This is a genomic window from Paenibacillus sp. FSL R7-0652 (assembly GCF_038595045.1).
Taxonomy (GTDB): Bacteria; Bacillota; Bacilli; order Paenibacillales; family Paenibacillaceae; genus Paenibacillus.
In genome coordinates this window covers 4,565,629-4,680,971 of the sequence record NZ_CP152001.1, presented here as the reverse complement: position 1 = coordinate 4,680,971, position 115,343 = coordinate 4,565,629, and the positions used below count along the sequence as shown (strand labels likewise).

The window sequence follows — 115,343 nt, the reverse complement described above, 5'->3', positions numbered from 1 at the left end:
GTGCCAGATGGGCAGGTAACAGAACGGTAAAGCCAGCAGTGAGCTGATGATATTAAAAAGAGTCTGGGCATGCGCAATCTGTGCCCCTTGATCCGCTGAGAGCCAGGCCGAAGCTGCATGCAGCTGGCTGATCAGCGGCATAAACAGCAGTGCTCCCGCAATGTTAAGCACCACATGGGAGGCTGCCACAAATTTGCCTGCCGACGCCCCGCCCGCGGCTGCAATAACGGCGGTGATGCAGGTCCCGACGTTGGACCCGATCACGATAGCGATGCCGATCTCCACAGGCAGTACGCCTGTGGCGGCCAGCGTGATCGCCATGCTGATGACCGCGGCGCTGCTGTGAATCAGCGCGGTCAGGCAGGCCCCGGCGAGAAAGCCCCACCACAGGCTGTCCGCCGAGCGGTCCAGAAACCATTGAAATACCCCCATGCTGCGGAGCGGAATGGCAATGGACTGCATGACCTGAATGCCTGTCATGACGAGCGCGAAGCCTGCTGCTGCGAGGAAGCTGAATTGTATGTTGGCCAACGTCCGGCGGGTACGCGCAGGAGCAGCTTGATTGCGTTCAGCAAGGATAACAAATATGGACCATCCTGTCAGCGATAGGAGCAGCAGCGGCAGTGAAGCACGTCCTATCTGAAGGCCGACCAGTTCCGTTGTCAGACAGGTTCCGATATTGGTTCCAAGGATAATGCCGAGCGTACGGCCGTAGGTAATTAATCGTGCATTAGCCAATCCAATCGTCAGTACGGTTACGGCTGTGCTGCTCTGCAGCAGTGCCGTTGCACCAGCGCTGAATACCATGCCCTTCCACGGGGCAGAGGTGGCGCGGTTCAGCCAGCCTGCGAGCATAGGCCCGGCCATTCGCTGCAGCGCCGTCTCCATCAGCTTCATGCCGCCAAAAAAAATGATAAGCCCATACAGCAAAGGCAGAATTATTTCCCTGAACATGAGTATCCCTTCCTCCCGTGCATTTCCTTATCACTTATTCTATGAGGAAAAAGAGACAAGCATGACAGGTGAGGGGGTTATACAAAAAACAGCCAGCTCCCAATCCAAAAGATACGGTGATTCGACAAACGCAGCGGAGGGGACGAAATTGAATCTGAAGAAGCGAAGCGTGCGCCTTTGTCTCCGGATTTTCCCTTTGGAGAAGGGGAATCAGAAAAATCTGGAGACAACAGCGATCGTAGGATCAATTCGCCCCCGGAGCGTCTTGCCGCCCAAACCTGTCTTTTCAACTAAAATAAGAAAGAAGTGGATCAATCTTGCCATCCGTAACACTGGAACGCAGCCGCAAAAAACGGCTGGAACATGCACACCCCTGGGTTTTTAAAAATGAAATTGCGTCCGTAGACGGCAATCCGGAACCGGGTGATATCGTCAATGTACTGAATCATCAAGGTCGTTACTTGGCGACGGGTTATTATAATCCGGCTTCGCAGATTACCGTGCGCGTGGTCTCGTACCAGCCTTTGGAATTTGAACAGATGGACACGGCCTTTTTCGCAGCACGTTTTCATGACTGTCTGCGTCACCGGGAACGTTTCATACAGGATGGGGAAGCGTATCGTCTCGTTTACGGCGAAGCCGATTTTCTGCCCGGACTGATCGTTGACCGATTCGGCAGCATTCTAGTGGTGCAAATCCTGACCCTTGGGATGGATCGCTGCCGTGAAGCCATTGTACAGGCGCTCATTGAAGTCATGCAGCCAGAAGGCATTTATGAGCGAAGTGATGTATCTATTCGTGAACTGGAAGGTCTGGAGCAGGTCAAAGGTCCGCTCTATGGAGATTGTCCGCGTCATATTACGGTGACTGAAAATGGACTGCTCATCAAGGTGGATATTGTGGAGGGTCAGAAAACAGGCTACTTCTTCGACCAGCGTGAGAACCGTGCGGCCATTGAACCGCTGATGAAAGGCTGGGGGTATAAAAGCGGCATCACGCTGCAGCAGATCGAGCACGAAGGAAGCGAGCAGCAGCTGCCTGTGAATAAGGGCGGCAAAGTGGTGACTTTCCCGTATTGGGACGGGGCCACGGTGCTGGAGTGTTTCTCGCACACCGGCAGCTTTACCTTGAATGCATGCAAATATGGAGCGAAGAAGGTAACTTGTCTTGATATTTCCGAACATGCCATCGAAAGTGCACGAACGAATGTAGAACTGAACGGTTTTACGGATCGGGTCGAGTTTGTAGTAGCTGATGCCTTTCAATACCTGCGTGAACAGGTCAAAGGACTAGACGAGCGCAATGCACGAGCACGGGCGGCGGAACAAAAGGTGGACACGTCCAAGGCATTATCCGGTGCTGGAAAAACGTTTGATGTCGTTATCCTTGATCCGCCTGCGTTTGCGAAAACAAAATCCGCAGTCAAGGGAGCATGCCGTGGTTACAAGGACATTAATCTGCAGGGTATGAAACTTGTCAACGAGGGCGGATATCTGGTAACGGCAAGCTGTTCTTATCATATGCGTCCTGATCTTTTCCTTGAAACGATAGCGGATGCCGCAGAAGATGCAGGTAAAGTGCTCCGTTTGATTGACTGGAAAGCCGCTGGCAAGGATCATCCGCAAATTTTGGGCGTAGATGAAGGGCACTACTTGAAATTCGCTATTTTTGAAGTGCGAAGCAAAAAGAATTAAGCATATTCTCTTTTATTTAGAATGAATTGTACCCTATGGGATAGGCACTTTAAAAAGTCCATCTTATAGGGTATTTTTCTTTATGAGGAAAAGCTTGATCTTGGCGTGGTATTGGCTGTGTGAAACCGTTAGAAGTCGTACCACAATTGAATTGTCATTGAACTTCGCTCTAATAGTTGAAGCTGCCGTCTGTACAATGCAGACAGCAACTTTGTTCAGGTTCTATTGTTAAGTTCCTGTTATGAAGTTCCAGTAGACGTAATAATGATTGCATCAGCTTTCACAGTATATTTATGGTCTTTCTTATTGGTAATTAAGCTGTTCGTCATATTTGGTGGATCATGGCAAACGTATGTTCCGAAGTGAGTAAGGTATGATATACTGGAAATTAAAATCTTGTACGTGCAGTTTGGAGGATGACACATGTCCGTACACTTTGTTATTGGCCGGGCAGGCAGTGGCAAAAGCACACTGATTACCCGGGAAATCACATCCCTGCTTAGGCAGGAGCCTCAAGGAAAACCGCTGATTCTGCTTGTTCCTGAACAAAGCTCATTTCGGACAGAGCAGGCACTGGTTTCTTCCGAAGGCATTAAAGGTACGATGCGTGCCGAAGTACTTGGCTTCCGTCGTCTTGCTTATCGTGTTATGCAGGAGGCTGGCGGTTCTGCCCGCATTCCGATTGGAGCTGAGGGCAAGAAGATGCTTTTATATAAAGTCATCCAGCGTCGGAAGGAAGAATTGAGGTTGTTTGCTGCTTCGGGCAGCCAGCTTGGTTTTATTGGGGAATTGACCCAATTATATAGTGAGTTTAAACGATACGAAGTGCATGCTTCGGTACTCGAAGAGGGGCTTGCAGCGTGGGAGATTGCATCTACTTCACCCATTCTGGAGGATAAGCTGCATGATTTGAACTTGATCTACCACGACTACGAGAGGGAACTGACTAATTTATATATTGATGATGAAGATACACTGAACGAGCTGACGGGGCGTTTGCCGGAAAGCACATGGCTGCAGGGAGCTGAAGTCTGGATTGACGGTTTTCATGGATTCACTCCGCAGGAGATGAGTGTCATAGGACAGCTCATGCTGCAGGCCTCGTCTGTAACCATTTCCTTAACGCTTGATCGTGCTTACGAGCAGTTTGTACTGCCGGGGGAGCTGGAATTATTTTATCCAACAGCTAGTGCTTATACGCGGCTCAAAGGCATGGCAGAGCATTTGGGTGTGTCCAGCGATACGACAATACTTCATGACGAAGTACTGCCGAGATTTAAGGATCGGCCAGGACTTGCCCATCTGGAGGCTGGGTTTGATCGGCGTGTTCGCTGGAGAAGCGAAGGCGAAGACTCGGGAATTCGCTTGGCTGCTGCGGAGAATCGCCGGGCAGAACTGGAGGGCGCACTGCGTGAAATGCGTCGTCTTGCGCAGGAGGATGGGGCCAGATATCGGGATATGGCAGTGCTTGTTCGCGGATTAGAGACCTATGCTGATATTGCGGAGCCGTTATTCAGGGATTATGATGTTCCGGTCTTTCTGGACCGAAGACGAAGTGAACTGCATCATCCATTATCCGAATTTATTCGTGCGGCATTGGATATTGTTCGCCGCAACTGGCGGTACGAGGATGTATTTCGCTGTGTCAAAACAGATCTGCTGCTTCCGCTGAATGGTTCCATTACACGTGAAAACATGGACCAGCTCGAAAACTATGTACTTGCCTGCGGTATCCATGGATATCGCTGGACGGATGGCAAGCCGTGGAAGTATGTTCCAAGTTTGTCTCTGGAAGATAATGCCCAGGAAGGACGCAGCCGGGGACGGGATGCTTTGTTATCACAGATGGAAAGCTGCCGGACTGTAATTACATCGGCACTCGGCACGTTTGAGAAACGAATGAAAAAAGCAAAAACAGCCGCTGCTCAATGTGAAGCATTATTCGGACTGTTAGAGGATGCAGATATTGCACGTAAACTGGATCAGATGTCCGCTCTGGCCAAAGCACAGGGAGATCCTGAGCGGTCCAGAGAGCATCGTCAGATGTGGGGGGCTGTACTCGATCTGCTGGACCAGATGGTTGATATGATGGGAAATGAACGCTTGGACATTTCTTTATTTGCAGGCATGATCGAAACCGGATTGACTGAACTCAAGCTGGGGCTTGTTCCCCCGGCACTTGATCAGGTGCTGTTTGGTTCCATGGATCGTACGCGTCTGCGCGATATTAAATATGTATTTATTCTTGGGGCGGTCGATGGAGAGCTGCCGGCAATCCCTCAGGATAACGGTGTACTCACGGAACAGGAGAGGCTGCTGCTGACGGAAAGAGGCATGGGCCTTGGTCCCGGAGCAACGAGATTAATGCTGGATGAACGCTTCCTGATCTATACCGCTTTGACAGCTGCCAGCAAACAGTTATGGCTGAGTTATCCGGTGGCGGACGATGAAGGCAAGCCGTTACTGCCTTCCGAAATTGTGCGTCATGTGCGTAAAATGTTCGGATTGCAGGAGCAGCCTTTGCTTGCGCAGCCGCCAGTAATGGATTCAGAATCGCTGCACGATTCATATGCTGTTCATCCCGAACGGAGTCTTTCGATGCTGATTGGACAGCTTCGCAGATGGCGCAGGGGAGAAGAGATTCCCGAGATGTGGTGGGCAGTCTACAACTGGCATGTAACCCGGGAGACGAGCCGTCCGCAGCTGGAACGGCTGCTCAGCTCGATCTTTTACCGCAACCGTGCCCTGACGCTGCAAACATCGACCAGCCGCAGACTGTACGGTACAGAGGTACGGACAAGTGTGTCACGTATGGAACGATTTGCAGCCTGTCCTTTCTCTCATTTTGCATCACACGGGCTGAAGCTCAAAGAGCGGCAAATATATCGTCTTCAGGCCCCGGATATCGGTCAGCTGTTCCATGCTGCACTGAGTCAGCTGGCCATGCGTCTGCGTGAGGAAAATCGCAGCTGGGGCAGTCTGACACCGGAACAGTGCCGACAGGAAGCCGAGCAAACGGTCGAACAGATCGCTCCTCAGCTTCAGGGAGAGATCTTGCTGAGCACGAAGCGTTACGGGTATATTTTCCGCAAATTAAAGGATATTGTCAGCCGCGCGTCCGTTATTCTCGGCGAGCAGTCCAGACGCGGCAGTTTTGAACCGATCGGGCTGGAGCTTGATTTTGGTCCAGGCAAACCGCTGCCTCCACTGCGTTTTGAACTGGAGAATGGCTGTGTCCTGGAAATCGTGGGCCGGATTGACCGCGTGGATGTCGCTGAAGGCGAGAACGGACTGCTGCTGCGCGTGATTGACTACAAGTCCAGTCAGACCGATCTCAAACTTCATGAGGTGTACTATGGATTATCGCTGCAAATGCTCACTTATCTGGAAGTACTGCTGAGTGCAGCTGAAGAGTGGTTAGGAGAAACGGCGCTGCCCGGAGGCACTCTCTATTTCCATGTGCATAATCCTCTGCTGCAGTCAGCAAACGGTATGACATCAGAACAGGCGGGGCAGGAGCTGCTGAAACGATTTAAAATGAAAGGCCTGCTTTTGGCCGACCGCGATGCTGTTGCTCAAATGGACCGCACACTGGATAAAGGACACTCTGCAATTATTCCGGTGGCTTTGAAGGCGGATGGCAGTTTCTACAGCAGTGCCGCAGTAGCCGCACCTGAACAGTGGGACACACTGCTTGCGGCGGTTCGAGGTAACATTCGCGATATCGGAACGCGGATTACGGATGGTGATACAGCGATTGAGCCGTATCGTATACAGCAGGAGGTTGCATGCACGTTCTGTCCGTACAAACCGGTCTGCCAATTTGATGAGAATATTGAGGGGAACGACTATAAACTGCTGTCCAAACCGGGCAAACAGCAGATTTGGGACATGCTGTCTCACAGCAGGGAAGGAGAAACGTTATGATGCATATGCCTAAACCGGAAGGCAGCTTCTGGAGTGATGATCAGTGGAGTGCCATTGCCGAGCATGGAGAAGATATTCTGGTCGCTGCGGCTGCGGGATCAGGGAAAACAGCTGTTCTGGTTGAGCGAATTATTCGCAAAATAGCAGATCCTTCCCAAGGCTTCAGTGTGGACCGGCTGCTCGTGGCTACATTTACAAAGGCGGCGGCGGCCGAGATGAAACAGCGTATTCGTGAAGCGCTGGAGCGTGCACTTGAGGAACAGCCCGAGGATGAGCATCTGCGCAGGCAGTTATCGCTGCTTGGACGAGCTTCCATTACTACGCTGCATTCCTTCTGTATGGAGGTCATTCGCAGATACTATCAGCAGATTCCGCTCAATCCGGCTTTTCGTATTCTCAATGAAAATGAAGCCGAACTGCTGCGCCAGGAACTGCTGGAGGAGCTGTTCGAGGAAAAGTATGGTGAAGAAGATGAGGGCAGCACATTCCGGGAACTCGTCGACTGGTTCAGCGGAGAGCGAAACGATGATGCGATGCATCGGCTGGTGCAGCGATTGTATGATTTCTCACGAAGCCATTCCTGGCCGGATCACTGGCTTATGGAGATGGCGTCGGCTTTTCAGGTGGAAAGTGTAGAGGCGCTGGGACAATCGGCATGGGTGCAGAGCATTTTGCGAGATGCGGCTCTTGCTTTGGGCGGGGCCGCAGGACTGCTGCGTCAGGGTATTCAGATTTCAATGCAGCCTGAAGGTCCGGCACCTTATGCGGTGACACTCCAAGAGGATTTGGCAGTGGTGGAAGAACTGATATCCGCCGTTGAAATCATGCCCTGGGATAGACTTCCAGAGGTATTCCAACCGGCTGCATTCGGCAAATTGAAACCTTGTAAAAAAGATCAGACAGATCCTGGATTGCAGGAACAGGTGAAAGAGCTGCGGGAAACGGCCAAAAAGGCGGTTAATGATCTGAAAGGTTCTCTTTTCGGCAGGAGTGCGTTCTCCTTCTGGCAGGAACTGGAAGAGGCTGCGCCGCTTATGCAGGAGCTTTCCCGACTAGTCAGCACCTTTGGTGAGCGTTACCGTCAGGCAAAGCAGGAACGTGGACAGGTTGATTTTAATGACTTGGAGCACTATTGTCTGCAAATTTTGCGGCATGAGGATTCCACACCAGAGCACTCTATGCCTTCTGATGCGGCTGTGGAGTATCGTGCACGTTTTGATGAAGTGCTGCTGGATGAATATCAGGATACCAATACGGTTCAGGAAGATATCGTCCGATTGATTTCCAGAGAGAACCCAGGCAACCGATTTATGGTTGGTGACGTTAAGCAGAGTATTTATCGTTTCCGATTAGCTGAACCGGGTCTTTTTATGAACAAATATCGTAACTACCAAGCGAGTACTGATGTGGATGCGGACGGGGATAAAGAGAGTGTTGAGGGTGCAGGAAAACGCATTGATCTTGCCCGCAATTTCCGCAGCCGCGCCCAAGTTGTGCATGCTGTCAACGTAATATTCAGGCAGCTTATGAACGAGGGCGTCGCCGAGATTGCCTATGATGAACGGGCGCAGCTGGCTTACGGTGCATCATTTCCATCAGAGACACTTGGAAGTGAAGCGTACACTCCTGAGCTGATGCTAATCGACCGCCAAGGCGGAGGACCGGATCTGTCGGAGAGTACGGAAGATGGCGTGGAGGCAGTGACTTCTGCGGAACTGGAGAGTGCAGAACTCGAAACGGCTCAGCTGGAAGCACGAGCTATCGCTGTGCGAATACGAGAGATGGTCGGAGAAACGGACAAACCTGCTCTCAGTGTGTATGACAAGACGCTGCAGACCATGCGTCCAGCACGCTACGGAGACATTGTTATACTGCTGCGTTCGACCCTGATGTGGGCTCCGCTGATGATTGAAGAATTCAGACAGCAGGGCATCCCTGCTGGTGGAGAACAGAGTAAGGGATACTTTCAGGCGACGGAAGTCGAAATTATGTTATCTCTGCTGCAGCTTGTGGACAATCCGAGACAAGATATTCCGCTGGCATCTGTGCTTCGATCTCCTATAGTTGGTCTGGATGAAGAGGAACTCGCGCAGATTCGTCTCGGTGACAAAAGACAATCTTTCTATGATGCAGTTGTATCTGCTGCCGGACCTTGGAAGGACGAACCAGGGGCTTCTGGACAGGCTGTGCCAGCACAAGATTTGCATGATGCTCATTTGACTCAGATACAGTGGCCTGAAGGTTGGGCGGAGCTTGAGCAGGGATACCGCGAATCAGCTGTCACGGCTGAAATGGAAGCTGATACGCGAACGGAAAGATACGAAGACCATGTAGACTTAATGCATGAAAATGAACAAGCTCATTCGGAGCTGCGTCAAAAACTAATTCGTTTCATGCGCCAGCTGGAGCAGTGGAGACAAGAGGCTAGACAAGGCAGCTTAAGTGAGCTGATCTGGCGCGTTTATCAGGAAACCGGATATCTGGACTGGGTTGGAGGACTTCCTGGCGGTCAGCAGCGGCAGAGTAATCTGAAGGCTCTGTACGACAGGGCACGCCAATATGAGGAAGCTACTGCGAATCGCGGGCTGTTCCGTTTTCTGACGTATGTCTCCAGATTACGGGAAAATGGCGGTGATCTCGGAACCGCAGCGAGCGGTTCGGGCGAGCAGGACAATTCGGTGCGGATTATGACGATCCACCGAAGCAAAGGTCTGGAGTTTCCGATTGTGTTTGTCGGCGGTATTTCCAAGATGTTTAATCAGCAGGATCTGCACGCGCCGTTTCTAATGCACAAAGAACTTGGATTTGGCCCGAGATTTGTGGATCGTGACAACCGGGTTGCTTATCCGACATTAGCTAATTTGGCAATTCGGCGGAGGGCTCAATTTGAGCTGCTTGCGGAAGAGATGCGTGTATTGTACGTAGCTTTAACTCGTCCAAAAGAAAAGATGATCCTGATCGGTACGGTGAAGGATGCCGCGAAGAAGGCACAGGCCTGGTCTCAGGTTAAAGACAGCCCGGAACTGGCACTGCCTGATTATCTGCTTGCAGCCGGACGCAATTATCTGGACTGGATCGGCCCGGCACTGATCAGACACCCGGATGCTGCGGTGCTGCGTGAGCTTGCAGGGGAGCGCGATTCCTATGCGGCTTGCTTAGCTGTTGATGATTCACGCTGGAACATATCGGTTGTCGCTGCAGAACAGGTATCTCGTCATCAGAACACAGATCTCACGGAGAACGTAGATGACGGAATAACTGAATTGCGGAGAGAACGTATGGAAGCCCTCCAAGCAGTGAAGCCGGTCGAATTAATGCCATCTCCGCTTGTTAAAGAGCATTCCGTGGAGATGTCGGAAGGTCCACTGGTAGAGGAATTGGTTCATGAGATTGATAAAAGACTTTCCTGGACCTATCCGTTTGAATCAGCTTCACATGTGGCGGCGAGTACTTCTGTGACAGAGATCAAGAGTTTGATTCCTACACAGGAGGACGTTTCGTATCCCGTAATGGAAGAGCTGCAGGAGCAGTCTGAAACAGTCTATATGCAGCATACCCTCGGCACAGGCAGCAGGGAGAATCAAGCGGATGAATCCTCATTCAAGTTACATCTACGCCGTCCTAAATTCATGGGAGAGAGGCAGCTGACGGGAACAGAACGGGGAACGGTGTATCATACCTTGATGCAGCATCTTCCTGTAGATGGTGCTGCCGTGGATGCAGCGGTTGTTGAACAGACGATCTCACGTCTGCTTGCGCTTCAGATTCTGCTGCCTTATCAAGCAGAAGCCATTGATGCCCGTGAGCTGACGGACTTTTTTGACACGCAGCCTGGAACGGAGATGCTTCGTGCTGCATGGGTCAGAAGGGAAATTCCATTTACTTACGGGCTTCCCGCTCATCAGTCTCCTGCAGCGTGGCTTCATGGACTGCAGCTGAACGAGGAGCAGGAACAGTTCGGTGAAAACAGCAGAGTACAGGCAGGGCTTGAGAACGAAACGGTGCTCGTCAGAGGAATTATTGACTGTCTTTATGAGGTCGATGGCGAACTTGTTCTGCTGGATTATAAAACAGATCGGGTTCTTGAGCATCGTGGTGGGCTGGAGCTTCTGACTGCCAACTATCGATTCCAGCTGCAGCTGTACGGACGGGCCATTGAGGAAATTTTGGGCCGGCAAGTGGATCATAAATGGCTATATTTTTTCGATGGTGGTCATGCGGTCAAATTGTAATTATAAATAGCTGTGAATATCTAATGTTTAAAACATCTCTATTTCAGCGGTGGATGCAGTGATAGAAAGAGCCGTGGATCAACGGATAGTAGATGTTATGGAGAGAGGTGGAACGGACGATGCGTATCTTGCATACGGGGGACTGGCATCTAGGGAAAACGCTGGAGGGACGAAGCAGGCTTCGTGAACAGGAGGACTTCGTTGATGAACTTGTTAAACTAGCTGATGATCAGCAGGCCGATGCTATATTAATGGCCGGAGATGTATATGATTCTGTGAATCCGCCTGCTTCAGCAGAGCAGCTGTTTTATGAGGCAGCGGCACGTTTGACGGAACACGGCAGACCGCTGGTTGTCATTGCAGGCAACCACGATCAGCCCGAGCGGGTGGCTTCGGTGACACCGCTGGTAAACAGACAGGGGATTACGCTGGTAGGTACACCCGTGTCCGAAGCTGTGACCATCCATGCACGGCGAACCGGGGAGACAGCACATATTGCGGCTCTGCCATACCCGTCGGAAGCGAGATTAAACGAGCTGTTGACTAGCGATGGGGATGAGAATGTACTTCGTCAAGCTTACAGCCGCAGAGTGGGAATGTTAATGCAGCGTTTGGCTGCTTCCTTTCGTCCGGATACAGTGAATCTCGCCATGAGTCATATTTATGTATTAGGCGGAGTAGAAAGTGATTCTGAACGGCCTATTCAGGTTGGCGGAGCCTACACGGTAGATCCTTCTTCTCTGAATACAGGAGCACAGTATACTGCCTTGGGACATCTTCACCGGGCACAAGCCGTCAAAGGGGAAGGTGTCATCCGATACAGTGGTTCTCCGCTGGCTTACAGCTTCTCGGAGGCGGGACAAAGTAAATCAATCACGATGGTGGATCTTGCACCAGGCGGAGCGGCACAGATAGAAGAAGTACTGTTAACCTCCGGTAATCCACTCGTGCGTTGGAAGGCGAGAGGTGGGCTGGCCGAAGTATACCGCTGGCTGGATGAAGGACGTGATCCCCAGGCTTACATCGATATGGAAGTCTGGCTGGAGGATGCCATGTCTCTCAAGGAAATTCAGCAGCTGCGAAAAGCCCATGAAGGTATCATTCATATCCGTCCGATCTATCCGGAGATGGAGGCGGCGGGGCTTATGGAGCAGCGCTCGGAGCTGCCTGTGCATGAACTTTTTCGCAAGTTTTATCAGCGTCAGACCGGTGGAGCGCAGCCCGAAGACAGCCTTGTACAGCTTTTCTTGGAGCTAGTCGATGAGGATGAGCCGGGTGTGCGTGAGGAGGTCGAAAGCAGATGAAGCCGATTTTACTTAAAGTTGCAGGACTGCAGAGTTACCGCGAGATGCAGGAGATTGATTTTACGGTCCTGACGGAGACTGGACTGTTTGGCATATTCGGGCCGACGGGAAGCGGAAAGTCATCCCTGCTGGATGCCATTACGCTTGCCATGTACGGCAAGGTGGAGCGAGCTGTAAACGGCACGCAGGGCATTATGAATCATGCCGAGGATTCACTCTCGGTTGCTTTTACATTTGAACTTGCTTCGGCAGAGGCCACCCGCAGATTCCGGGTTGAACGGCGCTTCAAGCGTAACAATGAAGTGTCGGTCAGCAATACAGTCAGCAAGTTTATCGAGACGGTGGATGGGGAAGAACATGTACTTGCGGACAAGCTGGCCGAAGTGAATCGGTGTGTTGAAGATGTGATTGGTCTGAAAATGGATGATTTTACAAGAGCGGTTGTGCTGCCGCAAGGAAAATTTGCCGAGTTTCTTTCGCTAAAAGGGAGCGAACGCAGGCAGATGCTGCAGCGGCTCTTCCATCTGGAAAAGTACGGAGATCAGCTAGCGATCAAATTAAGCCGGCGAGTTAAAGATAATGATATGGCTCATCAATCCCTTGCTGCCGAGCAGCAGGGACTGGGCAGCGCCAGTAAAGAAAGGCTTGAAGAAACGAAACGGCTGCTTCAATCTGCAGTTCAGCATGCCGAAGCTTCTCGGAAAGTGCTGGATACAGCGGCGAGGGAAGCTGAACAATTAGGCAGAATTCGTGATTTGAGTCTGGAAAAACAAACGCGTATGGAAGAGCAGCAGAAGCTCCATTCGAAGACGATGCAGGTTGAGGCGGATGAAGAGCGCTTGAAGCTGTCGGGAGCAGCTGAAGCAATGATGCCTGTGCTTCAAACCTTGCGTGACGCTTCATCAGTCCGGAAGCAGCGGCAGATGGAGGCAGAAACGGCAGGGAAGCAGGCGGCAGAGCATGAACGTTTGGCTGCTCAGGAAGCCGAAAAGGCGGAAGAAGCCCGAAAACAGCTGACGGCAGAAGAACCGAAACTGCTGCTGCGTCTGGATCAGCTGGAACAAGCCAAGGAGCTGCAGCGGGAACGCGATAGTTTACAGGCGGATTGTTCACGCCTTGCACAGCTGATCGAGAAAGGACAGGCGGAACAGACAACGGCGCGGCAGCAGCTGGATAAAGAGCGGGAGCTTCAACTGCGTGGACGTAAACGGCGTGAGGAATTACAGGAGAGTCTCAAACCGAACGAAGTGAAGTCGGAAGAACGCAGACAGCTGCAGGCTGCACTTGAACTGAAGCATCGGATCGATACGGCTTCTGAGCAGGTGAAGCAGCATAAAGCGGATGTGCAGACCTATCAGCAGTCTGCAGAACAAGGTGCCGCGAAGCTGGAAGCGGCGGCTGCGGAGGAAAGACGCCTGACCGAACAGCGTCAGCTGTTGGTGGAACAGGCGGCGGCGGGTTTAGAGGCCCTGCTTGCCTGTGAGCAGGATGTAAATCGTGAACAGCGCTTGCTGGCCCAGGCGGAGGAACAGCTGCGCGGCGCGATGCGGGAGCAGGAGCTGCACCGGCTGTCCACCGCCCTGCGCGCCGAGCTTCGCGACGGCGAGCCTTGCCCGGTGTGCGGCTCCGCACACCACCCGCTCCCGGCTGCACCGCCGGGAGAAGGTCCGCACGCAGACGATGCGGACCTCGAACTGCTGCGCAGCCTGCACGCGGAGCTGCAGGAGCTGCGCTTTGGGCTGCGCCAGCAGCTGCACGAACGCCGCAGCCTGCTGACGCAGCTCGGCGCCGCGGCCGGCAATGCCCCGGCCGCAGCCGAGGCCGCGCCTGCGGCAGCAGCGCCCGAGCCTGCCGAATTGCCCGAGAACGGGCAATCTCCGGCGGACTGGGCAGCGCGTGCCGCTGTGCTGCGCGAAGCCGCGCAGGCGCTGGCTGGCGAGGCCGCGCCGCTGCAGGGCGAAGCCGCAGCGCTGCAGCAGGCGGCTTCGAGTGCGCAGCAGCGCCGCGTGGAAGCGGCGGCTGCACAGGAGGCCGGCCGTGCCGGGCTCGCTCAGGCGGAGCGCAAGCTGGCCGAGAGCGAAGCCGCCGCGGCAGCGCTGCAGAGCCGCTGGGCCGCGGAACTGCCTGACATCGCACAGGAACAGGCCGCCGGCCTCTATCAAGCGATGCAGGAGCGCGATGCACGCGCGGAAGACATCCAGGAACGTCTAGGCAAAAGCGTGACGTTCCTGGAGGAGAAAGAGCAGCTTGTCCAGACACTGCAGCAGAAGCTGGTGGATTTAGACAAGCAGCTGATTCAGTGGCAGACCGAATGGCAGGGAGGCAGCAGGCAGCTTGCCGAGAAAGAAGAACGTCTGCGTCAGTGGGTCGGTGAGCAGCGTGTAGAGGATCTGATTCGCGGTACACAGAAACGCCTGGAGGAACTGCGCAGCGCGGCCGAAGAATCTGTACAGCGCTTCAAACAAAGGGACGCGCAGAAGCAGGAATCCGTGAAGCGTGACGTTATGGCGCAGCAGGCTGCCTCTTCTGCGCTGGAGCATCTGGAACTGGCACAGAAGCGCTGGCAGCAGCTGCTGGAACAGTCTCCGTTTGAAACGGATGATGCTGTGATGCAGGCGGCAATAGCTGCAGAAGATGCGGAACGCCTGAGAATTGCAATTCAGCAGCACCGCGAACGTGAGCGTGAACTCGCTTCTCAACTGCGTGAGCTGGAGCAGAAATTGGGTGGTGCATCTGTTACCGAGGAAGATTGGACAGCCTGTACGGAACGGTTGAAACAGGCCAGAATCGAGGATGAGACAGCGCTTCAGGCAAAGGCACGTGCTGAACGGGATCTGGAGGATGTGCAGCAGCGCCATGTTCGCTGGACGGAACTGGAGACGAAACGGCTGGAGGTCAGCCATCAAGGGGAGCTTCTTGGCAAACTGCAGTCTGCTTTCCGGGGAAATGCATTTGTCGAGTACATTGCCGAAGAACAGTTGATGCAGGTGAGCCATGCAGCTTCTCAGCGTTTGCGTTTTCTGACCAAGCAGCGGTACTCGCTTGAAGTGGATTCAGGTGGCGGTTTTGTTATCTGTGACGATGCTAACGGGGGAGTGAAACGTCCGGTGTCGACTCTTTCAGGGGGAGAGACCTTCTTGACCTCATTGTCGCTGGCCTTGGCGTTATCTGCCCAGATTCAACTGCGCGGACAGTATCCGCTGCAATTTTTCTTCCTGGATGAAGGATTCGGTACATTGGACCCTGAACTGCTGGATACGGTCATTACATCGCTGGAAAAACTGCATGACGACCGGTTGGCTGTAGGGATTATCAGTCACGTTCCTGAACTGCGTGCACGTTTGCCGCGCAAACTGGTTGTAATTCCGGCAGGAGATGCCGGTGCAGGCTCTAAAGTTGTTCTGGAAAGTTTGTAAGTACTGGAAGGTTGAAAATGATCGTTTTGTAAAAATATTTCTTTTTTTGATGCTCATATGATAACGAGTGAGTTTCATCACAGATACAGGTTCAACACGCTGTTATACTACAGTTAAGCCGACAAACTTGTTTTAAGCCCCCCGTCGGACATCTGTTCAGGAAGCTTCCTGTATGGATGTCCGCGCAGCCGGACTTCTATGGAAGCCCGCTCACGAGGGGCTTCTTTTTTATTGAGTGCTCTTAAGCGCGTTTCGTTTTTTTATATCCTCCCTGCTTGATCTGGAATCTAACTTCTCTGAATTAGTGTCAATCCGCCCAGATCTGAATACGATGAAGGGTGAAGAAGAGCTGAACTGGGAGGCGATCGGCGTGGATAAAACAGCCGCAAAGAAATTGTGCAAGGATCACATCCATCGTTATGTATGTATTCAGATGAATGATGGTTCCTATTATGACGGCATTGTTGAAAATGTAGATGATGAGATGATTTATTTGGCGGTTCCTGTTGGAAATGAAGTCATGGCAGGTCATGCCAATATGGGCCCGAATATGATGCCTGTGGCTCATTACCCGGCAGCGCATGCCCGCGGATTTTATCCGGGCTACGGCTACCCTGCTCCTTATCCGTATTACGGATATGGGCGCAGACGCTTTAACAGGCTGGTGCTGCCGTTATTTGCACTGACTGCATTAACTTTACTGCCTTATTATTAATCATAATGTAAGGCCGCGTCAGACCAGCACTGATTCAAACCAAAATTCAAACAGGTCATACCCGGGCAGTGGAATACACTGCTTTAGGGTGTGGCTTTTTATTTAAAAACGACTTCCGCCTAAACGCGTTCCTGGTTCGTATAACATCAATTCATATGGTTAACCGTCATTCGAAATAGACATGTCCGATCAGCATTGGACGTACGTTTTTACTTTTAGTATGATATAGGAGTATACATAATTTGAACTCAAAGGAAGGAGGGATTGTACGATGGACTGCTTATTTTGCAAAATTGTAGAGGGCACCATTCCCTCCAACAAAGTACTGGAGAACGATCATGTAATCGTTTTTCATGATATTCACCCTGCGGCACCGACACATGTGTTGATCATTCCAAAGAAACATATATCTTCCATGAATGAAATTACTACGGAAGACCTACCTCTCATCGGAGAAATTCATTCGGCTGCACTGGAAGCGGCCAAGCGGCTTGGTGTACAGGAATCGGGATACCGCCTTATTAACAACTGCGGCCGAGACGGTGAGCAGACGGTGCACCATTTGCACTACCATTTACTGGGTGGGACTAGACTGGGTGCACTCACAAGTTTGTCTGATTCGCACCGATAAAACTGCAGTCTAACGTCACTCAAGTCGAAAAATCATTTTTAGACTTGTAAAACAGATGCAACTCAGCTAATATTAAGGGATCACGTTAAGGTTGACACTTTTATTGCCTTTCGCCTATAATGAAAGATGATGAACCGTGTTATTGCTCTTGGACGGTCTGGTCGGAGGGAGGGAAAACTGGTGTCTGAAACTAAAGTTCGCAAAAACGAGACTATTGATGCTGCACTTCGTCGCTTTAAACGTTCCATCGCTAAAGATGGCGTATTGGCTGAGGTGAAGAAACGTAAGCATTATGAGAAGCCAAGCGTAAAGCGCAAGAAAAAGTCCGAGGCTGCTCGTAAGAGAAAGTTTTAGGAGGATTTTAACTACATGAATCTTAGCGAACGATTGAACGAAGATATGAAGCAAGCGATGAAGAGTAAGGACAAGTTCAGACTCTCCACCATTCGGTTGATTCGTTCGACGATCAAGAATCTTGAAATAGATTTGAAAAGAGATTTGGATGACAACGAAGTGCTTGATATCCTGAGTCGTGAAATCAAACAGCGCAAAGATGCCCTCCAAGAATTTGGCAAAGCAGGTCGCGAAGAACTCGCGGCAAATGCCGAAGCGGAAATTGAAATACTTATCCAGTATCTTCCTGAACAGCTTACCGAAGAAGAAATTAAAGTTATTGTACAGCAGACCATCCAGGAAACCGGTGCTTCTTCGAAAGCCGATATGGGGAAAGTGATGGCGGCCCTTATGCCGAAAGTTAAAGGCAAAGCGGACGGCAAACTGGTTAATCAAGCAGTTCAACAATTTCTGCAATAAAGCAAATTCAATAAACACCTCCTGACTTGTCAGGAGGTGTTTTTCTATCCAGGATTTCGTGGAGAAGCTGCCGAGAGAACAGAATCAGTCCTTTAACAGTCTATCGTGATAAGTCGTCCACAATCATTTTATGAAGTGTACGTGTGTCTTTTCACTGAATATACACAAAAATATATAAAATATGGGTTTAAAACATGATTTTGGATATATACTTCTTGCATTTGCGGCAGCATTCAAATATAATTTTAAGTTTTTGAAACGTAATGCTGCATCGTACGTAATAAATACCATAAGCTGGACAGTATAACATTATTGGAAAAGGGGGGACTAATGTGAAGGGAAAGCGCCGGAAGAAGCTTACGGGGTCCATACTGCTCTTAATGCTGCTGACGCTTTTGCTTCCTCTCTGGATTGGAATACCGTCAGCACATGCAGCTGAGAAAAGCGGAGCCGTATATGTAATTCCGGTTGATAAACCAATCGAGCAGGGGTTAGGCAAATTCATGGAACGCGGTTTCAAGGAAGCGGAGAAAATGAATGCCGGCTTGATCATTCTTGACATCAATACACCAGGAGGCCGTGTCGATACTGCAGAAGTGCTTGGCACGATGATTAAAGACAGTCCAATCGAGACGCTGGCATTTGTTCGTGGTGATGCTGCATCCGCGGGAAGTTTTCTTGCGCTGAATGCAGATAAGATCGTGATGTCACCAGGGAGCATGATTGGTGCTGCGGCCATGGTGGACAGCACAGGCAAACATGTTGACGATCCTAAGCTGGTTGCATTCTGGAAAAGCAAAATGCAGGGAGCTGCCGAGAAAAGCGGCAGGGATGGGCAAATCGCGGCTGGTATGACGGATGTTAATATGGTGGTGGAGATGCCGGAGATTAATAAAACCAAGCAAAAAGGTGAGATCATTGCTCTCTCCGCTGAGGAAGCGCTGAAAGTGGGTTATGCGGACCATATCAGCAGCTCACCTGAGGAAGCCGCAGCCTGGCTTGGTTACGGTCAAGGAGATGTGTTCAAATTGGAACGCACTGCTGCAGAGAATATCTCTACCTTTCTGACCAATCCGATTGTGATGACGGTACTGCTGTTCCTTGGTATTGCGGGTGTCATTATTGAACTGATTGTGCCTGGGTTTGGCGTTCCGGGAATCGTCGGGATTGTATGTTTTGTGCTTTATTTCTCTGGAAACTACATTGCGGGGTTTGCAGGGGCTGAGACATGGGTATTATTTACGGTCGGGCTTGTCATGATGATTCTGGAGATGTTTATTCCGAGCTTTGGTATACTGGGTATATTGGGTTCCATTGCATTGGTGGCCGGAGTTGTAAGGGCGGCTTATGACACGAGTGATGCATTTGTTTCTCTGGGGATTGCCTTTGGAGCTGCGCTGGTGGTCATTGCCATTATCGCTGTGGTCTTCAAAGATCGCGGAATATGGAATCGATTCATATTAAGCGAAAGGTTATCTGCTGATCGCGGATACTCCTCGGCTGAAGAGCGTAAAGAACTGATTGGCATGCAGGGCATCAGCATCACGCCGCTCCGTCCAGCGGGGACAGCCATGATTGATGGCGAACGAGTCGATGTCGTCACAGATGGTGCATTCATTCCTGTGGATACGCCAGTGATTGTCATCAAAGCGGAAGGTACCCGGATTGTTGTTCAGCAGGCTTTGCCGGTGTAATTTCGCGATTGCCGAAGTGAGGATATCGCTTCGGCAAAGTACATAACATACTGCCGAGCTGCGGGCAGTATGGTGAAACAAGTTTCAGCAGCGAATTAACAGCGTCAGTTCTGATGCTCTTTTTTTAAAAATAACATATTGCAAACGGAGGAATTTAATCTATGGATCCAATGATTACGATTTTGCTCATCGCGGTGCTGGCTATTATCGTACTGAGCGTATTTTTCAGCTTTTTCCCGGTTATGCTCTGGATCTCAGCTATTGCATCCGGCGTACGTGTTGGCATCATTACACTGGTGGCGATGAGATTGAGACGTGTAACACCAAGCCGGATCGTTAACCCGTTGATCAAAGCAACCAAGGCAGGTCTGGGTTTGAATATTAACCAACTGGAAAGTCACTTCTTGGCTGGTGGTAACGTTGACCGTGTGGTTAATGCACTGATTGCAGCGCAGCGTGCCAATATTCCACTCGAATTTGAACGTGCTGCGGCGATTGACCTTGCAGGCCGTGACGTATTACAAGCCGTACAAATGAGTGTTAACCCGCGTGTTATTGAGACTCCAATCGTATCCGCGGTAGCTAAAGACGGTATCGAAGTTAAAGTTAGAGCGCGAGTTACGGTTCGTGCCAACATTGATCGCCTTGTCGGTGGTGCTGGTGAAGAAACAATCATTGCCCGTGTCGGCGAAGGTATTGTAAGTACGAACGGTTCCTCGAACTCTCACAAAGATGTCTTGGAGAACCCGGATTTGATCTCCCGTACTGTATTGTCCAAAGGTTTGGATGCTGGAACAGCGTTTGAAATCCTGTCTATTGATATCGCGGACGTAGATGTAGGTAAAAACATTGGTGCATTCCTGCAAACGGAGCAAGCAGAAGCGGATAAACGCATTGCACAGGCAAAAGCGGAAGAGCGTCGTGCCATGGCCGTAGCGCAAGAGCAGGAGATGAAAGCGCGCGTTGTTGAGATGAGAGCACGTGTTGTAGAGTCCGAGTCTCAAGTGCCGCTGGCAATGTCTGAAGCACTTCGCAGCGGTAAAATTGGTGTGATGGATTACATGAACCTGAAAAATATTGAAGCAGATACTCAGATGCGCAGCACTTTGGGAAAACCTGCTGAGGGTTCGAATTCCAGCGATCAAGGTGATTCCAAAAACGGAAGATAGGCGGTGAATGCATATGAGCCTATTCGAATGGATATTTAATAATCTGTATGTTGTAGCGATTGTAGCTTTTGCTCTCTTTTCTTTTCTTGGAAAGCTGGGCAAAGCGGGAAATCCTAACCAGAAGCGTCCTGGCAGCGGTATGCCAACCTTTGGTGGGGGTGAAGACACGAAGCGCCGAGCAGGAAATGCTGCTCCGCAGCAGTCCTCCAGTCCGCAAGAGCGTCGTTACGAAGAACAGTATGATGAACGTTATGAAGATGAGCGTTATGATGAAGAAAGATATGACGAACGTTATGACCAGCCGTACTCAGAACCTGCCGCGTCTTCTCGTACCGGGGATGACCTTCGGGGTGACCAATCCCTGAACAGCATGCGGAGCTCAGTGGATGAGCAGATGAGATTGATGGAAGAGCAGCAGCGTATGATACAGGATCGGCTGAACCGCATCTCTTCAGCGAGTTCTCCTTCGGTATCCAATTCAAGCTGGGAAGATACGGATACAGCGGCTTCAGCAGCCTCTAGTCTTCGTCGTGAAGATATTCGAACTGGAGTTCTCTGGGCAGAAGTGCTCGGTTCTCCTCGTTCGAAGCAGCCTTTTGGCACAAGAGGTAAACTCTAGCTTGCGGTAAATAAACCTTTATATTGAAGATTGAACGAGCCTTTTCTGGTGAGTGTTATGCCTCCAGAGAAGGCTTTTTCCGTATGCCTGTTTTTTCACCAAAATATGTACGTAACCGCTCACCAATTCTTCATAATTTCCTGAATTTGCGCATAAGTTGAACTGTAGAGGAAGGGGGAAGACCTTCGAATGACCCGGATCAGCCGCAAGCTGCGCAGATGGACCAGTGAGGTGCTGGATCTGCCGCAGGATGTGCTTTATGATATGCCACGGTTAACCCTGATCGGCAGCAAGCAGCTGTATATAGAGAATCATCGCGGTGTCGTGCATTTCACACCGGATCGCATCGTACTCGCCCTGTCACAAGGGCAGTTGGAGATCAAAGGCAGTGCTTTGGTTATCCGTAACATTTTGCCGGACGAAGTAGCCATTGAAGGTACTATTCTGGATATTCATATGAATGGAGTGGAGGGAAACGGATGAAGCAGCCCAGTCTGTATAAATTGCGGGGAGCCGTGCGAATCACGGTTACAGGCGGAGACATTGAGACGTTAATCAATATGATAACAGAGCAGAGGCTGAGTGTATGGGACCTGCGTGCGCAGGATGGACGCCAGGCGGAGATGAGCATTTTGCTTCCGCATTTTTTCAGGCTGCGTCCCATTGTAAAAGGGACAGGCTGCAGAGTGAAAATCACTCACCGCAGTGGTTTTCCTTTTTTCCTCGCTCGTTTGTTTCGAAGAAAGTTTTTTGTCTTGGGTATGCTGTTTTTTGTGACGGCCCTGTTCGCTCTATCGTCCATGGTCTGGAATGTAGAAGTCAAAGGCAACGTTACCATTCCGACAGACGAGGTGCTCGCTGCAGCCAAAAAGGAAGGCATTTATCCCTTTCAATGGAGTTTTCGAATGCAAAGTCAGGACAAGCTCTCCAGACAACTGGCGCTCGCGCTGCCGGATGTGACCTGGATAGGTGTAACGAAGGAGGGGACAAAGGTTACGATTCAGGTCGTCGAGTCGTCACAGCCGAAGCGTGAGCCTCTCTTGAGTCCGAGACATCTCATCAGCAAGTCGGATGCGGTTGTTACCCAGATCTATGCAGAACAGGGACGTCCCGTGGTTCAGAAGAATATGCGTGTCAAAAAAGGACAAGTGCTGATCTCGGGCATTCTCGGTGATGAGGAGAACACCCAGACGGTTGTTGCCAAAGGTGAGGTCCGAGGTATGGTCTGGCGGGAATATGAGATACAGGTTCCTCTGATTCAGAAACACCAAACGATGACTGGTGAGAGTAAAGAACGCTTTTATGTGGTGCTTGGGAAGTGGGCGGTACAATTATGGGGTTATGGGGATACGCCCTTCCGTTCATATGATACAGAGACTTATCATAAACCTCTAACCTGGCGCTCGTTTACTTTGCCGATGGGCTGGATGACGGAGAGGGATATGGAGACGAATTTCCACCAGGAAGAGCAGAGCGCAGCGTGGGCCAAAACGAAAGGTTTGGAAGGGGCTCGGAATGATATTTTAGCCAAGAACGGTAAAGGCACGAAAATTTTAAGTGAAAAAATTTTGCATGAGAAGAAAGAGAATGGTAAAGTTTATATGAAAGTACTATTTGAAGTGGAAGAAAGCATCGCGGAAGAACTTCCGTTAGTCCATAGTCAAGGAGAATGAGGATATTTGTCAGAACAAACACGCAGTATACAAATCTCGCTCCAAAGCGCGGGAGAGGGGCAATCTCTGTTTGGACCCCAAGATATTTTTCTAAAACTGATTGAATCCGAGATTCCTGCCCAGATCGCTTCACGTGAAGCAGAGATTAATATCTTTGGTACTGTGCAGCAGGTAGAATCACTTGAACAGCTATTTGATGTATTACTGCAATTGATACGCAATGGTTATGTGTTAACCGAAAGAGATGTTTTGTATGCGATAGAGCTTGCCAAGGATTTACGTGCAGATCAGCTTCTGGATCTGTTCAAAGGCGAAATTACGACGACCTACCGTGGGAAACCGATTCGTGTAAAAACGATTGGACAGAAACATTATGTGACCACGATTAAAAAACGGGATATTGTATTCGGAATTGGTCCTGCCGGAACGGGAAAAACGTACCTTGCTGTTGTGCTGGCTGTGGCAGCGCTTAAAGAGGGCAGTGTCAAACGCATCGTACTTACACGGCCTGCGGTTGAAGCGGGTGAAAGTCTGGGGTTCCTGCCAGGTGATCTGCAGGAGAAAGTAGACCCGTATCTGAGACCGCTGTATGACGCGCTTTACGACGTTATGGGACAAGAACAGACGGCGAAGGCACTGGAACGAGGATTGATCGAAATCGCTCCTCTGGCTTACATGCGCGGGCGCACATTGGATGATTCATTTATTATTCTGGATGAAGCTCAGAACACTACGCCAGAGCAGATGAAAATGTTTTTGACCCGTCTTGGTTTTGGCTCCAAAATGGTCATCACCGGAGATGTAACACAGATTGATTTACCGCGCGGCAAAAAATCAGGACTTGTGGAAGCGAGTACGATTCTGAGCGAAGTGCAAGAAATCGGGTTTGTACATTTCGCCGAGCAGGATGTTGTACGTCATTCCCTCGTTCAGAAAATTATTGTGGCTTACAACCACGCCGCAGAAAATCAAGCATAGAAAGGGATTGTCTAAAGTGACCTCGAAAGAAATGTCAAAAGGCAAATCTTTTCAGAATAGAGCGACAGGATGGAAGTATAGCGTGTGGGCACGCTATCTTCTCTTTTTGTTTTTAGTGATCCTCTTTTACGTGAGTCTTTCTTCCAACCTCTTACCTGAGCGGTACGACATACAGGAAGGCACACGAAGTGAGGTGGATATCGCTGCCCCTATGCAGATCCCGAATAACAAGGCTACACTCAAGGCTCAGGAAGAAGCAGCTGAGCGTGTGCAGCCAATATATCAGATCGTGCAGATGCGCAACGAGAACTTGATGACAACGCTGCTGGACCGCATTGATCGTTTAAATCAGGATGATCAGATCTCGAGTCAGGATAAAATCGATATTTACCGGGATGAAATTCCGCAGCGTCAGAAGGATTTTGTATCCAATTATATCAATAACAATCGAAAAACCGGTACATACTCCGACACACTACTTGAAGAAATTCGAAATGTAGTGCAGGAACAAAGCTACCGCATTCCTGAAGAAACGTACATCAAAATCTCACGTCTGACTTCAGACGATATTCAGGAGATGAAACCAGTTGCACGAGATATCGTTGCGAGATTGATGACGGATCAGGTCAGCGAGGCAACAGCAGCACGGGCAAAAGTGGCGGAGATGGTTAGTGCAAGCTCGCTCAGTAAACGAACGCAGCGTGAAGTTGTACAGGAGCTTACAAGGTTGGTCGTAACTGCTAACCGTTTTTACGATGAAGAGGGAACCAAGGAAGCCAAAGTGCAGGCGCGTGAAAATACACCGACGGTGTTTATCAAGCAGGGGGATACCCTTGTTTCCAAAGGGGAGATTATCACCCCGGAGATGTACGCACTGCTTAATGAGAATGATTTGCTGAAAAACGAAGTCAACTACTGGCCGCAGCTGGGATTGCTTTTGTTCTCATGTATGCTGTCGGCAGCGATTTTAATGTTTATCCAGCAGGGAAGCGGCACACATTTCAAATACAATAATGCCCAGCTGCTCATGCTTGTTCTCATTTTTATTATTTCCATTGTTGTGATGCATGTGACGGCCTTGATTCAAACGAATGAACGTCCGTTTATCGGTTTTCTTGCACCGGTGGCTGTAGGGGCGATGCTGATTGCTCTGCTGCTGGATACATCACTCGCTTTTGTTTGTTCGATACTGGTCGGCATCTTGTCCAGCATTATTTTGAATACGCATCAGGGACAGCTTTTTGATTTTGAGCTTGGTTTCTTTGCGGTTGTCGTTTCGTTTGTAGCCATTTTTGCTACGCATCGGGCAAGTCAGCGTTCAACCATCTTGAAAGGGGCCATTATGGTCTGTCTGTTTGGGTCATTGGCTGTCTTCACACTGGCTTTAATCGACACAGGGGACTGGAACCGCACGACAACGCTGTATGGTATCGGCTACGCGTTTGCAGGCGGGGTACTGACCGCGATTCTGGTCATCGGACTGATGCCGTTTTTTGAAACGTCATTTGGTATTTTATCTGCACTTAAATTGGTGGAGCTTTCAAATCCGAATCATCCGCTGCTTCGCAAACTGCTCACGGAGACACCGGGTACGTATCACCACAGCGTGATGGTTGGCAACTTGTCTGAAGCGGCGGCTGAGGCGATCGGTGCGAACGGGCTGCTCTGTCGTGTAGGCTCCTATTATCACGATATCGGGAAGACCAAACGCCCGATCTACTTTATCGAGAATCAGAACAATATGGAGAATCCGCATGATTCGATTGACCCTAAGCTCAGCAAGTCAATCATCGTAGCACATGCAAGAGATGGTGTAGAGATGCAGAAGGACTACAAGCTTCCTAAGCCGATTCGTGACATTGCCGAGCAGCACCATGGTACAACGTTCCTCCACTACTTCTACCACAAGGCGCTGCGTCAGGCGGAAGAAGCTGGGGTTGAACCGGATTTCACGGAAGAGGATTTCCGTTATCCGGGGCCGAAGGCTCAATCCAAGGAATCTGCTATAGTGGGAATTGCGGATAGTGTAGAAGCGGCTGTGCGCTCACTGCGCAAGCCGACCGTAGAGCAGGTAGAGTCCATGATCGAAAAAATTATTAAAGGTCGTCTGGACGATCATCAGTTTAATGATTGTGATCTGACAATGCGTGAACTAGATGTCGTTGCCAGAACGCTGAAGGAAACGGTGATGGGGATTTTCCATTCCAGAATCGAGTATCCGGAAGAAATCAAGAAACCAAAGCCGACATCGCCTGAAGCCGGCTGACCATATTATGAGCAGACAGGAGTTATGGAAGAATGAGTCTTAACCTCGCATGGAATAATGAACAACAGGATAAAGAAATTACCGAACCGATGATCGCAATGCTGGAGCAATTGCTGGCCCTTGCTGGTGAGGCTGAGGGAGTCAATGAAGGAGAGGTAGCACTTACGTTTGTAAATGATGAGCAGATTCATGAACTTAACCGTGATTATCGGGGGATCGATCGTCCGACGGACGTGCTTTCCTTTGCGATGAACGAAACCGTAGATGAAGAATTGGACATCATCTATGAACTGGACGAAGATGAGGAAATGGAAGAGATGCCTGATGTTCTTGGAGACATCATTATTTCAGTTCCGCGAACTATCCTGCAAAGTGAGGAGTATGGACATTCATTCGAACGTGAGCTTGGATTTCTGTTTGTTCACGGCTTCCTACATTTGCTCGGCTATGACCACCAGGATGAGGCAAGTGAAGCAGAAATGATGGGCAAACAGGAAGCTGTTCTTGCCCGGGCCGGGTTGACACGATAATGAAAAGGCGCTCCTGGGGTCTGGTATTCTTCAATGCTCTCGAAGGTATTGCATACGGCTTGCGGACGCAGCGCAATGTTAGAGTTCACACAGGAGCTGCCATATTGATGTGTGCAGCCGGATTTTTTTTCCACATCTCGAAAACGGACTGGATGTTTGTGCTGACAGCTGTTTTTATGGTTCTTGTCACCGAATTGATGAATACAGCTGTGGAAGCCGCTGTGGACTTAGCACAGCCCAACATACATCCGCTCGCAAAAGCGGCAAAAGACACCGCGGCTGGAGCAGTTTTGCTGGCTGCGGTGTTCGCCGTCATCATCGGATGTATCGTGTTCCTGAAACCGGTTCTTGCCTGGTTAAAGCTGGTGTTTGGATAACAGTGATCGAAGGGTGATTCTGTCATCGGAGTGTCCCAGTGTAATAATTAAACGGTTGAAATCAACTTAACTCAAAGCGCACACCTTTATACACACCCTAAGGGAGAGAAGATAAATGGATAATGGCTTGTTAATGCAGGAAGCAATAAAGGCACGTACGAAGGCGTATACGCCATATTCCCATTTCGGGGTAGGCGCAGCATTATTGGATAGCGAAGGTCAGGTGCATCATGGATGCAACATTGAAAATGCAGCCTACACACCGGGAAACTGTGCCGAGCGTACGGCGATGTTCAGTGCCATTGCTGGAGGGCATAAGCCGCGCAGTTTCAAAGCGATGGCGATTGTAGGAGATACGGAAGGACCGATCGCACCTTGTGGTGTATGCCGCCAGGTGATGTTTGAGCTGTGTGAGCCTGACATGAAGGTTATATTGGGTAATTTAAAGGGTGACTTGTTGGAAACAACCGTTGCTGAACTGCTGCCATGGGCTTTCGGGCCTTCAGATTTGAATTCTACCAAAAAATAAATTTCAGGCCTAGGCGCCTGATGGAGGAACATATGAAAAAACAAGCATTTAAATCCGGATTTGTCGCGATTATTGGACGTCCTAACGTGGGTAAGTCTACTTTAATGAATCAGGTTATTGGACAAAAAATAGCAATTATGTCGGACAAGCCGCAAACGACACGGAACAAAATTCATGGGGTGTACACATCAAATGAGGAACAGATTGTTTTTCTGGATACGCCTGGTATTCATAAACGTCAATCCAAGCTTGGGGACTACATGAATGAAACGGCATTGAACACGCTTGGAGAGGTTGAGGCAGCCTTGTTCCTCATTGATGCATCGGAAGGTATGGGAGGCGGGGACCGCTATATCGCCGAGCAGTTAAAAAGTGTACGCACACCGGTCATTCTGGTTATGAATAAAATTGACAAAATTGCGCCGGAAGCACTGCTGCCGCTGATTGAGGAATATCGCAAACTGCATGATTTTGCTGAAATCATACCCGTGTCGGCGATGCTTGGCAGTAATGTAAGCACACTGCTGGAGCAAATTGGCAAGTATTTACCGGAAGGACCGCAGTATTATCCGGAAGACCAAGTGACGGATCATCCCGAGCAGTTTGTATGTGCAGAGCTGATCCGTGAGAAAATTTTGCAGATGACACGTGAGGAAGTGCCTCACTCCATCGCCGTGACAATTGAAGACATGAAAGTGCAGGATAACGGTGTAGTGTATATCTCCGCTGTTATCTTTGTAGAGCGTGATTCACAAAAAGGGATTATTATCGGTAAGCAGGGAGCACTGCTGAAAGAAGTCGGCAAACGAGCTCGTCAGGACATTCAAAACCTGCTTGGTTCCAGAATTTTTATGGATCTATGGGTGAAGGTGAAAAAGGACTGGAGAAATCAGGACCGTGTTCTGCGTGACCTAGGTTTTGGACGCGAGTAATTTTGGCATAACCATGTGATCGCTGTGATTTTCTTAAAAAGTTTATTTCATATCCATTAATTGCAACACATAGTTTTCCTTGCAGGACTCCATCCTATCGGGTAGAAACAAACGTCATTTCCGAAGAGAGAGGATGAATTTCCGATGCGGGATTTTTCATGGAAGGTATTTGCAATGACAGGGGATGTCGAATCCTATTTGTTATATACCGAGACGTGTAACTCGTCAGGACAGGAGTCAGACACTGCAGGGGAAGTGAGTGAAGATGAAGAAGCTGAAGTATAATGGGCCGATTCAGGAATGGTCAGGTGACGAGGCATGTTATATCGGGTGGAAGGCATTGTCATCCGCAGTATGGACTACGGTGAAGGGAATAAAATTGTAACGCTTTGCACCGAAAGCGGCGGAAAAGCAGGTGTACTCGTCCGCGGTGCCAAAAAGCCCAAAAGCCGTCATGCTGCACTGGTGCAGCCATTTACTTATGGTCAATATGTTTATTTTCGCAATACGGGTCTCGGAACTTTGAACGCTGGTGAGATTATTGAATCCAATCATGAGCTTCGTGAGGATTTGGTGAAAGCAGCTTATGCATCCTATGCATGTGAACTGCTCGATCGAGTGCTTCAGGATGAAGAGACGGGTGCGTTTTGGTTCAAGCAGTTAAAAGCCTGTTTACAAGCTTTAAAAGAAGATAAAGATCCTGCGGTAATCATCAGTCTTTATGAGATGAAAATATTACAGGCTGCTGGTTACGGCCCGCAGCTGGATGAATGTATCTCCTGTAATCACGAACGGCCGGACGAGCAGTTATTTATTAGTCCCAGACTTGGCGGGGTGCTTTGCAGGGCTTGTAAGCATTTTGACCCGCCTGCAATGTCAGTTAGTCCAAAGACACTAAAGCTGCTGCGTCTGTTTGTGCAGCTGGACCTGCAGCGATTGGGAAATATATCGGTTAGCGATGCAACTCGCAATGAAATAAAAAAAATAATGCGAGCTTTTATGGACCATCAACTAGGTCTTCATCTTAAATCCCGTTCTTTCCTAGACCAGATGGAGAAGTACGGGATTTGAACTGTAATTTGTTTTGAAAATAGTTATTGACTTCATACTTGATTTTATATATTATGAAATATAAATTCTCTTTTTGGAGACATGCATTGAACGAGAAAGTAGGAAACTGGATTCAATATAGGATGGATATATAAGCTGTTGTTATAGCGGTTTATATTTCATAGTTAAGCGAGTCAGGGACGGTGGGAGCCTGATTGAATCGGTTTGTGAACAGGGCACTCGGGAGCATGAATGGACACGGAAAAGTGGGCCGGATCAGACATGAACATGTTTGAATTAGGCCAAGTAGGGTGGAACCGCGGGAACAGCTCTCGTCCCTACGTCTGTACATCAGGCGTAGGGCGAGGGCTATTTATGATTTGCTGTACTTCTCCTATGCTTGCTATCAAACCAACCGAAAAGGAGCATGTTTATGAATTTTCAGCAGATGATCTTAACGCTGCAGCAATTCTGGGCCGAGCATAACTGTATTATCGTTCAGCCATATGACACGGAAAAGGGGGCAGGTACAATGAACCCAATGACCTTTTTGCGTTCACTTGGACCAGAGCCTTGGAAAGTGGCATATGTTGAGCCTTCCCGCCGTCCGTCCGATGGCCGTTATGGCGAGAACCCTAACCGGTTGTATCAACATCATCAGTTCCAGGTAATTATCAAGCCTTCTCCAGACAACATCCAGGAAATCTATCTGGAAAGTTTGAATCGTTTGGGTATTGATCCTCTTAAACATGATATCCGGTTTGTTGAAGATAACTGGGAAAACCCTTCCCTTGGCTGCGCAGGCCTTGGCTGGGAAGTTTGGCTAGACGGGATGGAGATTACGCAGTTCACGTATTTCCAGCAGGTCGGTGGAATCGAAACCAATCCGGTGGCCGTGGAGATTACGTATGGTATGGAGCGCCTTGCTTCCTACATACAGGATAAAGAGAATGTATTCGATCTGGAGTGGGTTGAAGGTATTGCCTATGGCGATGTATTCCGTCAGCCTGAATTTGAACATTCCAAATATACGTTTGAAGTCTCTGACGTTAAGATGCTGTTTACCCTTTTTAATATGTACGAAGAAGAAGCAAACAAAGCGATGGCACAGCATCTGGTATTTCCGGCTTATGACTATGTGCTGAAATGCTCTCATACGTTCAATTTGCTGGATGCACGCGGGGCAATCAGTGTGACAGAACGTACCGGTTACATTACCCGGGTTCGCAACCTTGCCCGTCAAGTCGCAGCAACATATGTAGAAGAGCGCGAGAAGCTGGGCTTCCCGCTGATCAAGAAAGGGGGGGCCGAGAATGTCTAAAGATCTATTATTTGAGATTGGTCTGGAAGAAGTGCCTGCACGTTTTATCCGGGCTGCAATTGCACAGCTTCAGGAACGCATCGTGAAATGGCTTGATGCATCCCGTATTGCGTATGGTGAAGTACAGGCTTATGCCACACCCCGCCGTCTAGCCATTCTTATTCAGAACGTAGCGGAAAAGCAGGAAGATGTAGAGGAAGATGTAAAGGGACCTTCCCGCAAAATTGCACTGGATGACAGCGGAAGCTGGAGCAAAGCAGCTCTTGGATTTGCACGCAGTCAAGGCGTGGAGCCCGATCAGTTTACATTTAAAGAGCTGAACGGTGTTGAATACATCTATGCCGTGAAAAGCAGTAAAGGTGTCGATACAGCATCTGTTATAGGTGAAGGTCTGCTTTCCGTTCTGCATGCTATGACTTTCCCGAAATTTATGCGCTGGGCATCATATGATTTCAAGTTCGTTCGTCCGATTCGCTGGATTACTGCACTGTATGGCACGGAAGTGATCGACCTTGAAGTAACGGGTGTCAAAGCAGGCAATGTAACGCGCGGCCATCGTTTCTTGGGTAATGAAACGGTTGTGTCCGAGCCTGCAGCCTATGTGGATGCACTTCGTGCGCAGCATGTCATTGCGGATATTTCGGAACGCGAACAGATGATTGTATCCCAGATTCAGGCGCTGGCTGCTGAGAAGAACTGGAATATCGCGATCAAGGAAGATCTGCTGGAAGAGGTATTGTTCTTGGTGGAAACACCGACGGTACTGTTCGGCACCTTTGATTCTGCTTTCCTCAATATTCCTCAGGAGGTTCTGATCACATCCATGCGTGAGCATCAGCGCTACTTCCCTGTGTTGAATCAGGAAGGTCAGCTGCTGCCTTACTTTGTTACCGTCCGTAACGGTGGCAGTGATTCCCTTGATATCATCGCCAAAGGGAATGAAAAAGTACTGCGCGCCCGCCTGTCAGATGCAAAATTCTTCTACGAGGAAGATCAGAAACTGGAGATCAAGGATGCCCTGTCAAAGCTCGAAAGCATTGTATTCCAAGAAGAGCTTGGTACGGTTGGAGATAAAGTTCGCCGCATTCGGAAAATCGCTGACAGTCTGGCGGCGAAGCTGCAGGTATCTGGTGATGTGGCTGAGTCCGTCAGCCGATCTGCAGATATCTGCAAGTTTGACCTTGTTACATTGATGGTTGGAGAATTCCCTGAACTTCAAGGCGTGATGGGGGAAGATTACGCTCGAAAAGCAGGAGAAAAAGAACAGGTTGCCAAAGCTGTGTTTGAACATTACCAGCCTCGTTTTGCTGGAGACCAGTCACCCGCATCACTGGTTGGAGCGATCGTCAGCGCGGCAGATAAAATCGATACAATCGTTGGCTGCTTCTCCATCAATATTATCCCTACAGGATCTCAAGACCCTTATGCACTTCGTCGTCAAGCTGCGGGTATTGTACAAATTTTGCTGGATCATCAGCTTCCGCTGACCTTGTCCGATGTATTCGGCGCAGCGCTTGAAGTTCACGCACAGATGAATCTGTTGAAACGTGCTGATACAGAGATTCGTAAAGACCTGCAGGACTTCTTCGCACTTCGTGTGAAAAAATTGCTCTCTGAAACGGTCCGATATGATGTTGTTGATGCGGTGATTGCTTCCGGATTTGATGATATCAGTGCAATCGTTCCAAAAGGTGAGGCATTGATGAAAGCTGTGCTGGCAGAGGATGAATTCAAAACAACAGTGGAATCCTTCAACCGTGTAGGAAACCTAGCAGCCAAAGCATCTAATGCTGCCGTACATCCTGAACTGTTTACAGAAGACGGGGAGCGTCAGCTGTTTGATGCCTGGAATCAAACCCGTGGAACCTATCGTGATGAACTGTCTAAGCATAACGCTGAAGAAGCTTTGGCCATCGCATCCGGATGGAAGGGTGCCATTACTGTTTTCTTTGATTCTGTTATGGTTATGGCTGAAGATGAAGCGGTTCGGGCGAATCGTCTTGCGCTGCTTGCATCCATTGATCAGGATCTGAAAGGATTCGCTGATTTCTCCAAATTGGTTGGATAGTGCTGCTGTAATCTGTGATTCGTTTCATAAGTTCGGCAGAACACGAATGCAGTATTAAAGAACGTTATATGAGGGTATAAATATACGGAACGGGTTGTTTTGTTTGTAGAAAACAGCCGCTCCGTATTTTAGCCTTTGTTTTCTCCAATGGGGACAGAAGGATTTTCAGTGACTGAGGTCGTATATTACAATATGCAGATATTTTATGAAACCGGGTGGTTTGGGTTTGAGTGAATTGAATGTACGTCACATCGTTGTTGATGGAGATGCTTGCCCGGTGAAGACGGAGATTGCCAATACGGCGCGCCTCTTTCAAATTCCTGTACTGCTGGTATCGTCTTTTGATCATTTGCTGCAGGGGGGAGAAGGCATACGAACCGTGCAGGTGGATCGCAGTGATCAGAGTGCAGACCTGTATATTGCGAATCATATCAAGCCGTATGATGTCGTCATTACACAGGATTACGGACTTGCTGCGCTTGCGCTTGGCAAACGTTGTTATGTTTTATCGTTCAGAGGTAGAGAATTCAACGATCGGGATATTGATTTTATGCTCGATTCCCGCCACACTGCGGCCAAAGCTCGGCGTAGAGGGCATTATGGGAAAGGCCCAAAACCCTTTACAGAGCAGGATCGAGAAATTTTTCAACATAAACTGACAAAACTTTTGAAAGATTTGCAGGAGAATGTGTAAGTTTATCGAATTATATTTACGTGTTAGAAGAGATGAAGGTGGCCGAGATGAGTAGCGGACAAGGCGGTATACCCGAAAGTATTATTGAATCGGTATTGCAGCAGCATGATATCGTCGATACGGTGAGCCGATTTGTGCATCTGACCAAGCAGGGGAAGTATATGAAAGGCCTCTGCCCTTTTCATTCCGAGAAGACGCCTTCGTTCACTGTTACACCTGAGAAACAGATTTTCTACTGCTACGGTTGCGGCACGGGCGGAAACGCCATCAAATTTAGGATGGAAATCGAAGGATTATCCTTTCCCGAGGCTGTCAAAACGATGGCAGAAGAAAGTCATATCTCCATGGGTGACTGGCAGGGGCGTGAAACAGCTCATGTTAATCCGGAGACGGCACGTCTTCTGGAGGCTTATGAGCTTACCGCGAAGCTGTATCATTTTTTGTTGAAAAATACAGAGCATGGCAGGGTTGCCATGGAATATTTACGTTCACGCGGTATTGGGGACAAATTAATTGATCAGTTCCAGATTGGTTATGCACCAAATCGTTGGGACACGCTCGTACAATTTTTGGAGAAGCGCAGCTATCCCCTTGAAGAGATGGAACGGGGAGGGCTTCTATCAGAACGAAGCGAAGGTCACGGATATGTGGATAAGTTCAGAGACCGAATCATGTTTCCAATCCATGGCCGAAGCGGCAAGCCGATAGCATTTGCCGGACGTATATTGGGAGACGGGCAGCCAAAGTATTTGAATTCGCCGGAAACCCGGTTGTTCAATAAAGGCCGTGTTCTTTACAATCTGCACCAGGCTAAAAATGCAATACGCAAACAGAGACAAGTTATTTTGTTTGAAGGATACGGTGATGTGATCTCTGCATGGGATCAGGATGTTCAGAATGGTGTTGCAGCCATGGGAACGGCATTAACGGAGAATCAGGCATTGATGATCAAGGGCATGTGTGATGAGGTCATCCTATGCTATGATGGCGACCGGGCCGGACAAGCTGCAGCAATGAAAAACTTTCCCATTTTGGAGGAAGCCGGATTGCAGGTTAAGGTAGCACTCATTCCAGAGGGACTTGACCCGGATGATTTTATCCGAAAGCACGGTGGCGAACGATTCCGCAACCAAATTGTAGACGGTGCCGTGACAACTACAAAATTTAAGCTTATAAACCTCAAAAAAAACCATATACTGCTAGAAGGCGGCGGACAAATCGCTTATTCCAAAGAAGCCGTGAAATTAATTGCTCCACTGTCTTCACCAACGGAACGCGAAGTATATCTTCGTGAACTTGCGGCGGAAGTCGACGTATCCTTTGAAACATTGAAGCAAGAATGTAATGAGGAACGGGAAGCGATGAAAAATAACCAGGATTATGGGGATAATAACACGAAAAGGTGGAATAATGGTAGGCAACAAAATAGGCAGGTGCCTACACCTAATCTGCTGCCGGCTTACCATGCTGCTGAGCGCAAGCTGATCGCCTGGATGTTACAGGATGATGAAGCAGCCCAGTATGTGAATGAACATCTTGGCGAAGCTTTTAACTTGGATGATCATGCAGCTATTGCTGCTTATCTATATGCCTATTATGCGCAGGGCAAACCGCCGGATACAAGCCGTTTTATGTCTTCCCTGCATGATGACCGTCTTGAAAAGACAGTCAGTTCGATCTCGATGATGGATGGTCCAGGTGAATGGAGTGTCCAGGTACTTGACGATTGCATCAGAGAAGTTCTAAAGTATCCGCGCAAAAAAGAGTATGACTTAAAAAAGGAAGAAATGATTGCTGCAGAGCGGGCAGGTGATTCTGTACGCGCGGCACAAATTGCACTTGAGATGATTGCCCTAGAGAGACAGTGAACGTCTGGCTTATTGGATGTTTCTAGGGAGGAGGGAGTCGAGTTATGGCGAATGATCAGCATACTGAACTAGAAACAGAATTAACACTGGATCAGGTTAAAGATCAATTGATTGAATCAGGTAAGAAAAGGGCTTCATTGAACTACAAGGAAATTATTGAGAAACTCTCACCGTTTGAGCAGGACGCAGAGCAGATGGATGAGTTTTACGAACAGCTTAGCGACCTCGGGATCGATGTTGTTAATGAGAATGATGAAGAGGTAACCCTTCGCCCTAGCGAGGATTCCGAGAACAATGGTCGAGAGGGAGACGATGAGTTCCACTTTGATGATGATCTGAGCTTGCCTCCTGGTATCAAAATCAATGACCCTGTACGGATGTACCTCAAGGAGATTGGACGTGTACCTTTGTTATCTGCCGATGACGAAGTGCAGCTCGCCAAGCGGATTGAAAACGGGGATGAGGAAGCGAAGCGCCGTCTGGCCGAGGCCAACCTTCGTCTCGTGGTCAGTATTGCGAAGCGTTATGTTGGACGCGGAATGCTGTTCCTTGATCTGATTCAGGAAGGTAATATGGGTCTGATTAAAGCGGTAGAAAAGTTCGACCATAAAAAAGGTTACAAGTTCAGTACGTATGCAACATGGTGGATTCGTCAGGCAATTACACGTGCGATTGCGGATCAGGCACGTACCATTCGTATTCCTGTGCACATGGTAGAAACCATTAATAAGCTGATCCGGGTATCCCGTCAGCTGTTGCAGGAACTAGGACGCGAACCAACTCCTGAAGAAATTGCTGCAGAGATGGATCTGAGCGTAGAAAAGGTACGTGAGATTACAAAGATTGCACAGGAACCGGTCTCCTTGGAAACACCAATTGGTGAAGAGGATGATTCCCATCTGGGTGATTTCATCGAGGATCAGGAAGCGCTGGCTCCAGCAGATGCTGCGGCCTATGAACTCTTGAAGGAACAACTCGAAGATGTTCTGGACACCTTGACTGAACGTGAAGAAAATGTACTTCGTTTGCGTTTTGGTCTGGATGACGGACGTACAAGAACACTTGAAGAAGTAGGTAAAGTATTCGGCGTTACGCGTGAGCGTATTCGTCAGATCGAAGCCAAAGCTCTTCGTAAATTGCGTCACCCGAGTCGAAGCAAACGACTCAAGGATTTCCTCGAATAATCAAACTGTGGGAGACTTTCCGCGAGACGCTTTGGCGGCAGCGGGGTCTCCTTTAGTTTTAATTTGAAAGTATAGATTTCTTTCTTTTGGAAATTCATCCTTGAAATGTTTGATTGGATTTTATTTTATCGCTTTTCCTCGCTCAATGCAAATCAATAAATTAAATGAATGGTGTAGGTGTTCCATGAAACTTTCGAATCGATTACAACGAATACATGATCAAATTCCCGAAGGGAGCCGGATGGCGGATATCGGATCGGATCACGCGTTACTGCCTGTCGCTGCCATCCGAAGCGGAAAAGCCGTGAGTGCCATAGCGGGAGAAGTAAACCCTGGTCCATATGACGCTGCTTGCAAACAAGTCAGTGATGCCGGGCTGAAAAAGGAAATTACGGTACGTCGTGGGGACGGTCTGGATGTCATCTCCCCGGATGAAGTGGATGTCATTACGATCGCAGGTATGGGCGGTGCGCTGATCGCTTCCATTCTCGACCGGGGAATATCCAAACTTAAAGGGGTGCAGCTGTTGATTCTGCAGCCTAATGTAGGTGAAGATATTCTGAGACGCTGGCTGCTGGAACATCAATGGGTTGTTGTGGCTGAACAGCTTCTGGAAGAAGACGGGAAGATTTATGAGATTATTACCGCGATGCCGCAGGCCAGCAGTCCGATTGCGAACGAAGAGGTATACCGTGCCCGCCCTCTGCAGGATAACGTAGAATTAACTGAAGATTTGCTGCTGCGCATGGGACCGTATTTGACGGACCGTCCAACGGAAGTGTTTTTTGCCAAGTGGGAGAGCGAGATTGTGAAGCTGCAGGGTGTGGTGCAGGCCATCTCTAAATCCGATCAGGATTCTTCCAAAGACAAGGCGGCCGAGGTGGAGCGGCTCATTACAAGTTTGAAGGAGGTTTTGGCATGTTTGCCAAAGGTCAAACAGTAATTCAACTGATGGAGCGTCTTGCTCCAAAACATCTCGCTGTACCAGACGATCGCATTGGTCTGCAGCTGGGAAGTTTGCAAAAGGAGATTACTCATGTTCTTGTGGCACTCGATGTCACGGATGAGGTTGTGGATGAAGCAATTCGAATCGGAGCCAATCTGATCATTGCCCATCATGCTATTATTTTCCGTCCTGTTAAATCACTCAGCACCGATACGCCTGTGGGCAAATTGTATGAGAAGCTGATCAAACATGATATTGCGGTTTACATCAGTCACACCAATCTCGACGCAGCCGAAGGCGGTATCAATGACTGGATGGCTGAGGCACTCGGTATAGAGAGCAGGGAATCACTGGAAGAAGTGCATACAGATCAACTGTACAAGCTGGCGGTATTTGTGCCAAAAACTCACCATGAACAGGTCCAGCAGTCGATTCTGGATGCTGGAGCAGGAAGTATCGGTCAATATAACAAATGCAGCTTCAACATAGAAGGAACAGGCACATTTGTACCAGGCGAGGATACAAAGCCTTTTATTGGATCACAGGGTCAAATGGAACGTGTGGAAGAGGTGCGTATTGAAACGGTCGTACCTCAAAGTTTACGGAGCAGGGTCATCCAGGCCATGCTAAAGGCGCATCCCTATGAAGAAGTGGCATATGATCTTTACGCAATGGACATAAAAGGGCGCACATTTGGCCTGGGACGGCTCGGCCCTCTTCGGGAGACCAAAACCCTTGGGGAGCTGGTGGAGGTCGTGAAGGCCCAATTTAATGTGCCTCATGTGCGAGTAGTCGGTGATCTGAATAAAAAGATCAAAAAAGCAGCCGTGCTGGGCGGTTCAGGCAGCCGATATGTGCTCACTGCACGTTTCAAGGGAGCGGATGTCATTGTAACTGGTGATATTGACTATCACACAGCGCATGATGCCTTAATGGCAGGTATGTGTATTATCGATCCGGGCCATAACACAGAGAAAATCATGAAACCCAAAACAGCAGAGTGGCTGCGTGCCCAGCTTGCGGAACAGCGATATGAGACTCAGGTGACTGCATCCGACGTAGACACTGAAGTGTTTCGTTTTTTGTAAAAGACAGGATGAGCCGGATTTCCATTAATATTTAGCTTGTATGGGACTGCAAATCCCTGTATACTATGTAATGTTGTTCGGAAAGCTTGACAGACAATCGCTGGTGGCCTTTGTTGCCACGAGAGGAAAGTCCGGGCTCCACAGGGCAGGATGCTGGATAACGTCCAGTCAGCGCGAGTTGAAGGATAGTGCCACAGAAATGGACCGCCGATGGCCGGGTTTCCCGGCACAGGCAAGGATGGAACCGAGGTGTAAGAGACCCCGAGGAACGCTGGTGACTTCGTTCCTGGTAAACCCCATCTGGAGCAAGACCTAATGGGACACAGTCGCCTCTCTAGAGGGGACAGCCTTAGCCCGAGGTGTGTCTAGGTTGGTCGCTTGAGCTGTGCAGCAATGTATGGCCTAGATAGATGATTGTCGCTTCTGGTGGGAGGGTAGTTCCCGTTTGAACCACGAAGAGCACAGAACCCGGCTTACGGTAAGCTTTCCTAACTGCAACAACGATACAGCATCAGACATTGGATGTTTGAAGTTCGCTCCATGAACATCCCAACTACATTTTCTATGGAATCCTGCGTACTGCAGGATGGATGATATACAAGAAGGCGGCAGGTTTGGAATATTCCGAACCTGCCGCCTTCTTGTATAAAAACAAAAAAGAAAACCGCTTATGCTGTTGTGCAGCATAAGCGGTTAACTGTTATGTTAATCAATTACGTTTGAGCGGTACAGCTGCGATTATTTTACAGTGTAACGACAGGGTCTGAATGATTAGAAGCATGCCAGCGCTGAATGGCACGATCCATGCGCTCTACGGCTTCAGGGAGAAGTTCAGGGTCGGTATGCGTAAAATTAATACGCATGCGGTTAAGCTCCGGTGTGCCTGCGTAGAAGGAATCTCCAGGTACAATACATACTTTCTCCTGAATGCCATATGTGAACAAGTTGCCCGCAAGCATGCCTTCAGGCAGCTGCAGCCACAGGAACATCCCACCTTGCGGAGAATTCCATGTGATGCCATCCCAGGACTTGGAAGCCATTAGCGAAGTCAACTTTTTCATTCGCTGCTCATAGTCTTGGGAGATGTTCCGAATATGTGCATCCAGTTCAAAAGTTTCAAGCAGAGCGTGCAGTGCCCGCTGATCAATGCTGCTGGAATGCAGGTCTGCGCCTTGTTTGGCACGGGCAGCAATTTTGATAATGTCGGGAGCAGCCAAAATCCAGCCTGTACGAAGACCGGGAGCTACCGTTTTGGAAAAAGTACTGGTGTAAATTACATTAGATGGTCCTTCATAAGACGCCGCATCCAGTGCTGCGAGGGCAGGGGCATCCAATTGTTCCGGGTTAAAACGGATTTCACCATAAGGATCATCCTCCAGAATAAGTACACCGTACTTACGGCATAAGTCTACGGCCTGCTGCCTTCTTTCCCGTGACCATACTTTTCCCGTCGGATTGGAGAATGTAGGGTTAATGTAAACCAGTTTGGGACGGTGGAGCTTGAGCTGCTCTTCCAGCGATTCAGGCAGCATGCCATGTTCATCACAAGCTACGCCGTGAGAGATGCCTTGGTAAGATTGAATGACTTGCAGAGCGGCCAGATAAGTAGGTGATTCAACCAGCACACAATCGCCCGGGTCCACCAGAATACGGCAGACCAAATCGATAGATTGTTGTGAGCCTGTAGTTAAGAGCATATGATCCGGTGAAGCAGGAAGTCCTTTCGATTCCAAACGCTCGGCAATTTTTACGCGCAGCGGGCGATAGCCTTCCGTTTCTGCATATTGAAGAGCGGCTGAACCACCCATGAATACTTTTTCGTAAGCTGCCCGAATGGCTTCGAGCGGGAACGATGATTGTGCCGGCAGACCACCTGCAAGTGAAATCATTCCAGGTGCCTGTGCGGCCTGTAACATGTCGCGAACGACAGAGGACGGGGTGTTTTGTGCCATTTTAGACCAAGGTGTATTCATATTATTCTCATCTCCTGTTATTCACTGTTATACTGATATTATAAACTATAATAGACAGAGTGCACTATAACAGTAAAATGATCATCATAACAGTTGGGAGCGAATAGTTAAGATGCATATTGAGCTCAAAAGAGGAAGCAGTACCAAATTGTATGTGCAGATTGCTCAAACGATTGCCGACCGCATTCGCTCAGGCTTAATTGAACCGGGGACTCGTCTGCCATCTGTTCGCAAGATGACTGCTAATTTAGGGGTTAGTCTGGTCACCGTAACCAAAGCCTACGCGGAATTGGAGGCTGTTCAGCTTGTCCGCTGTTCTCAGGGTAAAGGTTGTTATGTGACCGGAAAGGAGCCTTCTGCCCTGACCAATCCTATGGGGGATGAAGGGGGTGTACACAGGAAAGCCAGCGGCGATTCAGGTGCTGCGCTCAACTGGCAGATGACGCTGGTTGACTACTTGCCCAGAGCACAGCTGTGGCGGCACTTTGACGCTTCCCCTCAAGTGCGTTATGAACTGCATATGTCTGCGATTCAGCCTGAATTACTGCCTACCCGTGATATTATTGACAGCGCCTACCACCTTTCCTCAGATCACACAGAGCGGATGGCAGCTTATGGATCATTCCAAGGCGATTGGGAACTAAGGCAGGCCTTTGCTTCACATTTTGCTGCACGTGGGCTCCAGGTGACACCTGAACGAATGTTAATTACGAGCGGTGCGCAGCAGGGCATTGATCTCGTGGCCCGGACATTTGTTGGTCCTGGTGATGTTGTTTATATGGAGGCTCCAACGTACACGGGGGCTATTGATGTGTTTACGAGCCGCGGGGCCAAAATCATTACTGTGCCTATGGATGACGAAGGGATGCGTATTGATCTGCTCACCCGTCTATGTGATACTTATCCGCCCAAGCTGATCTATACGATCCCTACATATCATAATCCGACAGGTGTAACGATGAGCGCAAGAAGACGGGCCCAACTGCTTAACATTGCACAAAGTTATCACTGTCTCATTCTTGAGGATGATCCATTTGCGGACCTGTACTTTCGGGAGCCGCCGCCAGCTTCCATTAAATCTATGGATCATGCGGGACATGTCGTATACATTAAAAGTTTCAGCAAAGTGCTGTCTCCAGGCTGCCGCGTAGCGTGTGCCGCCGCTGACGGAAGTGTGTTGACGCGGCTTGTGGCCGCTAAATCAACGGCTGACCTCGGAAGCCCGTTATTAACACAGAAGGCGCTGCAGACGTACATTCAGCATCAATATGAACCATATGTAAATGAGCTTCGGGAAAAATTGTATGCGCGGCTGTGTGCTGCTTCCGAGGTTCTGGAAAAGCATGCAGCGAAGGAGATGCACTGGCGTCTTCCAGAAGGGGGACTCAACCTGTGGCTTGAGCTGCAGGGAAACTTCGATATGCACGAGCTTCATCGGCAGTCTCTTGCTGCAGGGGTATCTTTTCTACCTGGTTCAGCCTGTTTTGTGGGAGAGAGTGACACTTCAAGCTTACGAATATGTTTCACCGTGACCAGCGAAGAGTCGTTAAGGCAGGGACTAATCACATTGTGCAGTGTTTTTGAAAAATTTAACTCACATCAGGCAGGGGCAGCGGCGGACAGGCTGCCGCTCATTTAATTTTTGGCACTATGGACATCCATCCATACCACTTCGGGCCCACTGCAATAGGTTATAGTATCACTTGAAAGGGAGTTGGTTTTGAATGAATCACTGCTGTCCACCGGTTTGCCCGATTGTATGTGACCCGATCCAGGTTGTTCAAGATTATTATATTCCTCAGATTGTACCTGTTATCCACCCGATCGAAATTGTGAAACAGCATCACTGTGTCCCGATTCCTCACCATATGTATCCTGTTGTTGTAAAAGAAGAAGGACCGCTGTACGTATCCAGCCATAAGAAAAAATCCGTGAAAAAAACAAGTAAAGCCCGCACAACTTCTCGCAAGCGCTAGTCGCAGCGGGTGCCCCGGGGAAAAAAAACGCAATTCAAAGAGAGCAGCATACGCCCCGGGGCGCAGCTGCTTTTGTTATTCAATATATTTTTTCATCGTATTATCCATCTGCTGTCTGACATGCTGCGGCCAAAACTGAAGCGGAGCGCTGCTGCCCGAGGCAGCCTGCAGTGCTTTGAATACATCAATCTGTCCATAGCCGTAATATTTATCGTGTCCCGGTTCACCCAGATCAATTACACTTTGCCGCATCAGGTCCATAACTTCGGTATTGGTCAAATCCGGATTCAGCGAGCGAATCAAGCCTGCCAGCGCGGCAACGTGTGGACTTGCCATGGATGTTCCTGAAAGGGCAGCATACTGATTGCCCGGATAGGTGCTGGCGATACTTGATCCGGGAGCCATCACATCCACATAATCCCCGTAATTGGAGTAGGAGGCTTTGTTCATATCCGGGTCTGTGGCAGAGACAGCGAATACTTCGGGATAAGCAGCAGGGTAGCCTGGACGCTCCGTATTATCATTGCCAGTTGCGGCAATCAGCACGATATCCCGGTCGAACGCGTATTTGATGGCATCATGAAGAAATTGAGCATCCGCATAGTTGCCCAGACTCATATTTATCACTTTAGCGCCGTGATCGGCTGCCCAGATGATTCCTTCAGCAACCGCATACGTTGTACCTGATCCCGAATTGTCCAGCACTTTGACCGGAAGAACTTTATTGTACCAGCTCATGCCGGCTACGCCTTCGTTATTGTTCACGATAGCTCCAATAATGCCGGCAACGTGTGTGCCGTGACCAACATCGTCCAGAGGTTTACTTCCCGGATTAACGACGTTGTATCCTTCAAGCAATTTTCCTTTGAGATCCGGGTGGTCTACATCCACGCCTGTGTCCACTACCGCAACGATGACATCTTTGTTCCCTTTCGTAATATTCCACCCGCGGTTTGTCTCGATTGCAGGCAGGTTCCACTGATAATCCGAGAATAGAACATCATTAGGAATGGGGACATCTGTTTGTTCAGCAGCCGTTTCGTTGGTTAAGTACATATAGTGAGGTTCCATGTAGAGTGGATTCCATTTGCTTCCGAAATAGTCACGTAATTGTTTATAGTTCATCGTCTCAGTCCGAAAAACATACGTATACCCAAGTTTGCGAACAGACGGCGTTTTCAAGTCTGAGCGAATGATGCGCATGTCCCGTTCACCGGGGTCCTGCCGGAAACGAATGACAATTTCATTTTCGTAAAAATGGCTCGCATTAGCGTTGTCATGCCCTGTCTTTACCGTAATTTCATTTAAGGTATCAGGGTGAACCGATTCAATTTTGAATTTTCCTTCACGTGGATACGGGATCATACGCAGGTTTTTGCGCTGATGTTCCTCGACGGCGTTTAATACGCTTTGACTAAAAAGAGCGATGATGGCCCGTTTGCTATCCTTGGAGGGCTGTCCCATCACAAAATATTTTTCTTTACCGAGCGGAAAGGAAGAGGATTCAAAGCTTTGGCCTTTACTTACTGCTTTTTTGGCCAGATTCATGGCATGATTTAATTTCTGCTGCTCCAGCGTGCTGCCTTTTTTAAGTGCACGATCAAATCGTTTAGTCGATGAGCCTGGAATGTTCATAAGCTGAATGGATCGGATATGCCCGTGGGAATCTTGAAGTTCTTTCATATACCGATTTAACTGTGTATCCGTCATTACAGCACTTTTATCCAGTATGATACGGAGATGCTGTTTGGCATCGACACGGGTAAGAAGATCGGTAGCCTTGATATCCTGAACCTTCAAACGCTGTTTGCTTGCATGCTCTTTCTGTGGATTATCCTGCACGGCACTCGGTTTTGGGACGGTACGGTTGGATGTGGGAAGCAGAATAGTGAGTGCGAGTACGCCTGCACCTGCTGCAAGAGCCCAATTTACCCATCGCGGTCTGGACATTGAACAGAACCTCCTTCGTTCATTTTGCACAATTTGGTATGGCAGGCCTTGATGCATCGTCATCGCCATGGTTGTAGTTATCGTTAGGAGAAGCTTATATTTTTATGCAAAAGAGTTCTGGAGTATTTAGTCGAAACCCGGCCAATTCACGACAGGAAGCGAAAGCGCGATTAAGGGATACCGCTCGTCAACTTTTTATGGTAGGATTATATCTGAGTATTCAAAAGGTCAGAGCACAAGTACGGTTTGGCCGACCTATACGTAAATATGTAAGGACTTATTTAAGGGGGAGCTACCTTTATGTCAGCAGCCAATGTACAAAAAACATGTGAGTCAACCAGGGAAAAGTTAAAACCGGCGATCGATCGGATCGAAAAGTTTTTGAATGAAAATGCTTTGCCTGAACTGGATCAAAACCAGACGGAGGAATCAACTGCCTTCTACAAAGGATTTCTTTCAGATCTCCGTCATTTGCTCGTTTTTTCTGAAGTTTCTTACGAAAAACTTGGCGTTGTGCTGCGTCGTGCCAACTTTGATGTCGAATTTGCCGAAAAGGCTCTTTATAATACGTATCACCAAAGTGTAAACAGCTTTTTCTATCCAAAGAACGAATGTTACTCTGAGGACGGAAGATATGCTTACACTGGTCAGGATGCTATTCGTTTCCGTGACAAACCGATTCGAGCAGTGCGCGACGTTATTCTTGAAATTTCCAAAACGTATGAAGAGTTACGCGACGATCTGGCATACTACGAGAGTGACTACCTGACCCAGCGCCGTATGCAAAAAGAGCGGAATCACGCTTAGTTTTGCTTTGAACCGATAAGCTGAACAGTTTGATCATCCTTGGCTTATGAAATGAACTTAAATTTTCATTTAAATGATTACCAATTACCATAACTGTAAGATGAAACCGCCCTCGTGGCGGTTTTTTTGTGCGGGTTTGAATAAACAGACCACGAGTGACTGTGCTTTCCCGCATGTTATCATCTGGCATTTAACCGAAGAATATCGGATTTATCAAGGGGAAACAATAGATGTCGAGGTGATAAAAAATGAGCCATGACAAACCAATTGTCAAATGCAGCGTCTCCAACTGTCATTTTTGGGGAGAAAATAACTTTTGCCAGGCCGATGCCATCATGATTGACATTGACCAGCATGCTACCCGTCGTCTGCATGAAGAATTTGCCGGAGAGACATTTGATTCCGATCATCACGATCATGCACGTACCTCTTCAGCCACTTGCTGCCACACATTCAAACCCAAGTAAGCAGTCATCCACTTAATAACGGAGGTGCTTTCACGTGAAGAATGATGATCTTAAAGACAATGGTCTGGACCGTTATAACACGGAAGCGAAGGATACCCATCAACGTCAACGTGTGGATTATCCAAGAAAAGCGTATCGCGAGGAATACGGGGCAGAGATGGCACCACCATCTGCAGTGCGGACCGGGGACAGAGAACGTGTACGTACCGAGAAGGCACCTGTGAAACATGAGGCAGATCGTGTGATGGAGTCAACAGGCCGTGCTGCAGGTTATATGGGACTTGCTTTTGGGATCGCATCCTTGTTTATGTGGTCCATCGTACTTGGCCCGGCTGCGGCCGTGCTTGGTTATTATGCTTATGTTAACGGTCGTAAAACGGCAGGAGCGTGGTCCATCGGACTAGGGATCGTCGCTACTCTGAGCTACTTTTTTATGATTCCTTTTGCACGTTAAAAAGCGAAATATCTCTTTTGGGTCTACCGATGTTCTCTTCGACCCTGAGAAAATCAGGCCTTCCGCATTCACCCACGTGGTGAATGCGGAAGGTTTTTTCGCGTTGACGCATACTTAAACATCTAATCTGCTATTTTTTATGAAAATGATGGAACCTGCTTGTAAAACATTGTAGAATAAAGTCATCAAGTTTGAATGAAACGGGAGTGAATACAGCACATGCAGATTGATCCACGCAGTTCACGGCAGTTACTGGAGCTGCAGTTGTCCAATATCAATAACCAATCGAGCGGATCAGCTGTACAAGCTGGCTCGACGACTGATTTTTCAGATGTAATGGATGGGCTGCTGGAGACAGATTCTCATGATCAGAACCATGCACAGAATCAGGCTCCGATCTCCAAAAGATCGAATGACGGGTTGCTGTGGCTTCAGCTCGGAAGTACTTACAGTCCAGATGCGAACACGATTAGCTCATCCAGAACAGACAGTCTGGAATCTCTGCCAGCTCTGTCCGGAACAGTACAGGCTGATTCCGGTAAATCCGTACCTACGGATTTCGAAACGCTGATCTCACAGGCTAGTATTAAGTATGGTGTTCCCGAGTCGCTGATCAAGGCGGTCATCGATACGGAATCAGGCTTTAACCCGAGTGTAGTCTCTTCGGCAGGTGCCAAGGGCCTTATGCAGTTAATGGATGGTACGGCAGCTGGACTTGGAGTAAGCGACTCTTTCGATCCGGGTCAAAATATTGATGCAGGAACCAAATATTTATCGCTTCAGCTCCAGCGTTTTGGAGGACAGGAGAAAATGGCTTTGGCAGCTTATAATGCCGGACCAGGACGGGTAAACAGACTTGGTGTTACGGACGATAATGAACTGATGAGCAAGCTTCACCTGTTACCCGTTGAAACACAGAACTATATTACCAAAGTGGAGCGGGCCCGTTCCAAATATATGATTTAAAGTAAGCAGCACTGACTCTTCAGGCTGTCTTGTCATCGGGTGAGTATACAGATTATGTACAGCTTAACCGTTCAAGTCAGGCAGAAAGGATCCAACGCAGGAAGGCAGGTCTTCTATACGATCTGCTCCTGGTTGGTCTTTTTGTGTTGTACAGAGATCGTGGTACAATGCTCACTGTAGATGTTAATGAACGAAATGATAAGGAAGGTGTACCCCCTTGTGAAATATTTCGATTATGCGGCAGCGACACCTCCGTATCCGGACGTGATTCGCACAATGTCAGAGATTATGGAAACCCAGTTCGGCAATGCTTCGTCCATTCATGGATATGGTGAACGTGCGGATCAGCTGCTTCGCCGGGCACGTGCGGCCTGCGCTGCTGCAGTAGGTGTCAAGGCAGATGAGATCATATTTACTTCCGGGGCAACGGAGAGCAATAATCTTGCCATTAAGGGGGCGGCACTCCGGTACTGCTCACGAGGAAAACATATTATAACTACGGCAGCTGAGCATGCATCAGTCTATGAGAGTGTACTTCAGCTGCAGCAGTGGGGGTGGGATGTCACTTTTCTCCCAGTTGATTCGAGAGGTGCTGTTACTGCTGACCAAGTCATGAGTGCCGTCCGTTCGGATACTGTGCTTGTCAGCCTGATGCATGTGAACAACGAGACAGGAGCGATTCATCCGCTGGAGGAGATTGGCAGCATCCTCAAAAAAAATGCGCCGCGTGTCCTTTTTCATGTGGATGGTGTGCAGGGATTCGGAAAATTGCAGGCCGCACCGACTCAGTGGAAAGCAGATCTGTACAGCTTGTCTGCGCATAAGATTCGGGGGCCGAAAGGTGCCGGACTTCTGTATGTCAGAAGCGGTATAGAGCTTACTCCGCTTATGTCAGGGGGGGCGCAGGAACATGGGCTCAGAGCAGGGACAGAAAATACGGCTCTGATTGTCGGCATGGCCAAGGCTATGCGAATCGCAGCGGAGGGGCAGGTCGAGTTTTCAAAACGCATAAGCGTGCTCCGAGACCGTGTTATGGATGCGATCGCTGCCATTCCAGAGCTCCAGCTTAACAGTACGAAAGAAGGGGCACCGCATATTGTACATTTCTCCTATCCTGGTATGAAGGCCGAAGCAGCACTGCATACACTGGAACAGCTTGGATGCACGGTGTCGACCCAGTCCGCATGCTCCTCGCGTTCGGCAGAGCCAAGTCGGGTGCTGCTTGCCATGGGAAGAGATGCAGCCTGCGCTGCTGGAGGACTGCGCATTAGTTTCGGTGATGAACATACAGAAGAGGATGCAGCTGTGCTGGAAAAGGCACTGCATCAGATGGTGGCCCAGCTGCGGCCACTCGAAAGGCGGATGTAAATTAAATGTTGAATTATGATATGCTGCTTCTCCGTTTTGGAGAGTTTATGTTAAAAGGGAAAAACCGTTCACGTTTTGAAAAAACGATTATCACTCAAGTAAAAGCGCTGCTTAAACCTTTTCCAGGAGCAAGCCTGCGTAAAGAATATGGCCGGGTATATGTGGATCTGGGCGGCGAATCTCATACCAAGCTCATTCCCGTGTTAAAGCGTGTATTTGGCGTGATGTCAATTAGTCCCGTTAAAGTCACGCCGTCCGAAATAGACGAGATTGTACAAACGGCGGTTGCGTTCATGGATGAACGTGCTGAAGAATTCGGGGAAGTCACAACCTTTAAGGTGAATGCACGGCGGGTATGGAAGGCATTCCCCCATTCTTCTCATGAAACCAATCATATGGTCGGTTCACCCATCCTGCGCAAGTTTCAGCAACTGAAGGTGGATGTACGTAATCCGGATATCGAACTGCGCGTAGAAATCCGCGAACAGGGCACTTATATTTTCAGTGAAGTTATTCCTGCCGCAGGCGGATTCCCGCTTGGAACGAATGGCAAAGCTATGGTTCTTCTTTCTGGCGGCATAGACAGCCCTGTAGCGGCCTGGTCCTCTATGCGCCGTGGACTGGAAGTAGAGTGTGTGCATTTCTACAGTTATCCATTTACAAGCCAGCGGGCGAAGGAAAAGGTGATTGATTTGGCACGTGCTCTTGCAGATCATGCGGGTACAATCAAATTACATCTTGTTCCGTTTACGGAGATTCAGACAGCATTCACGCAGCTCGGGCAGGATAATCTCATCATTACTCTGATGAGGCGTTCCATGCTGCGAATTGCGACCCTATTGGCAGAACGCGAACGTGCTCTTGCACTGATCACCGGAGATAGTCTGGGCCAGGTCGCGAGCCAGACCCTTCCAAGCATGAACGTCATCGGAAGGGCCACGGACCTGCCGCTCCTCAGACCACTGGTCATGATGGACAAGCAGGAAATTATCTCACTTTCCAAACAAATTGGTACGTACGATATTTCTATTCTGCCTTATGAAGATTGCTGTACATTGTTTGTTCCCAAATCCCCATCGACCAATCCGAATCTTCGGATCGTGGACAAAATTGAAGCGACGATGAGTCAGCTGCCGGAATGGCTGAAGAAGGCGGTAGAACAGACCGAAACAATCACCCTGCATGCTGGAGAGACTTCCATACTGACGGGACAATCGGAGGAAAGTGGAATCAAGGACGACTGGTTCTAAACTGCGGTATCGCAGGTAGACATAACAAATGAAATGTTAATAAAACACAAAAAGAGGACGGACCGATGAAATCATCGGTCCGTCCTGTTTTGTTTTGTCTGGATATTTCAAATGTTTAGATAAGCTGCATCCCAAGCTTGTCTTAGGAATAGGAGCGCTGTCGTTCATGTCGAGCTTTACTGCTTGAAGTACGTTTGCGGTAACCGGCAAACACTACGCCGCCAATAACCAAAACGATAAACAGGATGCGCAGTACAGGATGCTCGGTGAAAAACGGCATGATTCGTTTCTCTTCCGTAATCATATTTGAGGCGGTATAACCTAGTACGATCGCGCCAACATAGATGATCCAGGGAAAGCGATTAATCAATTTGATAAACAAGGTGCTGCCCCAAACGATAATGGGGACACTGATCAACAATCCGAGGATGACAAGAACCAGATGCTGCTGGGCAGCCCCAGCAACGGCAATCACGTTATCGAGCCCCATGGCCGCATCCGCGATGATAATCGTACGGACAGCGGTCCAGAGTGAGGTTCCTGCCTGAATGTCGTCGTGCTCATCCCCCTGATCCGCCAGCAGTTTGTAGGCAATCCAGATGAGAAGCAGCCCCCCCACGAGCAGAAGCCAAGGTACTTTGAGCAGCCATAATACAACGACGGTAGCCGCAATTCGAATGAGAAGGGCACCGCCCGTGCCGTACAGAATGGCTTTTTTTTGTACGGAAGGGTGCAGATTTCTGGCTGCAAGACCAATAACGATCGCATTGTCGCCAGCCAGGATGAGATCAATAAAGACAACGTTCAACAAAGCCAGCCAGAATGCAGGACTAAACAGCTCCATGGCGATATGTCACTCCCTATATATTCTTCGATCACTAAGAATAGCATGTACATCTCTTACATACAAGTTAGAGTGGGGGGATGAGAACATGGATACACTGTGGTTGTTAACACAAATTTTAATGATTAATCTGGTGCTGAGTGGAGATAACGCGGTTGTCATTGCACTGGCGAGTAAAGATTTACCTCCGGCGCAGCGTAAAAAGGCCGTATGGTGGGGCGCATTCGGCGCCGTGCTGTTACGCTGTGTACTTACTTTTGCAGCTGTATTACTGCTGGGCATTCCATTCATTCAGGCAGCCGGCGGACTTTTATTGTTCTGGATTGCGCTGAAACTGCTGCTTCAAAACGATGATGAAGTACATATTCGCAATGCGTCGACAACATGGAAAGCGATCCAAACGATTCTGGTTGCCGATTTTGTAATGAGTCTGGATAATGTATTGGCTATAGCGGCTTTAGCGGATGGCGATCTGGCTTTGATTGTCATTGGCATTGCGATCAGCATTCCTATCGTTGTATGGGGAAGTGGAATCATTGTCGATCTGCTGAAACGGTTTCCTGTTCTGGTGTATGCTGGATCAGGTATACTGGCTTTTACCGCCGGTGAGATGTTGATGAAGGACCCCAAGCTTGGAGAATGGTTGGGAGGCATGGCGGCGGAAGCACATGCGATGCTGCCTGCGGCTATGGCCTGTCTGGTTATGGCAGCAGGGGGAGCCCACAGATTTGTTCGCCGCAATACGTAGGCACTGCTCGTGAAGAAAAAGGCAGTATTAAAAATAATCCCTAGGTGACATTTAACAAAGGTTCCTGAGGGGCTAAAGTGAACGTTCAAACCAATAGGTGGGGACGTTTATTTTTTTGTATGTAAAAGGATTTTTTGAGTAATGCTGCTGCATAAAATTATATCTGGTGACACTTAGGGGAATACAAAATATTGTCGAGAATTGTGTTCATTCCAGTACCGTTTAGATCCTTTCATTTTCGACATCAAGTATAGTTTTTTGTGGAAACATCAGATACACTAGAAACATAAGATGAAGCTTGTTTGGCAGTTAAAAGATGTCTTTAGTCTGGAGTGCAGCAGAGCTTGAAAATTACATAGTTTAATCAAAACAAGGGGGGAAACAGATGAAAAATGAAAAAGCAATCGGATTGTTTATTATAGCAGCCGGCTTGGTTATTTTACTTGGTAAATTAGGGGTGTTTGGATTCATTGGCCGAAACTTCTGGCCGCTGCTGCTCCTGCTGCCGGGGATTGCCCTTTATGTGCTGTTCTATGCACGGTTGACACCGTCCTGGTCTTTAGTACCTGCTGGAATACTTACGGTGTATGGAGTGCTGTTCAGCATAACGAACATAGGGGGTGCTGGACTGATGAGCAATCTGTGGCCCGTTCTTTTACTCGGTATTGCTGCCGGGCTGATTGGGTACAGCATGGTTGAACGGCACAAACCTGAATACGTTTATCCTGCGGCACTCATCTTCGGGGCAGTATCCATCGTATTATTAGCTTTTACGCTGCTCCAAACAGGTATCATCTACGTGCTTGCAGTCCTGCTTATTTTGGGGGGAATCTGGTTACTCATTGGCCGAGGACGTACAGGCCGGGGCAGGGGATGGTAAACATCTCCGCTCCTAAAATGTGCAGTTGCGAGCGAAATATCTTGATTTTTACCTATGATAAACTATAATATAATGGATATAGACATGCGTCGGGTTATCACCGACGCTTATTTTGGTGAGTTAACCTGCGATTTTGTGGGAAGTTTAGTAGATAAGAATTGAAATTGGAAAGGATATGGATACAAACCATGCATTCAAGAGAACACATTCGCAATATTGCGATTATTGCCCACGTCGACCACGGGAAAACTACACTCGTCGACAAGCTGCTCCAACAATCCGGTACATTCCGTGATCACGAAACGGTACAGGAGCGTGCAATGGACTCCAACGATCTGGAGCGTGAACGCGGTATTACGATTTTGGCTAAAAACACAGCTATAACTTATAAAGACTACCTGATCAACATTGTGGATACACCAGGACACGCCGACTTCGGTGGCGAAGTGGAACGGATCATGAAAATGGTTGATGGCGTGCTGCTCGTCGTTGATGCTTATGAAGGCTGTATGCCGCAAACCAAGTTTGTACTTCGTAAAGCATTGGAGCACAACCTGACTCCGATCGTTGTTGTAAACAAAATTGACCGTCCAGCAGCTCGTCCTGCTGAGGTTATCGATGAAGTACTTGACCTGTTTATTGAACTAGGTGCCAACGATCAACAACTTGAATTCCCAGTTGTATATGCTTCTGCATTGAACGGAACGTCCAGCATGGAAGATGATCCTGCCAAACAGGATGACAACATGATGGCGATCTATGATACCATTATAAGTCACATTCCTCACCCAACAGAAAATGTTGAAGAGCCGCTCCAATTCCTCGTTACCCTGATGGACTATAACGAATACCTCGGTCGTATCGCAATCGGTCGTGTAAATCGTGGTGTAATTCGTCAAGGCCAATCCGTTACCGTCATTATGCGTGATGGCAAAAGCAAAACCGCACGTATTGAGAAGCTGTTTGGTTTCCAAGGTCTGAAACGTGTCGAGACCGAACAAGCCGGAGCTGGCGATATCGTTGCAATTGCTGGTATTAAAGACATCAATATCGGTGAAACGATCGCTGATCCTAATAATCCTGAAGCTCTGCCAGTCCTGAAAATTGATGAGCCAACACTGCAGATGACATTCCTCGTAAACAACAGTCCATTCGCGGGCCGCGAAGGTAAATGGGTAACATCCCGTAAACTGCGCGAGCGTTTGTTGAAAGAATTGGAAACTGACGTATCCCTTCGTGTTGAAGAAACAGAGAGCCCTGACGCATTTATCGTTTCCGGACGTGGTGAGCTTCACCTCGGTATCCTGATTGAAAATATGCGTCGTGAAGGATATGAGCTTCAAGTATCCAAACCAGAAGTTATCATCAAAGAAATTGATGGTAAGAAAATGGAGCCAGTTGAGCGCTTGTTGATTGATATCCCTGAAGAAAGCATGGGTTCCGTAATGGAGAGCCTGGGCGCACGTAAAGCAGAGATGGTTAACATGGTCAACAATGGCAGCGGTCAAGTCCGTCTGGAATTCCTGATTCCTGCACGTGGTCTGATTGGATACAGCACCAACTTCCTGACATTGACTCGTGGTTATGGGGTAATGAACCATGCATTTGACAGCTACGCTCCAGTCGTATCCGGTCAAGTGGGTGGACGTCACCAAGGTGTACTGATCTCAACTGAAACAGGTACATCTACATTCTACGGAATGATGGGTGTTGAAGATCGTGGTACGCTCTTCCTTGAGCCAGGAACAGAAATTTACGAAGGTATGATTGTTGGTGAGCATACACGTGACAACGATATCGTTGTTAACATCTGCAAAGAAAAACAACTGACTAACGTCCGTTCTTCAGGTAAAGATGATACGGTTAAAATTAAAACTCCGATTATCTTCTCTTTGGAACAGGCACTTGAATATTTGAATGATGATGAATACTGTGAAATCACGCCGAAATCTATTCGTCTTCGCAAGAAGATCCTGAACAAATCCGAGCGTGAGCGCGCAGAGAAACAACGCAAAATGGCTCAAAATAACGCGTAATACCCACTACCCTAAGAGGTACAAAAGTCAATGTTTGAGGGGACATCATTGCCCGATTGAATGATTCCTGCCTTTCACCACAGGTAGTGGAGGGAGCGGAATCGATTCTGAAGAAGCGAAGCGCTCGCCTTTGTCACCTAATTTCAACACTTGATAGAGTGTTCAAAGAAATTCGGGGACAACAGCGATCGAAAGAACGATCCGAACCCGGAACGGTCGAACGAGCGACGAAGAATCTCATGGCGCAGCAGTGAGGTCCAATCAATGAATTGATTTTTGTACAGCATGATCATGAAAGGAGATGCCTTAACATGCAAGCATGGTTTGCATCACACCCGATCATCGCCTATATCGTCATCTTTGTGCTGATTACTTACGTGTATAATAAGGTCTTTCGGGTTCGTCAGAAACTGCCGCTCGGTAAGGAAATTGTGCTGTATATATTGATGGCGATGGGCACGTTCATGCTTCTTATTTTTCAGATCGACAAGCTGCCTATCATTCAATGTCTGCTGGTAGCTGTAGGACTGATGCTGTTAGTGCGCGTGCGTTATTTCGTTGAAGGTCGTCAGAAGAAAAAAGCGGAAGCTGCCGCTCGAAATTCATAAATGCTGTCTATGCATGAACACATCCGTTTTCCCTAGGGAAAGCGGTTGTGTTTTATATAGACCAAAACAGATGTGATAAAGGTGTTGAGCTTATGAACGCAAATTCAAACGGACTTCCTCCACGGAGACAAGCTCCGAATTCATCCGGCACTTCAGGGAAGAAAAGCAGTAATGGGAAGCCGCCGAAGAAGAAGAAGCGTATGCGTGGATTCGTCAGGGTGTTTCTCAGTTTAATGGTAATTGGCATTTTGGCGGGTGCGGGGTACTTGTACTGGATTTATAATCAGGTCGCAAACACGGGGATCGATAAACCGGTTCCTCCAGGGATGTCAGCGACGACAAAACCACTTACGATGCTGCTGCTGGGCACCGATAATCGTCCGGAAACAGGTACGTTTCTATCAGATGTTGTGATGGTGGCTGCACTGAACCCAAATACGAAGACAGCAACGGTAGTATCATTGCCGCGCGACACACGTATTCAGCTTGATGGTTACAAGTCCAACAAACTCAATGCGTATTATCCAAGATTTAAAACGCAGGAGAAGACCTCTGGCAAAAAGGCAGAGGATCAGATGAAGGACATGATGGGCAAATACTTGGGCGTGGATATTAACTATACAACTGTACTGAATTTTCAGGCTTTTCGTGATGCGGTGAATGCCGTGGGCGGAGTGGATGTCACGGTGGATAAAAATATGTGTTACCGCGATACAGCCGACAACACGGACATCAATCTGAAAGCAGGACCGCAGCGCCTGGATGGGAAAGAAGCACTTGATTTTGTTCGCTATCGGAAGTCCAATTGTAAACCGAAAACGGCGGAGTCGAATGATTTTGATCGAAACAAGCGACAGAATCAGGTGATGAATGCCATGCTGGATCAGATGAAATCGCTTGGGGGAATAACAAAGATCGGGAAAGTGATCAGCGCGGTAGATAAAAACATGACAACAGATGTGGAATCCGAGCAGATGAAAAACTTTATATCTACCTATTGGAACATCTCAACATCGGATGTACACTTTACTCCCGTTACCGGCGAGTGGAGAAGTCCTTATGTATATATTAATGAGACCGAACTTGCAAATGCCAAGCAGGCACTCCAAGACACGCTTGCAGGCAAAGTGCCTGCCGCGTCACCAGCACAATAGAAGCATCTTTGGGGGATTGGAAGCGCAGATCACAGTATGTTATAATGGCATCAATCAAGAACAGAATGGCATAAAGAAGGTCAGGGGGCTGGTTGAATGTCCGAAGCCGTCACACAATTAACAGAAACTCTTTTACAGCAGTTCAAAGACGAGACCTTTGTGCTTCTGAACACCATTGATGCAGAATCTGGAGGGCCAACTTCAACAGCGATCTCCTGGATCTATGCTGAAAATGCGTCTACTTTCCGTTTGGCGATTGATCATCGATCCCGTCTCGTCAGTAACATGATGCACAATCCGCTCATTACGATTACCGTATTTGGCGAAGAAATGGTGTATGCAGTCAATGGACGTGCTTCGGTACGGCAGGATCCGCTGCAGGGTGTGCCTTTTAATATGTGCTGTTTCGACATTACGATTGAAGCGGTGAGGAATGCCCTTTTTTATGGGGCTCAGCTGTCCTCTGTGCCTCAATTTGTCAAAATATATGATCAGCGTGCTGCGGAGAAGCTTGATGAGCGGGTCTTTGCAGCCATGAAAAAAGCCTAGTGAGAGATCACTGGGCTTTTTGTTGTCTTTTTTCTGATGTGTGCTGCTGCATGTATTGGTCCTGTGCAGGTTCATCGGGGTTTTGACGAACCTTGACGTCTTTTGGAAGCTGCGGAATGATTCTGCCTACCATATCAGCCAGTTCTGAAGCGAAACCGGAAATCGGATGTCCTTTGCGGATATGTTCACCAATCTCTTTAATTCGTTCGGAGACATCCGCATCAGCGGTTACGATAGAATCTACACCTTCAGGGTCTTTACGCAGCGCTTCTGCAACTGCATATTTAATCGTGCCGACACGTGCTCGTTCGAGATCACCATCAACATCGATGCCTACGACAGCTGTATTTCCGAGTATGACACAATTGGCATCCTGTACTCCTTCAACTTGCTTGGCAAGGGCTTTAAGATGACTCACTCGTTTTTCATTGCTCATTGGGCCTGTTCCTGAATCCTCGGCGACATTAAGATCATGAACTTCACCTGTATTCTCATTAAAGTTGTCGAGACGAGAAGGATTCATTTGATCTTCCTGCTGTGTTGTGATATTTCCTCCGTAACTTCTTGGGTGCATTTGATGCGGCTCCTGTGAGGCATTACGTGTAGAAGAATTACAGCCTGTAAGTACACAGATTAGAAGCAGCGTGCATATCCCCATTTTCATAAATGTTCATCCTTTCTTGGAGTTTTTCAGAATGGTTGACAATTATTTTGCCCTAGTCGAATACATTTATGTATGGGAGCATGATTGTCCATGCCGCTGCTGAAGTTCACACGATCAAGATGAACTCGGGATTGAAGGGAAACGGAAGGCTCGCACGGAGCACCTTCTTCCATCCCGAGAACACGTTCCAGCCCATGCCTTTAACGACGCCGCTTTGGAGGGGATTGAATGAAAAAGATTTTTGTATTGGATACCAACGTGCTTCTGCATGACCCCAATGCCATATTTGCCTTTGAAGAACATGAGGTAATCATTCCCGCGGTTGTACTGGAGGAGATTGACTCCAAAAAAAGAAATGCCGATGAGATTGGCCGTAACGCACGCAACGTGTCCAGGCTGCTGGATGGACTTAGAGAACTAGGCCATCTGCACAGCGGTGTACCTCTTGCGAATGGAGGCAATCTAAAAGTTGAGCTTAATCACCGCAGCTTTGTGAAAGTTCAGGAAATGTTCGGGGAAGTGTCCAATGACAATCGAATCTTGGCCGTCGCGCTGAATTATCAGATTGAAGAGAATGAAAAAGAAGTGGTAGAACGGCAGGTCGTTCTTGTCAGCAAGGATGTTCTGGTACGAATTAAAGCGGACGTACTCGGACTGTTTACGCAGGATTACTTATCGGATCGCACGGCAGGACTCAGCGAGATGTATCCAGGTTATACGGCGCTGAAAGTTCACCCGTCAGTGATTGATGAGTTTTACACATATCGTTTCTTACCAATCAAACCGTTACAGCTGTCTTATTCCCTCTACCCGAATGAGTTTGTCATTTTGAAGGATGAGATGGGCACGAACAAATCCGCTTTGCTTAAAGTGAATACGGAAGCCACGAAGCTTGAGCCGCTGTTTCTGAGCAACGATAATGTCTGGGGCATAAGCGCCCGTAATGCACAACAGCGGATGGCGCTGGAACTTTTGCTGAATGACGATATTCCGCTTGTAACGATTACAGGCAAGGCGGGTACGGGAAAAACGCTTCTGGCATTAGCGGCAGGATTGTTAAAAGTGGAGGATGATCACAAATACAAAAAGCTGCTGATTGCTCGGCCTGTTGTGCCGATGGGCAAGGATATCGGGTATCTGCCAGGAGAGAAGGAGGAAAAGCTCCGTCCCTGGATGCAGCCGATCTATGATAATCTTGAGTTTTTATTTGATACGAAAAAGGCTGGAGATATTGATAAAATACTAATGGGCCTAGGCAGTATTCAGGTAGAAGCACTGACATATATCCGTGGAAGATCCATTCCGGGCCAATTTATCATTATCGATGAAGCCCAGAACCTGTCTCGTCACGAGGTTAAAACGATCGTATCCCGTGTAGGGGAAGGTAGTAAAATTATTTTGATGGGGGACCCCGAACAGATTGACCATCCTTATCTCGACTCCGCAAGCAACGGACTGACATATATTGTGGAGCGCTTCAAGCAAGAAGGAATCAGTGGACACATTATGCTCGAAAAAGGGGAGCGTTCCAAGCTGGCACAGCTGGCAGCAGACTTATTATGATAAGCTTATAACGGTCCTTAGTTGGATTTATTTCCCGGAAAATGTTCTGAACCAGCCGACTCCAAAAAGTCGGCTTTTTTTTGCTGAAAAAATAATAATTGGTTGTTAAACAGAACTGGATATGCTCTAAATATGCAAAATACAAGAAAAGTGTTTTTTGGCAGGGTAGGACAAGAGCACTATATATTTGTTACAATAATTGCTGCGGGAAAATATGAAGAAAGTTAGTTGAAGGAGGAGAGTGAATGAAGCGTAGACATCAGGTTGTTTTATTTGCAGTGCTGCTGCTTTCGCTAACGATCCTTTCTCCCAGTTTTGATTTTAGAGGTTCGCAGCATAATGAGGGACGAAATCAAGAGAAAGATACATATCCAGGTACTTCATTCCGCAGCGAAGATACACATGCGCCTCTCAATATCGTGGTGGCTATGTCCAAAAAGGAGTTTGCCGCATTTCAAAAACTTGCAAAAGAAGTGGCAGCCTCCCGCTATATTGAGGTGAATGTTCGGAATGTGAAGCCGGAAGAGTTTAAAGATGTATTAGACGAGGAGTTTTCCTTGGGGGACAACGGAGATATTATTTTACTAGATAGTGAACAGGTTCAGTATTATGCGAGAAAGGGCTATTTGGTTCCTCTTAATGGAACTACACTTTCCAAGTCGCTTGGGGATACGGCTGCCGAACTGCGAGGCATGACAGAATGGAATGGATATCAATGGGGACTGCCCTTTGATTTTGATCCTTATGTATTCGCAGCATCGGCTTCATTACTCAATAAAGCGGGGGTGCAGGGGCTGCCTCAAACCAGACATCAATGGTCCAAGCTGATCAAGACGTCTCAAACAGAAGGCACACCTCTGATTGCGATAAATATAGATGATATTTACGGAGCAGGTGCATGGATGAACTATTTAACGCCAGGCATGGGCCCTGATCAGATATTAAATATATCATCTTCATCACGGATAATTGAACTTCAAGAGGGGATTAGTCTACTGAACGAGCTTCGACCTCAGATCATGACATTGTCTGCTGATCCTGTGTTGTCAGCTTCAGATTACAAGGTGAAAACCCCAATGTTCGTATCCACATTGTCTCGTATACTTCAAGCAGATGAAACGGCCGAAGGACAGGGGACGTTTAAATCACCTCTTCCTCTCCAATCACTGCAGGCGGTAGAAGCCAGAAGTCTGGTCATTACCTCGGGATCTGTGGAAGTGGATGCGGCAAGTCGGTGGATCGAGGGAATGACTGCTGCTGCTGTCCAGAGAAACTGGCATAAACAAACCAAACGCCTGCCAGCAGGGAAGCAGTGGAATGAACAGGAAGCGAAAAATGTGGATGGGCATTATGGTACGGTTCAAAATCAATCCTGGTTCTCTAAAAATTTCAGTCCATTGCAGTGGGCTGAGAGCAGGGTGATAATCTTACGTTTCAAAAAACAGGTACATCACGTTCTCACAGGAGAAATAAATGCTGCCCAATATGTGAGCAGCATTCAAAAAGCGTATACTCCTTAGAATGAAATAGCCAATTTGACTTCGAGAAAACCTTCGTCCGTCGAAACATCCGTAGCTTTAACAAAGGACAAAATTTTCTGCGGATAAAAGCCAAGATCAAAATCCTTCTCCAGCATGCGGCGCGTTGTATCCGGTAGTTCGAGCTGGTTAAACACCAGCTTATCCACATGGAAGCGAATGGAGTTCTGAGGTTCATTCTCTACTGTGTAATGTCCTTCAATGCTCAGCTGCAGCTGATCACGCTGGCCTGATGCAGTGATTTTATCTTGATCAAAAGTAAAAGCAAAATCTTCAAAGATTTTATTTTGTGAACGTAGAAATGCATTTAATTCATCCTGGCCAATACGAATAGTATAGGTGCTTCCTGTAGTAGATATAGCTCCGTTTTGCTTTTGGATAAAATCTGGCAGCTGCTGCATTGCTGCTGCCAGCGCTTTGAAATAACGTTTCACTTCATATATGCCGATGTTTTCCCAATATAAAGTTAATTCATTCATTAATTTCTGAATAGCCGCTGCGTCACCGCTGGCGGTTATTTGTTTATCCACTTCTTTCTGCAGTGAGGCTACCCTTGCTCGCTGATTTTGCAGGTTATTTTTCATCTCCGTAAGCTCCATGGAGGTTTGGCGAATTTGACTGGAGGTTTGCTGCAGCTGGTCGTAGCGAGTCTGGTACTTGTCCAGAACGGCCTGATCTCTACCTATGATGATCTGATAATAGTCATACAGCACAAATAAATCTTTGAATGATCGAGCTCCAAGAACCGTCATGAGCAGGCTGTCGCGTTCTCCTGTGTAATAGGATCTTACAACAGCTCCGGCCCGGTCTTGCTGGATATGTATTTCCTTTTCCTGCTGCTGCAGCTGGGCGGATAAACTCGTATGCTGTTCGGCCAGTTCCTGCTGTTTCTCTGTGATACGTTCAATTTCATGATCGATCTCAACGATGGATAACGTTTTTTGTAAGATAGCCTGCGTCTCCTCCGGTGAAGATTCTCCATAGACATAGGATGATGCAGACTGTACGAACAATATGATAATTAATATGATGGCGGTTGAGCCATATCGAGACTTCACAAGCATGCTCCTTTCTCTATTCTTTAAAGATGATACAGATTTGTACTCTTTCAGACAATATATGAAATCGATGCGCAAAATATCCTTAGTGGTTACATAACACCATATCTTTATAAGTAATCGAAAATAACAAAAAAGCAACCCGACTATAGCCGGATTGCTTTGATGCTGCTGGCGGATTAGAGCGGCAGTCCCATTTCGAATACAGTCCAGTAGCTGAACCCTGTGAACGTCACAATCATATAACCCCAGAAGAGCAATACATATGTGCGTTCCGTAAACTTCAAGTATCCCAGTAGGACAAAAAACGCAGTCTGCAGGAAGAAAAGTAAGGCCATTTCGACCAAATCTCCCGCAAAAGCCATCAGGCCAATCGCAAGCGTGAAGAACCCGAGTACCCGAAACATGCGTGCCACGGTAAATCCTCCTCTCCTATGTACGTTCATAGATTGTCTACACAACATTATACCGAGAAAGGAAAAACGTGTAAACAAATTTGGGTATGAAAGCGAATTCTTTTTTTATGACTTCCTGATTAATTGTAGGCAGAATTATAACAATTACGTATGAGGGAACCTGAATGTGGAAATACATTTTAGTATGAAAATCAATTCTATGAACTCTATGAGAGGCATAAGAATGAGTAAAGCAAATTTTTATACCTAATTCACATAACGGGTTACCGGTTATGGGGACGGTTATTTCAGGATGGTGTTAGGAGGGTATTATAGCATGACTGCAGTGAGACAGGATGCTTGGAGCACAGAGGACGATTTGATTTTAGCAGAGGTTACATTGCGTCATATCAGGGAAGGAAGCACGCAGCTGGCAGCGTTTGAAGAAGTGGGTGAAAAAATAGGCAGAACTTCTGCCGCATGCGGTTTCCGCTGGAACAGCTGTGTTCGTAAAAAGTATGAGTCGGCGATCAGCAACGCCAAAGCTCAAAGACAAAAACGGAGTTATCTCAGAAAACAACCGGCGATGCTTGGCCCACAGGTTGCCGCACTGGCTGCAATGGATACCGAAGAAGGGGTTTACAAGGCAGATGGCGTATCCGATGAATCGTTATCCATGGATGCGGTGATCCGTTTTCTGCGTCAGTGGAAAGGGACTGTACAGGAGAGCAGCAGACAGCTAAAAATGCTGGAGAAAGAACTCCGGGAAAAAGAAGATGAACTGCTGGAACTGCGCTGTGAAAACGACCGCCTCTCCAAAGAAGTGAATGAGGTGCAGACGGATTATCGTGTGGTTAACGATGATTACAAAGCATTGATCCAGATCATGGATCGGGCACGCAGGCTTGCCTTTCTATCGGAAGAGGAAGAAGAACAGAAGACCAGGTTCAAAATGGATGCTAACGGAAATTTGGAACGGATTGAATAGAACATTTGAGTCTGATTGTAACAATCGTAGTATGCGCCCGCCACACCTCCGTCATCGTACGGCAGGTATGACGGGTTTTTAGTTGTGTGTATTTTGTTCTATTATAGAAGAAGAAGATCACCGGAAGGATAAGAGGGAGTAATCAAAATGGGAAGTAGGGGCATCAGATGATGATAGACGTTGTTGGAGCAGGCTCGTTAGGGCTGCTGTTTGGAGGTAAACTGCAAGCCGCTGGTGAACGTGTTCGATTCTGGACTAGAACATCCGAACAGGCGAAGCAGCTTAAGCAGGAAGGGTTTGTAATTACAGATAAGGGGAGAGATATACACATTAGTTCGGAAAGCATTCAGGCGCAGCCTGCATCGGAACTGGCGGCTGCTTGGAACAGCAAGCCCGGGGACTGGATACTGCTTGCTTTGAAGCAAACTCATATTGACGGTTTTATTGAACAGACCCAAAGTTTAAAAGGTATGCAGTCGTTAAAAATAGCTTGTTTTCAAAATGGCTTGGGGCATCTGGAGAAGCTGCGAGCCGCGCTGCCGGATTCTCTTCTGTGCAGCGCAATAACAACAGAGGGAGCAAAACGTATCCGTGCTCAAGTGTATCGTGCGGGTTCGGGTGAAACGCGTTTGGGTCTGAGCGGAGCTTCGGCAGCAGCAGCTGGAAACGAACAATCCATATTTACTTTAGCTGAGGCACTGCTGCAGGCAGGATTTGACTGTACAGTGTCGAATGAAATCGATAAGCTGGTATACAGAAAACTGCTGATTAATGCGGTCATTAACCCTCTTACAGCAGTGTGGAGAATACCTAATGGTGAATTGCTTCACAAGATGGAACGAGTCAGCATCATGCGTCAGCTGTATGACGAGACGTTAACGGTATACAGCGCCATGGGCGTGCAGCTGGAAGGGGACTTGTGGGAACAGATCAAGGGAATCTGTCATGATACGTCATCCAATACCTCATCCATGCTTGCAGATGTGCTGCATAAACGCAAGACAGAGGTTGAATCAATTAATGGATCGATCATAAGAATGGCGAAGCAGTTCAATCTGAATGTACCTGCACATGAAATGCTTCTTCATCTCATTCAAGGAATGTAATCAGAAGGAGTGAGTTAATGGAATTTTTCATCGTATTGAGTATTCTGCCCTTTTTTCCATTTTGTCTTGTCTATTGGGGCATGGTGGTAGGGAAGAAAGAGAAATCAGCTGCACTGCGAACCGCGATGGACGTTACCACATTTTTTCTGATCTTCTCAGTGTCAGCGTTATTCAACTTAACATTTGATTCGAATTTTGGTTTTTATCTGACATTAATACTCATACTAATAGCGCTAGGATTTATAGGAGGTGCGCAAAATCGACTAAAAGGAAAGGTTAATGGGGGTAGAATGTTCCGGGCCGTATGGCGCATGTCATTCGTTATTATGAGCTTTGGATATATTTTGTTTACTTTATTTGGATTATTTAGATACATTATGAATCAAATGTGAGGTTACATAACGCAAAAAGCCTAAATGTTGTGTCGATTTTGTCGAAAACTGAAAAAAACATTACTTTCTGAAAAAGTAATGTAGATTTTTTTGACCGGTGGTTGTATAATCTATAAACATAAACCACATCAATTTAGGGGGAAAAGTTAGATGAAAAGGAAAAGTCTATTAGTCCTTTTGACGCTGATCTTGGCGTTCGGTACCGTACTTGCAGCGTGCGGATCGAAAAATGAAGGCACAGGTACCACAACAGATAACAATTCTGCAAGCGGAGAAAAAGGTCTTGCCAAAGATCAAGTTCTGAAAATTAACTTGTCAGCTGAACCTCCTACGTTTGACCCGGCTCAAGCAAAAGACAGCCAAACGAACACGGTTTTGAAATTTTTGTATGAAGGTCTGGTACGCATCGATGAAAACGGTAAAGAAGCTCCAGGTGTTGCTACAAAATGGGATATTTCTGAAGATGGTTTGAAATATGTATTCAACCTGAATCCAGAAGCGAAATGGAGCAACGGTGATCCTGTAACAGCTGAAGATTTCGTTCGTTCTTGGGAACGTGCATTGAAACCGGAAACAGCTTCTCCTTATGCATACCAATTGTACTACATCAAAGGCGCTGAAGGCTTCAACATGAGCAAAGATAAGAAGTTCAAAGGTACTAAAATTACTGATTTCTCCCAAGTGGGTGTGAAAGCAACGGACGAGCACACACTTGAAGTAACGTTGGAAAATCCAACTCCTTACTTCTTGGGTCTTACAGCATTCTATACGTACTATCCAGTACACAAGTCTGCTGATACAAATGACAAATTCTTCGCTGACTACAAAAACATGATCGTTAACGGACCATTCGTAATGGATCAATACGCTAAAGGTCAAAAAATTGTCGTGAAGAAAAATGAAGGCTACCATGCAGCTTCTGATATCAAATTGAGTGAAATTAATATGTCTCTGACAAACAGCAGTGCTTCCGAGCTGCAGGCTTACAAATCAGGACAATTGGACTACACTGGTGCACCTAACGGTGAAATCCCGTCTGACCAAATCCCTTCTTTGAAAGCTGAACTTCCAAATGAGTTCAAAGCTACTGGTATTGCAAGTACGTACTACTACCAGTTTAACGTAAATGAAGCACCATTCAATAACGCTAAAATCCGTAAAGCATTTGCAATGTCTATTCAACGTCAACTGATCGTTGATAAAGTAACACAAGGCGGACAAATTCCGGCATTCGGTTTTGTACCTCCAGGTATCCGTGGTGAAAAAGAAGAATTCCGTACAGAACATAAAGATGATTACTTCACTGAAAACGTAGACGAAGCTAAAGCATTGCTTGCTGAAGGTATGAAAGAAGAAGGTTACACTACTCTTCCTGCAATTACGTTGATCTATAACACTAGTGACGGTCACGCGAAAATTGCACTCGCTATTGCTGATATGTGGAAAAAGAACCTTGGTGTAGATGTGAAAACAGAAAACCAAGAGTGGAAAGTTTTCTTGGATAACCGTCAAAAACAAAACTTCCAAATCGCTCGTGCGGGTTGGTCTGCTGACTACAACGATCCGTTCAACTTCTTGGAAATGTGGAAAACTGGCAACACAAACAATGACTCCAAATTCAGCAATGCACAGTACGATAAAGATCTCGAAGATACTGTAAAAACAACTGATGTTGCTAAACGTATGGCTGCTTTTGCTGACGCTGAAAAAGTTCTGGTTCAAGATGAAATGGGCGTACTGCCAATTTACTACTACACGAACGTATCTTTGACTAAGCCTTACCTGAAAGGCGTACAACTTGATTTCAGTGGAGCAATTGACTTCACTCGCGCATATCTGGAAGAGAAGTAAGTTGTTCTGAAGTCTAATATGATTACTTCGGGATATATATGTGGAATTCCATATATATCCCGATTTTTTTGTATGTGCACTGATTTTCCTTATAATTCTTGAAATTTCCGATAAATGGATTGGACTTTATTGCTGTCTAATTCTACAATCGATTTGTATACAAAATATTGTTTGTGGAGGTGTGCAAGGGTTGTTAAAGTACGTTTTGAAAAAACTGCTATTTATGCTGCTATCGCTTTTCATACTCGCATCGATGACTTTCTTCTTGATGAAGGCCATTCCTGGTGACCCTTTTACATCGGAGAAGAGAGTATCACCTGAAATCCGGGCTCTACTCGAAGAAAAATACGGTCTGGACAAACCGATGTATGTGCAATATTTCAAATACATTGGCGATATTGTACAAGGTGACTTCGGAGTTTCGATGAACTATCTCAACCAAGGTGTCACAGACATGATTGTGAAAACATTTACGGCTTCCCTGAAGATTGGTATTTTTGCAATCATTATCTCCATTATTGTGGGGGTACTGCTGGGACTGCTTGCTGCGGTATACCATCGAAAACTGATCGATGATGTCACGATGGTGCTTGCTGTCATCGGGATCGCCGTACCAAGTTTCTTGCTGGCTTCCTTATTACAGTATGTGTTTGCGTTCAAACTCGGGTGGTTTAACGTTATGGGCTTTGATGGACCACTTGACTATGTGCTTCCTGTTGCGGCTCTATCCGCATCACCGATTGCCTTTATCGCACGTCTAACGCGTTCAAGCATGCTGGAAGTTTTACATGCAGACTATATCAAAACGGCGAAAGCTAAAGGTTTGAAATGGCCTGCCATCATGTTTAAGCACGTTGTACGGAACGGTATTTTGCCGGTTGTCACGTATGTGGGTCCAATGACCGCCAATGTCATTACGGGTTCAGTCGTTATTGAACAGATCTTTAACATCGGTGGTATTGGTAAAGTGTTTGTCGAAAGTATCACGAACCGTGACTACACAATGATTATGGGGATTACGATTTTCTACGGTATTCTCTTGATGTTGGCACGTTTCCTTACAGATATCGCTTACGTATTGATTGATCCTAGAATTAAGCTGGAAAGCCGGAAGGGGGCATAACGTTGTCTGGCACGAATAATAACAATAATGGAACGGCGAACACTGACCTGAACAGTCAGGCAGCGGTAAAGCCGAAAGAAAGTATATCCCTTTTTAGAGACGCGATGTACAGACTGGCAACCAACAAAGCTGCGATGATTAGTCTCGGTGTTCTGGTGCTTGTTGTACTCTTTGCTTTGATTGGTCCAACTTCTTTATTTACAAAATATAATTATTATTCCAATGATCTGCTTAATGCGAACGCTGCGCCAAGTGCGGAACACTGGTTTGGTACGGACGACTTGGGTCGTGATGTATGGGTAAGAACATGGGTCGGCGCTCGTGTATCCTTGACGGTAGGTCTGGCTGCTGCATTGATTGACCTTGTAATCGGGGTTATCTATGGTGCGATCATGGGTTACTATGGTGGACGAGTTGACGGAATCATGAACAAGTTCTCCGAGATTTTGTACTCCCTGCCTTACATGCTCGTTGTTATCCTGCTTCTGGTTGTTCTGGAACCAAGTCTTACAACGATTATTATTGCACTCACCATTACAGGCTGGATCAGCATGTCCTGGATTGTACGTGGTGAGATTATGCAGCTCAAAAATAGAGACTTTATTCTTGCCGCTCGTTCGATGGGTGCAAGTACTGGACGTCAGCTGTTCCGTCACCTGCTGCCAAATGCAGTCGGCCCGATCATCGTTACGCTGACGTTGTCCATTCCAAATGCGATCTTTGCTGAAGCATTCCTGAGCTTCCTTGGCTTGGGTGTGTCTGCACCGAGATCTTCTCTTGGATCAATGATCAACGACGCACTCACAGGCTGGACACTGTATCCTTGGCGGATGTGGTTCCCTGCTGGTTTGATGGTTATTACAATGCTTGCATTTAATTTGCTCGGTGATGGACTGCGCGACGCACTTGATCCGAAATTACGTAAATAGAAACAGGAGGTGGGATTATGGAGCCGATTTTAACAGTCAAAGACTTAAGCGTATCGTTTTCGACGCGCTCTGGTGAATTTGATGCCGTTAAAAATGTGAGTTTTGAAATTGGCAAAGGAGAAACGCTGGGGATCGTAGGTGAATCGGGTAGTGGTAAGAGTGTTACCGCCCAAACCATCATGAAATTGATTCCCTCCCCGCCTTCGAAGGTTAAGAGCGGAGATATTACGTTTCACGGGCAGGACCTGCTGAACAAAACAGATAAACAAATGGAATCTATTCGTGGTAAAGATATCGGGATGATCTTCCAAGATCCGATGACTTCCCTGAACCCTACGATTAAAATTGGTAAACAGATTACAGAAGTGCTGCGTAAACACCAAAATATGTCCAAGCAGGCAGCGAACAAAGCTGCACTTGAGATGTTGGAACTGGTAGGCATTAAAAATGCAGCCATTCGTATGAATCATTACCCGCACCAGTTTTCCGGTGGTATGCGTCAGCGTGCGATGATTGCGATTGCACTTGCTTGTCGTCCGTCTTTGCTGATTGCGGATGAGCCGACAACGGCACTCGACGTTACCATTCAGGCTCAAATTCTGGATGTTATGAAAGACATGCAGAAAAAGCTTGGCACATCGATCATGCTGATTACGCATGACCTTGGTGTCGTAGCAGGAATGTGCGACCGCGTAGTTGTAATGAAGGAAGGCGAAGTTGTTGAAACAGGAACGACGGCTGAAATCTTCAGCAACCCGCAGCATCCGTATACAATCAAATTGCTGAACGCTCTCCCGCGTCTGGACGAGCCGAAAAAGGAAAAGCCAGCTCCGGCAGGTATTGTTAAGGGCAGCAATAAACCTTTGGTTCAAGTGAAAAACTTGAAGCAGTACTTTAACCTTGGCAAAGGTAATATCCTCAAAGCTGTAAATGACGTAAGCTTTGACATCTTTGAAGGAGAAACCCTTGGCGTCGTAGGTGAGTCGGGCTGTGGTAAATCGACAACCGGTCGCACCATTTTGCGCCTTTATGAGCCAACGGGTGGAAGTGTTAACTTCAATGGTACAGATATCTACAAGCTGTCTCCGCGCAAGATGAAAGAAATGCGTAAAGACATGCAGATGATTTTCCAAGATCCATATGCCTCACTCAATCCGCGTTTTAACGTAATGGATATTATCGGGGAGTCTCTGGATATCCACGGGCTGGCAGCAAGCACCAAAGAGCGTAAAAGACGGGTAGAAGAGCTGCTGGACCTAGTAGGCTTGAACCCAAGTCATGCGCTGCGTTATCCGCATGAATTCTCTGGCGGACAAAGACAGCGGATCGGAATTGCGCGTGCACTCGCGGTTGATCCGAAGTTCATCATCTGTGATGAGCCGCTTTCTGCACTTGACGTTTCCATTCAAGCTCAAGTTGTTAAACTGCTGGAAGAGCTGCAGCAGCGCCTTGGCTTGACATATCTCTTTATCGCGCATGACTTGTCCATGGTTAAACATATCAGTGACCGTGTAGCGGTTATGTATATGGGTAAAGTGGTAGAACTGGCTGAAAGTGAAGAATTGTACTCCAATCCGGTTCATCCGTATACCAAAACATTGCTTTCTGCTATTCCTGTCCCAGACCCGGAAGTGGAAGCAAATAAACGCCGTATTTTGCTGCCAGAAGAACAATCTGGTCCAATTCAAAATGCAGCGGGCGGTCCTGTGAACGATCCTTACAATCTGGAAAACGCTCAATTGATTGAGATTTCCAAAGGCCACTGGGTTGCGGAACCTTACGTATAATAGTAACGAAAACGAATATGCTATTATATACATCATAACCGCCGATTTTGATCGGCGGTTTTTTCATATATTTTATGACTTTGCTTTGACGAAGAGCTATTGAATTCGGTACAATCAAGAAAGGCTCTTTGAAGCAGAATAGGAGGCAGACCTCATGAATGGGATTACTGAGGCGCTCCGCAGCGGATCACAGCTTGCAGAGGATTACATCTGTACGAAAGATGCTGCGCGAAGCCTTTATGAATATGATATTCGCTGGGAAAATGGCCTCCACGCGCGTGCTGCATGGCTGAAGCAATCGGAGCATACACGTGTTGACCGTCAAGAACTAACGGAATATCTGCGTATATATAATAAGCGAGTTAACGATCATGACAAGGTTCATGCTTCGATAACCCGCCTGGTTGAAGAGGATGCACTGGTGGTTACTGGTGGACAACAGAGCGGCTTGTTTACCGGGCCGTTGTTCGTGATTTACAAGGCGGCAAGTGTCGTTGCCGCTGCACGTGAAGCTGAACAACAGTTGAAACGTGCGGTTATTCCTGTCTTTTGGATTGCCGGTGAAGACCATGACTGGGATGAGGTTAATCATACGTATCTGCCTGATTCGAAGGGGAATATCCAGAAAGTCAAACTGCAGGGGCACTTCACTGGAAGAGAATCTGTAAGTCATGTACAGGTGAAATGGGAACAGTGGGAGACGGCTTTGGAGCAAATAGAACAATTGCTGCCCGACACAATTCACAAGCCGGGTTTGATGAGACAGATCAAGGAAATTCATCATTACAGCTCTAATCTGAGTGATGCGTTTGCGCGAATGATCTCTGCTTTATTTGCAAACACAGGGCTGGTTCTTATGGATGCTGCTGATCCGGAATTGCGCAAATTAGAGAAACCTGTGTTCGAGCGTTTGATTCGGGAAAATGATTCGCTGCGAACAGCTTATCTGCATGGAGCGTCACTTGTGGAACGGGCAGGTTATGCTATGCCGGCTGAAGTAGCCGAAGATGGAGCTAATCTCTTTTATCTTCATGAAGGGACCCGCTTGCTGTTAACGCTGAAAGATAATTTGTACCAGGATCGCAAAGGGCTTGTATCGTTTACGGAAGAGCGGCTGTTACAAGAGCTGCAGGATCACCCTGAACGTTTTAGCAATAATGTGCTCACACGCCCATTGATGCAGGATTCGCTGCTGCCAGTTGCGGCTGTTATTTTAGGTCATGGAGAAATTGCATATTGGGGCCTCACACGTGAAGCATTCCGAACATTTGGGCTGCAAATGCCGATATTACTGCCGCGCCTATCCTTCACGATACTGGAGGAAGTGCATCACAAACATATGAAGCAGTACGGACTTTCTTTCCAGGATGTGCAGCATCAACTGGAAGAAAGGAAGGAACAGTGGCTGGCACAGCAGGAAACGTTCCAGGTCGATGAGGAGTTCAAACAAATTCGTGAGCAGTTTACGGACTTGTACCGTCCGCTGCTGGACCAGGTTGCTGCAGTGCATCCCGGGCTGAGCCGGATCGGTGAAACCAACCTGGAAAAAATAAATGAACAAATTCAATATCTGGAGCGGCAGACTCGCAAAGCTATCGAAGATAAACATCAAGTGAGCTTAACGCATTGGAACGGTATCCAGAACGCTCTGTTCCCCATGGGCAAACCGCAGGAACGAGTACATAATGCACTCTTTTACCTGAATCGTTATGGAACCGACTGGATTGAGGAATTGATTAAGTCATCAGCTGCATTCCAGGGACAACACAAAGTCATTACAGTGTAAGCATCTTGATACTATTGATCTTTATATGTATCTTGATAATATGGTCTTTATAATAGAAGGAACACATATGAGGAGGAGATAGTGTGACCACATCTGCACTGCAGAACAGTATCGTTCAAGATATGGGTCTTGCTTCAGAAGGACATTTGAAAATTGATTGGGTCGAGGCGCATATGCCGGTGTTGAACCGAATTCGACGTCAATTTGAACAGGATCTGCCTTTTAAAGGTCTGAAAGTGGCAATTTGCCTCCATCTGGAAGCAAAAACAGCCTATCTGGCAAAAGTGATTCAGGCTGGCGGAGCTGAAGTGACCATTACGCACAGCAATCCGCTGTCCACTCAAGACGATGTATGTGCTGCTTTGGTAGAAGACGGCGTTACCGTTTATGCGAAATATAATCCCGAACCAGCTGAATTTAAAGCTCTTCAGCTTCGTGCTCTGGAAGTGAAACCGGATCTCATCATCGATGACGGTGGGGATTTTGCAACCATTATTGCTTCCGAGCGTCCTGACCTTGCGTCCACCATTCGCGGAGGCGCAGAAGAAACGACAACAGGCATCATTCGGTTGAAAGCTTTGGCGAAAGAAGGACAGCTGAAATTTCCGATGGTTGCGGTCAATGACGCATATTGCAAATACCTGTTTGATAATCGTTACGGCACAGGGCAGTCTGCCTTCGACGGTATCATTCGGACAACAAATCTGGTAGTAGCAGGTAAAAATGTTGTCGTAGCCGGGTATGGCTGGTGCGGTAAAGGCGTGGCTATGCGTGCGAAAGGTTTGGGCGCCAACGTTATTGTAACTGAAATCGATCCGATCAAAGCGGTGGAAGCTCATATGGATGGTTTCCGCGTGATGACGATGGTCGAAGCCGCAAAGATTGGGGACTTCTTTATCGCGGTGACAGGTAACAAGGATGTTATTACTGGAGAGCATTACGATGTTATGAAGGACGGAGCTGTTTTGAGTAACGCAGGTCACTTTGATGTTGAGGTTAACAAACCGGAACTCGCGAAACGCTCTGAGTCTATTCGTACGGTTCGTCGTAATATTGAGGAATATCGTTTCAAAGATGGTCGTAAAATGTATCTTCTCGCAGAGGGTCGTTTGGTAAATCTGGGAGCTGCGGATGGGCACCCGGCCGAAATTATGGACACTACATTTGCACTTCAAGCCCTTGGTCTGCGTTATGTTAGTGAAAACTATGAAACCCTTGGGAAAAACGTAGTTAACGTTCCATTAGAGATTGACCAGCAGGTGGCAAGTTACAAGCTGGAAAGCCTGGATATCACGATTGATTCATTGTCTGCTGAACAGGAGAAGTACCTGGACAGCTGGAAATTCTAAAGCGATATCCAACATTTACAAGCAGATAAACCGTTTCAAAAGATATAAAATGGTGTATTGATGATATGGCTCATGTACGGGTGCACATACGATTGCCCGTAACCGGGAAGCGTCTCTAATCCTGAATGACAGGATCGGAGACGTTTTTTTGGGTGGAATCAAATAAAAAAACAGTAATGTCAAGAAGGGTTTTGATTTTTTTAACCGAATCTATTATGCTTAGGTGGTGGAAAGTGGGGCAAAGTGGGGGAAATGGGTGAGGAGTGAGTGGACCAATGTTTATGGGCGAGTTTCAACATAGCATTGATGATAAAGGCCGAGTCATTATTCCGGCTAAATTCCGCGAATCTCTGGGGCCCTCTTTCGTTGTCACGCGAGGTTTGGACCAGTGTCTCTTCGTGTATCCCATGGAGGAGTGGGGGATCATGGAACAGAAGCTCAAAGCACTGCCGCTTATGAAATCCGATGCACGTGCGTTTACCCGTTTTTTCTTCTCGGGTGCGACTGAATGTGAATTGGATAAACAGGGCAGGGTAAATCTGCCGGGCAGCTTGAGAGAGTATGCCAAAATGGACAAGGATTGTGTTGTTCTTGGCGTGTCGAACCGGGTGGAGATTTGGAGCAAAGACATATGGGAGAGTTATTTCAATCAATCCGAGGAAGCATTCAACGACATTGCCGAAAAGCTGGTCGATTTTAATTTTGACTTATAACGTAAGGAGGGGTGCAGGTTGTTTCACCACATAACCGTACTCAAAGAAGAGGCAACCGAGGGACTTAACATCAGGCAGGACGGTATATACGTGGACTGCACTTTAGGAGGCGCGGGACACAGCTCCGTCATCGCATCCAAGCTGGGTCCGGGGGGACGTCTGATCGCACTCGATCAGGATGATTGGGCTTTGGATAATGCACGCGAGAAGCTCGCTGCTTATGAAAACCAGGTTACATTGGTGAAAACCAATTTCAGGGATTTGGAACAGGTCCTCAAAGACCTTGAAGTTCCTATGAAGGATGGCATACCTCAGGTCGACGGTATATTGTATGATCTGGGTGTTTCTTCTCCTCAGTTCGATGAAGGGGAACGCGGGTTCAGTTACAATCATGATGCGCCGCTGGATATGCGCATGGATCAGGATGCGCTTCTGACAGCCAAAGAGATTGTAAATGAATGGCCGGAAGAAGAGATTGCCCGAATTCTCTATCGTTACGGCGAAGAGAAGTTTTCCAGACGAATTGCTCGTGTCATTGTGGAGAAACGTGGTCAATCCGAGATCGGAACGACAGGTGAGCTTGTGGAATTGATCAAGGAAGGCATTCCGGCAGCGGCCCGCCGTACTGGTGGACACCCTGCCAAGCGAAGCTTTCAGGCACTGCGTATTGCCGTTAATGATGAACTGGGTGCTTTTGAAGAAGGGCTGCATCAAGCTGTTCGTTGTCTTGCGCCAGGGGGGCGCGTATCTGTGATTACCTTCCACTCCCTTGAGGATCGGATATGTAAACACATCTTCAGCAGCTATCTTGAAAAATGTACATGTCCACCTGACTTTCCGTTGTGTGTATGCGGTGGTAAAGGGACCTTGCGTCTTGTGAACCGCAAACCGCTGATTCCAACAGAAGCGGAACTGACCGAGAACTCTCGGGCGCGTTCAGCAAAGCTGCGCGTAGCTGAGAAATTGTAGAACAAAAGTGGAGGAGGAGCCTTCGAATGGCATACACACGTGGCAATCTAGCGGTCAAACCTAAAGCCCAGGAACGTGCAGCGCAGCAGCAGCGCTACAAGGAAACAACCAAAGTCGTGACGCGACGTACCGGTCTGCCGGCTCGCGAGAAATTTTTATACCTGATCACACTTATCGCTGTCATTGTTGTTGGCGGTGCCCTGATGTCTCGTTACGCTCATATTTATGAACTGAATAAACAGGCTCAGTCGACAATAGCAGATGTTAAAGAGGCGCAGAAAATGATTGCCGATTTGCAGGTAGAGAAAGAAACGCTGAATAATCAGGTTATCGAGAACGCAAAAAGTCTGGGTTACGTTGAATCTTCCGATAAGGATGTAATTTTTGTACCACGCTCATCAACGACTAAATCAACAGGTACTGAATCATCCTCGAATGCGGCAAGCAGCAAATAAAGAGGTGTTTCGATGGTAAAAAGAATAAAGATGCGCACGTTGTTAATAGGGGGATGTATTACCCTCTTTTTTCTTGTACTCGTAATCCGCATATTTTTCATACAGGTAGTTAATGGTGACAAATGGCAGGAACATGCGGCTGGTCTGATCCAAAGGGAACAAACCATCAAGGCTGCTCGTGGAACGATTACCGATCGTAACGGAAATGTGCTTGCTGTGGATTCTCCGGCTTATACCGTCTCGGTGAACCCGCTCCTAATCAATAAGTTGGGTATTGAGGACGTGGTGACGAAGAAGCTGTCTGTGCTGCTGAGCAAAAATGAGAGTGAGATGCGTGTGCTGGTCACAGCTAAGAATAAAGACGGTGAATTTTTTCAGCAGCGTGAAGTTCGGAGTGAAGGGTACAAGATCAGTCCTGAACTTGCAGCGAAAGTGAATGAGTTGCGTGAAGAACTACAAGATGAATATAAGGCACGAAATGCGATTGTTATGACGCAGGAATCGAAGCGTTTTTATCCTGAGCAGACGCTGGCCTCGCATGTGCTCGGTTATATGAGCCGTGACGGTAAAGCGGTCAATGGGCTGGAAGTATCCTATAATGACGTACTCACAGGTACGGACGGTTTCCTGAACTACCAGAAGGATGCTAAAGGCATCAAGCTTCCGGATTCACAGGATAATTACCTGCCGCCGAAGAACGGTAAAAACCTGAAGCTGACCATTGATGATACCATCCAGCTGTATATTGAGAGTGCGATGAAAGAAACGGTTGCGAAATATAACCCGCTGAGTATGACCGTGATTGCAGCCGATCCAAATACGATGGAGATTCTCGGGATGGCAAACTGGCCAACCTTTAATCCCAATACGTATGCGAGCACACCGGATCAGAAAAACTTTATCAACCATGCAACGCAATCGATCTATGAACCGGGTTCCACGTTCAAAATTGTGACGCTTGCGGGAGCTGTGGAGGAAAAACTATTCGATCCTAATGCGATGTTTGTATCCAAACCAACGCGTATTGGCGGGTATACAATCAGTGATAATGGACATTCCTATGGACAAATCTCGTATCTCGAAGGTGTGAAACGCTCCAGTAATATTGCCTTTGTTAATCTCGGGTACAGCATGCTCGGGGGAGAGCGGCTGCGTCACTACATCGATGAGTTTGGTTTTGGTAAAAAGACAGGCATCGATCTGCCAAGTGAAGCTGCGTCACCCATTAAACCTCTGGTCTACAAATCAGAGATTGCTACTGCAGCATATGGTCATGGTCTTGTTCAGGTGACGCCGATTCAGCAATTGACTGCCATCTCTGCCGTCGCGAATGGCGGGAAACTACTGCAGCCTCATCTGGTGAAAGAGATTATTAATCCGAATGACGGTTCCACTGAAGTGATCAAACCCAAAGTCATTCGGCAGGTCATTTCGAAAGATTCTGCCAAATTGGTTAGCGGTTATCTGGAACAGGTAGTTGCGGATCAAACTAGAGGTACTGGACGCAATGCCTATATCGAGGGATACCGCGTTGCGGGCAAAACGGGAACAGCGAGAAAAGTAATCAACGGCCAGTACAGCAAAAGTAAAGACGTCGTTTCGTTTATTGGATTTGCTCCGGTCAACAACCCGAAGATTGCCATGCTGATTGTGATAGACCAGCCTGATGGCACGAACATCGGAGGCGGCACCGCAGCCGCACCGGTATTCAAAAAGGTTGTGAGCCAAACGCTGCAGTATATGGGCATTCCGAAAGATATTGCCAAAACTGCAGATAAAAAGTCAAATGAAACGCCAGTTGTGCAGGCTAAAGCTCCAGATTTGAGCGGTAAAACGGCCAAACAGGCCAGAAGCCAACTCTTGAATTCGGGTATAGCTTATGTAACGCTTGGCCAGGGTGAGAACGTGATTCGACAGTATCCACAGGCGGGGGCTTCGATGAATCCAGGCCAGCGAATCTATCTGCTTACAGAAGAGAGCAGCAAAATGAAGGTGCCTGATTTGACAGGGGAATCCCTTCGCGATGCTTTAGAGGTTCTCTCCCTTATGAAGGTAGGCGTAACAGTCAAGGGTGAGGGATATGTTGTGAAGCAGAAAGAACAGATTTCGGGCGAGCAGCGAACGGTGCAGCTGACATTACAGACAGCAAAGGCTGCCGTAACGGGTATCGCTGATGAAGCTCCGGAATCTTCTGATCCGGATGATAAAAAGCAGGCTCAGGATGCGAAAACGGATGATGAAGGGAAAACGGATGGGGATAACCCTTCTGGAAGTACCGAGAATCAGAGTCAGTCCAAGAAGCAGACCGATCAAAGCGAAACATCTGATCAACCATCGACTGAAGGGGCTTCCCTGCCATAAGCTTCATAGACAGCTTGTTCTAACCCCCGGTTGTCCTGAATATTCATGAAGAGACAGTTCATGATTTTGGGACGAGTGGGGGGATCTTTTCGTGAAGGGATCAAGTGTAAATCTGCGGCGCAGGCTGCTGTGGAGTTTATTCATTCTGGTCATGTTATTTTCGGCCCTGTTTATCAGGCTTGCTTATGTACAGTTGGGAGAGGGGCCGGAATTATCGGCAAAAGCGGAGGAATCCTGGCGCCGCAACATTCCATACACAGCCAAAAGGGGAGAGATTCTGGATCGCAACGGAACATCTCTGGCCTACAATGTGACAACCCCAACCATTATGGCTATTCCGGCTCAGGTCAAGGAAGCGGAGACAACGGCCAGGTCGCTTGCACCGCTGCTGGGCATGACGGAAGAGAAAGTGCTGGCAGCCATCAAGAAACGTGAATTGATCGTACGACTACAACCCGGCGGCCGCAAAATTACGATGGAGAAAGCTCAGCGCATCCGTGATTTGAAGCTTCCGGGTATCGTTGTTGCCGAGGATAACAAGCGGTTCTATCCTTATGACGATCTTGCTGCTCACATTCTCGGGTTTACCGGGATTGACAATCAGGGACTCACAGGTGTTGAGAAAAGATATGACGACAAGCTGAATGGGTTGAATGGCAGCGTATCCTACTTGTCCGATGCGGCCGGAAGGCTCATGCCGGGCTCATCCGAGAAGTATGTGGAACCGAAAGACGGACTTAACCTCAAGTTGACGATTGATAAATCTATTCAGTCGATTATGGAACGGGAACTGGATCAGGCTATGGTTAAGTTCCAAGCCAATTCCGCTCTGGCGATTGCGATGAACCCCAAAACGGGCGAAATTCTCGGCATGTCCAGCAGACCAGGATACGAACCGGCAGACTACCAGCAGTACCCGGCTGAAATTTATAACCGGAATCTGCCCATATGGATGACGTATGAACCGGGTTCGACCTTCAAAATTATTACGCTGGCTGCTGCACTGGAAGAGAAAAAGGTAAATCTGAAGCAGGATCAATTTTTTGATCCCGGATTTGTCGAAGTTGGGGGTGCACGTCTGCGCTGTTGGAAGAAAGGTGGACATGGCAGTCAGACCTTCCTGCAGGTAGTGGAGAACTCCTGCAACCCTGGATTTGTTGCTTTGGGACAGAAGCTGGGCAAAGAATCGTTGTTCTCCTATATTAAAAACTTCGGTTTTGGTAAAAAAACGGGAATCGATCTCAGCGGAGAAGCGAGCGGCATTCTTTTCAAATTAGCAAATGTAGGTCCGGTTGAACTTGCCACAACGGCCTTCGGTCAAGGGGTATCCGTAACACCGATTCAACAGGTTGCGGCGGTATCGGCTGCGATCAACGGTGGAAAACTCTATAAACCTTACGTTACAAAGGCTTGGGTACACCCCGAAACGGGCGAGGTGCTGGAGGAAGTGAAACCTGAAATGGTACGTCAGGTGATCTCGGAGGATACGTCCAAACAAGTGCGAGAAGCGCTCGAAAGCGTCGTTGCCAAAGGTACAGGCCGCCCGGCGTTTATTGATGGATACCGGGTTGGAGGGAAAACAGGTACAGCCCAAAAGGTGATTAACGGACGTTATTCTTCAACCGAGCATATTGTATCTTTTATCGGATTTGCTCCGGCTGATGATCCACAGATTGTAGTGTATACAGCGGTTGATAATCCGAAAGGGATTCAGTTTGGAGGCGTGGTTGCGGCTCCGATTGTACAAAACATTCTTGAGGACTCTCTGCATTATATGAATGTGCCTGTACGCAAGGATCAGCTCACCAAAGAGTACAAATACGGTGAAACTAAAATTGTGACGGTTCCTGATCTTACGGGGGCTACCGTGGAAGATCTGTACGAGGATCTGAATATGAATTTTATGCTGGCGAAGTCCGGCAGCGGTAAATATGTTATAAACCAGGCACCTAAACCGGGAGCAAGAGTAGATCAGGGCTCAACCATACGCATTTATATGGGCGATGTATTGAAGGATGAGCATGATCATACGAAGCACGAATGAAGGCTCTTAAAGAAGGGTGTCAGGTGAGGTCTAAGAGAGGTTTCAAGTAAGGGTTTAATAAAGACTGGGATGGGGTTTCGTACTTCCACCGCAACAAAATCAAGGGGAGTGCGTTTCATTATTTGGTGATATGGTCGATATTAATATTACAGGAATCTGCAGATACAGAAGTATATTAGGAAAAGTGAGGTTATTCATGTGCTTTTAAAACAGTTTGAATCCAAGTTGATTACCGCCCGTCTCGTGGGCGACCCCCATACAGAATGTCACAACCTTCAGACAGATTCCCGGCAGGTCAAACCGGGTGATCTGTTTATCTGTCTTCCGGGACATACGGTGGATGGACATGATTACGCAGATCAAGCAGTGCAGGCTGGAGCCGCAGCTCTCGTTGTGGAGCGTCAGCTCGATCTGCCTGTACCACAGCTGATTGTCAAAGACAGCCGATTTGCAATGGCTGTTCTGTCTGACTTCTTTTTTGACTCGCCAAGCCGCAAAATGAAAATGATCGGTGTAACGGGGACCAACGGCAAAACAACAACGACCTATCTGATCGAAAAAATTATGAGCGACTATGGGCAGAAAACCGGACTGATTGGAACCATTCAGATGCGCTATGACGGACGTACTTATCCGATGTCGGGGACAACACCAGAAGCGCTTGATCTGCAGCGCAGTCTGCATGATATGGTCCAGGCTGGTACGGACTGCTGTGTGATGGAGGTTTCATCGCATGCACTGGAGCAGGGCCGCGTCAAAGGTACGGATTTCCGTACAGCCGTATTCACCAACCTGACGCAGGATCATCTGGATTACCATCATTCGATGGAGGAGTACCGCGGGGCAAAAGGATTGTTCTTCGCTCGGCTCGGTAACGGCTATGCGGGAGATGCTTCTGAGCGCAAGTATGCAGTCATCAACGCTGATGATCCGGCAGCAGCGTATTTTATGTCCGTAACGGCTGCCGAGGTCATTACATACGGCATGGGAGAGCAGGCGGATGTACGTGCATCCGGTATCTCCATCACGGCTCAGGGAACCTCTTTCCATGTGGATACATTTGCGGGCAGCACAAACATTGAACTGCGCATGGTGGGCAAGTTCAACGTGTACAATGCGATGGCTGCCATCTCGGCAGCGCTTGTGGAAGGTGTTCCGCTGGAAGAAATCAAGCGCAGTCTGGAAACTGTACCGGGCGTGGATGGCAGGGTAGAAGCGGTCAACGAAGGTCAAGCCTTTGCGGTTATCGTCGATTATGCCCATACACCGGATGGTCTTGAAAATGTGCTGCGTACAGTTAAAGAGTTTGCAGAGGGCCGTGTTATCTGTGTATTCGGCTGCGGCGGGGACCGGGATCGGACCAAACGTCCGTTGATGGGCAAAATTGCAGCGAAATACAGTGACTTTGTATTGGTGACTTCTGACAACCCGCGGACTGAAAATCCTGATCTGATTTTGAAGGACATTGAGCAGGGGCTGCTGGAAGAGTCTGTTCCATCCGACCGCTACACGATGATCGCAGATCGACGCAAGGCAATTCATGAAGCTATTGAAATGGCAAGCCCAGCCGATGTAGTATTGATTGCGGGCAAGGGGCATGAGACCTATCAAATTATCGGAAAGACCAAAACGGATTTCGATGATCGGATCATAGCCAAAGAAGCGATAAGGGGCAAATCCAATTGATAAAACGAACATTGGCGCAAATCGCCGACATGTGCGGCGGCACACTAAGTGATGCTGCGGTTTATAGCGAGATTACAGCCGAAGGTGTATTTACGGATTCACGTAAACCGGTGGCAGGCAGTCTGTTTATACCCTTGGTGGGTGAACGTTTTGATGGACATGAATTCGTGCAGGCCTGTCTGGAGCAGGGTGCCGCAGGAGCGATGTGGCAAAAGGATCATGGTGTTCCACCACAGGGGGCAGTTATTCTGGTGGACGATACCCTTGCAGCCTTACAGGCGCTTGCATCGGCATATCTTGCTGAAACACAGGCATCTGTCGTTGGCATTACAGGCAGTAACGGTAAAACAACAACAAAAGATATTGTGGATGCCCTTCTCTCAACGACATTCAACGTGCATAAGACGCAGGGCAACTTCAATAATCATATCGGTCTGCCATTAACTGTACTGAGCATGTCTTCGGATACGGAAATTATCATTCTGGAGATGGGCATGAGCGGCCGCGGCGAAATTCATGATCTCTCTGTTATTGCACAGCCGGATGCAGCAATCATCACCAATATTGGCGAATCACACCTGCTTCAGCTCGGCTCAAGGCTTGAAATTGCAAGGGCGAAAGCTGAAATTGCGGCTGGAATGAAACCGGGCGGATTACTCATCTACAACGGAGACGAGCCTTTGATTGCTCAGGTGCTCGAAGAACCTGAAACGGAGCAGCCTGAGGATATGCAGCGGTTTACGTTTGGCCTGCAGACGGATAATGATGATTTTCCAACAGGAGTTATGAATGCGCAGAACGGGATGGTGTTTACGACCAAGCAGTCTGGAGATCAGGCGTATACACTACCGCTGCTCGGCACACATAACGTGGTCAATTGTCTGGCTGCTATGGCTGTCGCACGTCATTTCGGAGTTACTCCGGAAAATATGGCGGCAGGTCTGTCCCAGTTGAAACTGACAGGTATGCGTATCGAAGTCACGCAGGCAGTTAGCGGTCTTACACTTTTAAACGATGCATATAACGCAAGCCCGACTTCAATGAAAGCCGCAGTAGATGTGTTAGAAGGATTAAAAGGGTATCGGATGAAGGTGGCCGTACTGGGTGATATGCTGGAATTGGGCCCGCAAGAGGAAGAGCTTCATCATGATATCGGAACGTATATTACCCCTGACAAGTTGGATAGAGTGCTGGTATACGGACCATTATCCCTGCACATTGCTGAGGGAGCGAAGAAGCATATGCCAGCTGAAGCTGTGCATGCTTTTGAGAGTAAAAACGAATTGATCCGTCATCTGCTGGAGAATCTTCATCCTAAAGACGTTGTCTTGTTTAAAGCCTCACGAGGCATGAAACTGGAGGATGCGGTTCAAGCACTGCAGACAGCACCATTACACAATCGAGTAGACTAGAGGGGTGAACCCATGGATTTTCAGGTATTACTGTTAACAATCGGCGTTTCATTTATTTTGGCGGTGATTGCCGCACCGCTGCTCATTCCGCTTCTCCGGCGGATGAAATTCGGACAGCAGGTCAGGGAAGATGGACCTCAGAGCCATTTAAAAAAAAGCGGAACACCAACGATGGGCGGAGTTGTTATTTTACTTGCGTTCACGCTGGCTTTTCTGAAGTTCTCGGCTGTTAAAAATACAGATTTCTATGTGCTGCTTGTTGCTACATTGGGATTTGGTCTTATCGGATTTCTGGATGACTATATCAAAATCGTATTCAAGCGTTCGCTCGGGCTGACAGCCAGACAAAAAATGCTGGGACAGCTGTTTTTCAGTGCCCTGATGTGTTATCTGCTTATTCAAAACGGACACAGCACGGCGATTTCCATTCCGGGAACTTCGGTTTCATTTGACTGGACCGGATGGTTCTATTATCCGTTTGTGGTGTTTATGATGCTGGCCATCACCAATGCAGTTAATTTTACGGATGGTCTGGATGGTCTTCTTTCCGGAGTAAGTGCAATTGCTTTTGGTGCATTTGCTATTGTGGCAATGCAGGCAACATCGATGCCGGCGGCTGTGTGTGCAGCTGCAATGATTGGTGCTGTCCTTGGTTTCCTGGTCTATAATGCGCATCCTGCGAAGGTGTTCATGGGTGATACGGGTTCCCTTGGAATTGGAGGAGCAATTGGTGCAATTGCCATCGTAACCAAGACGGAACTTCTTTTCCTCATTATCGGTGGTATTTTTGTCATTGAAGTGCTTTCTGTCGTAATTCAAGTGATATCCTTCAAGACCCGAGGCAAGCGTGTGTTTAAAATGAGCCCGATTCACCACCACTTTGAGCTCAGCGGCTGGTCGGAATGGCGGGTTGTCATCACCTTTTGGGCGGCAGGTGCGATTTTGGCCGCTCTTGGACTTTATCTCAACAAGGGGTTGTAAATTATGAACCATCCAGAAACATATCGCGGACAACAAGTGGTTGTGCTTGGGCTGGCCAAGAGCGGCGTACAAGTTGCCAAGGTACTGCATCGTGCCGGGGCTGACGTAATCGTAAACGATAAAAAAGACAGGGAACAGTGTCCCGAAGCTTCCGAATTGGAGGCTTTGGGAATTTCTGTTGTATGCGGGGGGCATCCGGATGATCTCATTCATAGCGATGTGAAGCTGGTCGTCAAAAACCCGGGTATCCCTTACCATGCGCCTCCTGTGCAGCAGGCACTTGAACTGGGGATTGAAGTGGTGACCGAGGTAGAGGTAGCCTATCACCTCTGCGGGGCACCTATAATCGGCATTACCGGTTCCAACGGAAAAACGACAACAACAACGTGGGTAGGAAATATGCTGAATCAAGCAGGATTGAAACCTATCGTTGCCGGTAATATTGGGACACCTCTCTGTGAAGCGGCTGAACAAGCTGCATCCGACAACTGGATGGTCGTGGAGCTGAGCAGCTTCCAGCTCAAAGGCACGGTGGAGTTTCGTCCGCGCATTGCTGCGCTGCTTAACGTAGCAGAGACCCATTTGGATTATCACGGGGGCATGGAGGATTATGTAGCTTCCAAAGCAAAGCTGTTTGCCAACCAGCAGCCGGATGACATCGCCATTCTCAATTGGGATGATGCAGTATGCCGCGAACTTGTTCCATATATCAAGGCCAGATTGATTCCGTTCTCGTTGACGGAAAAACTGGAAACAGGCGTGTATGCTGATCCACCCTATGTAGATGGGGAAGAAGATGATGTGAGACGTCAGTTAATTTACGCGGATGGCAGCGGCAGTAAGCATATGATTATTGATGCGGATGACGTTGGCATACCTGGTCGCTTTAATGTGGGAAACGCGCTGGCTGCGGCAGCCATCGCAATCGCAGCTGGTGCTGACCCGTCACAGCTTGCGGCTCCGCTTGCCGATTTTAAGGGCGTCGAACATCGACTGGAGTACGTCCTTGAGCATAACGGCTCCGTGTATTATAACAATTCGAAAGCCACCAATTCGAAAGCCACAGTGATGGCACTGAATTCCTTCAAGGAACCTGTTGTCCTGATTGCTGGCGGGCTGGATCGCGGTTCGGATATGATGGAACTGCTGCCGGTATTCGAGGAGCGTGTCAAGGCGCTGGTGGTCCTTGGTGAAAACCGGGCTAAGATTGCTAAAGTCGCTGAGCTTGCTGGATTAAAGCAAATTAAGGTCGTCGATAATGAGGAGGACGCTGCCCGTACATTGACGGCTGCCGTTCAGGAAGCAGCAGGGTTGGCTGAACCGGGGGATGTTGTTTTATTATCGCCTGCATGTGCAAGCTGGGACATGTTTGCCTCCTATGAAGAACGGGGACGCATTTTTAAAGAGGCGGCGCATAACTTGTAAGTAGGGGGGTGGAAAAGCCCCTACTTCCATGCAAGGGGTGGCCTCCTGATGAAACAGACGCGACCGGCGCCGGATCTTTGGCTCCTGATTTGTATTTTGGCTCTGCTTGCCATCGGCATCATTATGGTGTACAGTGCAGGCTCGGTGCTTGCCTTCCGCAACTATGGCGATTCATTTTATTTTGTGAAAAGGCAGATTTTATTCGCCGTATTAGGACTTGCAGCAATGTTTGTAACAACAAATGTGGATTACAGGGTATGGAGAAAGTATGCCAAACCCATTCTAATTATCTGTTTTATTATGCTTATTGCTGTATTGATTCCAGGAATTGGTGTCGTTCGCGGTGGTGCACGAAGCTGGCTGGGAATTGGTTCTTTTGGGATCCAGCCATCCGAGTTTATGAAGCTGGGGATGATTCTGTTTTTGGCTCACTGGCTGAGCAAGGACCCCGGCAAAATTAAAACGTTCACGACAGGGCTGCTTCCCCCGCTCGGACTGATGGGGCTGGCTTTTGGCATTATCATGCTGCAGCCGGATTTAGGTACAGGCACCGTGATGATGGGTGCGTCCATGCTTATCATTTTCACAACGGGTGCACGTATGAAACATCTGGGTCTGCTTGCACTTGGGGGCATTGCAGGATTTGCGGCCCTGATTGCGGCTGCGCCTTATCGCCTGCAGCGCATTACAGCGTTTCTGGACCCTTGGTCTGATCCGCTCGGGGCTGGTTATCAGATTATCCAGTCGCTTTATGCCATCGGTCCAGGTGGACTGGCTGGTCTGGGTTTGGGAATGAGCCGGCAGAAGTACAGTTATGTGCCTGAACCGCAGACGGACTTTATTTTTAGCATATTGGCGGAAGAGCTCGGTTTTATTGGTGGAATGATTGTTTTATTACTGTTTTTGGTGCTGGTGTGGAGAGGGATGCGCGTAGCGATGACGGTTCCGGATGCTTTTGGCAGTCTGCTGGCTGTGGGAATTATCGGCATGGTAGCAGTGCAGGTCATTATTAATATCGGTGTCGTGATCGGACTGATGCCCGTTACAGGCATAACGCTCCCGCTGATTAGTTATGGCGGTTCATCACTGACTCTCATGCTCACAGCGCTCGGCATATTATTGAATTTATCACGTTATGCGAGGTGACTTATACGATGCGAGTCGTTCTTAGCGGCGGCGGTACGGGGGGGCATATCTATCCGGCCGTTGCCATAGCAAGACAATGCGAGGCGGAGAATCCCGACTCGACGTTTTTATACATTGGTGGAACCCGTGGACTTGAAAGCAAACTGGTTCCCCAGGAAGATATTCCTTTTCAATCGATCGATATTACAGGGTTCAGACGCAAGTTATCTTTTGATAATGTGAAGACGGTCATGCGGTTTGTTCAGGGTGTGCGCAAGTCCAAAAAAATGCTGAAGGAATTCAAGCCTGATGTTGTCATCGGTACTGGTGGTTATGTCTGTGGACCTGTAGTGTATGCAGCGGCGAAGCTGGGAATTCCAAGTGTGATTCACGAACAAAACGCGATCCCGGGTCTGACAAACAAGTTTCTCATGCGTTATGTAGACACAGTCGCTGTCAGTTTCGAAGGTTCTGAAAATTCATTCTCTGGTGCCAAAAATGTAATTTATACAGGTAACCCGCGAGCGACAACTGTAGCTCAGGCCAGCCGGGACCGCGGATTTGCCACATTGGGTGTTCCGATGGACAGTCGGGTCGTGCTTGTCGTTGGCGGAAGCGGAGGAGCTAAAGCCATTAACCAGGCGATGATCGAGATGGCCCCAATGCTGGAACGGCTGGATGATGTGCATGTAGTGTACGTTACGGGTGAGAGCTATTTTGATAAGACCCGGGAAGCGATCCGTAGTGTTCTGGGAACGATGCCTAATCATCTGCATGTACTGCCTTATGTACATAACATGCCTGAAGTGCTGGCCTGTACCTCGCTGATTGTTAATCGTGCCGGAGCTTCGTTCCTGGCAGAAATTACTTCACTCGGCATTCCATCGATTCTGATACCGTCACCTAACGTGACCAACAATCATCAGGAAGCCAACGCGCGTACGCTTGAAAAAGGAGGCGCGTCACTCACAATGCTTGAGAGAGAGCTTACCGGCGAGAAGTTGTATGAAGCGATTGCAGGCATTATGAATGATGAATCGGGGCGTAAACAGATGGCAGAGGCTTCGCGGAAATTAGGTAAACCCGATGCGGCAGAAGTACTCTTAAAGGAAATCAAGCGTCTCGCTTCGCGGCGGTAAAGTGTGTTAGTGGGCGATTGTCACACACCAGACGGGACTTACATAAGATACCGTATAAATCGTGACAATCGTTCCACAATACTGCAGCAGAGCATTCAAAAGGAATGAACTGCAGGCGTGCATGGATCGGATGTGTCGCGGATAATCAATTCGCTGCAATTGTACTGGAGACAATGGAGGGCACGCTGCAGGAAAGAAGGACATGGCACTTATTTTTCTCCACAAAGTTTTGTGCGATTGGAGAAGGGCACAGGTGCACAGGTAGTCCGCGTAGATGCGCCCGTTTCATTGTTCATACAGGCCAAGCAACAGCAGAGGACGTCATCACCCTTATACAGTCTATTCCAAGCATTATATCATCTCATGGCGGTATTGACCTGATACCGTATCTCTTCGCATCGGGTGAGCGTAAACCCCGGAGGTGATACATTGGACAAATTGGTGATTGAAGGCGGGAAACCCCTATCAGGATCCATACGCATCCATGGAGCGAAGAATGCTGCTTTACCGATTATGGCCGCAAGTTTGCTCGCAGACGGAGAAGTTACGCTGCACAACGTTCCACACTTGCTGGACATCGAAGTAATGCTGTATATCCTGGAACGGCTTGGATGCACCTGTCGGCATGAACAGGGAACAGTGACGATCAATACGTCATTGGTCCGGTCACATGATGTGCCAGAAGATCTCATGAAGCAAATGCGCTCTTCCATTTTTTTGATGGGGCCGCTGCTCGCTAGGTTTGGTAGAGTATCGGTGTACCAGCCGGGCGGCTGTGCGATCGGAGAACGGAAAATTGATCTTCACCTCCGGGGGCTGGAAGCACTCGGAGCACAGATCGAAGAGCAGGACCAGCAGATTATCTGCCATGGAGCCCATCTTACCGGTTCAGATATTCATCTTGATTTTCCAAGTGTTGGGGCAACCGAGAACATTATGATGGCTGCTGTACTGGCTGAGGGCACAACGACGATATTTAACGCTGCGAGGGAGCCCGAGATTCAGGATCTGCAGCACTTCCTGAATGCCATGGGTGCAAGAATCATGGGTGCCGGAACCGATACAATTACGATCAGCGGTGTAAAGAAGCTGCAGCCATGCACGTATGAGATCATACCGGATCGAATTGTTGCTGGAACTGTCATGATTGCGGCTGCTGCAACACGAGGCAGTGTTACGCTTACACACTGCAACCCGGCTCATCTTACTTCGCTTATACATGTGTTGAAGCGCACTGGTGTTCAAATCACAGTTTGCAATGATATAATGACTGTGAGCTGTATGACCCGCCCCAAATCAGTGGATCGTATCGTGACTTCTCCGTATCCTTCGTTTCCGACCGATCTTCAATCACAGATTATGGTGCTGCTCAGTTTGGCAGATGGATTCAGTGTGATGAAAGAGACCGTGTTCGAAGGCCGGTTCAAACATGTGGATGAACTGAACGTGATGGGAGCCGATATTTCAGTGGATCTGAACGCCGCGTTTATCCGTGGTGTTCCAAGACTATATGGGGCTACTGTGGAAGCGACAGATCTTCGCGCAGGGGCAGCATTAGTTATTGCAGGTCTGGCGGCTCAAGGTAAAACCGTTGTGGAGCAGGTGCACCACATTGACAGGGGATATGATCGAATCGAAAAGTTGTTCCAGAGTCTTGGAGCCTCGGTGGAGAGACAGTCGACTGTTTCTAAGCAGTTGGATTTTGCCAATTAACGTCCTTGGCGTCCCCTTCTTCGAGGAGAAGGGGACCTGAGGCTTTGTGGAGCGTTATTATGCCTAAAAGTCAAATTCCGGTTCTCAAGGAGAATCGCCCAAAAAAAAACACAAGCCGCAAAATTGTAATTATCTTATTACTACTATTTATTGCACTGCTGGCTGTATTATTCTTTCGTTCTTCGGTAAGCCGTATATCGGCCATCGAAATAACGGGTAATGTATACACGGCAGCTTCAGCGCTGCTTGAAAAGAGCGGTCTGAAGGAAGGTGACCAGTTTTTTGGAACAAGTGCTGCTGAAGTCATTGAACGGATCAAAACGATTAAAGCTATCTCCACCGTTACTGTGGACAAGCAGTTTCCAGGCACCATCCATATCAAGGTTAAGGAATTCCCGACAGTCGCTTATGAACTTGACTCAAGCGGGGCACTCAAGGCAATTCTGTCCAATGGGACAAGCCTGAATGTTCCGCCGACAATCGGTGTTGCGGTAGAGAAACCAATTCTGACCCAATGGAAGCCGAATGATCCACTCAAAGCAAAACTGAGTGAGGCGCTTGCCCAAATTCCAAATGAACTGACAACGGATATTTCGGAAATTATTCCGAATCCGACGCCGTCATTTCCGGATCAGATCCGCATGTATACCAAGTCACAGTTTGAAGTGATCACAACGGTCTCGTTGTTAACGGATAAAGTGGAGTATTTAAACCAGGTTATAGAGACTGAACGGCCTGGTAAAATCACAATGCTTGAAGCGGATACGTATGTGCCGTTTATCCCGGAGAATCCGGAGGACAATGCTGAGCCGGGGACGTCGCAATGATGTCATTCGGTGATCGGCGGCACATTGCACAAAAGTGCAGGTGGAATCGGGGTTTGGCCCCGGTTCACACATGAAACTTGTTCTTTCTGAGATGAAGAAAAAATGGTACACTTGAACATACGGCAATTGAGTTACCTCCTTCTTTTTTCTTCAAGGTTTTATGTTACGCATCCAGAACTTGGCACCCAAAAAAATTGTAGAAAAAAGAGGGAAAGCCTAAGCTGTGTTGAATATGTTTTAATGAGTGTTTAAACCCGAACGTAATTTACTATTGGAGTCAGGAGGTGCCACAGACTTGAGCAGCAATGACATCATTGTTAGTTTGGACATCGGTACATCCAAAATTCGCGCTATTATTGGGGAAATTAATAATGGAACCTTTAATATTATTGGAGTTGGATCTGCCGACTCGGAAGGAATTCGCAAAGGTGTAATCGTAGATATCGATCAGACGGTTCAGTCGATCCGCAATGCAGTGGATCATGCAGAACGTATGGTAGGTATTCAAATATCCGAAGTATATGTTGGAATCTCGGGCAACCATATCGGACTGATGAGCAGTCACGGAGTGGTGGCAGTATCGAACGAGGATCGTGAGATCGGAGAAGAAGACATGGAGCGGGTGTTGAAAGCAGCCGAAGTCATTGCGGTTCCGCCGGAACGTGAAATTATTGATGTTGTCGCCAAGCAGTATGTTGTTGACGGCTTGGAGGGCATACAAGACCCGCGTGGGATGATTGGTGTTCGTCTGGAAGTTGAAGCAACCATCATTACAGGTGCAAAAACCGCGATACATAATCTTTTGCGCTGCGTGGAAAAAGCGGGATTAAAAGTAAGCGATCTGGTTCTCATGTCATTGGGAGCAGGGCAGCTTGCTCTGTCCAAGGATGAGAAAACGATGGGCTCTGTGCTGGTGGATATCGGAGCAGGTGCTACAACGATTGCTATCTTTGAAGAGGACAGTCTGGTTGCAACTTCAACACTGCCAATCGGCGGGGAATTTGTAACGAATGATATTGCCTACGGTCTGCGCACTCTGACGGACCAGGCAGAGAAAGTCAAGCTGAAATACGGTTGTGCCTGGCTGGATGATGCTGCCGCAGATGTGATGTTCAAAGTTACGCGCATTGGCAGTAACGTAGACAAGGAGTTTTCACAAGAGGATCTGGCGGCTATTATTGAACCGAGAGTTCAGGAAATATTCCAGATGATCGGTCAAGAAGTGAAACGCCTTGGTTACAACGAACTTCCTGGAGGTTATATACTAACGGGAGGTACGGTCTCTATGCCTGGCGTTCTGCAAGTAGCACAGCATGAGCTTGCTGCTTCAGTACGTGTTGCCGTTCCGGATTACATTGGTGTACGTGATCCTGGGTATACCAGCGGCGTTGGTATTTTACACAACGTTATCCGCAGTTTGCGCATCAGGCCCTCAAGCAGCAGCGGCGGTAACAACAACACCACCAGCAAGAAACCGGCGAACCGTCCGAAGCCGAATGCGGCACAGGAATCGGAGCAAAAACCGGGTCTGTTCGAACGACTGAAGAATATGTTCAGTGAATTTATATAACAGGTTGGATCCATTTCATACATTCTTGAAGCCGTCTGAATGCGCTGGTACTAAAATAAACGCTTTCGTTCGTCGATATATGAAATTGATTCGGTTCAAATCAAAAATTGGACGGGCCATTCATGCACATTGAGGGGGAGATGGAATAATATGTTGGAATTTGATTTTGAAATGGAGAGCTTGGCTCAGATTAAAGTTATCGGGGTAGGCGGTGGCGGAAGCAACGCTGTCAACCGAATGATTGAAAATGGTGTGCAAGGTGTAGAATTCATTACAGCGAATACGGATGCGCAGGCGTTACATCTGGCGAAATCCGAACACAAATTACAGATTGGCGATAAGTTGACACGGGGTCTTGGTGCCGGTGCCAACCCTGAAGTAGGCAAAAAAGCCGCCGAAGAATCTCGTGATCTGATGATGAATACCTTGAAGGGTGCCGACATGGTTTTTGTAACTGCCGGTATGGGCGGGGGTACAGGAACAGGGGCTGCTCCAGTCATCGCTGAGATCGCCAAAGAATGCGGCGCTCTCACAGTAGGCGTAGTAACACGACCATTTACGTTTGAAGGACCGAAACGTTCAAGGCATGCCGAGCAGGGCATTGAAGCGTTGAAGGAAAAAGTAGATACGTTGATCGTTATTCCGAACGATCGTTTGCTTGAAATTGTTGACAAAAAGACACCTATGCTTGAAGCATTCCTTCAAGTAGATAACGTCCTCCGTCAAGCCGTTCAAGGTATTTCTGACCTAATTAAAGTCCCGGGCCTGATTAACCTTGACTTTGCAGACGTCAAGACGATTATGACAGAACGTGGATCGGCCCTAATGGGAATCGGTGAAGCAACGGGAGAAAACCGTGCTGCTGAAGCTGCACGCAAAGCTATCATGAGCCCATTGCTTGAAACTTCGATTGAAGGAGCACGTGGTGTCATCATGAACATTACGGGCGGAAATAATCTTTCCCTGTACGAAGTAAATGAAGCAGCAGAGATTGTCACTGCGGCCTCAGATCCGGAAGTGAACATGATCTTTGGTGCGATTATTGACGAAAACCTAAAAGAGGAGATCAAGGTTACGGTAATCGCAACTGGATTCGAGGATAAGCCCGAGGTTCCTCAAGTGCGTAAACCTGCTGCCGCCGCAGACACGGCAGAGACACGTTCACCGAATCTTCGTCCATTCGGAAACCAGCCAAGTAATGATCAGCTGGACATTCCGACATTTTTACGTAATCGTTCCCGGAACAACAATAACGAATAATACGCTTGTGTATAACTTGGAAACCCGGTACTGCTTCTGGAGCAGCCGGGTTTTTTTGCTGTTTTCTTATATATCTTAACATACAAGAATGAACAAATTCTGAACAACCTGCCTGATACATTCCGACAAAAATAGTTGAAGACAAGCTCCCACATTTAGACAGACTTTGAACAGGAGGCTCCGTATACTTGGGAATATGCTCATGAATATCGAAATGATGATGCATGTAAGAGCGGTTCATTCTGAAGCATTCAAAGATCTTTTCAATCCGAGGGGTTCAGGATCGTTCGATTTGAAGCGTTCGCAAATCTCATTCGTAACATTTATTTCGATAGGTCAGCTGCAGGCAGGTGAAGAGCGTGGTTGTTTATGTCGATCTGATTTTTCTAACGAACCTTTGCATTGATGGAACGCTTATTGGATTGACGGCCTGGATGCGCCAAACGAAGCTGGTCTGGTGGAGATGGCTGTTATCGGCCATCGTTGGCGCGTTATACGTTGTGATGATGTTTGTGCCGGCGTTGGATTTTCTGTTTACGTTTTTAATCAAGTTTGGTTTTTCTCTCGTTATGTTGAGCATTGCGTTTGGATATAAGGGACTGCAGGCTTTTGTGAGGACGCTGGGTACATTTTATGTGATTAATTTTGTCGCGGCTGGAGGCATTTTGGGTGTGCACTATATGCTTCAGAGTTCAGGAGAGCTGTTCAACGGGATCTGGTTTACTGCTTCTGGCGGCATGTCGTTTGATCTGAAGATTGCGTTCTGGTTCACATTCATTGTATTCTTTGCGGTCCTCTTATTATTCAAAATTGTACAAAGTGCCAAACGAAAAACAGATCGCCTGACCACTTACCTAGGAATCGTTGAGGTTTCTATTGATGAGGTTATCGTTTCCTGTACAGGCCTTCTGGATACGGGGAATCAGCTTACAGATCCCTTGTCGCGCTTGCCGGTGATGGTTATGGAGGTTTCATTGTGGCAGGAGATGCTGCCTGATTCCTGGAAAAGCCGATTAAAGCACGAACCGCCGGACAACCTCATTATGGAGCTGGACCAGGAACATTTTCAGTGGCAGGATCGACTGCGCCTGGTTCCCTATCGAGGGATAAACAAAGGAACGGCGTTTATGTTGGCGATCAAACCAGATCGGGTAAAGGTGACGATGGAGGGAAGAGATTATGTGACGACAAAGGTTCTGATTGGGCTGGATGGGGGTGTTTTGTCGTCAGACGGGAAATATCAGGCTGTAATTCATCCTGAACTGGTGCAAGAAGCAGCTTCTGCGCAGTCTACGGCTAAATCCGCGGAAGCAACAGAAAAGCCGCTGAATGTGGGATAGGAGGAACCTGGATGCTTGTGAAATGGAAACTGGTTGCGCAGCTGAACTATTACCGTTTATTATTCCTGTTTGGACTGAAGAGTGAAGAGATTTATTACATCGGGGGAAGTGAGGCACTTCCGCCTCCATTGACACGCGAAGAAGAGGAATACCTGCTGCAAAAATTATCGTCGGGCGATTCGGCTATTCGTGCCATGCTGATTGAACGAAATTTGCGTCTGGTGGTATACATCGCACGGAAGTTCGAGAACACAGGCATTAACATCGAAGATCTGGTGTCCATTGGGGCAATCGGACTGATCAAGGCTGTGAATACGTTTGATCCGGAAAAGAAAATCAAGCTGGCCACCTATGCTTCGAGGTGTATCGAAAATGAAATTTTAATGTATTTGCGCCGCAACAGCAAAATCCGTACCGAAGTTTCTTTTGACGAACCGCTTAATATTGACTGGGATGGAAATGAACTTTTATTGTCTGATGTGCTGGGTACGGAGAACGATACAATCTATCGAAATATTGAAGAACAGGTAGATCGCAAGCTGCTGCACAAGGCGCTGGAGAAACTGACGGATCGTGAGCGAATGATTATGGAGCTTCGTTTTGGCCTGACAGACGGTGAAGAAAAGACACAAAAGGATGTGGCAGACCTGCTTGGAATCTCCCAATCCTATATCTCTCGTCTTGAAAAAAGAATCATCAAAAGGCTGCGGAAAGAGTTCAACAAGATGGTCTGATCCTGTGGAAAATAGAGAATGGGTATTACTGGCAAGGGTACCAATGACGAATAAAAAAGCCTGCCCCGGAGATAATGTACATTAATGTTTCTCCTTGGGAGGTAAAATCACGATGACCCGAAACAAAGTCGAGATTTGTGGCGTGGACACCGCAAAGTTGCCTGTTCTCACCAATACTGAAATGCGGGAATTATTTCATTCCCTTCAGCAGCACCATGATCGCTCAGCAAGAGAGAAATTAGTGAATGGCAACCTGCGTCTGGTACTCAGTGTCATTCAGCGTTTTAACAATCGGGGGGAGTTTGTCGATGATCTGTTCCAGGTTGGCTGCATCGGCCTGATGAAAGCCATTGATAATTTTGATTTATCCCAGAATGTCAAATTTTCAACCTATGCGGTGCCGATGATTATCGGTGAAATTCGCAGATATCTGCGTGACAATAACCCGATTCGAGTATCCCGGTCATTACGGGATATTGCCTATAAGGCACTTCAGGTTCGTGACAGCCTGACGAATAAAAATTCACGCGAGCCAACGATATTCGAAATTTCAGAGGCACTCAACGTGCCGAAGGAAGATGTTGTTTTTGCACTGGATGCTATTCAGGACCCGGTATCTCTGTTTGAACCCATTTATCATGATGGCGGAGACCCCATCTATGTGATGGATCAAATTAGTGATGACAAAAACAAGGACGTATCCTGGATTGAGGAAATTGCACTCCGTGAAGCGATGCACCGTCTTGGTCAGCGGGAAAAGATGATTTTGTCGATGCGCTTTTTTGAAGGCAAAACCCAGATGGAAGTAGCAGATGAAATCGGCATATCGCAGGCCCAAGTTTCACGTCTCGAAAAATCAGCTATACAGCAGATGCAGAAACATGTGAAGTCGTAATGTGATATAAAGCAAAAGGACGATCCAGCGGATAATTACTCCAATGATCGTCTTTTTTGTGCGGCAGAAAGGAAGATATCCGAAGAGAGTACGCTGCCGTCCAGATTTGCATGAGCGCCTAAGCGAAAAACAGGACATTTTTCGCCTGCAGCACATATATTGTTATAGAAGGATGCAGAACGGGCAGATGAGCGTTAACAGGGGGCGAGAGCAATGAGAGCGAATGCGAATGAATCGACATCACGGGGCATGAAAATTTCCGATTTTCAAACGAAGGATGTTATTAATATTACGGATGGCAAACGTCTCGGTCAGATTAGTGATCTGGAACTCGATCTCAAACAAGGACGAATCGAAGCCATCGTTGTACCAGGATACAGCCGTTTTATGGGGTTATTTGGAGGAGGGACGGATCTCATCATTCCCTGGAGAAATATTGTGAAGATCGGCTCTGATGTCATTCTGGTTAAAATGGATGAGGTGAAGGAACAGGTTTATGACGAGCGCGAACGAGAAGCGCGGCTGTATGATGAGCAGCAGCAGAGTCGTACGGAACGGCTGGAACGGCTGGATCGGTTGGATCGGAATCAGCGGAGAACGATATAAGCGAGACAGAACGCGTCTGCATTTGGTACACTGGAAGTTGTGAGGTGAGAAAGAATGGAACCATTTGTATTGGACAAAGATGTAATGAAGGATATAGAAGAGCAAAGGTATCACGGTAATCAAGATCCGCTGTTATTATATATTAAGCCCTGGAAACTTTCGTTTGATCGGTTAACGGCTGGATTTACAACGAGACACGGCGGCGTTGGTCACGAACCGTACGCTGCCCTTAATTGTGCTTATCACGTTGGGGATGATGCTGAAGCGGTGCTTGAAAATCGCCGCCTTGTGACCGAGAAGCTTGCTTTTCCACTGGAAGCATGGACTTGTGGCGAGCAGGTACATGGTAAACATGTGGCTGTGATCACAGCCATTGACCGCGGCAGAGGTCTGCTGGATCGTCAATCTGCGCTGCAGGATACAGACGGGCTGGTCACAAACGTGCCGGGTGTACTGCTGGCTTCATTTTATGCTGACTGCGTTCCGCTGTATTTCTATGATCCGGTGAAGCAGGCCGTAGGTTTGGCTCATGCGGGCTGGAAAGGTACCGCTGCAGGCATTGCTGTCTCCATGGTGGAAACGATGGAACAAGAGTATGGAAGCCGGAGAGAGGATATCCGGGCGGCCATCGGTCCTTCTATTGGGGGCTGCTGCTACGAAGTAGATGAGGTTGTTATGCAGCAAGTCCGGGTTTGGCTGGATGAACCTCAGGGTAATGATGAATACGATCTTTCTGATTCAAAGCGTATTTGTACACCTGCTGCGAACGGAAAAACGATGTTAAACTTGAAAGAATGTAATCGACACATTATGATGAAAGCAGGAATATTGCCGGATCATATCGAATGTACAACATGGTGTACAAGTTGTCATCCCGAACTATTTTTCTCCTATCGCAAGGAAAATGGGGTAACGGGAAGAATGGCAAGCTGGATTGGGCTGGAAGAGAGGTGACCCTCTGGTGTCATTGGAGGAGCGTAAACAACAGGTAAATCAGAAGATCAAAGATGCGTGTAAGCGCAGCAACCGCCCGTTTGAAGATGTGAATGTGATTGCAGTCACGAAATATGTCTCATTGCAGACGACGGGGGCTGTGCTGGATCATGGTCTTGAGCATATTGGAGAAAACCGCTGGCAGGATGCGCAGGCGAAATGGGAAACCTTCGGACAGAAGGGGACATGGCATTTCATTGGTCATCTGCAGACGAACAAGGTGAAAGACGTCATTGGCAAGTTTGCGTACATACATTCACTGGATCGTTTGTCACTGGCGAAGGAACTGGACAAAAAGGCCGCTTCGCTTGGAATTCAGGTGAACACGTTTATGCAGGTGAACATTTCGGGTGAAGAGAGCAAGTATGGTTTGCAGCCTGAACTGGCAGGTTCATTTCTGAAGGATATTCAATCGTTTAACAACCTTAGGGTCATCGGTCTGATGACGATGGCGCCTCATGAGGAAGATCCGGAGATGACGCGTCCTGTGTTTAGGGGGCTGCGTGAGCTGAGAGATGATTTGAATGGACAAGCTCTGACAGCAGAACCGTTGAGAGAGCTGTCCATGGGCATGTCTAATGATTTCGAAATAGCCATTGAAGAAGGGGCAACCTGGGTGCGGCTTGGATCGATTCTCGTAGGAAAAGAGGAGGGGACACGATGGGCGTGATGAATAAATTCATGAATTTCCTGGGTCTTCAGGAAGAAGAAGAAATTGTGGAGCGTGAACGGCTTGCAGCACAAGAGGAACATGAGCCTGAACAGCAGGAAAATGAAACCTCTGCACTTGATAAACGTAGAAACCAAAGGGGTAATAATGTGGTTAGCATTCATTCCCAGAAAAATGTTAAAGTTGTGCTGTATGAGCCTCGTTCCTATGACGAAGCACAGGAGATTGCCGACCATCTGCGCTCGCATCGTACCGTTGTTGTGAATCTGCAGCGAATTCGCCAGGATCAGGCTTTACGTGTAATTGACTTTCTAAGCGGAACGGTTTATGCATTAGGCGGGGGTATATCCAAGATCGGCGGCAACATTTTTCTCTGTACGCCAGATACGGTTGAAATTCAGGGAACGATTACGGAAATACTGGCTGACAGCGAGCAAGATTATAACAGAATGAGGTGAGCCGTTTTTGTATCAGATTGAAGTCCTATTGGGTACGCTGTACCAGATTTATTTTTACATGGTCATTGTCTACATATTGATGTCCTGGCTTCCCAACGCACGGGAAAGCTTCATTGGTGAATTGTTAGGCAAATTTGTGGAACCTTATCTAAGACCATTCCGCCGATTTATTCCGCCGCTGTTCGGTGTGCTGGATATTTCCCCGATTGTGGCATTGATTGTGCTTCAACTCGCACTTCAAGGGCTTGTCACAATTCTGAGATACTTCTACTAGTTAGGGTGACATATAGATGAGCGGTGATATTTACGAACATTTTAGTCATGATGAACGGGATTTTGTAGACAAAGCCTCGGATTGGATCGAGCGGGCCAGCAAGTATCATGATATGAAGCTGACCGATTTTCTTGATCCAAGGCAGGTGTTTATTCTGCAATCCCTGGTGAATCGCAGCCAGCATGTTCAGATTCGTCTGGACGGCGGTTACGAAGCGGCTGAACGTAAGCGTGCATTGATTGCACCTGACTATCGATACCTCGATGAGGAAGATATGGGGATGCAGGTGCTCAGTATTACGTCGGACGACCGAAAAATCTCGGAACTGGAGCACGGGGACTATATGGGTTCCCTGCTCGGGCTCGGGATGAAGCGAGGCAAGATTGGAGATATTCAAGTGCTGGATGATGGCTGCCATACCGTGGTGGCAGCGGAAACCGGCGCTTTTTTATCGCTTCAATTGAATCAGGTGCATCGCGTTCATGTGTTCACAGAGCTGTTGCCGTTGAACCAGCTGAAATGGTCTGCGACGAAATTGGACACCATAGATATTACCGCTGCTTCGCTGCGGCTGGATGGCATCTGTGCAGATGTGTATCGGCTGAGCCGGAGCAAGGTGCTGGTCCCAATCAAGGCAGGACGCTGTAAAGTGAACTGGAAAGTGGTGGAGGACCCTTCGAAGCCGCTCAAGGAAGGGGATGTGGTATCCATTCAAGGGTTTGGTCGTTTCAAGGTGTTGGAACAGGATGGAATGACCAAAAAGGGACGATGCCGATTGAAAATCGGGAAATTTGCTTGATGCTGCTGCAGGATAATCCGAATTCTTGTCGAAATGTTAAACGTAAAGGTAAAAAAATACTCGGTGTTTCCGATATACATTAAAGTACAAGATATGTGGAATCTGACGATGTAAGGGCAGAACCTGCATCCGTACAAGCTGCCCAATTCGGCATCTTTCATACGGCCCCTTGGGTGGAACCCATATGCTGCAAACCTTCTCTAACACGCGAGAAGGAATTTTTACAGGAGGTGGACAGCATGCCATTAACGCCGCTGGACATACATAACAAGGAATTCTCCCGACGCCTGCGTGGGTATGACGAGGATGAAGTCAACGAATTTCTAGATCAAGTCATCAAAGATTACGAAGGCGTCATTCGCGAGAACAAAGAGCTGAGCAATCAGCTGCTGTCCGTTCAGGAGAAGCTGGATCATTTTGCAACCATTGAGGAGACCCTCAGCAAAACGATCATCATTGCACAGGAAGCTGCTGACGATGTGAAGAATAACGCCAAGAAGGAAGCTCAGTTAATCGTAAAGGAAGCAGAGAAAAATGCAGACCGAATCGTTAACGAAGCACTTGGCAAATCACGTAAGATTGCTTTGGAAGTGGAAGAACTGAAGAAGCAGGCGTCCATCTATCGCGCGCGTTTCCGTACGCTTGTTGAAGCTCAGCTTGAGCTGCTTACGCAGGATGGCTGGGAAGCGCTGGAGAGCCGTGAACAGGAAGTGCGTGACCGTGAGCGGGAGATGAAGGAAATTTATTAGTCTGCCGCCCGGTTGACTTTTGCGGGCAAAGAAGCTATAACTATATTCATATTGAATAGTGATTCCATGACGGGCTCAGTACGTTATGATCTCATCCCTCAGAGAGTTGGTGTCTGGTGAAAACCAACGGATGAGTTATAGCCGAATATCTCCCCGGAGAAGTGACGCTGAAGCGGTGAATGCATTGCCGTGTGTAAGCCGAACCGTAAACCGTACGTTATAACGGTACCCTGCATTAGTACAGCGGGGCTTAAGCGCTGTTGATGACAGAGCATACTCGGGGTGACCTGAATGTGGTTTGTGATGAACAGAATTAGGGTGGTAACGCGAGCAGAACCTCGTCCCTTTCCAGGGATGGGGTTTTTTTGTGTCCCGAAACGGTGAGTGAAGCGAGTCGTATTGTGCACATTTTACAAAGGCCTCGTACAAAAAAAGGAAGGAAGTTGAACAGCATGCAGCGAGTCGATGTCAAAGAGAAAGCACGTGCAAGAGAATTACGTGTATTAAATAAATGGAAATCGGAGAACACGTTCAAACGATCCATTGAGAACCGGGAGGGCAAACCAAACTTCGTATTTTATGAAGGTCCGCCTACAGCCAACGGTAAACCGCATATCGGTCACGTCCTTGGACGTGTCATCAAAGACTTTGTCGGACGTTATAACACGATGAAAGGTTATCGCGTTGTACGTAAAGCCGGGTGGGATACACACGGCCTGCCAGTTGAACTCGGAGTACAGAAGAAGCTGGGCATCTCCCACAAATGGGAAATCGAAGATTATGGTGTGGAGAAGTTTATCAACGAATGTAAAGCGAGCGTATTCGAATACGAGCAGCAGTGGCGTGATTTGACGGAAGGCATCGGATATTGGACTGATATGGATAACCCTTATATCACGCTCGACAACAACTACATCGAGAGTGTGTGGAACATTCTTGCAGCGATTCATGAGAAAGGTCTCTTGTACCGCGGTCATCGCGTAAGCCCATACTGTCCTTCCTGTCAGACAACATTGAGTTCGCATGAAGTTGCACAAGGGTACAAGGATGTTAAAGATCTGAGTGCTACCGCCAAATTCAAACTGCATGAAAGCGGCGAATTCGTACTTGCCTGGACGACGACACCATGGACACTGCCTTCTCACGTGGCTTTGGCTGTAAACCCGGAAATGGAATACTCCCGTGTCCGTCAAAATGATGAAGTATTCATCATGGCGACAAATCTGGTGGAAAAAGTAATGAAAGACAGCAAAGGTGAATATGAGATCATTGGCACGCTGAAAGGTGCGGATCTGGTCGGCAAAACGTACAGCCCGCCGTTTAACTACGTTCAGGCTGAGAAAACGAACATCATCCTTGGTGCAGGATTTGTAACGGATGCAAGCGGTACGGGGATCGTACACATGGCTCCGGCACATGGTGAAGATGACTACCGTGTATGCCGTGAGAATGGCATCAGTTTTGTAAACATGGTTGATCTGGAAGGCAAGTTTGTGGCGCAAGTTACTGATTTTGCAGGTCGTTTCGTGAAGGATTGCGACATCGACATTGTGAGATACTTGTCTGAGCATGGCCGTCTGTTCAGCAAAGAGAAATACGAGCACAGCTATCCGTTCTGCTGGCGCTGTGATACTCCACTTCTGTACTACGCAATGGACAGCTGGTTTATTCAAACAACAGCGATCAAGGATCAGCTGATTGCCAATAACAGCGAAGTGGAATGGTATCCAGGGCATGTGCGTGAAGGCCGCTTCGGGAAGTTCCTCGAAGATCTCGTGGACTGGAACATCAGCCGCGACCGTTACTGGGGAACGCCGCTGAACATCTGGGTGTGTGAAGAAACAGGCGAACAGTTTGCTCCGCACAGCATTGCTGAATTGCGGGCGCGTGCTGTAGGTGATGTGCCGGAAAATCTGGAGCTGCATAAGCCATATGTGGATGAAGTGAAAGTGCTCAGCTCTTGCGGCAAATACGAAATGAAGCGTACACCTGAAGTCATCGATGTATGGTTCGACAGCGGCTCTATGCCGTTTGCACAGCAGCATTATCCTTTTGAAAATAAAGAAGTATTTGAACAGCAATATCCGGCGGATATGATCTGTGAAGGGATTGACCAGACGCGCGGCTGGTTCTACAGCCTGCTCGCGGTGTCCACCCTTTTGACAGGTAAAGCACCATATAAAGCGGTCATGGCAACAGGACACGTGCTTGATGAAAACGGACAGAAGATGTCCAAATCCAAAGGCAATGTTATCGATCCATGGGAAGTAATTGAGGAGTACGGTACAGATGCATTCCGCTGGGCGCTGCTGTCTGATAGTGCACCGTGGAACAGCAAACGTTTCTCCAAAGGCATCGTAGGGGAAGCCAAATCCAAAATGGTGGATACACTGGTGAATACCCATGCATTCCTGACGCTGTACGCAACCATTGATGGATTTGATCCACAGGAGCATCCATTCCAATTGTCCGCTCACAAGCTGGATCGCTGGATCTTGTCGAGATTGAACAGTCTGATCCTTGTCGTGGAAAAAGCGTTGTCTGTAAACGACTACCTGAATTCATCCAAAGCGATTGAAGCCTTTGTGGATGAGCTCAGTAACTGGTATATCCGCCGTTCCCGTGATCGCTTCTGGGGAAGTGGCCTGACGGAAGATAAACTGGATGCGTATCGCACGTTAACTGAAGTGCTCGTGACTACAGCGAAGCTGGTAGCCCCGTTCACGCCTATGCTGGCTGAGGATATTTACCTTAACTTGACTACTGGCGAAAGCGTGCATATGGATGATTATCCTGCAGCTAATGAAGCATTGATCGATGCAGCATTGGAGCAGGACATGGAAACAGCTCGCCGCGTCGTTGAGCTTGCGCGCAACGTCCGTAACGAGACAGGCATCAAAACGCGTCAGCCACTGTCCGAATTGATCGTTTCTCTTGATAAAGGTTTCGATCTGGCAAGTTATGAAGAGATCATCAAAGAGGAGATCAACGTCAAAGGAATTCGTACAGAGCATAACGATGCGGAGTTTGTTGATTTCACACTTAAGCTGAACCTCAAAGTCGCGGGTAAAAAATACGGTAAAAACGTAGGTTTCCTGCAAAATCTGTTTAAAGGCATGACGGCTGATGAGACACGTAAAGTGGTATCTGATGGTGCGTTTAATGTTGTTTCTCCAGAAGGGGAGGAACTTCAGGTGACTGCTGAGGAACTGCTGGTTGAGAAACAGGCTAAATCCGGCTTTGCATCGGCATCCGGTTACGGCTTGACGGTTGCCCTGAATACGGAGATCACAACGGCGCTGGAGCAGGAAGGTTGGGTGCGCGAAGTTGTCCGGGCAGTACAGGATACACGGAAACGTCTGGATCTGCCAATCGAGAAAAGAGTGCGTCTGACGCTGGATGTGGATGCGGATCTGCAAGCAGCAATTGAAGCGTTTGACGATGTCCTGCGCGAAAATGTACTCGTGACTGACGTGACATTTGGCAAGGCGGATGCAATGGAGCGTGTAGAAGCCGGAGGCAAAGCCATCGGAATCTATATTGAAGGATAGCGTATAAAGTCGTTTCTGTCCTTGGGATGACAACTTCTATATGTATGGACAGGTAATTAAATAAAGAATAAATAGAGAATATAAATAAACGAGCCTCAGCTAAGGAAGTCATTTCCGGTGCTGGGCTCGTTTGTTTTTTCGCAGATAGGGCAATGATTAAATTGTGCAGTTTTAAAAAAAATTCGAACGTTACATCTATAATCATGCAGGGATGGAGCAAAACATGAGCAAACAAGAACAGTCGGCCGAATCCATTAAGGCAGCCTCTGTCACGGATTCCGTTGATACACCCCATGACAAAATTGAAGAATTACATACGTTGACCAATCGACTTGCGAACGAATTGGAGCGTTCACGGATTGCGCAGTATACAGAGCTGCTGAACCGGCCATGGAAGCTGATCGGTTTAAATCTGTTGTCAGGTGCAGCAAGAGGTGTCGGAATTGCGATCGGATTTACCTTTTTCGCTGCAACCATCATTTATGTGCTGCAGGTTCTTGGTGCATTAAATCTGCCCATTGTTGGAGATTACATTGCAGATATTGTACGAATCGTACAGCGGCAGTTGGACATGAATACCTATTAATAAACTTGGAATGGATCAATCACAATGGAATAAGGCTAAGGACTAGCCATTAGGAGTCTTCATATCGGTTCATCCTGCCCGGCATCCGGTTCAAGCAGTCCCGAACCTTCGCCATTCTCGAGGTACTGTCGGTATTGGCGATTACGGACGATGGATACATCATGACCGTAAATATCGGTTGCGACAAAGCTCTCGTAAGCCTCAACAAAACCATCCAGCTCTTCAGCAGCTTCAATAGCCATAACATCGTAGCTGTCAATATTACCGTCTTCTGCCATTGCCGGAGAATTCGAATTGCCCCAACTCTCTACAATCTGCCAGGCATCTTCACCGTCAAAGCCATTCTGATCATCCCGTTCGTCCAGACTGGTACGTCCAAAAGAGGGCGCAAGAAATTCTTCCTCCACAGGTCGATTCTCGGAAACGACCGTCTCGGGTTGATGTATTTTACAGTATTTTGTGTAGGGGACGGCTTCCATTCGCTCGTAAGGAATGGGCTGCTGGCAGACGGCACATGTGCCGTAATGGCCTTCTTCCATCGCATGCAGGGCTGAATCAATTCGTTCGAGTTGGAACTCATCATGTTCCAGCAGGGAAATGTCTTTTCCGCGTTCGTACACTTCTGTGGCAAGATCACCAGGGTGATTATCAATAGGTGACAGTTCACCGGTCTGCAGTTTCAAAGAATCCCCGAGGCCGTAGTGCTCGTTCTCCGACAGCCTGTGTTCAATATCGTGTTTATCGGACAAAAGCTGGGATCGCAGAGATCGCATCTGCTCGGCTGTGAAATGTGACATGGCTTACCCCTTTCTGTTCCATCTGGAATCCGGTTGATGTCTCCACACTAGGATGTGCTTTTTCGAGCGGGATTAGAGAAGGCAAATGTTATCGCTTTTTCCAAAGCCAGCTGGGACGGCTGCTGTCTTGTAGGTCTGCCACGTCATGGACGATCTCTAAACAGCTGTGCTACAATAAATAAATCTGGCGAAAGCCTGGTATCGTTGGAAAAGACAAGAACGGAGTGACAGCAAACGTGGTGTATTATATCTTTGCTTTTATCGTATTCTTAGTGGATCAGGGAACGAAGTACCTGATTTCTACCCGGATGGAACTTAGAGAGGAAATTCCGGTCATTGGCAATTTTTTTGTCATCACCTCCCATCGAAATTCAGGTGCGGCATTTGGCATTTTGCAGGATCAACGCTGGTTCTTTATTGTGGTGACCCTGATTGTGGTTGTTGCCTTGATTTGGTATTTGCAAAAAGTAAAAGATACTCCGCACAAATTGCTGCCGGTAGCGCTCAGTCTGGTGCTTGGAGGAGCAATTGGCAACTTCCTGGACCGTGCATTGACAGGGGAAGTTATAGACTTTGTACAGCTTAATTTTGGAAGTTACACGTTTCCGATCTTTAACATTGCTGACTCAGCCATCTGTATCGGGGTAGCACTGATTATCGTGGAAACACTGCTTGAAGGACGCCGTGAAAAAGCGGCTGCGAAGATTGAAGGGAATGAGCATCATGAGTAATGTGAATGAGGAACAGTTAAATAATGATGAACAATTTAACGGTGAGGAACGTATGGAATGGACCGTTGCCGCTGAACATAAGAAAGAACGTGTGGATAAATATATTACCGATGCTGTAGATAATGTATCCCGTTCACAGGTTCAGCTGTGGATTGGAGACGGCGCTGTTACGGTTAATGGAACTGTGGTGAAAGCCAACGCCAAGCTGGCCGAAGGCGATCAGATCGTACTGCAGATTCCCGAGCCAACGGCTGTGGAGATCATTGCAGAGGACATCCCGCTTGAAGTGGTCTACGAAGACAGTGATCTGATTGTGATCAACAAACAGCGTGGACTGGTTGTACATCCTGCACCGGGACATACGTCAGGTACACTTGTAAACGCATTGATGTATCATTGCAAGGATCTCTCCGGCATTAACGGGGAACTGCGTCCGGGGATTGTGCACCGAATTGATAAAGATACGTCAGGTCTGATTATGGCTGCCAAAAACGATCGCGCTCATGCTTCTCTGGCCGCCCAGTTGAAGGAACACAGTGTCAACAGACGTTATATTGCGCTGGTTCACGGTCATCTGAGTCATGATCAAGGTACTATTGATGCCCCTATCGGACGGGACAAAAATGATCGTAAGATGTACACGGTCACAGAGCGCAACAGCAAACATGCAGTGACTCATTTTACAGTGACGGAGCGGATTAACGACTATACCCTGGTTGAGCTGAAGCTGGAGACAGGTCGCACTCACCAGATTCGGGTGCATATGAAATTTATTGGTCATCCACTCGTTGGTGATCCGACATACGGACGCAATAAGGGGATTAAAATGAACGGACAAGCCCTGCATGCTGCGACACTTGGCTTCGTACATCCGTCTACTGGCGAATACATGGAATTCAGTGCGCCGATCCCGCAGGATATGGAAGATGTACTTGCTTCGCTGCGAAGTCGTTGACGTTCGAAGAAAGTACAAATGTTCGGATATTTTGTCCATGGTGTTGAACGCTCTAATGCTTCATATTAAAACATGAGAAATTTGCGTCAAACGAGGAGATGAACGACATTATGAGTATCGATAAATATCAGGAAACTTATATCCAAACAAATTTTGCCGACCGTATCGGCGGCTCCAACTATGGTAAAGACACTAACATCTATAAATTTGAGAAAATCAAACGTGCGAAAGCTTCCGCTAAAAAAGATTTTCCCGATGTCGAACTGATCGACCTTGGGGTAGGTGAACCGGACGAGATGGCAGATGCGGGTATCGTAGCTGCCCTTGCTGAAGAAGCGGGTAAACCGGAGAACCGCGGATATGCTGATAACGGTATTCCTGAGTTCAAGACTGCTGCAGCGGCGTATCTGAAAAATGTTTTTAACGTAGATGCAATTGACGCGGATACAGAAATTGTACACTCCATCGGTTCCAAACCGGCTTTGGCAATGCTGCCTTCCTGCTTCATTAACCCGGGTGATGTAACGATTATGACGGTTCCTGGGTATCCGGTCATGGGCACACACACGAAATACCTCGGTGGAGAAGTATTCAACGTTCAATTGACGAAAGAGAATAACTTCCTGCCAGATTTGAAGGCAATCCCTGAGGACATTGCGAAACGTGCGAAATTACTCTATCTGAACTACCCGAATAACCCGACTGGTGCAAGTGCTACGGTTGAGTTTTTCACTGAGGTTGTAGAATGGGCGAAAAAATACAATGTGGTCGTTGTGCACGATGCACCATATGCGGCGCTGACGTATGACGGCAAAAAACCATTCAGCTTCCTGTCCGTTCCTGGAGCCAAGGATGTGGGTGTAGAACTGCACTCCCTCTCCAAATCGTACAATATGACCGGTTGGAGAATTGGATTTGTAGCGGGTAACCCACTCGTTGTGAAAGCATTTAGCGATGTGAAGGATAACAACGATTCCGGCCAATTTATTGCCATCCAGAAAGCGGCGGCTTATGGATTGAATCATCCAGAAATTACGGAGAAAATTGCCGAGAAGTATTCCCGTCGTCATGATATGCTGGTAGCCGCATTGAACGAACTGGGCTTCAAGGCAGAGAAACCAAAAGGATCTTTCTTCCTTTATGTTGAAGCACCAAAAGGAATTGTCGGTGGACGTCGCTTCGAGTCAGGGGAAGATTTCTCGCAATTCCTGATCCGCGAAAAATTGATTTCATCCGTACCTTGGGATGATGCAGGTAACTTTGTTCGGTTCTCCGTTACGTTTATTGCAAGTGGCGAAGAGGAAGAAAAACGGGTTATCTCTGAAATCAAACGTCGTCTGAGTGATGTCGAGTTTGAATTTTAATTCATACCTGCGGTAAAATAGACTAAGATTCGTGTGAAGAGACCGGAAACGGTCTCTTTTTTATGTCGAAATATACACTTTGTCCTCTTTACAAAAATAACCAAGCAACTTATGATTAAGTCTTTACGTTATTTGTATAGACTACTCAGTTAGAAATGTTTTGAAAGGAGTAATTACCATTGTTCTCATCACGGCAAGACACGGTATCATCGGCTGGAGGCGGTGCTGGAACGATATCCGGCTTATTTAGACTGCTGAGGCCCAAACAGTGGACTAAAAATCTGTTATTGTTCGCAGCATTGTTATTTTCTTTTGAGGAAATTCGAACGGAGACAATTACTGCAGTAGTGGTTGGCTTCCTGTTATTCAGTCTGGTTGCCGGCTGTGTTTATATACTGAATGATTATGTGGACCGAGAGCGTGATAAGCTGCATCCGACCAAAAAGTTCCGTCCTATTGCTTCAGGTCAGGTCCAACCGGCACATGCTTTAATGTTCGGTATTGCACTGCTTGTGCTTTCCCTCGGAGCGGCTTTTACCATGAATCCGTTATTCGGTGTGCTGTGCATCGTGTACTTTCTGCTGAATGTTTCTTATTCTTTTGTGCTTAAACATCTCGTTATTCTGGATATGATGACCATTGCGGCCGGGTTTGTCCTTCGTGCCATTGCTGGTGGTGTCTTGATTCATGTACCGTTCACACCCTGGTTCCTCATATGTACCATGCTTTTATCCTTGTTTCTGGCGATTGGTAAACGGAGAAATGAGCTTACCCTGCTGGAAGGAAACACAGGGTCACATCGTAAAGTGCTCGATAACTACTCGATTACGCTGTTGGATCAATTCAACACCATTGTGACTACGGCAACCATTATCAGTTACTCTCTGTTCACTTTTACGTCAGATCGCACGATTCATCTCATGTGGACCATTCCGCTGGTGATCTATGGCATGTTCCGGTATTTATATCTAATCCATATGAAAAATCAGGGCGGATCACCAGACCGGGTATTGTTTGAGGACAAGCCGATCCTGATTACGGTGATTTTGTATGTGGCCAGTGTCATAACGATCTTTGCCATCTTCGAGTAAAAGAATAAATATAAAGAGAGAGAAATCTAAAGCGGAGGGGGATCAGGGTGAAACGTACGAAAGTGGCCATTTTCGATATTGATAAAACGATTATACGCAGCGACTCCATGTTCCAATTTGTATTTTACGGCATGCGCCGTTATCCGTGGCAGGTATGGCGTTTGCCTGTCATTGCTCTTCATACCATATTATTTAAAGCGGGACTTATGACGGTTGAGCGGGTTAAACGATCTTATTTTCAAGAAATTAACCGGATGTCAGAGCAGGATTTGGAGCATTTTTTTGATACCCGCCTGCGTACGTCCATATTTACCGAGGCGAGTGTAGAGATGCAGCATCGGAAGGAAGCGGGATATCATGTGCTGCTCGTGACGGCTTCCCCCCATGCGTACATGAAGCATTTCAAACACTTTCCATGGGTAGATCATGTCATTGGAACTGAACTTGTGCGTCATGAAAAAGGTTATACATGCGTGATTGAAGGCGCTAATTGTAAAGGAGAAGAGAAGGTACGCCGAATTCAGGCCTATTTGGCCGAACAAAACATGGAAATTGATTATGATCAATCCTGTTCTTATTCCGATTCGCTGTCCGATCTTCCCGTGATGCAGCTTGTGAGCCAGCGATATTTTATTAACAAACGTGTTCCGGGGATGGAGGCCTTAACGTGGGGGAAATAAGTTCACGCCATACCGGTAAGCTGCTGATGCTGGCCTCTGCATTTCTGACTGCTACCGGGCAGCTGTTCTGGAAGTGGGGATTGACGGAGTGGATTTATATGGGCATCGGTTTTCTATGTTACGGGCTGGGTGCGATTCTAATGATTAAGGCTTTCGCGCGGGAAAAACTATCGGTTGCTTATCCGCTGATGTGCGCTAGTTATGTTTTTGCTCTAATCTATGGTCACTTTTTGCTTGGTGAAGAAATTACGGTACAAAAGCTTGCTGCGGTTGTGCTCCTGGGAATCGGGGTGACGTTAACCAGTGTGGAACGATAGCTGGATGGCTGCTGTATTAATTGTGATGACGCTATGCGGTGCGATGGGCGGTGCGGGTTTAAAATATTATGCAGCCAGCCGGAAGCGACTGCATGTGCTTGTTGGACTTGGTTTTTACGGAACAGGTGCACTGCTGAATATTGTACTGCTGAAGTTTCTGCCTCTAACCGTCGTGCTGCCTGCCAATGCATTAACTTACGTCTGGACGCTTATTATTGCGAGATGGGCCTTTAAAGAGACGGTAGGACCTATGCGATGGATGGGGGTAGCGTGTATTATGGGCGGGTTATGCCTGCTCGTACTCTAGATTTAACCTTATATCAAATATTGGATGTGAATGTATGAAATTTTTAGACTACATATTTTATGATCGCAGAGTAACCTCGACTGCTTTTATTCTATTTGCAGGTTTTGCCTTGTTTTATGGTTTGATGAATGGACCTTATGTTTTGTACATGAGTCAGCATGCAGAGATGCTGGGGAAATATACGCCGTTTAATACGACGCTGTTTTCCGTTAATCTGTTTAATTTTGACCCATCGATGTATTACGGGGACAATAGTTCATCCGTTATTCATCCCTTGATTTCTTTTTTGGCAGTTACGCTGGCGGCTGTCTCCAAGCTGCTGGGAGGAAATTGGTTTTTCCTGATCCTGCAATCCCTTGTGAATGCGGGCTCGGTTGTAATGGCCTTTGTTTTTCTAAGCCGAAATGAAAATAGACCTTCCCATACACCGTTACTGTTCGCTTTGCTGTTTGGATGCAGCTCGTATCTGATGTACACCGCATTGATCCCGGACTCTTATCCGTATGTACAGTTCGTTATTCTTTTGTCTGTTCTATACCTGCAGTATACGCGTGTACAGCAGCACGTGCATTATGTGCCCAATGCACTGCTTGCCACGATTAACTTCGGATTAACCTCAACCAACATTATTCCGTTTGCTGGAGCTGTGTTCTTTAATATGCAGGCTTGGCGAAACAAGGCGGGGTGGAAAAAATATTTTGGTATCATGGCACTGGCTGTGCTGATGATTGTGGTGGTCACCGCGATTCAGTATGTTGCGTTTGGCGGACGAAGCTGGGTAAGCAACTGGCTGTTAGGCATTCAAAATGGGGGCACGAGCTATGCCACTCCATTCCAATGGGCGGCACACGTCAAGGCGTTAGTGCTGCTGACGATTAACCCAATGTTATCACCAGAAGTGCACCTGCTTGACCCAGGCATGGTGGCGTTTGTTACGGATCTTTCCCGCTCTAACCCGCTTTATGTTCAGATTACAGGGACGTTCCTGCTGCTGATTGCGTTAGCCGGTTTCATTCGCGGCATCCGCGAACGCAGTGTATGGACGTTGATGCCTTACATTATTTTTGCATTCCTGCTTCATCTCGTTGTAGGATTCGGGCTTGCTGTGTATCAATATGACATGTACCTGTATGCAGGACATTATTTGTTTGCTTTTTATCTGCTCGGCGGCATATTCATCAGCAGCCTGCGCTCAGGGTTTGGAAAAAAAGTGCTGATTGGACTGCTCTTAGCATCGGTGCTTGTTACGGCTGGAAACAATATCTATCGTCATTTCGAAACACTGTCGACAATCAAGCAATCCTATGAACAGCTGGAACAGCAGCGTGCTGTGAAGTAAAGAATTGAAGTAAAGAATTGAAGTGAAGAATTGAAACAAAAAATGAAGTGAAAAAGTGAAAAGTGAAAAAGCATAAGCGCAAAGTGTAAAAACAAAAGCAGGGCTTCGCGAACATAACGTTCTAGAAGCTCTGCTTTTGTTTGGGTAAAACTCGAACACAGTTATATTTTGGAATCAAGCGATAATCTTTGTTTTTTTTGCATTTTCAGCAGAACGTCTGGTCAGACTGCTCAACGGTCGTTTGAGTAGAAGAGCAAGGATCAGGCTTAACGCAATAAACAGACATAACCACAGAATGTCTTTGATGGCCGTAGACCACAAAATGCCGCCAACGGCTTCTCTGAGCAGGCTGATGGCATAGGTGAACGGCATGAACGGATTTAACGCCTGAAAAAAGGGTGATGTCATGCTGATGGGAAACGTTCCGCCCGAACTGGAGAATTGAAACACCATGAAGACTATTGCAATCCCTTTCCCGATATTGCCGAATACAGATAAGAGGGTGTAAGTGATGGTTACAAAGACCGCACTTACCAGCATGGCAAATAGAATAAACCACCATTTGTCTGCTGCATAGGTTCCCAGAAACAGAACGTCTCCTGCTGTAACACATACAGTCTGCAGTATACCAATCGTTAGGAAGGTTGCAAGACGACCGAGATATAGTTCATATCCGCGGAACCTGCCGTCTGGATTCTCTGCTTCTGCACGAAGCAGGGAAATTAACAATGTAGAACCTACCCATAGAGACAATACGGCATAAAAGGGAGACATAGCTGAGCCGTAATTCGGAATCGGGTATAACTGCTGCTCCTTAATCTGTACCGGGCTTGCAAGAAACGCACTTTCCTCTTCAATATCACCTCGCAGCAGTTTGGCAAGCTCGGCAAATTGATTACTGCCTTCAACTTCCCGAAGCTTCTCGGCAGCCTTGCGGATGGAACTCTCCAAGGCAGGCAGATCCTCTCGAACAAGAGCAGCCACGCGATGCACTCCCTTTTGCACATCAGGCAGCTGCTGCTGTACAAAGCTGGACGCTTTGCTAATCTGTTTCTCGGCCTGAGGAAGGTCGTTACGGACAAAGTGGGCGGCTGCATTCAGCTTGTCTTCCAGCTTTGGCAGATCACGTTGAATGAGAGAGGAGACCGTGTCCAAAGTGCTGATGAACGCTTTGCTTTTTGTTTCCAGGGTTTGCGAGATTGCATGCACCTTGGCCTGAATTTGCGGTAAATCACCCTGGATTTTTTCAAGTTCTGATTGACCGAATACAATACCTTCCTTGGCTGAGGCAAGAATATTTGCAATGTCGGGCAGACGTTCTCTTGTGCTCTGCAGCGTATCTGCAGATGTGGAGAGGACTGTCTTTAATTGAGATGTACCAGCCGTAAGAGCAGGGGAAACCTGACTGTCAAAGGTGCTGATGAAACGATCTATTTCTGTACTTACATTTTGATTCAATTCATTCAGTCTGGCAGCGATGTCTGCAGGAGGAGTCGTATTTTTCCGCAGTGCTTTGCTTGCAATTCCAGCCAGCTGAACTTGCAGCTGGAGCCGCTCGGATATCGTCTGCAGCTGCTGCACCTTTGCAGTCAGCGGATCAGAAGGTAATATGGCATCTATTTTGCCCAGCAGGGCAGCTGTACTGTTCAGGATTTTCACTGCTGCGGCTGCACGTGCCATGATGCGGTCTATATCATCTGCGCTCGGGAGCTTACTGAGATCGGTTCCTTGCAGCTGCGCGAATACATCCTCAGCTTCATTTGTGATCTGCTGTACGAACAGAAGATTTTGCCGGATCGTTGGTGTAATGGTCTGGAAGGCTGCTTCACTGGCCTGGATGAATTGATCCAACCCGTCAGCCAGCTGAGCTCCATGATCGGAAATTTCGGATATCTTACCGAGAGCCTGCTCAGCAGCAGATACAATAGCGAAGGCTTTATCTGTCTTATCCAGTGCTGTTTGAATCACTGCGGATACCTGTCCAAAGTTTGCATCAACCTCCTGAATACGGGCGACAGCCTGCTGTATTTCAGGGCTTCGAGCCTGAAGGGAAACCACTTCAGCCGCAACCGCTTTGATCTGCGGCCAGTACTGCTGTACTTTCAGGACATACCCTGCAGCTTCATTTATTTCCGGAAGCCGCTTCTCCAGCTCCACAATTTTCTGAGCTTGCTTAACAATTTCCGGCATCATCTGGTCGACTTCAAGTACCTTTTGACCTGCAGCCTGAATGGCAGGCAAATTTTTCTCCAGCATGAAAATTCCGTTCTCCATTCTGCGCAGTGTTGGAAGCTGTGCATTAATTTCGATGCCGGCTTCTTTCAACTTGTTCAATACAGTTTCACTGACAGCTTCAGTGAAATTTTCATTAATCTGAGTTGTGATGGCAGATACGCCAGACCCGGTAATTTTGGGAGCGATCGCATTTACCTTCTCATTAACGGTATATATGACCTCCGGCCGGTTCACTTTTCCATCTACAATGCCGGTTATTTTGGATGAAAAGTCGGCAGGGATCAGCAGACTGGCATAGTATTCCCCCGTTTGAACACCGCGGCTTGCCTCGGCTTCACCAACAAATGTCCATCCCAACTTTTTGTTCTGGCTCAAACTTTTGATTAATTCTTCTCCAATATTAATCGTCGTTCCTGTAACTGCTGCGCCTTGATCTTCACTGGTAACAGCTATTTTAATGCCCTGGGTATTGCTGTAAGGGTCCCAGACGGATTTAACGTTCACCCAATCATATACGCCAGGCAGTAAAATAATGGCGGCGATTAGAAATATGCCTGTGGGTACTTTTAGGATGTGCATCCAGTCTGTCTTGTAGATCTGCCATATGTGACGCATAATGTCCTCCTTCTAAATAACGCGGCCGGGTGCTTTAACATCGGAGATATGCTGCCTTGTCTCCTGCTGCTTTTCCCGAACCTATATGTATATCGGATAAAATACAGATTCAATAAACGAGGTTGTGTATAAACTTTCCCCTATTAATAGAAGACTGATTCATGTTTTTAATCCATTCAGAGAAATAGACCAACCGATTTCGAAACCGGTGAAATTTGGATCGAAATCATATTGTAATTGTCTATGGATAAATATGCAGTATTGTTGTATAATTATAAATGACGAATGACATATGATGTGACATGGATGTTTTTTCGCCTAAATGCTGACTCTAATATGAGGAAGC

The 115,343-nt window shown here is 47.7% G+C and carries 98 protein-coding genes, 1 other RNA gene and 1 other annotated feature (1 of these 100 running past the window's edge); of the genes, 90 read left to right on the top strand and 9 right to left on the bottom strand.

All coding sequences use genetic code 11. The annotated features are described in order from the left end of the window. A protein-coding gene (locus MKY97_RS20465; protein ID WP_342552116.1) for a Na/Pi symporter crosses the window boundary here: on the bottom strand, window positions 1–954 show its 5' portion. Its footprint begins 48 nt before the window's first position; the window shows 954 of its 1,002 coding nt (coding positions 1–954); the start codon lies at window positions 952–954; the stop codon falls past the left edge of the window. A gap of 317 nt (window positions 955–1,271) precedes the next feature. Here MKY97_RS20465 and MKY97_RS20460 point away from each other — a divergent pair, with 317 nt between their 5' ends. The 30 genes from MKY97_RS20460 to rnpB all read left to right on the top strand — a co-directional run bounded on the left by MKY97_RS20460 (window position 1,272) and on the right by rnpB (window position 39,163). After that, on the top strand, window positions 1,272–2,648 hold the full coding sequence (locus tag MKY97_RS20460; protein WP_342552115.1) for a class I SAM-dependent rRNA methyltransferase: 1,377 nt from the start codon (window positions 1,272–1,274) through the stop codon (window positions 2,646–2,648). A 423-nt stretch (window positions 2,649–3,071) separates the two neighbouring features. Continuing rightward, entirely contained in the window at window positions 3,072–6,575 is a 3,504-nt protein-coding gene (gene addB, locus MKY97_RS20455; RefSeq protein ID WP_342552114.1) for a helicase-exonuclease AddAB subunit AddB, read from the top strand. Beyond that, window positions 6,572–10,807: a helicase-exonuclease AddAB subunit AddA gene (gene addA, locus MKY97_RS20450; RefSeq protein WP_342552113.1), complete on the top strand. Its 4,236-nt coding sequence runs from the start codon at window positions 6,572–6,574 to the stop codon at window positions 10,805–10,807. The genes addB and addA overlap by 4 nt, the downstream gene beginning before the upstream one ends. Before the next feature lie 119 nt (window positions 10,808–10,926). Then, window positions 10,927–12,111, top strand: coding sequence for an exonuclease SbcCD subunit D (locus MKY97_RS20445; protein WP_342552112.1), 1,185 nt, complete (start codon window positions 10,927–10,929; stop codon window positions 12,109–12,111). Next, a complete protein-coding gene (locus MKY97_RS20440; RefSeq protein WP_342552111.1) occupies window positions 12,108–15,527 on the top strand; it encodes an SMC family ATPase in 3,420 nt (1,139 codons plus the stop codon). The genes MKY97_RS20445 and MKY97_RS20440 overlap by 4 nt, the downstream gene beginning before the upstream one ends. Before the next feature lie 370 nt (window positions 15,528–15,897). Continuing rightward, window positions 15,898–16,242 (top strand): hypothetical protein, encoded by a 345-nt coding sequence (locus MKY97_RS20435; protein WP_342552110.1) that lies wholly within the window; start codon window positions 15,898–15,900, stop codon window positions 16,240–16,242. 271 nt (window positions 16,243–16,513) lie between these two features. After that, a complete protein-coding gene (locus tag MKY97_RS20430; RefSeq protein ID WP_342552109.1) occupies window positions 16,514–16,873 on the top strand; it encodes a histidine triad nucleotide-binding protein in 360 nt (119 codons plus the stop codon). A gap of 180 nt (window positions 16,874–17,053) precedes the next feature. Further along, entirely contained in the window at window positions 17,054–17,227 is a 174-nt protein-coding gene (gene rpsU / locus MKY97_RS20425) for a 30S ribosomal protein S21 (RefSeq protein ID WP_005547957.1), read from the top strand. Between the two features lie 15 nt (window positions 17,228–17,242). Continuing rightward, entirely contained in the window at window positions 17,243–17,686 is a 444-nt protein-coding gene (locus MKY97_RS20420; protein ID WP_342552108.1) for a GatB/YqeY domain-containing protein, read from the top strand. 380 nt (window positions 17,687–18,066) lie between these two features. Continuing rightward, a complete protein-coding gene (locus MKY97_RS20415) occupies window positions 18,067–19,380 on the top strand; it encodes an NfeD family protein (protein WP_342556403.1) in 1,314 nt (437 codons plus the stop codon). 161 nt (window positions 19,381–19,541) lie between these two features. Next, on the top strand, window positions 19,542–20,549 hold the full coding sequence (gene floA / locus MKY97_RS20410) for a flotillin-like protein FloA (protein ID WP_342552107.1): 1,008 nt from the start codon (window positions 19,542–19,544) through the stop codon (window positions 20,547–20,549). A 13-nt stretch (window positions 20,550–20,562) separates the two neighbouring features. After that, on the top strand, window positions 20,563–21,168 hold the full coding sequence (locus MKY97_RS20405) for a hypothetical protein (protein ID WP_342552106.1): 606 nt from the start codon (window positions 20,563–20,565) through the stop codon (window positions 21,166–21,168). A gap of 189 nt (window positions 21,169–21,357) precedes the next feature. Beyond that, complete coding sequence (yqfC, locus tag MKY97_RS20400) at window positions 21,358–21,651, top strand: sporulation protein YqfC (RefSeq protein ID WP_251507221.1); 294 nt, start codon at window positions 21,358–21,360, stop codon at window positions 21,649–21,651. Further along, a complete protein-coding gene (yqfD, locus tag MKY97_RS20395; RefSeq protein WP_342552105.1) occupies window positions 21,648–22,841 on the top strand; it encodes a sporulation protein YqfD in 1,194 nt (397 codons plus the stop codon). The genes yqfC and yqfD overlap by 4 nt, the downstream gene beginning before the upstream one ends. 6 nt (window positions 22,842–22,847) lie before the next feature. Further along, entirely contained in the window at window positions 22,848–23,819 is a 972-nt protein-coding gene (locus MKY97_RS20390) for a PhoH family protein (RefSeq protein ID WP_342552104.1), read from the top strand. Between the two features lie 16 nt (window positions 23,820–23,835). Continuing rightward, a complete protein-coding gene (locus MKY97_RS20385) occupies window positions 23,836–26,085 on the top strand; it encodes an HDIG domain-containing metalloprotein (protein WP_342552103.1) in 2,250 nt (749 codons plus the stop codon). Between the two features lie 32 nt (window positions 26,086–26,117). After that, window positions 26,118–26,615 carry an rRNA maturation RNase YbeY gene (gene ybeY / locus MKY97_RS20380; protein ID WP_342552102.1) on the top strand — a complete coding sequence of 166 codons (498 nt, stop codon included), beginning with the start codon at window positions 26,118–26,120 and terminating at the stop codon, window positions 26,613–26,615. After that, a complete protein-coding gene (locus MKY97_RS20375; protein ID WP_342552101.1) occupies window positions 26,615–26,992 on the top strand; it encodes a diacylglycerol kinase family protein in 378 nt (125 codons plus the stop codon). Before ybeY ends, MKY97_RS20375 begins: the two co-directional genes overlap by 1 nt. A 115-nt stretch (window positions 26,993–27,107) precedes the next feature. After that, the gene (locus MKY97_RS20370; protein WP_342552100.1) at window positions 27,108–27,521 is read left to right on the top strand and encodes a cytidine deaminase; all 414 of its coding nucleotides are present in this window, start codon (window positions 27,108–27,110) and stop codon (window positions 27,519–27,521) included. 32 nt (window positions 27,522–27,553) lie between these two features. Then, complete coding sequence (gene era, locus MKY97_RS20365) at window positions 27,554–28,453, top strand: GTPase Era (RefSeq protein WP_342552099.1); 900 nt, start codon at window positions 27,554–27,556, stop codon at window positions 28,451–28,453. A 144-nt stretch (window positions 28,454–28,597) separates the two neighbouring features. Next, complete coding sequence (locus MKY97_RS20360) at window positions 28,598–28,738, top strand: YqzL family protein (RefSeq protein WP_342552098.1); 141 nt, start codon at window positions 28,598–28,600, stop codon at window positions 28,736–28,738. A gap of 33 nt (window positions 28,739–28,771) precedes the next feature. Further along, a complete protein-coding gene (gene recO / locus MKY97_RS20355) occupies window positions 28,772–29,524 on the top strand; it encodes a DNA repair protein RecO (RefSeq protein WP_342552097.1) in 753 nt (250 codons plus the stop codon). A 412-nt stretch (window positions 29,525–29,936) separates the two neighbouring features. Further along, window positions 29,937–30,824, top strand: a complete 888-nt coding sequence (gene glyQ, locus MKY97_RS20350) for a glycine--tRNA ligase subunit alpha (protein ID WP_342552096.1) — start codon at window positions 29,937–29,939, stop codon at window positions 30,822–30,824. Next, entirely contained in the window at window positions 30,817–32,892 is a 2,076-nt protein-coding gene (gene glyS / locus MKY97_RS20345) for a glycine--tRNA ligase subunit beta (protein ID WP_342552095.1), read from the top strand. Before glyQ ends, glyS begins: the two co-directional genes overlap by 8 nt. A 205-nt stretch (window positions 32,893–33,097) precedes the next feature. Then, window positions 33,098–33,586, top strand: coding sequence for a DUF188 domain-containing protein (locus MKY97_RS20340; protein WP_342552094.1), 489 nt, complete (start codon window positions 33,098–33,100; stop codon window positions 33,584–33,586). 47 nt (window positions 33,587–33,633) lie between these two features. Next, the gene (gene dnaG / locus MKY97_RS20335; protein WP_342552093.1) at window positions 33,634–35,454 is read left to right on the top strand and encodes a DNA primase; all 1,821 of its coding nucleotides are present in this window, start codon (window positions 33,634–33,636) and stop codon (window positions 35,452–35,454) included. Window positions 35,455–35,498: 44 nt separating this feature from the next. Continuing rightward, window positions 35,499–36,638 (top strand): RNA polymerase sigma factor RpoD, encoded by a 1,140-nt coding sequence (gene rpoD, locus MKY97_RS20330; protein ID WP_154888049.1) that lies wholly within the window; start codon window positions 35,499–35,501, stop codon window positions 36,636–36,638. A 184-nt stretch (window positions 36,639–36,822) separates the two neighbouring features. After that, window positions 36,823–37,581: a class I SAM-dependent methyltransferase gene (locus MKY97_RS20325; protein ID WP_342552092.1), complete on the top strand. Its 759-nt coding sequence runs from the start codon at window positions 36,823–36,825 to the stop codon at window positions 37,579–37,581. Further along, window positions 37,557–38,672 carry a Nif3-like dinuclear metal center hexameric protein gene (locus tag MKY97_RS20320; protein WP_342552091.1) on the top strand — a complete coding sequence of 372 codons (1,116 nt, stop codon included), beginning with the start codon at window positions 37,557–37,559 and terminating at the stop codon, window positions 38,670–38,672. Before MKY97_RS20325 ends, MKY97_RS20320 begins: the two co-directional genes overlap by 25 nt. Window positions 38,673–38,753: 81 nt before the next feature. Beyond that, an RNA gene (gene rnpB, locus MKY97_RS20315) (RNase P RNA component class A) lies at window positions 38,754–39,163 on the top strand. Between the two features lie 252 nt (window positions 39,164–39,415). On the opposite strand, the gene MKY97_RS20310 is transcribed toward rnpB, so the two are convergent. Beyond that, on the bottom strand, window positions 39,416–40,645 hold the full coding sequence (locus MKY97_RS20310; RefSeq protein ID WP_342552090.1) for a PLP-dependent aminotransferase family protein: 1,230 nt from the start codon (window positions 40,643–40,645) through the stop codon (window positions 39,416–39,418). Between the two features lie 112 nt (window positions 40,646–40,757). On the opposite strand from MKY97_RS20310, the gene MKY97_RS20305 reads away from it, so the two are divergent. Both MKY97_RS20305 and MKY97_RS20300 read left to right on the top strand, forming a co-directional pair. Then, window positions 40,758–42,284: a PLP-dependent aminotransferase family protein gene (locus tag MKY97_RS20305; protein ID WP_342552089.1), complete on the top strand. Its 1,527-nt coding sequence runs from the start codon at window positions 40,758–40,760 to the stop codon at window positions 42,282–42,284. Window positions 42,285–42,369: 85 nt separating this feature from the next. Further along, entirely contained in the window at window positions 42,370–42,621 is a 252-nt protein-coding gene (locus tag MKY97_RS20300; RefSeq protein ID WP_342552088.1) for a hypothetical protein, read from the top strand. Window positions 42,622–42,696: 75 nt separating this feature from the next. Here the strand turns inward: MKY97_RS20300 and MKY97_RS20295 are convergent, their stop codons facing one another. Continuing rightward, on the bottom strand, window positions 42,697–44,571 hold the full coding sequence (locus MKY97_RS20295; protein ID WP_342552087.1) for a S8 family peptidase: 1,875 nt from the start codon (window positions 44,569–44,571) through the stop codon (window positions 42,697–42,699). A gap of 300 nt (window positions 44,572–44,871) precedes the next feature. Between MKY97_RS20295 and MKY97_RS20290 the strand changes: the two genes are divergently transcribed. From MKY97_RS20290 to thiI, 6 genes are all read left to right on the top strand, one after another. Continuing rightward, a complete protein-coding gene (locus MKY97_RS20290; protein ID WP_342552086.1) occupies window positions 44,872–45,378 on the top strand; it encodes a YpuI family protein in 507 nt (168 codons plus the stop codon). Between the two features lie 248 nt (window positions 45,379–45,626). Continuing rightward, window positions 45,627–45,845 carry a DUF1540 domain-containing protein gene (locus tag MKY97_RS20285; protein ID WP_110897971.1) on the top strand — a complete coding sequence of 73 codons (219 nt, stop codon included), beginning with the start codon at window positions 45,627–45,629 and terminating at the stop codon, window positions 45,843–45,845. A 64-nt stretch (window positions 45,846–45,909) separates the two neighbouring features. Continuing rightward, entirely contained in the window at window positions 45,910–46,299 is a 390-nt protein-coding gene (locus MKY97_RS20280; RefSeq protein ID WP_342556402.1) for a hypothetical protein, read from the top strand. A 219-nt stretch (window positions 46,300–46,518) separates the two neighbouring features. Then, window positions 46,519–47,265 carry a lytic transglycosylase domain-containing protein gene (locus tag MKY97_RS20275; protein WP_342552085.1) on the top strand — a complete coding sequence of 249 codons (747 nt, stop codon included), beginning with the start codon at window positions 46,519–46,521 and terminating at the stop codon, window positions 47,263–47,265. Window positions 47,266–47,484: 219 nt separating this feature from the next. Then, window positions 47,485–48,633: a cysteine desulfurase family protein gene (locus tag MKY97_RS20270; RefSeq protein ID WP_342552084.1), complete on the top strand. Its 1,149-nt coding sequence runs from the start codon at window positions 47,485–47,487 to the stop codon at window positions 48,631–48,633. An 8-nt stretch (window positions 48,634–48,641) separates the two neighbouring features. Continuing rightward, complete coding sequence (gene thiI, locus MKY97_RS20265; RefSeq protein ID WP_342556401.1) at window positions 48,642–49,883, top strand: tRNA uracil 4-sulfurtransferase ThiI; 1,242 nt, start codon at window positions 48,642–48,644, stop codon at window positions 49,881–49,883. A 142-nt stretch (window positions 49,884–50,025) separates the two neighbouring features. Here the strand turns inward: thiI and MKY97_RS20260 are convergent, their stop codons facing one another. Beyond that, window positions 50,026–50,727: a TerC family protein gene (locus MKY97_RS20260; RefSeq protein ID WP_342552083.1), complete on the bottom strand. Its 702-nt coding sequence runs from the start codon at window positions 50,725–50,727 to the stop codon at window positions 50,026–50,028. A gap of 88 nt (window positions 50,728–50,815) precedes the next feature. On the opposite strand from MKY97_RS20260, the gene MKY97_RS20255 reads away from it, so the two are divergent. From MKY97_RS20255 to MKY97_RS20230, 6 genes are all read left to right on the top strand, one after another. Then, window positions 50,816–51,475 (top strand): TerC family protein, encoded by a 660-nt coding sequence (locus tag MKY97_RS20255; protein WP_342552082.1) that lies wholly within the window; start codon window positions 50,816–50,818, stop codon window positions 51,473–51,475. 385 nt (window positions 51,476–51,860) lie between these two features. Then, window positions 51,861–52,355 carry a hypothetical protein gene (locus MKY97_RS20250; RefSeq protein WP_342552081.1) on the top strand — a complete coding sequence of 165 codons (495 nt, stop codon included), beginning with the start codon at window positions 51,861–51,863 and terminating at the stop codon, window positions 52,353–52,355. Window positions 52,356–52,543: 188 nt separating this feature from the next. Next, window positions 52,544–54,391 (top strand): translational GTPase TypA, encoded by a 1,848-nt coding sequence (gene typA, locus MKY97_RS20245; RefSeq protein ID WP_342552080.1) that lies wholly within the window; start codon window positions 52,544–52,546, stop codon window positions 54,389–54,391. Between the two features lie 311 nt (window positions 54,392–54,702). After that, on the top strand, window positions 54,703–54,999 hold the full coding sequence (locus MKY97_RS20240) for a YlaH-like family protein (RefSeq protein WP_342552079.1): 297 nt from the start codon (window positions 54,703–54,705) through the stop codon (window positions 54,997–54,999). Between the two features lie 92 nt (window positions 55,000–55,091). Next, a complete protein-coding gene (locus MKY97_RS20235; protein WP_342552078.1) occupies window positions 55,092–56,153 on the top strand; it encodes an LCP family protein in 1,062 nt (353 codons plus the stop codon). 96 nt (window positions 56,154–56,249) lie between these two features. Then, on the top strand, window positions 56,250–56,702 hold the full coding sequence (locus tag MKY97_RS20230; protein ID WP_342552077.1) for a pyridoxamine 5'-phosphate oxidase family protein: 453 nt from the start codon (window positions 56,250–56,252) through the stop codon (window positions 56,700–56,702). 7 nt (window positions 56,703–56,709) lie between these two features. Here the strand turns inward: MKY97_RS20230 and MKY97_RS20225 are convergent, their stop codons facing one another. Further along, complete coding sequence (locus tag MKY97_RS20225) at window positions 56,710–57,366, bottom strand: YhcN/YlaJ family sporulation lipoprotein (RefSeq protein ID WP_342552076.1); 657 nt, start codon at window positions 57,364–57,366, stop codon at window positions 56,710–56,712. 228 nt (window positions 57,367–57,594) lie between these two features. Here MKY97_RS20225 and MKY97_RS20220 point away from each other — a divergent pair, with 228 nt between their 5' ends. Continuing rightward, the gene (locus tag MKY97_RS20220; RefSeq protein WP_342552075.1) at window positions 57,595–58,929 is read left to right on the top strand and encodes a PhoH family protein; all 1,335 of its coding nucleotides are present in this window, start codon (window positions 57,595–57,597) and stop codon (window positions 58,927–58,929) included. A gap of 245 nt (window positions 58,930–59,174) precedes the next feature. Then, window positions 59,175–60,449, top strand: coding sequence for an ABC transporter substrate-binding protein (locus MKY97_RS20215; protein ID WP_342552074.1), 1,275 nt, complete (start codon window positions 59,175–59,177; stop codon window positions 60,447–60,449). On the opposite strand, the gene MKY97_RS20210 is transcribed toward MKY97_RS20215, so the two are convergent. Next, window positions 60,446–61,525: a hypothetical protein gene (locus MKY97_RS20210; protein WP_342552073.1), complete on the bottom strand. Its 1,080-nt coding sequence runs from the start codon at window positions 61,523–61,525 to the stop codon at window positions 60,446–60,448. The two genes, MKY97_RS20215 and MKY97_RS20210, sit on opposite strands and share 4 nt — an antisense overlap. Window positions 61,526–61,704: 179 nt before the next feature. Beyond that, window positions 61,705–61,941, bottom strand: coding sequence for a DUF2626 domain-containing protein (locus MKY97_RS20205; RefSeq protein WP_342552072.1), 237 nt, complete (start codon window positions 61,939–61,941; stop codon window positions 61,705–61,707). A gap of 316 nt (window positions 61,942–62,257) precedes the next feature. Here MKY97_RS20205 and MKY97_RS20200 point away from each other — a divergent pair, with 316 nt between their 5' ends. The 36 genes from MKY97_RS20200 to MKY97_RS20025 all read left to right on the top strand — a co-directional run bounded on the left by MKY97_RS20200 (window position 62,258) and on the right by MKY97_RS20025 (window position 104,566). Beyond that, entirely contained in the window at window positions 62,258–62,908 is a 651-nt protein-coding gene (locus tag MKY97_RS20200) for an RsfA family transcriptional regulator (protein WP_342552071.1), read from the top strand. A gap of 167 nt (window positions 62,909–63,075) precedes the next feature. Continuing rightward, window positions 63,076–64,014, top strand: a complete 939-nt coding sequence (locus tag MKY97_RS20195; RefSeq protein ID WP_342552070.1) for a 2-dehydropantoate 2-reductase — start codon at window positions 63,076–63,078, stop codon at window positions 64,012–64,014. 17 nt (window positions 64,015–64,031) lie between these two features. Next, on the top strand, window positions 64,032–64,406 hold the full coding sequence (locus tag MKY97_RS20190; RefSeq protein WP_342552069.1) for a DUF3397 domain-containing protein: 375 nt from the start codon (window positions 64,032–64,034) through the stop codon (window positions 64,404–64,406). 150 nt (window positions 64,407–64,556) lie between these two features. Continuing rightward, window positions 64,557–66,257 carry a peptide ABC transporter substrate-binding protein gene (locus tag MKY97_RS20185; RefSeq protein ID WP_342552068.1) on the top strand — a complete coding sequence of 567 codons (1,701 nt, stop codon included), beginning with the start codon at window positions 64,557–64,559 and terminating at the stop codon, window positions 66,255–66,257. Between the two features lie 190 nt (window positions 66,258–66,447). Next, entirely contained in the window at window positions 66,448–67,380 is a 933-nt protein-coding gene (locus tag MKY97_RS20180) for an ABC transporter permease (RefSeq protein WP_342552067.1), read from the top strand. A gap of 2 nt (window positions 67,381–67,382) precedes the next feature. Continuing rightward, window positions 67,383–68,309 (top strand): ABC transporter permease, encoded by a 927-nt coding sequence (locus MKY97_RS20175; RefSeq protein ID WP_342552066.1) that lies wholly within the window; start codon window positions 67,383–67,385, stop codon window positions 68,307–68,309. A 17-nt stretch (window positions 68,310–68,326) separates the two neighbouring features. Continuing rightward, window positions 68,327–70,096 (top strand): ABC transporter ATP-binding protein, encoded by a 1,770-nt coding sequence (locus tag MKY97_RS20170; RefSeq protein ID WP_342552065.1) that lies wholly within the window; start codon window positions 68,327–68,329, stop codon window positions 70,094–70,096. A 154-nt stretch (window positions 70,097–70,250) separates the two neighbouring features. After that, entirely contained in the window at window positions 70,251–71,882 is a 1,632-nt protein-coding gene (gene bshC, locus MKY97_RS20165; RefSeq protein ID WP_342552064.1) for a bacillithiol biosynthesis cysteine-adding enzyme BshC, read from the top strand. A gap of 83 nt (window positions 71,883–71,965) precedes the next feature. Continuing rightward, on the top strand, window positions 71,966–73,231 hold the full coding sequence (locus tag MKY97_RS20160; protein WP_342552063.1) for an adenosylhomocysteinase: 1,266 nt from the start codon (window positions 71,966–71,968) through the stop codon (window positions 73,229–73,231). A gap of 275 nt (window positions 73,232–73,506) precedes the next feature. Then, entirely contained in the window at window positions 73,507–73,944 is a 438-nt protein-coding gene (gene mraZ, locus MKY97_RS20155; protein WP_342556400.1) for a division/cell wall cluster transcriptional repressor MraZ, read from the top strand. Between the two features lie 18 nt (window positions 73,945–73,962). After that, window positions 73,963–74,913 (top strand): 16S rRNA (cytosine(1402)-N(4))-methyltransferase RsmH, encoded by a 951-nt coding sequence (rsmH, locus tag MKY97_RS20150; protein ID WP_342552062.1) that lies wholly within the window; start codon window positions 73,963–73,965, stop codon window positions 74,911–74,913. Between the two features lie 26 nt (window positions 74,914–74,939). Continuing rightward, window positions 74,940–75,368 carry a hypothetical protein gene (locus tag MKY97_RS20145; protein ID WP_342552061.1) on the top strand — a complete coding sequence of 143 codons (429 nt, stop codon included), beginning with the start codon at window positions 74,940–74,942 and terminating at the stop codon, window positions 75,366–75,368. A gap of 12 nt (window positions 75,369–75,380) precedes the next feature. Continuing rightward, window positions 75,381–77,729 carry a penicillin-binding transpeptidase domain-containing protein gene (locus MKY97_RS20140; protein WP_342552060.1) on the top strand — a complete coding sequence of 783 codons (2,349 nt, stop codon included), beginning with the start codon at window positions 75,381–75,383 and terminating at the stop codon, window positions 77,727–77,729. A gap of 91 nt (window positions 77,730–77,820) precedes the next feature. Then, window positions 77,821–79,773 (top strand): stage V sporulation protein D, encoded by a 1,953-nt coding sequence (locus MKY97_RS20135; protein ID WP_342552059.1) that lies wholly within the window; start codon window positions 77,821–77,823, stop codon window positions 79,771–79,773. A 198-nt stretch (window positions 79,774–79,971) separates the two neighbouring features. Next, a complete protein-coding gene (locus MKY97_RS20130) occupies window positions 79,972–81,459 on the top strand; it encodes a UDP-N-acetylmuramoyl-L-alanyl-D-glutamate--2,6-diaminopimelate ligase (protein WP_342552058.1) in 1,488 nt (495 codons plus the stop codon). Then, window positions 81,459–82,871 (top strand): UDP-N-acetylmuramoyl-tripeptide--D-alanyl-D-alanine ligase, encoded by a 1,413-nt coding sequence (gene murF, locus MKY97_RS20125; protein ID WP_342556399.1) that lies wholly within the window; start codon window positions 81,459–81,461, stop codon window positions 82,869–82,871. Before MKY97_RS20130 ends, murF begins: the two co-directional genes overlap by 1 nt. Before the next feature lie 12 nt (window positions 82,872–82,883). Beyond that, the gene (gene mraY, locus MKY97_RS20120) at window positions 82,884–83,852 is read left to right on the top strand and encodes a phospho-N-acetylmuramoyl-pentapeptide-transferase (protein ID WP_342552057.1); all 969 of its coding nucleotides are present in this window, start codon (window positions 82,884–82,886) and stop codon (window positions 83,850–83,852) included. A gap of 3 nt (window positions 83,853–83,855) precedes the next feature. Beyond that, entirely contained in the window at window positions 83,856–85,277 is a 1,422-nt protein-coding gene (gene murD, locus MKY97_RS20115; RefSeq protein ID WP_342552056.1) for a UDP-N-acetylmuramoyl-L-alanine--D-glutamate ligase, read from the top strand. Between the two features lie 48 nt (window positions 85,278–85,325). Continuing rightward, the gene (spoVE, locus tag MKY97_RS20110; protein WP_342552055.1) at window positions 85,326–86,423 is read left to right on the top strand and encodes a stage V sporulation protein E; all 1,098 of its coding nucleotides are present in this window, start codon (window positions 85,326–85,328) and stop codon (window positions 86,421–86,423) included. An 8-nt stretch (window positions 86,424–86,431) separates the two neighbouring features. Next, the gene (murG, locus tag MKY97_RS20105) at window positions 86,432–87,541 is read left to right on the top strand and encodes an undecaprenyldiphospho-muramoylpentapeptide beta-N-acetylglucosaminyltransferase (RefSeq protein WP_342552054.1); all 1,110 of its coding nucleotides are present in this window, start codon (window positions 86,432–86,434) and stop codon (window positions 87,539–87,541) included. Window positions 87,542–87,970: 429 nt separating this feature from the next. After that, window positions 87,971–89,254, top strand: a complete 1,284-nt coding sequence (gene murA / locus MKY97_RS20100) for a UDP-N-acetylglucosamine 1-carboxyvinyltransferase (protein WP_342552053.1) — start codon at window positions 87,971–87,973, stop codon at window positions 89,252–89,254. Window positions 89,255–89,313: 59 nt separating this feature from the next. After that, window positions 89,314–90,081 carry an FtsQ-type POTRA domain-containing protein gene (locus tag MKY97_RS20095; RefSeq protein ID WP_342552052.1) on the top strand — a complete coding sequence of 256 codons (768 nt, stop codon included), beginning with the start codon at window positions 89,314–89,316 and terminating at the stop codon, window positions 90,079–90,081. A gap of 295 nt (window positions 90,082–90,376) precedes the next feature. Then, the gene (ftsA, locus tag MKY97_RS20090) at window positions 90,377–91,651 is read left to right on the top strand and encodes a cell division protein FtsA (protein ID WP_342552051.1); all 1,275 of its coding nucleotides are present in this window, start codon (window positions 90,377–90,379) and stop codon (window positions 91,649–91,651) included. 150 nt (window positions 91,652–91,801) lie between these two features. After that, entirely contained in the window at window positions 91,802–92,911 is a 1,110-nt protein-coding gene (ftsZ, locus tag MKY97_RS20085; RefSeq protein ID WP_342552050.1) for a cell division protein FtsZ, read from the top strand. 359 nt (window positions 92,912–93,270) lie between these two features. Beyond that, complete coding sequence (spoIIGA, locus tag MKY97_RS20080) at window positions 93,271–94,251, top strand: sigma-E processing peptidase SpoIIGA (RefSeq protein ID WP_342552049.1); 981 nt, start codon at window positions 93,271–93,273, stop codon at window positions 94,249–94,251. Window positions 94,252–94,262: 11 nt separating this feature from the next. Further along, entirely contained in the window at window positions 94,263–94,985 is a 723-nt protein-coding gene (gene sigE / locus MKY97_RS20075) for an RNA polymerase sporulation sigma factor SigE (protein ID WP_342552048.1), read from the top strand. Window positions 94,986–95,097: 112 nt separating this feature from the next. Next, window positions 95,098–95,880 (top strand): RNA polymerase sporulation sigma factor SigG, encoded by a 783-nt coding sequence (sigG, locus tag MKY97_RS20070; protein WP_056696161.1) that lies wholly within the window; start codon window positions 95,098–95,100, stop codon window positions 95,878–95,880. A 213-nt stretch (window positions 95,881–96,093) separates the two neighbouring features. Beyond that, window positions 96,094–96,486 (top strand): YlmC/YmxH family sporulation protein, encoded by a 393-nt coding sequence (locus tag MKY97_RS20065; protein ID WP_342552047.1) that lies wholly within the window; start codon window positions 96,094–96,096, stop codon window positions 96,484–96,486. Window positions 96,487–96,540: 54 nt separating this feature from the next. Beyond that, window positions 96,541–97,440, top strand: a complete 900-nt coding sequence (pgeF, locus tag MKY97_RS20060) for a peptidoglycan editing factor PgeF (RefSeq protein ID WP_342552046.1) — start codon at window positions 96,541–96,543, stop codon at window positions 97,438–97,440. A 7-nt stretch (window positions 97,441–97,447) separates the two neighbouring features. Beyond that, window positions 97,448–98,149: a YggS family pyridoxal phosphate-dependent enzyme gene (locus tag MKY97_RS20055; RefSeq protein WP_342552045.1), complete on the top strand. Its 702-nt coding sequence runs from the start codon at window positions 97,448–97,450 to the stop codon at window positions 98,147–98,149. Next, window positions 98,140–98,607: a cell division protein SepF gene (locus MKY97_RS20050; protein ID WP_090923746.1), complete on the top strand. Its 468-nt coding sequence runs from the start codon at window positions 98,140–98,142 to the stop codon at window positions 98,605–98,607. Before MKY97_RS20055 ends, MKY97_RS20050 begins: the two co-directional genes overlap by 10 nt. Before the next feature lie 7 nt (window positions 98,608–98,614). Next, a complete protein-coding gene (locus MKY97_RS20045) occupies window positions 98,615–98,881 on the top strand; it encodes a YggT family protein (RefSeq protein ID WP_342552044.1) in 267 nt (88 codons plus the stop codon). A 16-nt stretch (window positions 98,882–98,897) separates the two neighbouring features. Beyond that, a complete protein-coding gene (locus MKY97_RS20040; protein ID WP_342552043.1) occupies window positions 98,898–99,680 on the top strand; it encodes a YlmH/Sll1252 family protein in 783 nt (260 codons plus the stop codon). A 239-nt stretch (window positions 99,681–99,919) separates the two neighbouring features. Beyond that, entirely contained in the window at window positions 99,920–100,429 is a 510-nt protein-coding gene (locus tag MKY97_RS20035) for a DivIVA domain-containing protein (protein ID WP_090923744.1), read from the top strand. A 57-nt stretch (window positions 100,430–100,486) separates the two neighbouring features. Next, window positions 100,487–100,778: a binding site (T-box leader), on the top strand. A 103-nt stretch (window positions 100,779–100,881) separates the two neighbouring features. Beyond that, entirely contained in the window at window positions 100,882–103,980 is a 3,099-nt protein-coding gene (gene ileS / locus MKY97_RS20030; RefSeq protein WP_342552042.1) for an isoleucine--tRNA ligase, read from the top strand. A 223-nt stretch (window positions 103,981–104,203) separates the two neighbouring features. Next, window positions 104,204–104,566 carry a DUF5665 domain-containing protein gene (locus tag MKY97_RS20025; protein ID WP_342552041.1) on the top strand — a complete coding sequence of 121 codons (363 nt, stop codon included), beginning with the start codon at window positions 104,204–104,206 and terminating at the stop codon, window positions 104,564–104,566. A gap of 59 nt (window positions 104,567–104,625) precedes the next feature. On the opposite strand, the gene MKY97_RS20020 is transcribed toward MKY97_RS20025, so the two are convergent. Next, window positions 104,626–105,363 (bottom strand): TraR/DksA C4-type zinc finger protein, encoded by a 738-nt coding sequence (locus MKY97_RS20020; protein ID WP_342552040.1) that lies wholly within the window; start codon window positions 105,361–105,363, stop codon window positions 104,626–104,628. 236 nt (window positions 105,364–105,599) lie between these two features. Between MKY97_RS20020 and lspA the strand changes: the two genes are divergently transcribed. The 8 genes from lspA (at window position 105,600) to MKY97_RS19980 (ending at window position 112,147) form a co-directional block, all read left to right on the top strand. Beyond that, window positions 105,600–106,094: a signal peptidase II gene (gene lspA, locus MKY97_RS20015; protein WP_342552039.1), complete on the top strand. Its 495-nt coding sequence runs from the start codon at window positions 105,600–105,602 to the stop codon at window positions 106,092–106,094. Then, window positions 106,087–107,049, top strand: a complete 963-nt coding sequence (locus tag MKY97_RS20010; protein WP_342552038.1) for an RluA family pseudouridine synthase — start codon at window positions 106,087–106,089, stop codon at window positions 107,047–107,049. Before lspA ends, MKY97_RS20010 begins: the two co-directional genes overlap by 8 nt. 110 nt (window positions 107,050–107,159) lie before the next feature. Next, window positions 107,160–108,413, top strand: a complete 1,254-nt coding sequence (locus MKY97_RS20005; protein WP_342552037.1) for an LL-diaminopimelate aminotransferase — start codon at window positions 107,160–107,162, stop codon at window positions 108,411–108,413. 179 nt (window positions 108,414–108,592) lie between these two features. Next, a complete protein-coding gene (locus MKY97_RS20000) occupies window positions 108,593–109,504 on the top strand; it encodes a decaprenyl-phosphate phosphoribosyltransferase (RefSeq protein WP_342552036.1) in 912 nt (303 codons plus the stop codon). A 47-nt stretch (window positions 109,505–109,551) separates the two neighbouring features. Next, window positions 109,552–110,184, top strand: a complete 633-nt coding sequence (locus MKY97_RS19995) for an HAD family hydrolase (protein WP_342552035.1) — start codon at window positions 109,552–109,554, stop codon at window positions 110,182–110,184. A gap of 26 nt (window positions 110,185–110,210) precedes the next feature. Further along, window positions 110,211–110,501: an EamA family transporter gene (locus MKY97_RS19990; RefSeq protein WP_342556398.1), complete on the top strand. Its 291-nt coding sequence runs from the start codon at window positions 110,211–110,213 to the stop codon at window positions 110,499–110,501. Continuing rightward, complete coding sequence (locus tag MKY97_RS19985) at window positions 110,488–110,808, top strand: EamA family transporter (protein ID WP_342552034.1); 321 nt, start codon at window positions 110,488–110,490, stop codon at window positions 110,806–110,808. The genes MKY97_RS19990 and MKY97_RS19985 overlap by 14 nt, the downstream gene beginning before the upstream one ends. Before the next feature lie 34 nt (window positions 110,809–110,842). Continuing rightward, window positions 110,843–112,147, top strand: coding sequence for a DUF6080 domain-containing protein (locus tag MKY97_RS19980; RefSeq protein ID WP_342552033.1), 1,305 nt, complete (start codon window positions 110,843–110,845; stop codon window positions 112,145–112,147). A gap of 174 nt (window positions 112,148–112,321) precedes the next feature. Here MKY97_RS19980 and MKY97_RS19975 read toward each other — a convergent pair whose 3' ends face one another. Then, window positions 112,322–114,997: a YhgE/Pip domain-containing protein gene (locus MKY97_RS19975; protein WP_342552032.1), complete on the bottom strand. Its 2,676-nt coding sequence runs from the start codon at window positions 114,995–114,997 to the stop codon at window positions 112,322–112,324. Window positions 114,998–115,343: the final 346 nt, after the last annotated feature.

Bases quoted from the DNA above. Each gene is read 5' to 3' on its own strand.
- addB (WP_342552114.1), top strand. From the start codon at position 3,072: ATGTCCGTACACTTTGTTATTGGCCGGGCAGGCAGTGGCAAAAGCACA.
- addA (WP_342552113.1), top strand. From the start codon at position 6,572: ATGATGCATATGCCTAAACCGGAAGGCAGCTTCTGGAGTGATGATCAG.
- MKY97_RS20445 (WP_342552112.1), top strand. From the start codon at position 10,927: ATGCGTATCTTGCATACGGGGGACTGGCATCTAGGGAAAACGCTGGAG.
- MKY97_RS20440 (WP_342552111.1), top strand. From the start codon at position 12,108: ATGAAGCCGATTTTACTTAAAGTTGCAGGACTGCAGAGTTACCGCGAG.
- MKY97_RS20430 (WP_342552109.1), top strand. From the start codon at position 16,514: ATGGACTGCTTATTTTGCAAAATTGTAGAGGGCACCATTCCCTCCAAC.
- MKY97_RS20420 (WP_342552108.1), top strand. From the start codon at position 17,243: ATGAATCTTAGCGAACGATTGAACGAAGATATGAAGCAAGCGATGAAG.
- MKY97_RS20415 (WP_342556403.1), top strand. From the start codon at position 18,067: ATGCTGCTGACGCTTTTGCTTCCTCTCTGGATTGGAATACCGTCAGCA.
- floA (WP_342552107.1), top strand. From the start codon at position 19,542: ATGGATCCAATGATTACGATTTTGCTCATCGCGGTGCTGGCTATTATC.
- MKY97_RS20405 (WP_342552106.1), top strand. From the start codon at position 20,563: ATGAGCCTATTCGAATGGATATTTAATAATCTGTATGTTGTAGCGATT.
- yqfC (WP_251507221.1), top strand. From the start codon at position 21,358: ATGACCCGGATCAGCCGCAAGCTGCGCAGATGGACCAGTGAGGTGCTG.
- yqfD (WP_342552105.1), top strand. From the start codon at position 21,648: ATGAAGCAGCCCAGTCTGTATAAATTGCGGGGAGCCGTGCGAATCACG.
- ybeY (WP_342552102.1), top strand. From the start codon at position 26,118: ATGAGTCTTAACCTCGCATGGAATAATGAACAACAGGATAAAGAAATT.
- MKY97_RS20375 (WP_342552101.1), top strand. From the start codon at position 26,615: ATGAAAAGGCGCTCCTGGGGTCTGGTATTCTTCAATGCTCTCGAAGGT.
- MKY97_RS20370 (WP_342552100.1), top strand. From the start codon at position 27,108: ATGGATAATGGCTTGTTAATGCAGGAAGCAATAAAGGCACGTACGAAG.
- era (WP_342552099.1), top strand. From the start codon at position 27,554: ATGAAAAAACAAGCATTTAAATCCGGATTTGTCGCGATTATTGGACGT.
- MKY97_RS20360 (WP_342552098.1), top strand. From the start codon at position 28,598: ATGCGGGATTTTTCATGGAAGGTATTTGCAATGACAGGGGATGTCGAA.
- recO (WP_342552097.1), top strand. From the start codon at position 28,772: ATGTTATATCGGGTGGAAGGCATTGTCATCCGCAGTATGGACTACGGT.
- glyQ (WP_342552096.1), top strand. From the start codon at position 29,937: ATGAATTTTCAGCAGATGATCTTAACGCTGCAGCAATTCTGGGCCGAG.
- glyS (WP_342552095.1), top strand. From the start codon at position 30,817: ATGTCTAAAGATCTATTATTTGAGATTGGTCTGGAAGAAGTGCCTGCA.
- MKY97_RS20340 (WP_342552094.1), top strand. From the start codon at position 33,098: ATGAAACCGGGTGGTTTGGGTTTGAGTGAATTGAATGTACGTCACATC.
- dnaG (WP_342552093.1), top strand. From the start codon at position 33,634: ATGAGTAGCGGACAAGGCGGTATACCCGAAAGTATTATTGAATCGGTA.
- rpoD (WP_154888049.1), top strand. From the start codon at position 35,499: ATGGCGAATGATCAGCATACTGAACTAGAAACAGAATTAACACTGGAT.
- MKY97_RS20325 (WP_342552092.1), top strand. From the start codon at position 36,823: ATGAAACTTTCGAATCGATTACAACGAATACATGATCAAATTCCCGAA.
- MKY97_RS20320 (WP_342552091.1), top strand. From the start codon at position 37,557: ATGTTTGCCAAAGGTCAAACAGTAATTCAACTGATGGAGCGTCTTGCT.
- MKY97_RS20310 (WP_342552090.1), bottom strand. From the start codon at position 40,645: ATGAATACACCTTGGTCTAAAATGGCACAAAACACCCCGTCCTCTGTC.
- MKY97_RS20305 (WP_342552089.1), top strand. From the start codon at position 40,758: ATGCATATTGAGCTCAAAAGAGGAAGCAGTACCAAATTGTATGTGCAG.
- MKY97_RS20300 (WP_342552088.1), top strand. From the start codon at position 42,370: ATGAATCACTGCTGTCCACCGGTTTGCCCGATTGTATGTGACCCGATC.
- MKY97_RS20295 (WP_342552087.1), bottom strand. From the start codon at position 44,571: ATGTCCAGACCGCGATGGGTAAATTGGGCTCTTGCAGCAGGTGCAGGC.
- MKY97_RS20290 (WP_342552086.1), top strand. From the start codon at position 44,872: ATGTCAGCAGCCAATGTACAAAAAACATGTGAGTCAACCAGGGAAAAG.
- MKY97_RS20285 (WP_110897971.1), top strand. From the start codon at position 45,627: ATGAGCCATGACAAACCAATTGTCAAATGCAGCGTCTCCAACTGTCAT.
- MKY97_RS20275 (WP_342552085.1), top strand. From the start codon at position 46,519: ATGCAGATTGATCCACGCAGTTCACGGCAGTTACTGGAGCTGCAGTTG.
- MKY97_RS20260 (WP_342552083.1), bottom strand. From the start codon at position 50,727: ATGGAGCTGTTTAGTCCTGCATTCTGGCTGGCTTTGTTGAACGTTGTC.
- MKY97_RS20255 (WP_342552082.1), top strand. From the start codon at position 50,816: ATGGATACACTGTGGTTGTTAACACAAATTTTAATGATTAATCTGGTG.
- MKY97_RS20250 (WP_342552081.1), top strand. From the start codon at position 51,861: ATGAAAAATGAAAAAGCAATCGGATTGTTTATTATAGCAGCCGGCTTG.
- typA (WP_342552080.1), top strand. From the start codon at position 52,544: ATGCATTCAAGAGAACACATTCGCAATATTGCGATTATTGCCCACGTC.
- MKY97_RS20240 (WP_342552079.1), top strand. From the start codon at position 54,703: ATGCAAGCATGGTTTGCATCACACCCGATCATCGCCTATATCGTCATC.
- MKY97_RS20235 (WP_342552078.1), top strand. From the start codon at position 55,092: ATGAACGCAAATTCAAACGGACTTCCTCCACGGAGACAAGCTCCGAAT.
- MKY97_RS20230 (WP_342552077.1), top strand. From the start codon at position 56,250: ATGTCCGAAGCCGTCACACAATTAACAGAAACTCTTTTACAGCAGTTC.
- MKY97_RS20225 (WP_342552076.1), bottom strand. From the start codon at position 57,366: ATGAAAATGGGGATATGCACGCTGCTTCTAATCTGTGTACTTACAGGC.
- MKY97_RS20220 (WP_342552075.1), top strand. From the start codon at position 57,595: ATGAAAAAGATTTTTGTATTGGATACCAACGTGCTTCTGCATGACCCC.
- MKY97_RS20215 (WP_342552074.1), top strand. From the start codon at position 59,175: ATGAAGCGTAGACATCAGGTTGTTTTATTTGCAGTGCTGCTGCTTTCG.
- MKY97_RS20200 (WP_342552071.1), top strand. From the start codon at position 62,258: ATGACTGCAGTGAGACAGGATGCTTGGAGCACAGAGGACGATTTGATT.
- MKY97_RS20195 (WP_342552070.1), top strand. From the start codon at position 63,076: ATGATGATAGACGTTGTTGGAGCAGGCTCGTTAGGGCTGCTGTTTGGA.
- MKY97_RS20190 (WP_342552069.1), top strand. From the start codon at position 64,032: ATGGAATTTTTCATCGTATTGAGTATTCTGCCCTTTTTTCCATTTTGT.
- MKY97_RS20185 (WP_342552068.1), top strand. From the start codon at position 64,557: ATGAAAAGGAAAAGTCTATTAGTCCTTTTGACGCTGATCTTGGCGTTC.
- MKY97_RS20170 (WP_342552065.1), top strand. From the start codon at position 68,327: ATGGAGCCGATTTTAACAGTCAAAGACTTAAGCGTATCGTTTTCGACG.
- bshC (WP_342552064.1), top strand. From the start codon at position 70,251: ATGAATGGGATTACTGAGGCGCTCCGCAGCGGATCACAGCTTGCAGAG.
- mraZ (WP_342556400.1), top strand. From the start codon at position 73,507: ATGTTTATGGGCGAGTTTCAACATAGCATTGATGATAAAGGCCGAGTC.
- MKY97_RS20145 (WP_342552061.1), top strand. From the start codon at position 74,940: ATGGCATACACACGTGGCAATCTAGCGGTCAAACCTAAAGCCCAGGAA.
- MKY97_RS20140 (WP_342552060.1), top strand. From the start codon at position 75,381: ATGGTAAAAAGAATAAAGATGCGCACGTTGTTAATAGGGGGATGTATT.
- mraY (WP_342552057.1), top strand. From the start codon at position 82,884: ATGGATTTTCAGGTATTACTGTTAACAATCGGCGTTTCATTTATTTTG.
- murD (WP_342552056.1), top strand. From the start codon at position 83,856: ATGAACCATCCAGAAACATATCGCGGACAACAAGTGGTTGTGCTTGGG.
- spoVE (WP_342552055.1), top strand. From the start codon at position 85,326: ATGAAACAGACGCGACCGGCGCCGGATCTTTGGCTCCTGATTTGTATT.
- murG (WP_342552054.1), top strand. From the start codon at position 86,432: ATGCGAGTCGTTCTTAGCGGCGGCGGTACGGGGGGGCATATCTATCCG.
- MKY97_RS20095 (WP_342552052.1), top strand. From the start codon at position 89,314: ATGCCTAAAAGTCAAATTCCGGTTCTCAAGGAGAATCGCCCAAAAAAA.
- ftsZ (WP_342552050.1), top strand. From the start codon at position 91,802: ATGTTGGAATTTGATTTTGAAATGGAGAGCTTGGCTCAGATTAAAGTT.
- sigE (WP_342552048.1), top strand. From the start codon at position 94,263: ATGCTTGTGAAATGGAAACTGGTTGCGCAGCTGAACTATTACCGTTTA.
- sigG (WP_056696161.1), top strand. From the start codon at position 95,098: ATGACCCGAAACAAAGTCGAGATTTGTGGCGTGGACACCGCAAAGTTG.
- MKY97_RS20065 (WP_342552047.1), top strand. From the start codon at position 96,094: ATGAGAGCGAATGCGAATGAATCGACATCACGGGGCATGAAAATTTCC.
- pgeF (WP_342552046.1), top strand. From the start codon at position 96,541: ATGGAACCATTTGTATTGGACAAAGATGTAATGAAGGATATAGAAGAG.
- MKY97_RS20050 (WP_090923746.1), top strand. From the start codon at position 98,140: ATGGGCGTGATGAATAAATTCATGAATTTCCTGGGTCTTCAGGAAGAA.
- MKY97_RS20040 (WP_342552043.1), top strand. From the start codon at position 98,898: ATGAGCGGTGATATTTACGAACATTTTAGTCATGATGAACGGGATTTT.
- MKY97_RS20035 (WP_090923744.1), top strand. From the start codon at position 99,920: ATGCCATTAACGCCGCTGGACATACATAACAAGGAATTCTCCCGACGC.
- ileS (WP_342552042.1), top strand. From the start codon at position 100,882: ATGCAGCGAGTCGATGTCAAAGAGAAAGCACGTGCAAGAGAATTACGT.
- MKY97_RS20025 (WP_342552041.1), top strand. From the start codon at position 104,204: ATGAGCAAACAAGAACAGTCGGCCGAATCCATTAAGGCAGCCTCTGTC.
- MKY97_RS20020 (WP_342552040.1), bottom strand. From the start codon at position 105,363: ATGTCACATTTCACAGCCGAGCAGATGCGATCTCTGCGATCCCAGCTT.
- MKY97_RS20010 (WP_342552038.1), top strand. From the start codon at position 106,087: ATGAGTAATGTGAATGAGGAACAGTTAAATAATGATGAACAATTTAAC.
- MKY97_RS20005 (WP_342552037.1), top strand. From the start codon at position 107,160: ATGAGTATCGATAAATATCAGGAAACTTATATCCAAACAAATTTTGCC.
- MKY97_RS19990 (WP_342556398.1), top strand. From the start codon at position 110,211: ATGCTGGCCTCTGCATTTCTGACTGCTACCGGGCAGCTGTTCTGGAAG.
- MKY97_RS19980 (WP_342552033.1), top strand. From the start codon at position 110,843: ATGAAATTTTTAGACTACATATTTTATGATCGCAGAGTAACCTCGACT.
- MKY97_RS19975 (WP_342552032.1), bottom strand. From the start codon at position 114,997: ATGCGTCACATATGGCAGATCTACAAGACAGACTGGATGCACATCCTA.